Origin of the sequence: Nonomuraea sp. ATR24, assembly GCF_041950485.1 — a bacterium.
Taxonomy (GTDB): Bacteria; Actinomycetota; Actinomycetes; order Streptosporangiales; family Streptosporangiaceae; genus Nonomuraea; species Nonomuraea ceibae.
Window position 1 is genome coordinate 1 of record NZ_JBGNUU010000002.1, and the last position, 113,574, is coordinate 113,574.

At 72.1% G+C, this 113,574-nt stretch carries 108 protein-coding genes and 1 tRNA gene (1 of these 109 only partly in view); 43 read left to right on the top strand and 66 right to left on the bottom strand.

Translation table 11 applies throughout. The features are described 5' to 3' along the window. A partial coding sequence (locus tag ACBI99_RS03875) for an MFS transporter (RefSeq protein WP_375071681.1) occupies window positions 1-1,048 on the top strand: 1,048 nt, incomplete at its 5' end. Window positions 1,049-1,078: 30 nt separating this feature from the next. Here ACBI99_RS03875 and aspS read toward each other — a convergent pair. From aspS to ACBI99_RS03900, 5 genes are all read right to left on the bottom strand, one after another. After that, window positions 1,079-2,344, bottom strand: coding sequence for an aspartate--tRNA(Asn) ligase (gene aspS / locus ACBI99_RS03880; protein WP_375071682.1), 1,266 nt, complete (start codon window positions 2,342-2,344; stop codon window positions 1,079-1,081). 259 nt (window positions 2,345-2,603) lie between these two features. Beyond that, window positions 2,604-3,998, bottom strand: a complete 1,395-nt coding sequence (gene der, locus ACBI99_RS03885; RefSeq protein ID WP_219502646.1) for a ribosome biogenesis GTPase Der — start codon at window positions 3,996-3,998, stop codon at window positions 2,604-2,606. A 29-nt stretch (window positions 3,999-4,027) separates the two neighbouring features. After that, window positions 4,028-4,684, bottom strand: coding sequence for a (d)CMP kinase (gene cmk / locus ACBI99_RS03890; RefSeq protein WP_308125679.1), 657 nt, complete (start codon window positions 4,682-4,684; stop codon window positions 4,028-4,030). A gap of 52 nt (window positions 4,685-4,736) precedes the next feature. Continuing rightward, complete coding sequence (locus ACBI99_RS03895) at window positions 4,737-6,095, bottom strand: carotenoid oxygenase family protein (RefSeq protein WP_219502641.1); 1,359 nt, start codon at window positions 6,093-6,095, stop codon at window positions 4,737-4,739. Then, the gene (locus ACBI99_RS03900; protein ID WP_219502637.1) at window positions 6,095-6,709 is read right to left on the bottom strand and encodes a TetR/AcrR family transcriptional regulator; all 615 of its coding nucleotides are present in this window, start codon (window positions 6,707-6,709) and stop codon (window positions 6,095-6,097) included. The genes ACBI99_RS03895 and ACBI99_RS03900 overlap by 1 nt, the downstream gene beginning before the upstream one ends. A 105-nt stretch (window positions 6,710-6,814) precedes the next feature. Here ACBI99_RS03900 and ACBI99_RS03905 point away from each other — a divergent pair, with 105 nt between their 5' ends. Together ACBI99_RS03905 and ACBI99_RS03910 are read left to right on the top strand one after the other, a co-directional pair. After that, window positions 6,815-7,669, top strand: a complete 855-nt coding sequence (locus ACBI99_RS03905; protein ID WP_375071683.1) for a glycosyltransferase family 2 protein — start codon at window positions 6,815-6,817, stop codon at window positions 7,667-7,669. Between the two features lie 20 nt (window positions 7,670-7,689). Beyond that, window positions 7,690-7,884, top strand: coding sequence for a DUF2795 domain-containing protein (locus ACBI99_RS03910; protein WP_219502631.1), 195 nt, complete (start codon window positions 7,690-7,692; stop codon window positions 7,882-7,884). 54 nt (window positions 7,885-7,938) lie between these two features. On the opposite strand, the gene ACBI99_RS03915 is transcribed toward ACBI99_RS03910, so the two are convergent. The 9 genes from ACBI99_RS03915 to ACBI99_RS03955 all read right to left on the bottom strand — a co-directional run bounded on the left by ACBI99_RS03915 (window position 7,939) and on the right by ACBI99_RS03955 (window position 17,357). After that, a complete protein-coding gene (locus ACBI99_RS03915; protein ID WP_375071684.1) occupies window positions 7,939-9,036 on the bottom strand; it encodes a prephenate dehydrogenase in 1,098 nt (365 codons plus the stop codon). A 17-nt stretch (window positions 9,037-9,053) separates the two neighbouring features. Then, window positions 9,054-9,413: a chorismate mutase gene (gene aroH / locus ACBI99_RS03920; protein ID WP_219502624.1), complete on the bottom strand. Its 360-nt coding sequence runs from the start codon at window positions 9,411-9,413 to the stop codon at window positions 9,054-9,056. A 70-nt stretch (window positions 9,414-9,483) separates the two neighbouring features. Further along, entirely contained in the window at window positions 9,484-11,484 is a 2,001-nt protein-coding gene (locus ACBI99_RS03925) for a pseudouridine synthase (protein WP_375071685.1), read from the bottom strand. Further along, a complete protein-coding gene (gene scpB, locus ACBI99_RS03930) occupies window positions 11,481-12,053 on the bottom strand; it encodes an SMC-Scp complex subunit ScpB (RefSeq protein ID WP_219502713.1) in 573 nt (190 codons plus the stop codon). The genes ACBI99_RS03925 and scpB overlap by 4 nt, the downstream gene beginning before the upstream one ends. A gap of 244 nt (window positions 12,054-12,297) precedes the next feature. Then, window positions 12,298-13,107, bottom strand: a complete 810-nt coding sequence (locus tag ACBI99_RS03935) for a ScpA family protein (RefSeq protein WP_219502620.1) — start codon at window positions 13,105-13,107, stop codon at window positions 12,298-12,300. After that, the gene (locus ACBI99_RS03940; RefSeq protein ID WP_219502618.1) at window positions 13,104-14,045 is read right to left on the bottom strand and encodes a ParA family protein; all 942 of its coding nucleotides are present in this window, start codon (window positions 14,043-14,045) and stop codon (window positions 13,104-13,106) included. The genes ACBI99_RS03935 and ACBI99_RS03940 overlap by 4 nt, the downstream gene beginning before the upstream one ends. A 116-nt stretch (window positions 14,046-14,161) precedes the next feature. Beyond that, entirely contained in the window at window positions 14,162-15,067 is a 906-nt protein-coding gene (locus ACBI99_RS03945) for a site-specific tyrosine recombinase XerD (RefSeq protein ID WP_219502615.1), read from the bottom strand. A 17-nt stretch (window positions 15,068-15,084) separates the two neighbouring features. Next, window positions 15,085-15,696 (bottom strand): NUDIX hydrolase, encoded by a 612-nt coding sequence (locus tag ACBI99_RS03950; RefSeq protein WP_219502612.1) that lies wholly within the window; start codon window positions 15,694-15,696, stop codon window positions 15,085-15,087. After that, on the bottom strand, window positions 15,693-17,357 hold the full coding sequence (locus ACBI99_RS03955; RefSeq protein ID WP_364172125.1) for a CTP synthase: 1,665 nt from the start codon (window positions 17,355-17,357) through the stop codon (window positions 15,693-15,695). Before ACBI99_RS03955 ends, ACBI99_RS03950 begins: the two co-directional genes overlap by 4 nt. A gap of 110 nt (window positions 17,358-17,467) precedes the next feature. Here ACBI99_RS03955 and ACBI99_RS03960 point away from each other — a divergent pair, with 110 nt between their 5' ends. Continuing rightward, entirely contained in the window at window positions 17,468-18,112 is a 645-nt protein-coding gene (locus ACBI99_RS03960) for a DapH/DapD/GlmU-related protein (protein ID WP_219502605.1), read from the top strand. Window positions 18,113-18,132: 20 nt separating this feature from the next. Further along, a complete protein-coding gene (locus ACBI99_RS03965) occupies window positions 18,133-19,311 on the top strand; it encodes a UTRA domain-containing protein (protein WP_375071962.1) in 1,179 nt (392 codons plus the stop codon). Here the strand turns inward: ACBI99_RS03965 and ACBI99_RS03970 are convergent. Further along, on the bottom strand, window positions 19,304-21,655 hold the full coding sequence (locus ACBI99_RS03970; protein WP_375071686.1) for an FAD-dependent oxidoreductase: 2,352 nt from the start codon (window positions 21,653-21,655) through the stop codon (window positions 19,304-19,306). The two genes, ACBI99_RS03965 and ACBI99_RS03970, sit on opposite strands and share 8 nt — an antisense overlap. A 68-nt stretch (window positions 21,656-21,723) precedes the next feature. On the opposite strand from ACBI99_RS03970, the gene ACBI99_RS03975 reads away from it, so the two are divergent. Beyond that, window positions 21,724-22,629 carry a choline/ethanolamine kinase family protein gene (locus ACBI99_RS03975; protein ID WP_375071687.1) on the top strand — a complete coding sequence of 302 codons (906 nt, stop codon included), beginning with the start codon at window positions 21,724-21,726 and terminating at the stop codon, window positions 22,627-22,629. A 4-nt stretch (window positions 22,630-22,633) separates the two neighbouring features. Next, window positions 22,634-23,227 carry a DUF4126 domain-containing protein gene (locus ACBI99_RS03980; RefSeq protein WP_219502597.1) on the top strand — a complete coding sequence of 198 codons (594 nt, stop codon included), beginning with the start codon at window positions 22,634-22,636 and terminating at the stop codon, window positions 23,225-23,227. A 187-nt stretch (window positions 23,228-23,414) separates the two neighbouring features. Here the strand turns inward: ACBI99_RS03980 and ACBI99_RS03985 are convergent, their stop codons facing one another. After that, a complete protein-coding gene (locus tag ACBI99_RS03985; protein WP_375071688.1) occupies window positions 23,415-24,884 on the bottom strand; it encodes an SDR family oxidoreductase in 1,470 nt (489 codons plus the stop codon). A gap of 66 nt (window positions 24,885-24,950) precedes the next feature. On the opposite strand from ACBI99_RS03985, the gene ACBI99_RS03990 reads away from it, so the two are divergent. The 5 genes from ACBI99_RS03990 to ACBI99_RS04010 all read left to right on the top strand — a co-directional run bounded on the left by ACBI99_RS03990 (window position 24,951) and on the right by ACBI99_RS04010 (window position 28,241). Next, the gene (locus tag ACBI99_RS03990) at window positions 24,951-25,685 is read left to right on the top strand and encodes a YbgA family protein (RefSeq protein WP_375071689.1); all 735 of its coding nucleotides are present in this window, start codon (window positions 24,951-24,953) and stop codon (window positions 25,683-25,685) included. Between the two features lie 100 nt (window positions 25,686-25,785). Then, on the top strand, window positions 25,786-26,391 hold the full coding sequence (locus ACBI99_RS03995; protein ID WP_219502589.1) for a hypothetical protein: 606 nt from the start codon (window positions 25,786-25,788) through the stop codon (window positions 26,389-26,391). Between the two features lie 56 nt (window positions 26,392-26,447). Further along, window positions 26,448-27,026, top strand: a complete 579-nt coding sequence (locus ACBI99_RS04000; protein WP_219502586.1) for a Uma2 family endonuclease — start codon at window positions 26,448-26,450, stop codon at window positions 27,024-27,026. A gap of 55 nt (window positions 27,027-27,081) precedes the next feature. Beyond that, window positions 27,082-27,435: a VOC family protein gene (locus ACBI99_RS04005; RefSeq protein ID WP_219502583.1), complete on the top strand. Its 354-nt coding sequence runs from the start codon at window positions 27,082-27,084 to the stop codon at window positions 27,433-27,435. Between the two features lie 83 nt (window positions 27,436-27,518). Beyond that, a complete protein-coding gene (locus ACBI99_RS04010) occupies window positions 27,519-28,241 on the top strand; it encodes a PepSY domain-containing protein (protein WP_219502581.1) in 723 nt (240 codons plus the stop codon). Between the two features lie 54 nt (window positions 28,242-28,295). On the opposite strand, the gene ACBI99_RS04015 is transcribed toward ACBI99_RS04010, so the two are convergent. The 5 genes from ACBI99_RS04015 to ACBI99_RS04035 are packed head-to-tail and all read right to left on the bottom strand — an operon-like array spanning window position 28,296 to window position 32,785. Continuing rightward, window positions 28,296-28,646 carry a VOC family protein gene (locus ACBI99_RS04015; RefSeq protein WP_219502578.1) on the bottom strand — a complete coding sequence of 117 codons (351 nt, stop codon included), beginning with the start codon at window positions 28,644-28,646 and terminating at the stop codon, window positions 28,296-28,298. Window positions 28,647-28,662: 16 nt separating this feature from the next. Continuing rightward, a complete protein-coding gene (gene uvrB, locus ACBI99_RS04020; protein WP_219502575.1) occupies window positions 28,663-30,771 on the bottom strand; it encodes an excinuclease ABC subunit UvrB in 2,109 nt (702 codons plus the stop codon). Between the two features lie 36 nt (window positions 30,772-30,807). Next, entirely contained in the window at window positions 30,808-31,041 is a 234-nt protein-coding gene (locus ACBI99_RS04025; RefSeq protein WP_219502572.1) for a helix-turn-helix transcriptional regulator, read from the bottom strand. 14 nt (window positions 31,042-31,055) lie between these two features. Beyond that, complete coding sequence (locus tag ACBI99_RS04030) at window positions 31,056-31,910, bottom strand: ABC transporter permease (RefSeq protein WP_375071690.1); 855 nt, start codon at window positions 31,908-31,910, stop codon at window positions 31,056-31,058. Beyond that, window positions 31,907-32,785 carry an ABC transporter ATP-binding protein gene (locus ACBI99_RS04035; RefSeq protein WP_246644362.1) on the bottom strand — a complete coding sequence of 293 codons (879 nt, stop codon included), beginning with the start codon at window positions 32,783-32,785 and terminating at the stop codon, window positions 31,907-31,909. Before ACBI99_RS04035 ends, ACBI99_RS04030 begins: the two co-directional genes overlap by 4 nt. A 180-nt stretch (window positions 32,786-32,965) precedes the next feature. Between ACBI99_RS04035 and ACBI99_RS04040 the strand changes: the two genes are divergently transcribed. The 7 genes from ACBI99_RS04040 (at window position 32,966) to ACBI99_RS04070 (ending at window position 39,610) form a co-directional block, all read left to right on the top strand. Continuing rightward, window positions 32,966-34,594, top strand: a complete 1,629-nt coding sequence (locus ACBI99_RS04040; protein WP_219502563.1) for an SPFH domain-containing protein — start codon at window positions 32,966-32,968, stop codon at window positions 34,592-34,594. Next, window positions 34,591-35,820 (top strand): SPFH domain-containing protein, encoded by a 1,230-nt coding sequence (locus ACBI99_RS04045; protein ID WP_219502560.1) that lies wholly within the window; start codon window positions 34,591-34,593, stop codon window positions 35,818-35,820. The genes ACBI99_RS04040 and ACBI99_RS04045 overlap by 4 nt, the downstream gene beginning before the upstream one ends. Window positions 35,821-35,829: 9 nt before the next feature. After that, window positions 35,830-36,603, top strand: coding sequence for a sporulation protein (locus tag ACBI99_RS04050; protein ID WP_375071691.1), 774 nt, complete (start codon window positions 35,830-35,832; stop codon window positions 36,601-36,603). A gap of 141 nt (window positions 36,604-36,744) precedes the next feature. Beyond that, a complete protein-coding gene (locus tag ACBI99_RS04055; RefSeq protein ID WP_246644361.1) occupies window positions 36,745-37,797 on the top strand; it encodes a hypothetical protein in 1,053 nt (350 codons plus the stop codon). Then, window positions 37,794-38,408 (top strand): hypothetical protein, encoded by a 615-nt coding sequence (locus tag ACBI99_RS04060; RefSeq protein ID WP_219502553.1) that lies wholly within the window; start codon window positions 37,794-37,796, stop codon window positions 38,406-38,408. The genes ACBI99_RS04055 and ACBI99_RS04060 overlap by 4 nt, the downstream gene beginning before the upstream one ends. Before the next feature lie 9 nt (window positions 38,409-38,417). After that, window positions 38,418-39,215 (top strand): inositol monophosphatase family protein, encoded by a 798-nt coding sequence (locus ACBI99_RS04065; RefSeq protein WP_219502550.1) that lies wholly within the window; start codon window positions 38,418-38,420, stop codon window positions 39,213-39,215. Window positions 39,216-39,334: 119 nt separating this feature from the next. Further along, complete coding sequence (locus tag ACBI99_RS04070; RefSeq protein WP_219502547.1) at window positions 39,335-39,610, top strand: hypothetical protein; 276 nt, start codon at window positions 39,335-39,337, stop codon at window positions 39,608-39,610. A 150-nt stretch (window positions 39,611-39,760) separates the two neighbouring features. On the opposite strand, the gene ACBI99_RS04075 is transcribed toward ACBI99_RS04070, so the two are convergent. Further along, window positions 39,761-40,210 (bottom strand): hypothetical protein, encoded by a 450-nt coding sequence (locus ACBI99_RS04075; RefSeq protein WP_219502535.1) that lies wholly within the window; start codon window positions 40,208-40,210, stop codon window positions 39,761-39,763. A gap of 38 nt (window positions 40,211-40,248) precedes the next feature. Next, on the bottom strand, window positions 40,249-41,421 hold the full coding sequence (locus ACBI99_RS04080; RefSeq protein WP_375071692.1) for an SLC13 family permease: 1,173 nt from the start codon (window positions 41,419-41,421) through the stop codon (window positions 40,249-40,251). A gap of 57 nt (window positions 41,422-41,478) precedes the next feature. Here ACBI99_RS04080 and ACBI99_RS04085 point away from each other — a divergent pair, with 57 nt between their 5' ends. After that, window positions 41,479-47,052 (top strand): TIR domain-containing protein, encoded by a 5,574-nt coding sequence (locus ACBI99_RS04085; RefSeq protein WP_375071693.1) that lies wholly within the window; start codon window positions 41,479-41,481, stop codon window positions 47,050-47,052. 40 nt (window positions 47,053-47,092) lie between these two features. Here the strand turns inward: ACBI99_RS04085 and coaE are convergent, their stop codons facing one another. The 6 genes from coaE to polA all read right to left on the bottom strand — a co-directional run bounded on the left by coaE (window position 47,093) and on the right by polA (window position 55,413). After that, on the bottom strand, window positions 47,093-47,695 hold the full coding sequence (coaE, locus tag ACBI99_RS04090) for a dephospho-CoA kinase (protein ID WP_375071694.1): 603 nt from the start codon (window positions 47,693-47,695) through the stop codon (window positions 47,093-47,095). Between the two features lie 9 nt (window positions 47,696-47,704). Further along, entirely contained in the window at window positions 47,705-48,154 is a 450-nt protein-coding gene (locus ACBI99_RS04095; RefSeq protein WP_357590947.1) for a GNAT family N-acetyltransferase, read from the bottom strand. 9 nt (window positions 48,155-48,163) lie between these two features. Then, entirely contained in the window at window positions 48,164-49,312 is a 1,149-nt protein-coding gene (locus ACBI99_RS04100; RefSeq protein WP_375071695.1) for an epoxide hydrolase family protein, read from the bottom strand. Window positions 49,313-49,463: 151 nt separating this feature from the next. Next, entirely contained in the window at window positions 49,464-50,945 is a 1,482-nt protein-coding gene (gene rpsA / locus ACBI99_RS04105; protein ID WP_219502519.1) for a 30S ribosomal protein S1, read from the bottom strand. Between the two features lie 201 nt (window positions 50,946-51,146). Further along, entirely contained in the window at window positions 51,147-52,238 is a 1,092-nt protein-coding gene (locus ACBI99_RS04110) for a polysaccharide deacetylase family protein (RefSeq protein ID WP_375071696.1), read from the bottom strand. A 484-nt stretch (window positions 52,239-52,722) separates the two neighbouring features. Beyond that, window positions 52,723-55,413, bottom strand: a complete 2,691-nt coding sequence (gene polA, locus ACBI99_RS04115; protein WP_219502514.1) for a DNA polymerase I — start codon at window positions 55,411-55,413, stop codon at window positions 52,723-52,725. Window positions 55,414-55,535: 122 nt separating this feature from the next. Here polA and ACBI99_RS04120 point away from each other — a divergent pair, with 122 nt between their 5' ends. From ACBI99_RS04120 to ACBI99_RS04145, 6 genes are all read left to right on the top strand, one after another. After that, window positions 55,536-55,880, top strand: a complete 345-nt coding sequence (locus ACBI99_RS04120; protein ID WP_219502705.1) for a hotdog fold thioesterase — start codon at window positions 55,536-55,538, stop codon at window positions 55,878-55,880. A 523-nt stretch (window positions 55,881-56,403) separates the two neighbouring features. Further along, complete coding sequence (locus ACBI99_RS04125; RefSeq protein WP_308125676.1) at window positions 56,404-57,558, top strand: branched-chain amino acid ABC transporter permease; 1,155 nt, start codon at window positions 56,404-56,406, stop codon at window positions 57,556-57,558. Window positions 57,559-57,569: 11 nt separating this feature from the next. After that, window positions 57,570-58,556: a branched-chain amino acid ABC transporter permease gene (locus tag ACBI99_RS04130; RefSeq protein WP_219502506.1), complete on the top strand. Its 987-nt coding sequence runs from the start codon at window positions 57,570-57,572 to the stop codon at window positions 58,554-58,556. Continuing rightward, on the top strand, window positions 58,546-59,481 hold the full coding sequence (locus ACBI99_RS04135; RefSeq protein WP_357590953.1) for an ABC transporter ATP-binding protein: 936 nt from the start codon (window positions 58,546-58,548) through the stop codon (window positions 59,479-59,481). Before ACBI99_RS04130 ends, ACBI99_RS04135 begins: the two co-directional genes overlap by 11 nt. Next, window positions 59,478-60,263 carry an ABC transporter ATP-binding protein gene (locus tag ACBI99_RS04140; protein WP_219502501.1) on the top strand — a complete coding sequence of 262 codons (786 nt, stop codon included), beginning with the start codon at window positions 59,478-59,480 and terminating at the stop codon, window positions 60,261-60,263. Before ACBI99_RS04135 ends, ACBI99_RS04140 begins: the two co-directional genes overlap by 4 nt. A gap of 80 nt (window positions 60,264-60,343) precedes the next feature. Beyond that, a complete protein-coding gene (locus ACBI99_RS04145; RefSeq protein WP_219502499.1) occupies window positions 60,344-60,739 on the top strand; it encodes a hypothetical protein in 396 nt (131 codons plus the stop codon). A 60-nt stretch (window positions 60,740-60,799) separates the two neighbouring features. Here ACBI99_RS04145 and ACBI99_RS04150 read toward each other — a convergent pair whose 3' ends face one another. Then, the gene (locus ACBI99_RS04150) at window positions 60,800-62,092 is read right to left on the bottom strand and encodes an ABC transporter substrate-binding protein (protein ID WP_219502497.1); all 1,293 of its coding nucleotides are present in this window, start codon (window positions 62,090-62,092) and stop codon (window positions 60,800-60,802) included. A 517-nt stretch (window positions 62,093-62,609) separates the two neighbouring features. On the opposite strand from ACBI99_RS04150, the gene ACBI99_RS04155 reads away from it, so the two are divergent. Beyond that, window positions 62,610-63,128 (top strand): hypothetical protein, encoded by a 519-nt coding sequence (locus ACBI99_RS04155; RefSeq protein WP_375071697.1) that lies wholly within the window; start codon window positions 62,610-62,612, stop codon window positions 63,126-63,128. On the opposite strand, the gene ACBI99_RS04160 is transcribed toward ACBI99_RS04155, so the two are convergent. The 3 genes from ACBI99_RS04160 to ACBI99_RS04170 form a co-directional block, all read right to left on the bottom strand. After that, window positions 63,125-64,426, bottom strand: a complete 1,302-nt coding sequence (locus tag ACBI99_RS04160; protein WP_219502494.1) for an ABC transporter substrate-binding protein — start codon at window positions 64,424-64,426, stop codon at window positions 63,125-63,127. The two genes, ACBI99_RS04155 and ACBI99_RS04160, sit on opposite strands and share 4 nt — an antisense overlap. A gap of 172 nt (window positions 64,427-64,598) precedes the next feature. Continuing rightward, a complete protein-coding gene (locus ACBI99_RS04165; protein ID WP_364172179.1) occupies window positions 64,599-65,873 on the bottom strand; it encodes an ABC transporter substrate-binding protein in 1,275 nt (424 codons plus the stop codon). Window positions 65,874-66,019: 146 nt separating this feature from the next. After that, the gene (locus tag ACBI99_RS04170; protein WP_308125675.1) at window positions 66,020-66,607 is read right to left on the bottom strand and encodes a response regulator; all 588 of its coding nucleotides are present in this window, start codon (window positions 66,605-66,607) and stop codon (window positions 66,020-66,022) included. A 90-nt stretch (window positions 66,608-66,697) separates the two neighbouring features. Here ACBI99_RS04170 and ACBI99_RS04175 point away from each other — a divergent pair. From ACBI99_RS04175 to dapD, 4 genes are all read left to right on the top strand, one after another. Beyond that, window positions 66,698-66,771: transfer RNA gene (locus tag ACBI99_RS04175), tRNA-Leu, on the top strand. 44 nt (window positions 66,772-66,815) lie between these two features. Further along, entirely contained in the window at window positions 66,816-67,574 is a 759-nt protein-coding gene (locus ACBI99_RS04180) for a helix-turn-helix domain-containing protein (protein ID WP_375071698.1), read from the top strand. A 95-nt stretch (window positions 67,575-67,669) separates the two neighbouring features. Beyond that, window positions 67,670-68,110, top strand: coding sequence for a pyridoxamine 5'-phosphate oxidase family protein (locus tag ACBI99_RS04185; protein WP_308125680.1), 441 nt, complete (start codon window positions 67,670-67,672; stop codon window positions 68,108-68,110). A gap of 61 nt (window positions 68,111-68,171) precedes the next feature. After that, window positions 68,172-69,134, top strand: a complete 963-nt coding sequence (gene dapD, locus ACBI99_RS04190; protein WP_375071699.1) for a 2,3,4,5-tetrahydropyridine-2,6-dicarboxylate N-succinyltransferase — start codon at window positions 68,172-68,174, stop codon at window positions 69,132-69,134. 92 nt (window positions 69,135-69,226) lie between these two features. Here dapD and pyk read toward each other — a convergent pair whose 3' ends face one another. From pyk to gltB, 5 genes are all read right to left on the bottom strand, one after another. Continuing rightward, entirely contained in the window at window positions 69,227-70,657 is a 1,431-nt protein-coding gene (pyk, locus tag ACBI99_RS04195) for a pyruvate kinase (RefSeq protein WP_219502484.1), read from the bottom strand. A 35-nt stretch (window positions 70,658-70,692) separates the two neighbouring features. Continuing rightward, a complete protein-coding gene (locus tag ACBI99_RS04200; protein ID WP_219502481.1) occupies window positions 70,693-71,043 on the bottom strand; it encodes a DUF2784 domain-containing protein in 351 nt (116 codons plus the stop codon). Continuing rightward, window positions 71,040-72,677: a S8 family serine peptidase gene (locus ACBI99_RS04205; protein ID WP_375071700.1), complete on the bottom strand. Its 1,638-nt coding sequence runs from the start codon at window positions 72,675-72,677 to the stop codon at window positions 71,040-71,042. Before ACBI99_RS04205 ends, ACBI99_RS04200 begins: the two co-directional genes overlap by 4 nt. A gap of 114 nt (window positions 72,678-72,791) precedes the next feature. Further along, on the bottom strand, window positions 72,792-74,270 hold the full coding sequence (locus tag ACBI99_RS04210; RefSeq protein ID WP_219502475.1) for a glutamate synthase subunit beta: 1,479 nt from the start codon (window positions 74,268-74,270) through the stop codon (window positions 72,792-72,794). A gap of 13 nt (window positions 74,271-74,283) precedes the next feature. After that, window positions 74,284-78,789: a glutamate synthase large subunit gene (gene gltB, locus ACBI99_RS04215; RefSeq protein ID WP_375071701.1), complete on the bottom strand. Its 4,506-nt coding sequence runs from the start codon at window positions 78,787-78,789 to the stop codon at window positions 74,284-74,286. Between the two features lie 286 nt (window positions 78,790-79,075). Here gltB and ACBI99_RS04220 point away from each other — a divergent pair, with 286 nt between their 5' ends. Continuing rightward, window positions 79,076-80,611, top strand: a complete 1,536-nt coding sequence (locus ACBI99_RS04220; RefSeq protein WP_375071702.1) for a bis-aminopropyl spermidine synthase family protein — start codon at window positions 79,076-79,078, stop codon at window positions 80,609-80,611. Window positions 80,612-80,951: 340 nt separating this feature from the next. On the opposite strand, the gene ACBI99_RS04225 is transcribed toward ACBI99_RS04220, so the two are convergent. From ACBI99_RS04225 to ACBI99_RS04295, 15 genes are all read right to left on the bottom strand, one after another. After that, complete coding sequence (locus ACBI99_RS04225) at window positions 80,952-81,536, bottom strand: hypothetical protein (RefSeq protein ID WP_375071703.1); 585 nt, start codon at window positions 81,534-81,536, stop codon at window positions 80,952-80,954. Window positions 81,537-81,662: 126 nt separating this feature from the next. Further along, window positions 81,663-82,520: a hypothetical protein gene (locus tag ACBI99_RS04230; protein ID WP_357590968.1), complete on the bottom strand. Its 858-nt coding sequence runs from the start codon at window positions 82,518-82,520 to the stop codon at window positions 81,663-81,665. Then, entirely contained in the window at window positions 82,517-83,221 is a 705-nt protein-coding gene (locus ACBI99_RS04235) for a VIT1/CCC1 transporter family protein (protein ID WP_219502463.1), read from the bottom strand. The genes ACBI99_RS04230 and ACBI99_RS04235 overlap by 4 nt, the downstream gene beginning before the upstream one ends. After that, window positions 83,218-84,237 (bottom strand): prolipoprotein diacylglyceryl transferase, encoded by a 1,020-nt coding sequence (gene lgt / locus ACBI99_RS04240; protein ID WP_375071705.1) that lies wholly within the window; start codon window positions 84,235-84,237, stop codon window positions 83,218-83,220. The genes ACBI99_RS04235 and lgt overlap by 4 nt, the downstream gene beginning before the upstream one ends. 26 nt (window positions 84,238-84,263) lie before the next feature. Further along, on the bottom strand, window positions 84,264-85,016 hold the full coding sequence (locus tag ACBI99_RS04245) for a DsbA family protein (RefSeq protein ID WP_375071706.1): 753 nt from the start codon (window positions 85,014-85,016) through the stop codon (window positions 84,264-84,266). Beyond that, on the bottom strand, window positions 85,003-85,494 hold the full coding sequence (locus ACBI99_RS04250; protein ID WP_219502457.1) for a MauE/DoxX family redox-associated membrane protein: 492 nt from the start codon (window positions 85,492-85,494) through the stop codon (window positions 85,003-85,005). The genes ACBI99_RS04245 and ACBI99_RS04250 overlap by 14 nt, the downstream gene beginning before the upstream one ends. A gap of 614 nt (window positions 85,495-86,108) precedes the next feature. Further along, entirely contained in the window at window positions 86,109-86,909 is an 801-nt protein-coding gene (gene trpA / locus ACBI99_RS04255; protein WP_219502453.1) for a tryptophan synthase subunit alpha, read from the bottom strand. 47 nt (window positions 86,910-86,956) lie between these two features. Next, window positions 86,957-88,162, bottom strand: a complete 1,206-nt coding sequence (gene trpB, locus ACBI99_RS04260) for a tryptophan synthase subunit beta (protein ID WP_357592680.1) — start codon at window positions 88,160-88,162, stop codon at window positions 86,957-86,959. Between the two features lie 38 nt (window positions 88,163-88,200). Next, complete coding sequence (gene trpC, locus ACBI99_RS04265; protein ID WP_219502450.1) at window positions 88,201-89,040, bottom strand: indole-3-glycerol phosphate synthase TrpC; 840 nt, start codon at window positions 89,038-89,040, stop codon at window positions 88,201-88,203. A 121-nt stretch (window positions 89,041-89,161) separates the two neighbouring features. Then, a complete protein-coding gene (locus ACBI99_RS04270) occupies window positions 89,162-89,593 on the bottom strand; it encodes a DUF2752 domain-containing protein (RefSeq protein WP_219502447.1) in 432 nt (143 codons plus the stop codon). A gap of 2 nt (window positions 89,594-89,595) precedes the next feature. Continuing rightward, window positions 89,596-90,141, bottom strand: a complete 546-nt coding sequence (locus ACBI99_RS04275; RefSeq protein ID WP_219502445.1) for a CD225/dispanin family protein — start codon at window positions 90,139-90,141, stop codon at window positions 89,596-89,598. A gap of 156 nt (window positions 90,142-90,297) precedes the next feature. After that, entirely contained in the window at window positions 90,298-90,918 is a 621-nt protein-coding gene (locus tag ACBI99_RS04280) for a DUF4190 domain-containing protein (protein ID WP_375071707.1), read from the bottom strand. Window positions 90,919-90,980: 62 nt separating this feature from the next. Continuing rightward, entirely contained in the window at window positions 90,981-91,610 is a 630-nt protein-coding gene (locus ACBI99_RS04285) for a Trp biosynthesis-associated membrane protein (protein WP_375071708.1), read from the bottom strand. Window positions 91,611-91,684: 74 nt separating this feature from the next. Further along, complete coding sequence (gene hisI, locus ACBI99_RS04290; protein WP_219502418.1) at window positions 91,685-92,041, bottom strand: phosphoribosyl-AMP cyclohydrolase; 357 nt, start codon at window positions 92,039-92,041, stop codon at window positions 91,685-91,687. 41 nt (window positions 92,042-92,082) lie between these two features. After that, window positions 92,083-92,418: an STAS domain-containing protein gene (locus ACBI99_RS04295; RefSeq protein ID WP_219502415.1), complete on the bottom strand. Its 336-nt coding sequence runs from the start codon at window positions 92,416-92,418 to the stop codon at window positions 92,083-92,085. A gap of 150 nt (window positions 92,419-92,568) precedes the next feature. Between ACBI99_RS04295 and ACBI99_RS04300 the strand changes: the two genes are divergently transcribed. Together ACBI99_RS04300 and ACBI99_RS04305 are read left to right on the top strand one after the other, a co-directional pair. Beyond that, entirely contained in the window at window positions 92,569-93,399 is an 831-nt protein-coding gene (locus ACBI99_RS04300) for an MEDS domain-containing protein (protein WP_219502412.1), read from the top strand. Continuing rightward, on the top strand, window positions 93,392-93,778 hold the full coding sequence (locus tag ACBI99_RS04305) for an ATP-binding protein (protein ID WP_219502409.1): 387 nt from the start codon (window positions 93,392-93,394) through the stop codon (window positions 93,776-93,778). Before ACBI99_RS04300 ends, ACBI99_RS04305 begins: the two co-directional genes overlap by 8 nt. Window positions 93,779-93,787: 9 nt before the next feature. On the opposite strand, the gene ACBI99_RS04310 is transcribed toward ACBI99_RS04305, so the two are convergent. Continuing rightward, window positions 93,788-95,590: an ABC transporter ATP-binding protein gene (locus ACBI99_RS04310; RefSeq protein ID WP_308125674.1), complete on the bottom strand. Its 1,803-nt coding sequence runs from the start codon at window positions 95,588-95,590 to the stop codon at window positions 93,788-93,790. Further along, a complete protein-coding gene (locus ACBI99_RS04315; RefSeq protein WP_357592678.1) occupies window positions 95,587-97,395 on the bottom strand; it encodes an ABC transporter ATP-binding protein in 1,809 nt (602 codons plus the stop codon). Before ACBI99_RS04315 ends, ACBI99_RS04310 begins: the two co-directional genes overlap by 4 nt. Before the next feature lie 117 nt (window positions 97,396-97,512). On the opposite strand from ACBI99_RS04315, the gene ACBI99_RS04320 reads away from it, so the two are divergent. Next, window positions 97,513-98,154, top strand: a complete 642-nt coding sequence (locus ACBI99_RS04320) for a TIGR03085 family metal-binding protein (protein ID WP_357592664.1) — start codon at window positions 97,513-97,515, stop codon at window positions 98,152-98,154. A 21-nt stretch (window positions 98,155-98,175) separates the two neighbouring features. On the opposite strand, the gene ACBI99_RS04325 is transcribed toward ACBI99_RS04320, so the two are convergent. Then, window positions 98,176-98,808, bottom strand: a complete 633-nt coding sequence (locus tag ACBI99_RS04325; RefSeq protein ID WP_375071963.1) for a MerR family transcriptional regulator — start codon at window positions 98,806-98,808, stop codon at window positions 98,176-98,178. 258 nt (window positions 98,809-99,066) lie between these two features. Here ACBI99_RS04325 and ACBI99_RS04330 point away from each other — a divergent pair, with 258 nt between their 5' ends. Together ACBI99_RS04330 and ACBI99_RS04335 are read left to right on the top strand one after the other, a co-directional pair. Continuing rightward, on the top strand, window positions 99,067-99,228 hold the full coding sequence (locus tag ACBI99_RS04330) for a hypothetical protein (protein WP_197094029.1): 162 nt from the start codon (window positions 99,067-99,069) through the stop codon (window positions 99,226-99,228). A gap of 62 nt (window positions 99,229-99,290) precedes the next feature. Beyond that, window positions 99,291-100,664, top strand: coding sequence for a glutamine synthetase family protein (locus tag ACBI99_RS04335; protein WP_375071709.1), 1,374 nt, complete (start codon window positions 99,291-99,293; stop codon window positions 100,662-100,664). On the opposite strand, the gene hisF is transcribed toward ACBI99_RS04335, so the two are convergent. Genes hisF through hisD form a run of 9 tightly spaced genes read right to left on the bottom strand, consistent with a single transcriptional unit; the run spans window position 100,661 to window position 106,633 of the window. Then, a complete protein-coding gene (hisF, locus tag ACBI99_RS04340) occupies window positions 100,661-101,422 on the bottom strand; it encodes an imidazole glycerol phosphate synthase subunit HisF (protein ID WP_219502399.1) in 762 nt (253 codons plus the stop codon). The genes ACBI99_RS04335 and hisF overlap by 4 nt on opposite strands. Further along, on the bottom strand, window positions 101,419-101,814 hold the full coding sequence (locus ACBI99_RS04345) for a Rid family hydrolase (protein ID WP_246644356.1): 396 nt from the start codon (window positions 101,812-101,814) through the stop codon (window positions 101,419-101,421). Before ACBI99_RS04345 ends, hisF begins: the two co-directional genes overlap by 4 nt. Before the next feature lie 29 nt (window positions 101,815-101,843). Further along, entirely contained in the window at window positions 101,844-102,566 is a 723-nt protein-coding gene (gene priA, locus ACBI99_RS04350) for a bifunctional 1-(5-phosphoribosyl)-5-((5-phosphoribosylamino)methylideneamino)imidazole-4-carboxamide isomerase/phosphoribosylanthranilate isomerase PriA (protein ID WP_219502393.1), read from the bottom strand. Continuing rightward, entirely contained in the window at window positions 102,566-102,895 is a 330-nt protein-coding gene (locus tag ACBI99_RS04355; RefSeq protein ID WP_219502390.1) for a hypothetical protein, read from the bottom strand. The genes priA and ACBI99_RS04355 overlap by 1 nt, the downstream gene beginning before the upstream one ends. Next, window positions 102,888-103,523, bottom strand: a complete 636-nt coding sequence (gene hisH / locus ACBI99_RS04360) for an imidazole glycerol phosphate synthase subunit HisH (RefSeq protein WP_219502387.1) — start codon at window positions 103,521-103,523, stop codon at window positions 102,888-102,890. Before hisH ends, ACBI99_RS04355 begins: the two co-directional genes overlap by 8 nt. Beyond that, window positions 103,517-103,672 (bottom strand): hypothetical protein, encoded by a 156-nt coding sequence (locus tag ACBI99_RS04365; RefSeq protein WP_219502385.1) that lies wholly within the window; start codon window positions 103,670-103,672, stop codon window positions 103,517-103,519. The genes hisH and ACBI99_RS04365 overlap by 7 nt, the downstream gene beginning before the upstream one ends. After that, a complete protein-coding gene (hisB, locus tag ACBI99_RS04370; protein ID WP_219502383.1) occupies window positions 103,669-104,262 on the bottom strand; it encodes an imidazoleglycerol-phosphate dehydratase HisB in 594 nt (197 codons plus the stop codon). The genes ACBI99_RS04365 and hisB overlap by 4 nt, the downstream gene beginning before the upstream one ends. Continuing rightward, entirely contained in the window at window positions 104,259-105,329 is a 1,071-nt protein-coding gene (locus ACBI99_RS04375; RefSeq protein ID WP_375071710.1) for a histidinol-phosphate transaminase, read from the bottom strand. Before ACBI99_RS04375 ends, hisB begins: the two co-directional genes overlap by 4 nt. After that, window positions 105,326-106,633 carry a histidinol dehydrogenase gene (gene hisD, locus ACBI99_RS04380; RefSeq protein ID WP_375071712.1) on the bottom strand — a complete coding sequence of 436 codons (1,308 nt, stop codon included), beginning with the start codon at window positions 106,631-106,633 and terminating at the stop codon, window positions 105,326-105,328. Before hisD ends, ACBI99_RS04375 begins: the two co-directional genes overlap by 4 nt. Window positions 106,634-107,003: 370 nt before the next feature. Here hisD and ACBI99_RS04385 point away from each other — a divergent pair, with 370 nt between their 5' ends. Beyond that, complete coding sequence (locus ACBI99_RS04385; protein WP_219502377.1) at window positions 107,004-107,198, top strand: hypothetical protein; 195 nt, start codon at window positions 107,004-107,006, stop codon at window positions 107,196-107,198. A 58-nt stretch (window positions 107,199-107,256) separates the two neighbouring features. Next, window positions 107,257-108,258 carry a non-homologous end-joining DNA ligase gene (ligD, locus tag ACBI99_RS04390; RefSeq protein ID WP_357592660.1) on the top strand — a complete coding sequence of 334 codons (1,002 nt, stop codon included), beginning with the start codon at window positions 107,257-107,259 and terminating at the stop codon, window positions 108,256-108,258. Between the two features lie 18 nt (window positions 108,259-108,276). Here the strand turns inward: ligD and ACBI99_RS04395 are convergent, their stop codons facing one another. Then, entirely contained in the window at window positions 108,277-109,434 is a 1,158-nt protein-coding gene (locus ACBI99_RS04395; protein ID WP_357592658.1) for an MFS transporter, read from the bottom strand. Between the two features lie 58 nt (window positions 109,435-109,492). Here ACBI99_RS04395 and ACBI99_RS04400 point away from each other — a divergent pair, with 58 nt between their 5' ends. From ACBI99_RS04400 to ACBI99_RS04415, 4 genes are all read left to right on the top strand, one after another. Then, the gene (locus tag ACBI99_RS04400) at window positions 109,493-110,299 is read left to right on the top strand and encodes a helix-turn-helix transcriptional regulator (RefSeq protein ID WP_219502373.1); all 807 of its coding nucleotides are present in this window, start codon (window positions 109,493-109,495) and stop codon (window positions 110,297-110,299) included. A 20-nt stretch (window positions 110,300-110,319) separates the two neighbouring features. Further along, the gene (gene ybaK, locus ACBI99_RS04405; protein ID WP_308125672.1) at window positions 110,320-110,814 is read left to right on the top strand and encodes a Cys-tRNA(Pro) deacylase; all 495 of its coding nucleotides are present in this window, start codon (window positions 110,320-110,322) and stop codon (window positions 110,812-110,814) included. A gap of 106 nt (window positions 110,815-110,920) precedes the next feature. Beyond that, window positions 110,921-112,186 carry an MFS transporter gene (locus tag ACBI99_RS04410; protein WP_357592656.1) on the top strand — a complete coding sequence of 422 codons (1,266 nt, stop codon included), beginning with the start codon at window positions 110,921-110,923 and terminating at the stop codon, window positions 112,184-112,186. Continuing rightward, window positions 112,183-113,574, top strand: the 5' portion of a protein-coding gene (locus ACBI99_RS04415; RefSeq protein WP_375071713.1) for an amidohydrolase family protein. It continues 66 nt past the right edge of the window; only the first 1,392 of its 1,458 coding nucleotides appear in the window; its start codon is at window positions 112,183-112,185; its stop codon lies beyond the right edge, outside the window. Before ACBI99_RS04410 ends, ACBI99_RS04415 begins: the two co-directional genes overlap by 4 nt.

The following is a 113,574-nucleotide window of genomic DNA, read 5'->3' on the forward strand; positions in this document are numbered from 1 at the left end:
CCTCACCCCCACGGAGGGGCTCCCCGAGCCCGCGCAAGCCGTCCCATCGGGAGGGCACGCCGCCGCAGAGGGCGCCCACCCTTCCGACGTGCCCATCCCCGCCGAGGGCACCCGTGCCCTGGAGGGGCGGGGCTCCATCGAGCAGGCCGGGAGCAAGGGTTCTCAGGCGGAGGCGGTGGATCTGGTCGGGGGCGGGTTGCTGGCGCTGGCGCTGGCGTTGCTCGTGGTGGGTCTGTACAACCCGGATCCCGCCCATGCCGTCCTGCCGCCGTGGGGCCTGCCGGTGATCGGGGCGGGCCTGGTGGCGGGGGCGGCGTTCGTGTGGTGGGAGATCCGCTCCCCGGTGCGCCTGCTGGACCTGTCGCGGGTGCGCAAGGGCCCGCTGCTGGCGACGCTGGCGGTGAGCTTCCTGACGGGCGCGGCGCTCCTGGTGACGATGGTGTTCGTGCAGTTCACGGCGCAGACGCTGCTGGGGCTGGACGCGCTGGACGGGGCGCTGGTGCTGGGCCGGTTCCTGATCGCGCTGCCGGTGGGCGCGCTGCTGGGCGGGTTGCTGGCGCGTCGGTTGGGCGATCGGCTGGTGACCGTGGGCGGGCTGCTGGTGGCGGCGGCCGGTTATGCGCTGATGAGTCGGTGGCCGCTGGAGCTGGCGGAGGCGCGGGCGATGGTGGACGGCACGCTGGTGGTGGCGGGGCTGGGGGTGGGCCTGGTGATCGCGCCGGTGTCGGCGGCGGTGCTGCGGCTGACGCCGCCGCGCCAGCACGGGGTGGCCTCGTCGGCGGTCGTGGTGGCGCGGATGATGGGCATGCTCATCGGCATCGCCGCCGTGTCCGCGTGGGGTTTCTACCGGTTCCAGTCGCTCACGGCGCATCTGGACACGCCGCTGCCGTTCGGCGTCGACGCGGCGGTCTACGCCGAGCGGCTGGAGGCGTACACGGCGCGGGTGGAGGCGGCGCTGCATGTCGAGTACACGGAGATGTTCCTGGTGACGGCGTTCATCTGCCTGGCGGGCGCGGCGGTGGCGCTGCTCATGCCCAGGAAGGGGTGACCCGCCCCCAGCAGGGGCGGGTCACCGGAGTTACGGCGTGAGGCGGTGCAGGTCGCGCGGGAACGCGGTGACCTGCCGGATGTTGGCGGCGCCGGTGAGCCGGGCGGTCCAGCGTTCCAGCCCGATCGCGAACCCGCCGTGCGGCGGCATCCCGTACGCGAACGCCTGGAGGTAGCCCTCGTACGGGCCGGTGTCCTCGCCCCGGGCGGCGAGGGCGTCCAGGTAGTCCTGGTGCCGGTGCAGCCGCTGTCCTCCGGTCACCAGCTCCAGCCCTCTGAAGAGCAGGTCGAAGCCGTTGGAGTAGCCGGGCCGGTCAGGGTCGGGATGGGTGTAGAAGGGCCGTTTGGCCATCGGGTAGCCGGTCACGTACAGGAATTCGGACCCGTGCTCGGCGAGCGCCCATTCCGACAGCCACCGTTCCTGGGCGGGTGACAGGTCGGGTTCGTCCTCGCCGGTCATGCGCTGCGCCTCGGTGAAGTGGATGGCGGGGATCTCCTGCGGCACGTCGGGCAGCCGGGCGCCGAGCGTGGCGACGGCGGCGGGGGCGCGGTCCCGTACGGAGTCGAGCATGCCCGCCAGGGCTTCGCGCAGGACCGCCATCACGTCGCGGTGGTCGCGCACGAAGCCGAGCTCGGCGTCCAGGCTGGTGTACTGGGCGAGGTGGCGGACGGTGTCGTGCGGTTCGGCGCGGAACACGGGCCCCACCTCGTAGACCCGCTCGAACACGCCGACCATCGCCTGCTTGTAGAACTGGGGCGACTGGGCGAGGTAGGCGGGCCGGCCGAAGTAGCCGATGCCGAAGACGTTCGCGCCGGACTCGGTGGCCGAGGCGACGATCTTGGGCGTGTGGATCTCGGTGAAGCCGAGCCGGTCGAGCGTGCCGCGGAACCCGGCGACGGACGCGGCGGAGATCTCCAGGGGCGCGCGCAGCGCCGGGTGGCGCAGCGCGGCGGGGGCGTGGTCGAGCACCGTCGGCAGCGCGGCGGGGATCGACGGCCGGTAGAGGTCGAACGGCGGCGCCTGGGCCGGCTCGGTCAGCACGCGCACCTGGGCCTCGGTGAGTTCGACGCCGCCTGGCGCCTGCTCGCTGGCGGTCACGGTGCCGGTGACCTCGACGACGCTCTCCTCGCCGGGCAGGGCGGCGTCGTGGAAGACCGCCTGGGCGAGCCCGGCGCGGTCCCTGACGATGAGGAAGGACACGGATTTCAGTTGCCGGCGGCGATGGACCCAGCCGGCGATCGTCACTCGTCGTCCGGCGAACTCGGCGAGCTCGGCGGACAGGACACGAGAGATCATCACAACTCCTTGCGGATATGCGTGACCCCTTGGGAGTGCGGGGGAGAAGGGAGCTCCCGGTGCCACCGCACTTTCACCGCCCGCGAGGGGCGGCCTCCAGGACCCGATGACGGGGGTCAGGCCGGCGAGGCATTTCCTCCTCGCACTCGGGAGTGTCTTCACCGGGGGGCGCGGGGCCGCCTTCACAGCGACCGGCGGCTCTCTCGGCCCGCGCGGGCCCCGGTTACTCGTCTCCGTCTACGCGTTGTCCCGCATCGTATCAGCGGTCCTTCTTCTGGCGCTTCTCGCGGATCTTCATCGTGACCTCGATGGGCGATCCGGCGAAGCCGAACTCCTCGCGGATGCGCCGCTCGATGAAGCGGCGGTAGGTGTCCTCCAGCCAGCCCGAGGTGAACAGCACGAACTTGGGCGGCTCGATGGACGCCTGGGTGGCGAACAGGATCTTCGGCTGCTTGCCGCCGCGCACGGGGGGCGGCGTCTGCTGGATCAGCTCGGTGAGGAACGCGTTCAGCCTGGACGTGGGCACCCGGGTGGACCAGGAGTCGAGCGCCTTCTCCAGGGCCGGGACGAGCCGGTCCATGTGGCGGCCGGTCTTGGCGGAGATGTTGACGCGCAGCGCCCACGGGGTGCGGACGAGCTGGCGGTCGATCTCCTTCTCCAGGTAGTAGCGGCGGTCCTCGTCGACCAGGTCCCACTTGTTGAAGGCGACGACCATGGCGCGGCCGGACTCGATGACCAGGGTGATGATGCGCAGGTCCTGCTCGGTGAGCGGCTCGCTGGCGTCGATGAGCACGATCGCCACCTCCGAGCGCTCCAGCGCCGCCCTGGTGCGCATGGCGGCGTAGAAGTCGGCGCCCTGCAGCTCGCGGTCGCGCCGCCGGATGCCGGCGGTGTCGACGAAGCGCCAGGTGCGCCCGCCGAGCTCGATCAGCTCGTCGACCGGGTCGCGGGTGGTGCCGGCCATCGGGTCGACGAGCACCCGCTCCTCGCCCGCGAGCTTGTTGAGCAGCGAGGACTTGCCGACGTTGGGCTTGCCGAGCAGCGCCACCCGGTAGGGGCCGCGCTGCTCGCCGAACGTGACGGCGGGCGTCTCGGGGAGCGCGTCGAGCACGACGTCGAGCAGGTCACCGCTGGAGCGGCCGTGCAGGGCGGAGACCGGGTAGGGCTCGCCCAGGCCGAGCGACCACAGGGCCGCGGCCTCCAGCTCGAGCTGCTGGTTGTCGACCTTGTTGGCGGCCAGGATGACCGGTTTGCCGGACTGCCGCAGCACCGAGCCGACGATCTCGTCGGCGTCGGTGGCGCCCACGCTCGCGTCGACCACGAACACGATGACGTCGGCCAGCTCGACGGCGACCTGCGCCTGCTCGGCGATGCGCAGGTTCATGCCGGTGGCGTCGGGGTCCCAGCCGCCGGTGTCGACGACGGTGAAGCGGCGGCCACGCCAGTTGGCCTCGTAGGTGACGCGGTCACGGGTCACGCCCGGCACGTCTTCGACGACCGCCTCACGGCGGCCGATGACCCGGTTGACCAGCGTCGACTTGCCCACGTTGGGGCGGCCGACGATGGCCACGACCGGGAGCGGGCCACTGTCGGCCTGCTCGTCGGATACTTCGAGATCGTCGAGGTCTGCCTCGACCCAATCCCCCGTTGACACAGTGTTCGTCCTTTATGAGTCCCGCACCCTCAGGTGCGCTCCTTGACCAGTCTCAGCACCTCCGCGATGACCTCCTCGAGGTTCAGCGCGGTGGTGTCGAGCTCGACGGCGCCAGCCGCCATCGAGAGTGGATCGGTCTTGCGTGTCGAGTCCAGGGTGTCACGCCTGGCCATGGCCGCGACCTGCGCCTCGGCCGTGGTGCCGGCCAGCTCCGCGGAGCGCCGCAGGGCGCGGGCCTCGGCGCTGGCCGTCAGGAAGATCTTGACGGGGGCGGTGGGGGCGACGACGGTGCCGATGTCGCGGCCCTCGACCACGATGCCCCCGGCGCCGATGATCTCCCGCTGGAGCGCGACCAGCCGGGCGCGCACCTCGGGGACCGCCGCCACGGCGGACACCGCGCCGGTCACCTCGTCCTCGCGGATCGGCCCGGACACGTCCGTGCCGCCGACGTGGATGGACGGGGCGTCGGGGTCGGTGCCGGAGACGATCTCGGCCTCGCCGCAGCGCGCCGCGACGGCCTCCGGGTCGGTGAGGTCGACGCCCTGCTTGAGCATCCACCAGGTCATGGCCCGGTATTGGGCGCCGGTGTCCAGGTAGCGCAGACCCAGCGCGCGGGCGACTCCGCGCGACGCGCTCGACTTGCCCGACCCCGAAGGGCCGTCCATGGCGACGACCAGACCGGTCACGACTCTCCCTCTTCAGCTTCTTTACCCAACCTGAAGAGGCTACCGCCTCCCGTCAGTCGGCGACCCAGCTCCCATGGAAGCCGAGCGGCACCCGGGCGGGCAGGTGGACGACGGCGACGGGTTCGCCGGTGAAGTCCTGCGCCGGGAGGATGACCAGGTCGGCGGCGCCCCGGTCGGGGTTGTTGACGTAGGAGAGCACGTACCCGTCGTCCTCGGCCTCGCCGGCGGCGACGAACACCGGCTCGCCCACGTACGCGCCGCGGCCGAACTGCCGCCGCTCCTGGGTGCCGCTCCTGAGGTCGTGCTTGACGAGCGTGTTGTCGAACGCCTCGTCGGGCAGGTCCTCCATCTCGGCGTCGCCGGGGTAGAGGACGTCCGTCAGGTCGTGGGTGGCGGCGGTGTAGCCGTAGCGGTAGGGCAGGCCGGTGCGCCGCTCGTCCATGCGGGGGAACTCCTGGGCCCGCTCGTCCAGCCGGGTCCGGCTCACCCGGCCGGACGCCGGGTCGATCCGCCACCGGTCGAGCGTCGGCTCGCCGCCGCGGTCGAGGCGGGCGTCGACGAACCGCTTGGGGTAGCTGACCACGTCGACGACGACCTGGTCGCCGTCGTCGTAGGCGTTGAGGGTGTGGAAGACCCAGCACGGCTCGATCTCCACCCAGCGGATCTCGCCGGTCGCGCGCGACATCAGGCCGACGCGGGAGGGGTGGTCGTCGTTCCACGCGTACGGCATCGGCGCGCCCTGCTCGGCGTGGGCCATGCTGAACGTCACCGGCAGGTCGTACAGGACGACGTAGCGCGCGGTGAGCGCGAAGTCGTGCATCATCGGCTTGTCGGCGAGCTGGATGTCGCGCGTGTGGATCACCGTGCCCTTGGCGTCGAGCACGATGTGCTGGTTGTGGTCCCAGTTGACGGAGTACGCCACCGCGTGCAGCTCGCCGGTGACCGGGTCGAGGTGGGTGTGGGCGGCGTAACCGCCGGGCAGGCCGCCGTCGAAGTCGACCGGGCCGAGCGTCTCGAGCTCGTAGTCCAGCTCGTACGGCAGCGTGCCGGCCTCCATCGTCGCGTACGTGCGCCCGGCCACGCCGATCACGTGGGTGTTGGGCGAGAAGTCCAGGCCGGCGTGCGACAGCGCGGACCTGGGCTGTTCGCCGAGCCGCCCGGCGACGTCGACGCTGCGGACCCACCGGTTGCGGTACCACTCGGCGCGGCCGTCGCGCAGCCGCACGCCGTGCACCATGCCCGCGCCGAGGAACAGGTGGGAGGCGCCGGGGTCGTCGAGGCCGAGCGGGTTGGGCCCGTTGCGCAGGTAGCGGCCGTTGAGCTCGGCCGGGATCCGGCCGGTGACCGGCAGGTCGTAGGCGGTGATCTCCTCGGTCGCGGGCGTGAATCCGCCCCGGTACGGGGTGTCCATCAGGTGGTCCTCTCGTCGTGGGTCAGGAAGGGGTGGAGCACCGAGGCGCAGAGGAGCCGGTAGCGCGCCTCGGCCTCCTCCGGCTCGAAGTAACCGGAGATCTCCAGGCTCACGGCGCCGTGCATGGCCATCCAGAGCACGTCGGAGATCTCCACGGCGGCGGGGCCGCGCAGCAGGCCGGTGTCGAGGCACTGCTGGACCCAGGTCACGAGCAGGTCGAAGGTCCGGCGCGCCGCGTGTGCCGCGTCGGCGCCGGGCTCGAACCGGGACAGCGCGCCCATGAACATGGCCCGGTAGTAGTCGGGCTGGTCCAGCGCGTACGCCCGGTAGGCGGTGATCCCGGCCTGCAGGCGCTCCAGAGGGCCGTCGCCGGGAACCGAGAGCAGCCGCTGCTCGAACCGGGCGAATCCCTCCAGCCAGAGCGCCTCGGCCAGGCCGTCCTTGCCGCCGAAGAGCGTGTAGATCACTTTCGTGGAGCAGCCCGCCTCGCCGGAGATCCGGCGCACGGTCAGCGCGGCGGGGCCCTCGGTCACCAGGAGGTGGGTCGCGGTGTCGAGGATGGCGGCCCGGACGACGTCCTGGCCTTCGCGCTGGGCCTGCTGGTACACGGTCACTGGTAACACCGTTTCTGCGCGGTAACACTGTTACCGCCTTTCTATCGCACCCGCCGCCCGGCGTCAACGCGAGTAAGCCGGTCCTCACCGGAAAGGTGAGGCCGTGTGACGGACAACTCCAGCCGGGTGACGGTCGTCGTGGCCACGATGAACCGGCTGCGCGCGCTGCAACGCTCGCTCCCCCGCCATCCGGGGCCGGTGATCCTCGTCGACAACGGCTCCACCGACGGCACTCCCGGCTTCGTCCGGCGCCACTTCCCGCACGTGCGCGCGGTCGAGGCCGGCCGCAACCTCGGCGCGCCCGCCAGGAACATCGGCGTCAAGCTGGCCGAGACGCCGTACGTGGCCTTCGCCGACGACGACTCCTGGTGGGCCGGAGGCGCGCTGGAACGGGCCGCCGACCTGTTCGACGCCCATCCGCGGCTGGCCCTGCTCGGCGCGCGGGTGCTGGTGGGCCCCGAGGAACGGCTCGACCCGGTCAGCGAGCTGATGCGCGACTCCCCGCTCGGCGTCGACGCCGACCTGCCGGGGCCGAGCGTGCTGGGCTTCCTGGCCTGCGGGGCGGTGGTGCGCAGGGAGGCGTTCCTGGAGGCGGGCGGGTTCGACGACGTCGTCTTCTTCTTCGGCGAGGAGGAGCGCCTGGCGGTGGACCTGGCCGCGCGCGGCTGGGGGCTGGCCTACGTCGACGACGTGGTGGCCCACCACCACCCCGCGCCGCCCCGCGACCCGGCCGGCCGCCAGTCGCTGGCCGTGCGCAACGCCGTCCTCACCGCCGTCCTGCGCCGCCCCTGGCGCGTGGTGGCGCTGCTCTCGCTCGACGCCGTACGCCGCGGCCCGCGCGGCTGGCACGGCCTGCGTACGGCGCTCCCCCGGCTGCGGCGGGCCCTGGCGCAGCGCCGGGAACTGCCGCCCGAAGTGGAGCGCGCCCGCCGCCTTCTGGACAATGGTTACAAATCGTGACAGTTGGGTAACACACAGTCATGACTACTGCATCGAATCCGATCCAGCTCCAGAAGCACCTCAAGGGCGTCGACTACCCGGCCACCAAGGCCGACCTGATCGCCGCCGCCCGCCGCCAGGGGGCCGACCAGGCCACGCTGAAGGCGCTGGAAGCCATGCCCGACCGCCAGTACGACGGCCCCAACGCCGTGAGCCAGGCGGTCACCCAGCGCTGACCCGTCGGCGCTTCGGAGGGTCCCGGTGGACGTCCACCGGGGCCCTTCGGCGATCTAGGGCACCTGCCAGCCGCGCTCGACCAGCGCCTGGCTCAGCCGGGCCGCCGAGTCGGGCTGCACCGACAGCTCGGCCACACCCAGCGGCAGGCCGGGCGCGTGCTCCAGGCGGACGTCCTCGACGTTGACGCCGACCTCGTCGCACACCTGGAAGAGCCGGGCCAGCTGGCCCGGACGGTCGCCGATGACGACCTGGACCACCACGTACGCCGGCGCCGGGCCGCCGTGCTTGCCCGGGATGCGGCCGTGACCGGCCACGCCGCGCTTGAGCAGCTGGGTCACCTCACCGCCCGCCGTGCCGTCACCCTCGGCCAGCGCGCGCAGCGCCGACGCGGCGTCGGCCAGATCACGCGAGACCGCCTCCAGCACCTCGGCCACCGGGGCCGCGTTGCCCGACAGGATGCCCAGCCACAGCCCGGGATCGCCGCCCGCGATCCGCGTCACGTCACGCACGCCCTGCCCCGCCAGCCCGAGCGCCACGTCGGAGGCGTCGGCCAGCCGGGCGGCCACCGCCGAGGCGGCCACGTGCGGCGCGTGCGAGACGACCGCCACCGCCCGGTCATGGTCGGCGGCGTCCACCTCGACCGGGTTGGCGCCGCACAGCTCGATCAGCCGCAGCACCGCCGCGACCGCCTCGCCCGACGCCTCGCCGGTGGGACAGTAGGCCCACGGACGGCCCAGGAACAGGTCGGCGCGCGCCGCCCCCGGCCCCGACCGCTCGCGCCCGGCCAGCGGGTGCGAGGCCACATAGGCCGCCAGGTCGCAGCCCAGCCGCGCCGCCTGCTCGATCGGCTCCGCCTTGACGCTGGCCACGTCGGTGTAGAAGCGGGCCACGCCGCGCTTCTGCAGCTCCAGCAGCTCGGTCGCCACCTGGCCCGGCGGCACCGCGATCACCGCGAGATCCGCCGCCGGCCCGTCATCCTGGCTCCCGGGCTGCCACTCCTCGCCCGCGCCCAGCTCCCGGGCCAGCCGCACGGCGCCCGGATCGCGGTCGGCGAGCAGCACCCGCACGTCCTTGCGCCGCAGCGCCAGCGCCAGCGAGGTGCCGATGAGACCGGTGCCCACAACCAGCACGGTGCGCAGTTCGGTGGCCATGTCGTCGTCCCGGGATCCTATTGAGCGATGTCCTGCCGGAGCGCGACCGCGCCCCGCAGGTAGACGTGCTGGACGGCCGAACGCGGCCGGTCGGTCTCGACGTGCGCCATCAGCCGCACCACCCGCGGCAGCGCGCCCGGCACGTCGATCTCCGTGGTGCAGATCAGCGGCACCTCGTGGAAGCCCAGCTTGCGCGCCGCCAGCGCGGGAAACTCCGCGGTCAGGTCGGGCGTCGCCGTGAACAGCACGCTGATCACGTCATCCGTGGTGAGCTCGTTACGCTCCATGATCTGGGTGACCAACTCGGTCGTGGCCTCGATGATCGAGCCACGGTCGTTGGCATCCACCTGGATCGCCCCGCGGATCGCCCGCACCATGCGCTTCGCCCCTTCGATAAGCGGGAGAGCCCGTGCGGAGGGTCGCACGGGCTCCTGCGTCGCGGCCAGATTACAGCTTCACGGCCGCGTAAAGTTCGCCGACCTCCTTCAGGGACAGCGCCCTGACGGTGCCCGGCTTCGTCCGCCCCAGCTTGACCGGCCCGAACTCGATCCGCGCCAGATCGATCACCCGGTGCCCCGCCTCCTCCAGCATGCGGCGCACCACGTGCTTGCGGCCCTCGTGCAGCACCACCTCGACCAGCGCCTGCTGGCCGTGCTCCTGCACGATCGCGAAACTGTCGGCCCTGGCCAGGCCGTCCTCCAGCTCGATCCCCTGCTTGAGCCTGCGGCCCAGGTCACGCGGGATCGGCCCGGGCACCTTCGCCCAGTACTTCTTCTGCACCCCGTAGCTGGGATGCGTCAGCCGGTTGGCCAGCTCGCCGTCGTTCGTGAGCAGCAGCAGGCCCTCGGTCTCGGTGTCGAGCCTGCCCACGTGGAACAGCCTCGGCGCCAGCTCCTCCACGAAGTCGGCCAGGCACGGCCGGCCCTGCGGGTCGTCCATCGTCGACACGACGCCGATCGGCTTGTTCAGCGCGTAGTAGACCAGGTCGGGGGCCGTCGGGATGCGCTTGCCGTCGACGTGGATCACCTGTGTGGCCGGGTCCACCTTGGCCCCGAACCTGCGCACCACCTGGCCGTTCACGGTGACCCGGCCGTCGCCGATCATCTCCTCGCAGGCCCTGCGGCTGGCCACGCCCGCCTGGGCGAGCACCTTCTGCAGCCGCACGCCGTCCGGCACTTCGGTGGTGTCACGCTCGTCGGTGTAGCCGTCGGGGAAGAAGTCACGGTCGCGCATGGGCTGCCGCGCCGTCTTGAACCGGTCGCGCGCCGGCCCGCCCTCGCCCCGGCCGCCGCCTGAGCCGCCTGAGCCGCCGGGACCGCCTGGGCCGCCGAACCCGCCGTCGCGCCTCCCGCCGTCGCGGCGCGCGCCGCCGATGGTCTGCACGCCGTCACGCCCGGAGGTACGCCCGCCGCGCCCGGAGTCGTCACGCCGGCCGAACCGGCCCCGCGATCCGCCGCGCGCCGCGTCGTCCCTTCGCCCGCTCCGATCGGCCCGGAACCCGCCGCGCTCCTCGCGCGGCCCACGGGTCTCCCCGGAGCCCCGCCCGGCGCCCTCACGCCCTTCGTACCGGTCACGCCCGGCATACCGGTCACCGCCCTGGTAGCGGTCGCGGCCCTCGAACCGGTCACGGCCCTCGGCACGGTCGCGGCTCTCGAACCTGTCGCGGCCCTCAGAGCGGTCACGGCTCTCGAAGCGGTCGCGGCCTTCGTTCCGGTCGCCGCCGCCGAAGCCCGTACGCTCGCGGGCGTCTCGGGCGGCGGGGCGGCCGTAGCGGGCGCGGGAGCCGCCGCGGTCGGCGCGCAGCCCGTCACGGGCGCTCTCGTCCCTGAACCCGCGCTCAGCCGTGCCCCGGCCCTCCGAACGGAACCCGCCCCGGTCGTCACGGGTCCCGCCACGCTCGTCGCGGGACCCGCGCCGGTCGCCGCGGAAACCCTCACCGTCGCGGAACCTGTCACGGTCACCGCGCCCGCTCGGGGCCCCGGCGCGCCGGTCCCCCTGGTAGCCGGCCCGGTCGTCACGGCCCCGGGAGTCCCCGCCACGGGAACCGTCCCGGAACCCACCACCGCGCGAACCCGCGCGGTCCTGGAACCCGCCGCCGCGCGAACCCGCGCGGTCCTGATAGCCGCCGCCGCTCCGCGAACCGGAGCGGTCCTGGAAGCCGCCGCCGCCCGACCCGGCGCGGTCGTCACGGCCGCCCCGGTCGTCGCGGAAGCCGCCGCGCTCGCCTCGGCGGGAGGCGCGGAAGTCGTCGCGGCGCGCGTCGCCGCGGGTGTCGTCGCGGCGGGGGCCGCCGCGTTCACCATCTCGATGGGAACCGCCACGGAAGTCGTCGCGGCGTCCGCCGCGGCTGTCGTCCGAGCGGAAGGCGGGACGCCCGCCGCGGCCGGAGCCGCCCGCGCGTCCTCGACCGCGTCCCTCACCGGACGGGGTGCTTCGCCTGTTGATCACTTTGTCGTCTCCTCGAGGTTTTCCACGTCGTCGGGGAGGAAGGGCGCGAGCTCGGGGAGCTCGCTGATGTCCCGCAGTCCCAGACGTTCAAGGAAGTATGAGCTTGTCCGGTAGAGCACCGCTTGGCTCTCCGGGTCGGTGCCGGCCTCTTCGACCAGCCCTCTCGCGACGAGCGTCCGCATGACGCCGTCGCTGTTGACGCCGCGTACGGCGGCGACACGGGCGCGGCTCACCGGTTGCCGGTAGGCCACGACCGCGAGAGTCTCCAGCGCGGCCTGGGTCAGCCGCGTCTGCTGGCCGTCGCGTACGAACCGCTCGACCAGCCCGGCGCAGTCGGCGCGCGTGTAGTAACGCCAGCCGCCCGCGACCTCTCTCAGATCGAAACCCCGCCCGGCGGCAGTGTATTCCTCGGCCAGTTCCCGCAGCGCCGCCGCCACCTCGTGCGTGGGCCTCTCCAGCACCTGCGCCAGCGTCACCTCGGCCACCGGCTCGTCGACGACGAGCAGGATGGCCTCCAGCGCCGCCTTGAGCCCAGGCCCTTCCCCGGACCCCTGAGCCGCCTCCCCCACCGTACGCGTCGCGCCGGGCTCCGCCGTCCCGCTGCCCGCCGCACCGGCGCCGGGAAGGGGCGGCACGCCGTCCGCCGCCGGAAGAAGGTCGGCCACCTCGTCCGGGGAGACCGCCGCGCCGGGCTCCGCCGTCTCGTTGCTCGCCGTGCCGGCGTCTGGAGGCTCCGGTTGGGGGTCGGTCAGGGCGCCGGGGAGGGTCATCCAGGCGGGGATGCGGTCGGCGCCGCGGGGGGCCTGGGGGTGGTCAGTCATCTGCTGCTTTCTCCGCGCTCTCCTCGTAGTCGTCCCCCACCGAGACGTCGCCGTCGTCGGCGCCCGTCCAGGTGACGTGCAGGTCGCCGAGCGGTTCGAGCTGGTCGAAGGTGACCGCCGACTCCCGGAAGAGCTCCAGGACGGCGAGGAAGCGGGCGATGACCTCGAAGGTGCCCTCGCAGTCGGCGACCAGGGCCCTGAAGGTGGCTCTGCGCATGCGGCGCAGCCGCTCGACCAGGATAGCGGCTTGTTCGCGGACGCTGGCGAGTGGTTGGTAGATGTGGCCGACGCTGACGGTGGGCGGCAGCTTCGGGGTGAAAGCCTTGGCGGCGATGCGGGCGAGCTGTTCGGGCCCGATGCCGAGGATGAGCTCGGGCAGCAGGTTGGCGAACTGGGGCTCCAGGGGGACGGTGCGGGGGAAGCGGAGCGCCTCGTCGGCCATGCGCCCGGCGAAGACCTTGGCCACCTCCTTGTACGCCTTGTACTGCAGGAGGCGGGCGAACAGCAGGTCGCGGGCCTCCAGCAGGGCGAGGTCCTCCTCGTCCTCGACCTCGCCGGAGGGCAGCAGCCGGGCGGCTTTCAGGTCGAGCAGCGTGGCGGCGACGAGCAGGAAGTGGCTGGTCTGGTCGAGGTCCCATTCGGGGCCGCGGGACCGGATGTAGGCGATGAACTCGTCGGTCACCTGGGACAGCGAGACCTCGGTGATGTCGAGCTTGTGCTTGGCGATCAGGCCGAGGAGCAGATCGAAGGGGCCTTCGAAGACGTCCAGGTGGACCTGGAATCCCTGCTGCTGCTCGGTCACCTGGCCATTGTCGCAGCCGCGGGCCAGCGCGAGAGCACCTCGCGCGCCAGCTCACGGTAGGCGTTGGCGCCCAGGGACGAGGGGTCGAAGGTGGTGATGGGCTCGCCGGCGACGGTGGCGTCGGGGAAGCGCACCGTACGGTTGATCACGGTGTGGAACACCTTGTCGCCGAACGCCTCGACGACGCGGGCGAGCACCTCACGGCCGTGGAGGGTACGGGCGTCGTACATGGTGGCGAGCAGGCCCTCGATCTCGAGGTCCTCGTTGAGCCGCTCCTGGACCTTGGTGATGGTGTCCATGAGCAGGGCGACGCCGCGCAGCGCGAAGAACTCGCACTCCAGCGGCACCATGACGCCCTGGGCGCAGGTGAGCGCGTTGATGGTGAGCAGGCCGAGCGACGGCTGGCAGTCGATGAGGCAGACGTCGTAGTGCGGCAGCAGCGGCTTGATGACGCGGCCGAGCACCTGCTCGCGGGCGACCTCGGTGACGAGCTGGACCTCGGCCGCGGACAGGTCGATGTTGCTGGGCAGCAGGTCGAGGCCCTCGACGCCGGTCTCCAGCAGCACGTCCTCGGCGGTGACGTTGCGCTCCATCAGCAGGTTGTAGACCGTGAGGTCGAGCTGGAGCGGGTTGATGCCGAGGCCGACGGACAGGGCGCCCTGCGGGTCGAAGTCGACGAGCAGCACCTTGAGGCCGTATTCGACGAGGGCGGCGCCGAGGTTGATGGTGGTGGTGGTCTTGCCGACCCCGCCCTTCTGGTTGACCATGGCGACCACGCGGGCCGGGCCGTGGACGTCGCGCGGCGCGGGCTCGGGGAACACCGGCCGGGGGCGCTGGGTCGGGCCCAGGTTGACGCCCGTGGAGGGCGCGTTGGTCTTCGTGTCTCCCCAGGGGTTGTCGGGGGTCCCCGGGGCCGAACCGTTGGTCTTCACAGTCACCAGCTCGAACCTCCCTGACGATCCCGAACCGGACCGTCCGGACGGACACTATGGCGTCACCACTTAACGCGGCAAGGCGGCACGCCGATGTGCCGCACGACCCAAAAGACTATAGATCACTGGCGGGCCCGTGGATGCGCCGCCGCGTAGACCTCGCGAAGTTTGTCGACGGTGACGAGTGTGTAGACCTGGGTGGTGGTGACGGAGGCGTGGCCGAGCAGCTCCTGGACGACCCGGACGTCGGCGCCGCCGTCGAGCAGGTGGGTGGCGAAGGAGTGGCGCAGCACGTGGGGCGAGATCCCGGCGAGGCCGGCGCGCACGGCGGCGGCCTGGAGCACCTCCCAGGCGCCCTGGCGGGTCAGCCGGCCGCCTCTGGCGTTGAGGAACACGGCGGGGGTGCCGCGGCCGTGGGCGAGCAGGCCGGGTCTGGCGCGCACGACGTAGGCGTCGAGGGCGGCGCGGGCGTAGCGGCCGAGGGGGACGATGCGGGTGCGGCCGCCCTTGCCGCGCAGCCGTACCTGGTCGTCCTCCAGGTCGTCGACGGCCAGGCCGACGGCTTCGGAGATGCGGGCGCCGGTGCCGTACAGGACTTCGAGCAGGGCGCGGTTGCGCAGGGTGAGGGGGGCGCCGTCGGGGCCTGAGGCGGCGATGAGGCGTTCGACCTCGTCGACGGCGATGGCCTTGGGCAGGCGGCGGAGCTGGCGCGGCGGCCGTACCTGGTCGGCAGGGTCGTGGGCGGTGACGCCTTCGCGCAGGGCGAAGCGGTGCAGGCCGCGCACGGCGGAGACGGCGCGCGCGGCCGAGCTGGCCACGAGCGCCGGGTGGTCGCCGTCGCCCTCGCGCAGGGCGGCGAGGAAGGCGCGCACGTCGGCCTCCCCCACCTCGTCGAGGCGGAGGAGGCCGCGGGCGCGCAGGTGTTCCAGGTAGCGGCGCAGGTCGCGACGGTAGGAGGCGAGCGTGTTGGCAGCCAGGCCCCGCTCCACCGCCAAATGGGCGAGGTAGCTGGAGAGCACCGCCTCCACGATGGTCCTCCCGGTCGTCAGGCCTCGGGCGCGTCGGCGGGGCGCAACAGGCCGAACCCCTCAACCGAAGCCGTGTATGCGGCGAGGATACCGGCCACGGCCGGGGAATTGTGGATCATTCCCATCAGGGCCTTCTCGACGGCGTCGGCGAGGGGCACCCATTCGACCGGCATGCCGATCTCCTCGTGACGGTGCACGAACCCGTTCTCCTCGTCCGGGATCTTGGTGAGGTCGCGGGCGAGGAAGACGCGGATGCGCTCGTCGGACATGCCGGGCGAGGAGTAGAGGTCGACGAGCGTGTGCCAGGTGGCGGCCCGGTAGCCGGCCTCCTCGGCGAGCTCGCGGGCGGCCCCTTCGACCAGGGGTTCGCCGGGCACGTCGCGGATCCCGGCGGGCAGCTCCCAGAGCAGGTGGCGGGTCGGGTGGCGGTACTGGCGCAGGAGCAGGACGCGGTTCTGCTCGTCCAGGGCGAGGACCGCGACGGAGCCCGGGTGGACGACGTAGTCGCGGTCGGCGTGGTCGTCGCCGGGCATCCGGACGGTGTCGGTGACGACCTCGATGACGTGTCCCGAGAAGCGCTTCCTGGTTTCGAGAACGTCCCAGCGCTCGGGCGTGTCCTGGATCCTCACTTGGCCGCCTTCGCGCTCACGCGGCTGTCGGCGTAGGCGAGCGCCGCGTTGACGAGGCCCTTGAACATCGGGTTGGCGCGGGTGGGCCGGGAGCGGAACTCGGGGTGGGCCTGGGTGCCGATGAAGAACGGGTGCGTGTCGGCGGGCAGCTCGGTGTACTCGACCAGGCGGCCGTCGGGCGACAGGCCGGAGAAGACCAGGCCGACGCTCTCCAGCTTGTCGCGGTAGGCGTTGTTGACCTCGTACCTGTGGCGGTGGCGCTCGTCGGCCTTGGCCCGGCCGCCGTAGAGCTGGCGGGCCAGCGTGCCCTCGCCGAGCTTGGCGGTGTAGCTGCCCAGGCGCATGGTGCCGCCCATGTCGCGCTCGCCGGCGACGACGTCCTCCTGGTCGGCCATGGTGGAGATGACCGGGTGCTTGGTGTCGGGGTCGAACTCGGCGGAGTTGGCGTCGGTGATGCCGGCCATGTTGCGGGCGGCCTCGATGACCATGCCCTGCATGCCGAGGCAGATGCCGAGCAGCGGGATCTTGTTCTCGCGGGCGTGGCGGATGGCGCCGATCTTGCCTTCGATGCCGCGCACGCCGAACCCGCCGGGGATCAGCACGCCGTCGGCGCCGTCGAGCTCGCGCTCGGCGCCCTCGGGGGTCTCGCAGTCGTCGCTCTTGACCCAGCGGATGTTGACGCGGGCGTCGCAGGCGAAACCGCCGGCGCGCAGCGCCTCGGTGACCGACAGGTAGGCGTCGGGCAGGTCGATGTACTTGCCGACGAGCGCGATCGTCACCTCCTTGGCCGGGCGGTGCACGCGGCGCAGGAGCTGCTCCCACTCCTTCCAGTCGACGTCGCGGAAGGGCAGGCCGAGGCGGCGCACCACGTACGCGTCGAGGCCTTCGGAGTGCAGCACCTTGGGGATGTCGTAGATGGAGGCGGCGTCGACGGCGCTGACGACGGCGTCCTCGTCGACGTCGCACATGAGGCTGATCTTGCGCTTGATGGCGGTCTGCACGGGCCGGTCGGAGCGCAGCACGATCGCGTCGGGCTGGATGCCGATGCTGCGCAGCGCGGCGACGCTGTGCTGGGTCGGCTTGGTCTTGAGCTCGCCGGACGGGCCGATGTAGGGCAGCAGCGACACGTGCAGGAAGAACACGTTGTCGCGGCCGACCTCGTGGCGGATCTGGCGGACGGCCTCCAGGAACGGCAGCGACTCGATGTCGCCGACGGTGCCGCCCACCTCGGTGATGACCACGTCGACGTCGGGGCCGGCCATGCCCCGGATGCGGTCCTTGATCTCGTTGGTGATGTGCGGGATGACCTGGACGGTGTCGCCGAGGTATTCGCCGCGCCGCTCCTTGGCGATGACGTTGGAGTAGACCTGGCCGGTGGTGACGTTGGCCGAGCCGTGCAGGTCGGTGTCGAGGAAGCGCTCGTAGTGGCCGACGTCGAGGTCGGTCTCGGCGCCGTCGTCGGTGACGAAGACCTCGCCGTGCTGGAACGGGTTCATGGTGCCGGGGTCGACGTTGAGGTACGGGTCGAGCTTCTGCATGGTGACCCGGAGCCCGCGGCCCTTGAGCAGACGGCCCAGGCTGGAGGCGGTGAGGCCCTTGCCGAGACTGGAGGCGACACCGCCGGTGACGAACAGATGCTTGGTTTGCGATGCGCTGCGCAAGGAGGCTCCCGTGGCTCGAGGTGTGGCCGATGTGTCCACGGGCTCTCAGGATATCAAACAACGCCCCCGACATGCCCGAACAGGATGACCTAGCGGTAACTTTGGTCCCTATGTCACTTGTACGGCGGGCGTTCGGCACGCTGATCCACCGGGCCTACGCCGCGATCCGCGACGCGGGTGCCATCACTCCCGAGACGCCCGCGGGTCACGGGTTCCGCCGTCTGGGCGACGGCGCGAAGATCGCCTTCCCGCCGGGCGCGATCTTCGGGGAGCGCTGGATCGAGATCGGCGCCCACACGCTGATCGGCGAGCGGGTGTCGATCTCGTGCGGCATGTGGCCGGGCGTGGATCTGGGCCCCGGCTCGATCCTGCGGATCGGCGGGTCCTGCTCGATCGGGCGGGGCACGCACATCGTGGCCCACCAGTCGATCGACATCGGCGACGACGTCTTCACCGGCCCGTACGTGTACGTCACCGACCAGAACCACGTCTACGACGACCCGGACGTGCCGATCGGCAGGCAGTGGCCGCGCAACAGCCCGGTGTCGATCGGCTCGGGCTCGTGGCTGGGCGCGGGGGCGATCATCCTGCCGGGCACCCGGCTGGGCCGCCAGTGCGTGGTGGCGGGCGGCGCGGTGGTGCGCGGCGAGTTCCCCGACCACAGCGTGGTGGCGGGGGTGCCGGCGCGGCTGGTGCGGCGTTACGACCCGGAGCACGGTTGGCACGATCCAGCGGTGGCGCTGGCGGTCGACTGACCCTGGACCGAACCTCCGCCATCACCCGGCTTCTGGGCATCGAGTTCCCGCTGTTCGCCTTCAGCCACTGCCGTGACGTGGTGGCCGCGGTCACCAACGCGGGCGGGTTCGGCGTGCTGGGCGCGATCGCGTACACCCCCGAGCGGCTCGACGCCGAGCCGGCCTGGATCGACCGGCAGGTGCGCGGCCGGCCGTACGCGGTGGACGTGCTCGTGCCCGGCTGGATCGGCCCGGCCGCGCCGGGCGGCGTGGCGCGGGCGCGGGAGGCGGGCGTGCCGGTGGCGGCCCTGGTCGGCACCGTGGAGCACGGCGGGATCGGAGCCGGCCGCCTCCTTCGTCGGCCGGCTCGACCGGGTGCGGCCGGCCCGCGAGGTGGTCTACGCGATGGTGTACGAGTTCGCGGAGGCGGTGGAGCGGTTGGCCGGGCTGTCCCGGTGACCGGCTACGATGCCCGAATGGTCGGGAATCCTCCCGAGTTGGAACGCGGCACCGGAGTTCCCGCGCACGTGCAGATCGAGCGCTGGCTGCTCGACTCGATCGCCGGCGGCGACATGGCGCCGGGCGACAGGCTGCCCGGCGAGCGCGAGCTGGCGGGCCGGCTCGGCGTGAGCCGGATGACGCTGCGCCAGGCGCTGGCCACGCTGGAGCGCGACGGGGTGCTGGTCAGGGTGCCGGGCCGGACCGGCGGCGCGTTCGTCGCCGAGCCGCGCATCGAACGCGACCTGACCGGCCTGGCCGGGTTCACCGAGCAGGTGCGGCGCGTGCACCTGCGGGCCGAGGCGCGCATCCTGACGGCCGCCACCGTGCCCGCTCCCGCCGCCGTGGCCGCCGCGCTGCGCGTCGAGCCCGGCTCGCCGGTGCACGAGGTGGCGCGGGTGCGCTCGGCCGGGCGCTCGCCGCTGGCGCTCGAACGCTCCTTCTTCCCCGCCCTGCCCGGCTTCCTCGCTCAGGACCTGACCGGGTCGCTGTACGCGCTGCTGGCCGACGGGTACGGCCTGGCGCCCCGCACCGCGCTGGAGCACCTGGACCCGGTCATCGCCGGGCCCGCCGAGGCGGCCGAGCTGGGCATCGAGCCGGGGGCGCCGCTGATGCGCGTCGAGCGGACCGCCTACGCGGCCGACGGCGCCCCGGTCGAGCACGCCCGTGACCTGTTCAGGCCCGACCGGGTGCGGATCTCGGTGCGCAGCGGCGTCACGTGACGACGGTCGCGGGCACCCAGGCGCCCTCCACCTCGACCTCCACCCCGGAGGCGTCGTCCGCGTCCTTCTCCAGGTAGGCGTAGGCGATCGACTGCCCGGCGGTGTGGCCGTAGCCGCCGGAGGTCACCCGGGCCACGACGCGGCCGTCGAGGCGGACCGGCTCGTTGCCGAGCGCCACGGCGCGCGGGTCGGCGAGCGCCAGGCGGCGCAGCCGGCGCGGCGGGTCGGGGTCGAGCGCGTCGCGGCCGAGGAACTCCTTGTCGAGCTTGACGCAGAAGCCCAGCCCGGCCTCGTACGGCGTGGTCTCGGGCCCGATGTCGGCGCCCCACACCCGGTAGCCCTTCTCCAGGCGCAGGCTGTCGATGGCCCGGTAGCCGCCCGCCACCAGCCCGTACGGCTCGCCCGCCCGCCACAGCGTCCGCCACAGCCCGAGCCCGTACTCGGTGGAGCAGTAGAGCTCCCAGCCGAACTCGCCGACGAACGTCACCCTCAGCGCCAGCACCGGCACGTCGCCCACGGTCAGCTCGCGCGCGGTCATGAACGGGAAGTCCAGCGGATCGGGCGTGAGCGTGGCGAGGATGTCGCGGGCGCGCGGCCCCCACAGCGCGAAGCAGGCGCGGCTGCCGGTCACGTCGGCGATCCGGACGTCGGCGCCGCGCAGCCGGGCCTGCTTGCGCAGCCAGCCGAGGTCGTGGGAGCCGAACGCGGTGCCGGTGACGACGAGGAACTCCCGCTCGCCGCGCCGGGTGACGGTGAAGTCGCACTCGATGCCGCCGCGCCGGTTGAGCGCCTGGGTGTAGGTGACGTCGCCCACCTGGCGGGCGACGCGGTTGGTGCACACCCATTCGAGCAGCGACGCGGCGCCGGGGCCGGTGACCTCGATCTTGGCGAACGAGCTCTCGTCGAACAGCCCGGCCGTGGTGCGGGTGGCGTGGTGCTCGGCGGCGACGGCGGGCGACCAGTTGCGGCCCGCCCAGCCGTGCGGCCGGACGCCGTCGCCCGCGGGCTCGTTGGACGTGTAGTAGTTGACCCGCTCCCAGCCGGCCTTCTCGCCGAAGACCGCGCCGTGGGCGGCGTGCCAGCCGTAGGCGGGCGAGGTGCGCAGCGGGCGGCCCGCCGCGCGCTCGTCGCCGGGGTAGCGGATGTCGTAGTAGGTCTCGTAGTTCTCCACCGCGCGGGCCAGCGTGTAGGACGGGGAGCGGTAGTGGGCGCCGAAGCGGCGGACGTCCATGTGCCAGACGTCCATGCCGGGCTCGCCGTCGACGATCCACTCGGCCATCACCCTGCCGATGCCGCCCGCGCCGGCGATGCCGTGGGCGCAGAACCCGGCGGCCACGTAGAAGCCGCCGACCTCGGTCTCGCCCAGGCAGAACTCGTTGTCCGGGGTGAACGCCTCCGGGCCGTTGATGAGCTTGCGGATGCCGACGTCGGCCATCGCGGGCACGCGGACGCGGGAGTTCTCCGAGATCTCCTCGAACCTCGGCCAGTCCTCCGCCAGCAGCCGCCCGTTGAAGCCGGCCGGGATCGCGTCGTAGGACGACTCCCCCGCCGTCCACGGCGCGCAGGTGCGCTCGTAGCCGCCCATGACGAGCCCGCCGACCTCCTGCCGGTAGTAGACGAGCAGGTCGGGGTCGCGCAGCGTGGGCAGCCCGGCGTGCTCGTGGAAGCCGTCGGTGACCACGTACTGGTGCGACATCGGCACGATCGGGACCCGCACCCCGGCCATCCGGCCGATCTCGGCGGCGAACATGCCGCCGCAGTTGACGACCACCTCGCAGTCGATGTCGCCCTGGTCGGTGCGCACCCGCGTGACCCGGCCGCGCTCGACGTCCAGGCCGAGGACCCGGACCTTGGTACGGATCCGCGCGCCGCCCTCCCTGGCCCCGGCCGCCAGCGCGTAGCACAGCCGTGACGGGTCGATCTGGCCGTCGGTCGGCAGGTAGGCGGCGCCGACGACGCCCTCGGTGCTCATCAGCGGGAACAGCTCGGCCGCCTCGGCGACGGAGATCTCCTCCAGCGGCAGGCCGAACGTGCGGGCCCAGCCGATCTGGCGGCGGATCTCGGCCATCCGCTCCGGGGTCGAGGCGAGCTTGATGCCGCCGCACTCCGTCCATCCGGCGTCGAGGGTGCGGTAGAGCTCGACGGAGTACTGGTTCATCCGGGTGAGCGTCGGATCGGCGCGGAGCTGGCCGACCAGGCCCGCCGAGTGGAAGGTCGAGCCGCTGGTGAGCTCGTCGCGCTCCAGCAGGACGACGTCCCGCTCGCCGAGCTTGGTGAGGTGGTAGGCGACGGAGGCGCCGCCGACGCCGCCCCCGATGATCACGATGCGCGCCGAGTCGCTCATGCCCGCGAGGCTAACCGGCGGGCCGTAAAAGGTCTAGACCGTTTAGCGGGGCGGAGCTAGCATCGACCATGGCCGTGCTCGAGATCCTCGACCGCATCCCCCTGCTGGCAGGCGTGCCGCGCTCCGTGGAGGAGCTGCCCGGCGGCCTGACCAACCACAACTACAAGGTCACCACCCCCGGCGGGGCGTACGTGGTGCGGGTGTGGGCCAGCGACGGGTCGCTGCTGGCCATCGACCGCGACGCCGAGCACGCCTCCTCGATCGCCGCCGCGCGGGCGGGCGTGGGCGCGCCGGTGCACGCCTACCTGCCGGGCGAGGGGGTGCTGGTGGTGGGGTTCATCCCGGGGCGCACGTTCACACAGGACGACGTGCGCGACTCGGCCAACCTGCCGCGGGTGGCCGAGGCGTGCCGGCGGCTGCACGCGGGGCCCCGGTTCGTGCGCGACTTCGACATGTTCGACGTGCAGCGGCGCTATCTGGCGATCGTGCGGGAGCGGGGCTTCCGGCTGCCGGACCGGTACCTGGAGTTCATGCCCGTTGTGGAGCAACTCCGTAAATGTCTGAAAATAAGGGCAGAAGGCACCGTTCCGTGTAACAACGACCTGTTGCCGGGCAACATCATCGACGACGGCCGGCGGCTGTGGCTCATCGACTACGAGTACGCCGGCAACAACGACGCCTGCTTCGAGCTGGGCAACGTGTGGAGCGAGTCGGACCTGTCGCTCGACCAGCTCGACGAGCTCGTCACCGCCTACTACGGCCGCCGCCTGCGCCACAAGATCGCCCGCGCCCGGCTGCTCGGCCTGATGGCCAAGTACGGCTGGACCCTGTGGGCCTCCATCCAGGACGGCGCCAACGACACGATCGACTTCGACTTCTGGTCGTGGGGCATGGAGAAGTACGAGCGCGCCGTGGCCGAGTTCACCGCTCACGGGCTCGGGCGCCTCATGGACGAGGCCGCCCGGGCAGACTAGGGGCATGCTCGCCGCACTGACCGGGCTCGGCCTGTCCACCGCCGCCGGGCTCAACGCCTACATCCCGCTGCTCGTCGTGGGCGTGCTGGCCAACCTGACCGACCGGGTGCGGCTGCCCGACGGCTACGCGTGGCTGTCCCACTGGGGCGTACTGGCGATCATCGCCGTGCTGCTGGCGGCGGAGATGGTGCTGGACAAGGTGCCCGCCGTCGACACGGTCAACGACCTGATCCAGACCGTCGTACGACCCGCGTCCGGCGGCGTCGTCTTCAGCGCCACCAGCGCCGCCGCCGAGCTCGACCGCTCCACCTGGATGACCGAGAACCCGTGGGCGTCCTGGCTGCTCGGCATCGTGGTCGCGCTGGCCGTGCACGCCCTCAAGACGGCGGCCAGGCCCGTGGTCAACGCCGGCACCGCCGGGGCCGGGGCGCCGGTGGCGAGCGTGGCCGAGGACACGGGCGCGCTCGGCATGAGCCTGGTCGCGATCTTCCTGCCGCTGCTGGTGATCGTCCTGCTGGCGCTGTTCGCGCTGGCCGCCTGGTGGACGATCGGCAAGGTGCGCCGCTACCGCGCCGGGCGCAGGCGGCAGCCCGGCTAGCGTCCTGCCGGATCATCCCCCGGGCTGACCCGTCATCCCCCTCGGGGCTGATCCGCCCGCGCCCGCCCGTCCCGTACCGTCCGATGACGTGCGGACTCGTCGTGGCCCCCGCCCGCGCCCGCACACGGGCCCGGCGGCGCACCCGCGCCGCCGGGCTCCCCGGCCCGTCACCACAGCGGTACGGGCCTCAGGACCGGGATCGCTCCCGTCGCCGGGCCGCGGCGGCCACGTTGACCGGCATCCGGCCGAAGATCAGGCCGTGGAAGGGCGAGATCGCCCACCAGTAGAGGTGGCCGAGCAGCCCGTGCGGGTGGAAGATCGCCCGCTGGGTGTAGACCGTCCGGCCGCCGGAGCGGGTGACGCCGAGCTCCAGCCAGGCCAGGCCGGGCAGCCGCATCTCGGCCCGCAGCCGCAGCAGCCGGCCGGGAAGCACCTCCTCCACCCGCCAGAAGTCGATCGTGTCGCCCACCCGCAGCCGCGCCGGATCGCGCCGGCCGCGCCGCAACCCGACGCCGCCGACGAGCCGGTCGGCCAGCCCCCTGAGCTTCCAGGCGACCGGCAGCGAGTACCAGCCGTTGCGGCCGCCGATGCCCTCGATCACCTGCCACAGCGCCTCCGGGCTCGACGGCACGGCCAGGCTGCGGTCGTCGACGAAGAGGCTGCCTCCCGCCCAGTCGGGGTCGGTGGGCAGCGGGTCGCTGGGCGCGCCGGGCGTGGACGCCGAGGACCAGCGCGTGGCGACGTCGGCCTCCCTGATCTTCATCAGCGCCAGCGACACCGCCCGGCGGAAGCCGATCAGCCCGCCCTCGGGGTCGGGCACGTGGCGGGCGATGTCGTGCTCGCCGCACACGGCCTCGTTGCGCAGCGACTCCACCAGCGGGCGGGCGATGCTCGCCGGGACCGGCGTGACGAGCCCCACCCAGAGGCTCGACAGCCGGGGGCTGAGCAGCGGCACCGGGAGGATCAGCCGGGGCGGCAGCCCGGCCACGGCGGCGTACTCCTGCATCATGTCGGCATAAGTCAGGACATCGGGCCCGCCTATGTCGAACCCTCGGTTGACCGTCCCCGGCACCTCCGCCCACGCGACCAGATACCGCAGCACGTCCCGTACCGCGATCGGCTGGGTGCGGCTCCGCACCCAGCGCGGTGTGGTCATCACCGGCAGCCGCTCGGTCAGGTAGCGCAGCATCTCGAACGACGCCGACCCCGACCCGATGATCATCGCGGCGCGCAGGACCACCGCCGGCACCACTCCCCCCAGGAAGATCTCCCCCACCTCGGCCCGCGACCGCAGATGCGGCGAGAGCGCCTCGCCGGCGGCCGGACCGCCCAGGTAGACGATCCGCCGCACCCCTGCCTCGGCCGCCGCCGCCGCGAACGTCCGCGCCGCCAGGCGGTCCCGCTCGGCGAACCGGCCGCTCGCCCCCATCGTGTGGATCAGGTAGTACGCCACCTCCACCCCGTCCAGCGCCCGCCGCGTCCGCCCGGCGTCCGTGGCGTCGGCCTCGGCCACCTCCGTACGCGCCGCCCACGGCAGGTCGCGCAGCCGCCCAGCCGAACGCACCATGCACCGCACGTCATGACCGGCGGCCAGCAGCTCGGGGGCCAGCCGCCCGCCGATATAGCCGGTCGCCCCTGTGACCAGGCACAACGGCATGCCACGCCTGTTCCCCCGGCACCGCCCGTCATGCGTGGGGGCGCGGATCGCGGGCAGCCGTGGGGCATGTCCGGGGAGCGCGCGTGGGGCCGGCCACGGGTGGCGGTGCCGAGCCGCCTGCTCGGCGAGCCCGTACGGCGCGACGGCGGCGACGGCCGCGCCCGCTTCCTCCACGACCTGGGACCGTACGTCGACTGGCTGCCGATCCGCTCCGGGAGCGGGATCGGCCCGGCCGCCGACGGGTACGTCCTCACCGGGTCCAGCGCCCGCCGCCCAGCCGCCGACGCGGTGATCGAGGACGAGGCCGGGCTCGACGACGCCGTCCTGCGCGAGGCGTTCACCGAGCGGATCTTCGCGCACGCCCGTCTGCGCGAGCTGCTGCGAGGCGACTGGCAGCCTCGCGACCTGGTGGCCTTCCAGGCGCGGCACAAGATGCAGCTGCTCGCCCACTCGCCCACGGGCTACCGCGAGACCGGCCGCCTGGTGGCCGAGGCGGGCACCAGGCCGCGTGCGGAGCTCGCCGCCGCGTACGGCGCCGCCTTCCGCACCGCGATGGCGGCCAGGACGTCGGCCGGGCGCAACGTCAACGTCCTGCAGCACTGCCTGGGCATGCTCGGCGACGACCTCGACCCGGCCGACCGCGCCGGCCTGGCCGAGGCCATCGCCTCCTACCAGGAGGGCAGAGTGGCGCTCGGCGTGCCGCTGGCCCTGCTGCGCCACCTCGCCCAGGGCGAGGCCGCCGGCTACGTACGGGACCAGACGTTCCTCTCCCCGTATCCGGACGAGCTCGGCCTGAGGTGATCAACGGCGGCGGGAACCCGGAGCGGCCGCCCGCGCGTTGGTCCGTGCGTTGGTGCGTGCCCTCGGCACGGCTATTCTCAAGGCGAGAACTCAACAGGAGGTGGCCACGATCAGCGAAATCGTCCTCATCGTGCTGGTGATCCTGGCGTTCCTCCTGCTGCTGGCCGGGGTCGGCGTCTACCTCCTGGTCAAGCTCGGCAGGAAGGCCGCCACCAAGGCCAAGCAGGCCACGACCCGGCTGACCACGCACGTCAACGCGATGGGCACCGGCGACGCCGCCGAGGTCGAGCGCCTCCGCCTCGACCTGCGCCGCGAGGTGTCGCTCACCCGCCAGGCCGTCGAGCAGGCGCAGGCCCAGGGCTGGGGCCTGGGCGACCTGCCCCGCCTGCTGGCCGACCTGACCGCCCAGGCCGACGTGCACGACGGCCAGCTCGGCATGTACGCCCAGCAGCGCCGCCTCTCCCCGTACGTCGACCACGCCACGCTCGACCGGCTGCGCCAGCACCAGGCAAGGCTGACGGCCATGTGCGCCCGCATCCGCGCCGACCTGCTCAGCGACCAGGTCCACCATTCGGCCACGGGCATCGACGACCTCGACACGCGCACCAACCTGGAGATCGAGTCCCGCCGCCCCGCCCCCGACCCCCTCGACGAGATCGACGACCTCTACCGCAAGACCATGCAGGAACGCCGCGACCCCTCCTGACGACTACGGATCGTGGCATAATTGCATCAGAGGGTCACCGTTCAGGAGGCGCATCGATGAGCACGGCCTTGCCGGAATGGTTCTATCCCGGCCCTCCCGGCGGCTGGACCGCCGACATGCTCGACCGTCTCCCTCCCGACGCGCCCAGGCACGTCGAGCTGATCGATGGATCCCTCATCATGATGTCCCCCCAGACGTTGTTCCACATGCTCGCGCTCAGGTTGTTCGAACGGGAGCTCACGCCTCCCGAGCATCTGGTCGTCGTCCGCGAGATGACCGTCACCCTGGGGCTGCGGCAGCGTCCCGAGCCGGACATCCTCCTGGTGAAGGACACCGCGGCCCAGCGGGTCGGCCTGACCAGCTTCAAGCCTGAGGACGTCCACCTCATCGTCGAGGTGGTGTCGGAGGAGTCCCGCGACAGGGATCGAACGACCAAGCCCAGCAAGTATTCGAGCGCGGGGATCACGTACTTCTGGCGTGTCGAGCTGGAGGACGAACGGCCCGTCGTCTACACGTTCGAGCTGGAGCCCGCCGTCAAGGCGTACGTCCCCACCGGCATCCACCGCGGCCGCCTGCGCACCGACATCGGCTTCCCGGTGGACATCGACCTCGATCTGGACAAAGTCAGACGCTGAGCCCGCTGGGGCGTGGGTTCTTCCCGTGCGGGGCGCCGGGCGCGAGACTGTGAGGGTGATTCGCGGACTGCATCTGCTGTTCCACAGCCGGGATCCGGAGGCGGACCGGGCGTTCCTGCGTGACGTGCTCGAATGGCCGTACGTGGAGGACGCGGCGTCCGGGGCCGGGTGGCTCATCTTCAGGACGCCGCCGGCCGAGCTGGGCGTCCATCCGACCGACGCCGATCCGGTGGTGACGCTGCACCTGATGTGCGACGACGTCGCCGGGACCGTCGCCGGTCTCGCCGCGCGGGGCGTGGCCGCCGGTCCCGTCACCGACGAGGGGTACGGCCTGGCGACGACGCTGACGCTGCCCAGCGGCGCCACGATCGGCCTGTACGAGCCGCGTCACGCCAGCCCGCTCGGCTGAGCGAGCGTCATGCGCGGGCCGGGAACCGTACAACAGTCCTTGACCGGGTGATATACCAGCACATTCCGGGCAGTCGTCCCCGCATGAACGGGGAGACCAAGCGCAACAAGATCATCGGCGCCACGCTGGCGAGCGCCGCACTGCTGACCGGCGCGGGCTGCGGCCCGGCCGCGCCGGGCGAGACCGGGACCGCTCAGGCGGCCGGGTCGCCGGCCCCCGCGCCGACCGGCACGGAGGACATGCCCGTCGACCCGGGGAGCCCGCCCGTGGACCCGGAGGACTCGCCGACGGACCCCGAGGCCTCGCCCACGGGCACGGACGCGACGCCCTCCCCCACCGACGGCAGCCCCTCGCCGGGCGCCACCACGGCAGGCGTCGCCGATCTCAAGAAGGCCGCCGAGGCCGCACTCGCCGCGGTCCCGAACTCCACGCTCATCTCCATCGAGAGCGAGGAGGGCGGCAAGCTCTGGGAGGTCCAGGTCGTCGACAACACCGGCGCCGAGCAGCAGATGGACGTCGACGGCGCCAGCGGCCAGGTGGTGAACGGCCCCACCGCCGAGGAGTCGGACGCCGAGGACAAGCAGAAGCACCTGGAGCGGGTCAAGGCCGCCAAGCTCACCTACGCCCAGGCCGCCGACAAGATCGCCGCCTCGGTCCCGCAGGGGCGCATCACCGAGCTGAACCTGGACAGCAGCAACGGCAAGACCGTCTGGGAGTCGGACGTCGTCACCCCCAACGGCACCAAGCACGAGGTGACGGTCGACGCGGCCACCGGCGACGTCACCAAGAACAGCTCCACCAGCTGACCCCGCCCACCCGTCCGTCAAGGGCCCACGCCACCACGCGGCGCGGGCCCTCCCTCATGCCCGGGGCTCCAGGGCGCCGCCGAAGCTGAGCTCGTTGCCTTCCGGGTCGCGGTAGGTGACCTTGGTGACGCCGCCCTCGTACGTCTCGCGGCGGGCGGGCTCCAGGCCGCGGGCGGCCAGGCCGGCGACCCGGGCGTCCAGGTCGTCGACGAACGCCAGCACCAGCGCGTTGCCCGCCCGCTCGGGCGCCTGCACGATGTAGACGTGGCGGCCGGGGGCCACCTCCCACACCGCCTCGATCTCGTTGGGCAGGAACGACGGCGGCCCGCCGAACAGCCGCTCGTACCACGGCAGCGCGGCGGCGTAGTCGGTGACGGGGACGCCTGCGAACAGGTCGAGCGACACGTCGTCCTCCAGAGGGTTAACTGATGCCGGCCTCGCGCATGTCGCGAAGCTCGCGCTTGAGCTCCTTGATCTCGTCGCGGAGCCGGGCGGCGACCTCGAACTGGAGGTCGGCCGCCGCCTGGTGCATCTGCTCGGTGAGCGACTCGATCAGCGACTCCATCTGCGCCCTCGGCATCTCGCCGGCGATGGCCTTGGCGTGCTGGCCGGCCTTGGCGGCGGCGAACCCGGGGACGGGGGCCTTGCCCCGGGACTGGCTGCGCCCGCCGCCCATGAGCTGCTGGGTGTCGGCGTCCTCGCGCTGCAGCGAGTCGAGGATGTCGGCGATCTTCTTGCGCAGCGGCTGCGGGTCGATGCCGTTGGCCTCGTTGTAGGCGACCTGCTTGGCCCGGCGCCGGTTGGTCTCGTCGATGGCCCGCTCCATGGACGGCGTGACCTTGTCGGCGTACATGTGGACCTGGCCGGAGACGTTTCGGGCGGCGCGGCCGATGGTCTGGATGAGCGACGTCTCGGAGCGCAGGAAGCCCTCCTTGTCGGCGTCGAGGATGGCCACCAGCGACACCTCGGGCAGGTCGAGGCCCTCGCGCAGCAGGTTGATGCCGACGAGCACGTCGTACTCGCCGACGCGCAGCTCGCGCAGCAGCTCGATGCGGCGCAGCGTGTCGACCTCGCTGTGCAGGTAGCGGACCCGGATGCCGAGCTCCAGCAGGTAGTCGGTGAGGTCCTCGGCCATCTTCTTGGTCAGCGTGGTGACCAGGACGCGCTCGTCGCGGTCGGCTCGCTCGCGGATCTCGTGCACCAGGTCGTCGATCTGGCCCTTGGTGGGCTTGACGACGACCTCCGGGTCGACCAGGCCGGTGGGCCGGATGACCTGCTCGACGACGTCGCCCTTGACGCGGCCGAGCTCGTACGGGCCGGGCGTGGCCGATAGGTAGACGGTCTGGCCGATCCGCTCCAGGAACTCCTCCCACTTCAGCGGCCGGTTGTCCATCGCGGACGGCAGCCGGAAGCCGTGGTCGACGAGCGTGCGCTTGCGGGAGGCGTCGCCTTCGTACATGGCGCCGATCTGCGGCACGGTCTGGTGGGACTCGTCGAGCACCAGGACGAAGTCCTCGGGGAAGTAGTCGAGCAGCGTGTTGGGGGCGCTGCCGGCGGGGCGGCCGTCCATGTGGCGGGAGTAGTTCTCGATGCCGGAGCAGGTGCCGATCTGGCGCATCATCTCGATGTCGTAGGTGGTGCGCATGCGCAGCCGCTGGGCCTCCAGCAGCTTGCCCTGGCGCTCCAGCTCGGCCAGCCGGTCGGTCAGCTCGGCCTCGATCCCGGCGACGGCGGCGGCCATGCGCTCCTCGCCGGCGACGTAGTGGGAGGCGGGGAAGATGTAGAGCTCTTCGTCCTCGGTGATGACCTCGCCGGTCAGCGGGTGCATCGTGGACAGCTTCTCGATCTCGTCGCCGAACATCTCGATGCGCACGGCGAGCTCTTCGTACTTGGGGATGATCTCGATCGTGTCGCCGCGCACCCGGAACGTGCCCCGGGTGAAGGCCAGGTCGTTGCGGGTGTACTGCATGTCGACGAGGCGGCGCAGGAGCTGGTCGCGGTCGACGTCCATGCCGACGCGCAGCCGGGCCATGCGGTCGACGTACTCCTGCGGGGTGCCCAGGCCGTAGATGCAGGAGACGGAGGCGACGACGATGGTGTCGCGGCGGGTGAGCAGCGAGTTGGTGGCCGAGTGGCGCAGCCGCTCGACCTCGTCGTTGATCGAGGAGTCCTTCTCGATGTAGGTGTCGCTCTGCGGGACGTACGCCTCGGGCTGGTAGTAGTCGTAGTAGGAGACGAAGTATTCGACCGCGTTGTTGGGCAGCATCTCGCGCAGCTCGTTGGCGAACTGGGCGGCGAGGGTCTTGTTGGGCTGCATGACGAGCGCGGGCCGCTGCAGCCGCTCGATGAGCCACGCGATGGTGGCGGTCTTGCCGGTGCCGGTGGCGCCGAGCAGCACGCTGTCCTTGGCGCCGGCCTTGACGCGGCGCTCCAGCTCGGCGATGGCCGTCGGCTGGTCGCCCGAGGGAGTCATCTCGGTGACGACCTCGAACGGCGCCACCTTCCGCTGCAAATCTGTGACCGGTCGCATGCTGCCCACTTTAGGCGGCCCGACCGACAGAATCGGTCAGGCCGTCCGCTCCCCGATGCGGGGGAAAGGCGCGGTGGAGAAGACGACCTCCACCGGCACCTCGAAGTATTCGGCTATCCGCAGCGCCAGGTAGAGGCTGGGGCTGTATTCGCCCCGCTCCAGGTAGCCGACGGTCTGGTAGTGGACCCCCAGGGCGTCGGCCAGCTGCCTGCGGCTGACGCCCCGCTCGGCGCGGAGCAGGGCGATGCGGTTGTAGACGGTCTCGCTCATCGTCGCCCATCTTCTCAGCCGATGCGCTGCAGTGCCCGATCGCGCCGCGACTGCATGAGGGAGCCCGACTCGCGGCGGGCCATCCGGCGCAGGATCGGCGGCGCGAGCAGGAGCCCGGCCACGGTCCAGGCCAGCAGCACGCCGATCGTGGGCAGGGTGCGCCAGGAGCCGCCCAGCTCGGCGGCGGCCGCCGCGTTCGGCAGCAGGGCCGAGCGCATGCCGAGCCCCAGCCAGTAGATCGGGAACGCCTGGGCCAGGCCCTGCAGCCAGCCGGCGAGCGCGGTGATCGGGTAGAAGATGCCGGAGATGGCGGTGAGCGCGCCGAAGCAGAGCATCGACAGCCCGGCGGCGGTCTGCGGGTTGGCGCTCAGCGAGCCGATGACGGCGCCCCACGGCAGCATGGCGGTCAGCCCGAGCACCGCCACCCAGAGCACGGTGAGCCAGCCGCCCGCTCCGGCGGCGGCGAGCTCGGGCACCAGGATCAGCCCGGCGACGGACACGAGCAGGAGGCTGCCGAGCGCGGAGAGCGAGACCGACACGACGCGGCCGACCAGGTAGCCGAGCATGCCCTGCGGCAGCGCCTTGGCCCGCAGCAGCGTGCCGTCCTCGCGTTCGACGGACAGGGAGCCGACGGCGCCCATGAGCCCGTTGAAGGCCATGCCGAGGCCGAGGATGCCGGGCATCGTGGCGGCGGCGAGCGACAGGTCGGTGCCGGGCACGGTCGCGCCGCGCTGGAAGTAGAGCACGGTGACGAACGCGGCCGTGGTGACGAGCGTGAAGCCGATGTCCTGGGGGTTGGCGAGGGCGTGCCGGAACTCGATCCACCCTCTGGCCAGGCCGAGCCGGGCGGCGTGCGCGGTGGGGTTCATCCTTCCTCCTTCTTGAGGATGGCCATGTAGGTGTCCTCCAGCGTGGCGCGCCGGACCTCCAGGTCGCCGATCTGGTCGCCGTACTGCTGGAACAGGCCGCGTACGAAGCCGGTGGCGTCCTCGGTGGCGTGCACGAAGTGCTCGCCGTCGCGGCTCCAGCGGACCTGGGCGTCGCGGGAGGCCTCGCGTGACAGCTTGTCGGCGCTGCCGTCGGCGACGATCCGGCCGCCGGCCAGGATGAGGATGCGGTCGGCGAGCTTCTCGGCCTCGTCCAGGTCGTGCGTGGTGAGCAGGATGGTGGTGTCGTCCAGGTCGGACAGCCGGTGCACCAGGTCGTGGAAGTCGCGGCGGGCCTGCGGGTCGAAGCCGGCGGTCGGCTCGTCGAGGAAGAGCACCTCGGGGCGGCCGACGATGCCGATGGCCACGTCGAGGCGGCGGCGCTGGCCGCCGGACAGCCGGCTGACGCGCTGCCCGGCGTGCCCGGTCAGGCCGACGGCCTCGATGAGCTCGGCGGTGGGCGTCGGGCGCCGCCGGCCGGGGGCGGAGTAGGGCGCGTAGTAGCGACCCAGGTGGTCGAGGAGGCCGTGGACGGTCCAGCGGCCGTGGTCGCGCCAAGACTGCAGGACGACGCCGAGGCGGGCCCGCCAGCGTTCGTCGCCCTTGACGGGCTCGGTGCCGAGCACCCGCACGTGGCCGCCCGACGGGGCGCGGAAGCCTTCGAGGATCTCGATCGTGGTGGTCTTGCCCGCGCCGTTGGGGCCGAGCAGCGTGACCACCTCGCCGGGGGCCACCCGGAAGTCGACGCCGCGCAGCACCTCGTGGGTCCCGTAGCTCATGCGCAGGTCGCGGACCTCGATGGCGGAGGCGGCTTTCATCACAGTGATGTCTCCATCCAGTGTCGTAGCAGCGCCCATGACCCCCTCCATATAGTAGGTGTACTACATTGATAGCACACATACTATTGATCGCAATACTCCTATGACATTCGATTGCAAGCGATCTTTAAGTCGCACCCGATACGGTCGAATCCGCCTGTAGCGGAAGAGGAAGGTGCGATGTCACGACCCAGAGAGGCCTTGATCCAGGCAGGCCAGGGCGTAGCCCAAGCGGTCGCCCAAGGAGGAAACGTACGCCAGGCCATGAGCCAGGCGGTCGGGCAGGTCGCCCAGCAGGCGGGCCAGCTCGGCGGGCAGGGTCAGGGCTTCGCCCTCAACCCGCACGACTTCGCCGCCGCCCGTGACGGCGGCGTGTCGATCGGCACGCAGATCGAGGCGCGCACCGCGTCGCTCAACGAGGCCGGCGAGATCGTCAACCGCAGCTTCGCCGAGAACGGCATGCACGTCATCTCCCCGGTGGTGATCCCCAAGGGCAACACCGCCAAGGTGATCGTGCCGCTGGGCATCCTCATCGTTCTCGGCCTGATCGGCGCCCTCGGCAACGTCATCCCCAACACCGAGCTGTTCTTCGGCCCCCACTACTGGGTCGTGCTGGTGCTGGCGGCCGTGTTCCTGTGGTGGCGGCGCAGCGTGGTCATGGTGCCCGAGGGCTGCAAGGCCCTGATCACCAAGTTCGGCAAGCTCGTGCACATCGCCGACCCGGGCCGCGTGACGCTGCTCAACCCCTGGAAGCGGGTCAGCTACATCGTCAACACCACCCGCGAATACCCCTTCAACGCGCCCATCAGCGAGGCGCCCACCCAGCAGGGCGTCAAGGCCAGCGTCGACCTGTTCCTGCAGTTCAGGATCGAGAACCCGGCCGAGTTCATCTTCGTGCTCGGCTCGGTGAGCGGCTTCCAGTCCAAGCTGCAGAACGCCATCAGCGAGGTCACCCGGTCGCTGATCTACGCCCAGCGCGCCGAGGACATCTACGACCTGGTGGGCGAGAGCACGGTCGGCATGCTCGACAACCTCAACCAGCAGTTCCTGCCCGCCGTGCGCCTGACCGACGTGAACATCACGCACGCCGAGCCGTCCAGCCAGGAATACCGCATGGACCTGGCCGCCCCCGAGATGGTCCGCGTGGCCAAGGAGGCGTACACCTACGAGTACGAGCTCCAGCTCCGCAAGGAGCAGAACGAGGGCGACCTGATCAAGGAGCTGGCCGGGCTGCAGGAGACGCTGAGCGCCATCCAGGCCGAGATCGCCGGCTACCAGGCCCGCATGGACACCGCGCTGGAGCGGGCCACCCACCAGGCGACCGCGCAGGCCAGGCAGCGCCTGGTCGAGGCCGAGTCGTCCGCCAAGGCCAACTCGGCGCTGCTGGAGGCGCAGGCGCTCGACATCCGGGCGCTCAGCGCGGCCGAGGCCCCCGAGATCCTCGACTACCGCTTCCAGCAGGACCTGCTGGACAAGCTGGAGACGGTCTCCGGCCGGCTGCCCCAGGTCGTGCACGTCGGCGAGAACAGCGACATCGACTTCCTGGAGCTGGCCCAGCAGCTCGTCGGCAGCAAGGCCGCGGTGCTGTTCACGCCCGAGGACATGGCCGCCATCCGCTCCCGCCTGGCCGAGATCGGCAGGCGCGTCTCCGGCCGCGAGGCCGAGATCGGCGCCCTGCTCAAGAAGGTCGAGGACGAGGTCACCGAGGCGCCCGACCCGGACCTCGCCGTCCTGGGCTCCCCCGAGGGCCGCCATCAGGCCGCCCCCGAAGGCGCCGTCCCCCAGAGCATCGAGGGTGAGGTCCGATGAGCCGCGAGTTCTCGAAGATCAAGGAGTCGCTGGCGTCCTGGTCGGAGATCCGCCAGCTGCTGCGCGGCGGCGAGCAGGGCCAGCTCGTCCCCGTCGTGATCCCCAAGGACCGGCGCGGCTTCTCCTGGATGGCGCTGGTGTTCATCGCGGTCTACTTCGCCGGGATGGCGGTGCTGACCGACTGGACCGTCATGGCCGCGCTGGCCGCGCTGTTCTTCCTGCTCGTGGCGCTGCTGACGGTGTGGCGCCGGGCCATCATCGAGATCGAGGAGGGCACCACCGGGGTGCGCAGCCACTGGGGCGCCATCACCGGCACGCTGCCCCCTGGCCGCCACTACCTGTGGCTGCCGTGGGACCGGGTCGACGCGGTCGTCGACACCTCCACCGAGATCCCGTACTCGGCGCCGATCGTGGCCTGCCCGACCGCCGAGAACGTGCCGCTGAAGTCGATCGAGTTCTTCCTGAAGTTCCGCATCGTCGACCCGGTGGCGTTCGTCCGCACGATCGGCGCCGGCAACTTCGACCTGGTGCTGTCCAGCGCCGTCCAGGACGCCATCCGGCAGCGCAGCCGCAGGGTCAACACCGAGCGGGCCTACGACCTGCGCGGCTCCGACGTCGGCGACATGCAGGACGCGCTCAACCGCCAGCTCGGCCGCTACGGGGTGCGCGTCACCGGCGCCAACATCCCCGACGTGCAGCTGCCCGACCAGTACCAGCAGCACCTGTCCACCCGCGAGAAGGTCGCCAAGGAGCTGTCGGCCTACGAGCGCGAATGGGAGCTGACCCGCAAGCGCCGCATCGACACGCTGCTGATGGAGATCGAGCGGTCCAAGAAGACCCGCGACGCCCGCGTGGTCGAGGTCAAGGCCGCCCACAACAAGGCGCGCAAGGACGTGGCGCGCATGCTGGAGGAGCAGGAGACCGAGGCGCAGCGGGTGCGCTGGGAGATCGAGGCGCGCGGCCGGGCCGAGCTGACCGCCGCCGAGAACGAGGCCAAGGCGCTGCGCCGGCTGGCCGAGTCCTACCGTGACAACCGGGCCGTGCTGCAGTACGAGCTGGCCCGCAAGCGCCTCGACGTGGGCGCCAAACTGGCGGAGAACGCCCCGCAGCCGCTGGTGGTCCGCACCCAGCAGGGCGGCGGCGACTCCGCGCTGTCCACCCTGCTGCTGGCCCAGCTTCTCCCCCGCTTCTCGGCCAACGGCAAGGACCAGGCGCCGACCCCCTAAGGAGGACTCATGGTGTTCCGCAAGCTGATGGCCGCGTTCGGCGCGGGCGTCGAAGTAGACACGGTGCTGACCAACGCCACCGTGCGCCCCGGCGAGCCGCTGCGCGGGGTGGTCAACTTCCGCGGCGGCGGCTCCGACTACAAGGTGGAGGGCATCTACCTGGACCTGACCGCCGTGGTCGAGGTCGAGTCGGGCGACAACGAGTACAAGACGACCTACAGCTTCCTGCGCCAGGCGGTCGCCGGGCCGTTCCAGCTCGCCGCCAGGGCCGAGCACGGGCAGCCGTTCGAGATCCCGGTGCCGTGGGAGACGCCGATCAGCGCGATCGGCGGCCACGCGCTGCCCGGCATGCGGCTGGGCGTGCGCACCGAGCTCGCGCTGGCCGGAGCCCTGGACAAGGGCGACCTCGACCCGCTGTTCGTCACCCCGATGCCGGCGCAGGAGCACGTCATCCGCGCCCTGGACCGGCTCGGCTTCCAGTTCAAGAAGGCCGACCTGGAGCGGGGCACGCTGCACGGCTCGACGATGCCGTTCTTCCAGGAGATCGAGTACTACGCGGGCGGCCAGTGGCGGCGTCACTTCAACGAGCTGGAGCTGACGTTCATCGCCGGGCCGAGGCAGATGGAGGTCATCCTGGAGGCCGACCAGCGCGGCGGCTTCCTGACCTCCGGTCACGACTCCTACAACCGCTTCACCGTCCGCTACGGCGACGCCCCGGAGGCCGTCGACCAGGCGCTCCAGCACGGGCTGGAGCAGATGGCGCGCCGGCGCGGCTGGTTCTAGCCGGCCCGGCGACGGGAGGGCGGCGTCCGCGCCGCCCTCCCGTCCTTCATGGAGAGGTACGCCTTCCGCGCCTGGCAGGGACCTGACGCGCTCGTTACCATGACCCCGGGACTGACTGATCGTCGGGATGCGGGGCGAGCGATGGCACGGTTCGTGGGGGCGTTGCGGCGGATCGCCCCTTGGGCGGCCCAGAACGCGGACGTGGCGATCGCCTTGGCGCTGGCCATCGTGGTCGGCGTGCTGGGCATCATGCCCGACGACATCGTCCCGCCCAGCGTCCAGGCGCAGCTCGTCAGCGCCGCGACGCTGGTGATCCTGGCCCTGGTGGCGACCGCGCTGCTGCGCGACCGGGCGCGCCAGGCCCCCGTCGAGGAGACCATCACCTCCGGCGCGCTCGCCCAGCTCCCCGTCCGGCTGGAGCGGCTGGAGCAGATCGAGAACCTGGTGCAGGGCACCCGCAAGGCGCTCGACGCCCTCCAGCTCGTCCGGGTGCTCGGCAGCTCCCAGGAGATCGCCCAGGCGCACGCCGACGCACGCCGCGACACCTCCCGGTGGAGCTTCAAGGGCGGCACCGGCACCTACCTGCGCGCCGTCACGCTGCCCGTGTGCGTGGCCGCCGCCCGCCGCGACAAGCGCCACCTCACCGTACGGATCGAGATCATCGACCCTACCGACGCCGAGGTGTGCGAGACGTACGCCCACTACCGCCGCTCGCTGTCGGACCTGCCCGACGGCACCGGCGAGACGTGGACCACCGACCGGGCCAGGAAGGAGTCGTACGCGACGATCCTGGCCGCGTTCTGGCACCGGCAGCGCTACGGGCTGCTCGACATCGGCGTGGGCCTGTCGGCCACGATGACGACGTTCCGCTGGGACCTGTCCAGCAGCCGCCTCATCATGACCGTCGAGGACCCGAACATGGCGATGACGGCGCTGGCCGACACCTTCTACTACGAGAACGGCGACACCGAGCTGCGTCTGAGCTTCGAGCAGGCGCGCCGGGTTCCGCTGGAGATGTACAAGCGGGTGCCGCTCAGCGACGAGCCCACGATCGAGGAGGTGCAGGACCTGTTCGAGCGCATCGGGATGCCGCTCCCCAAGTCCTACGACGGGCGCGACGTGGTCGACATCGCGCGCAAGGCGCTGCGCGCCGTCGACCCGTACGGCGAGCCGGCGCGCGGGCACGGGTCATGAGCTACGCGGGCGTCTACGAGCAGGTCGTTCAGGGCCGGGCCAGGGCGTGGGCGCTGGAGGCGGTCTCCGGCGAGGTCCGGGCCGTGCGGCACCCCCTGGGATTCGTCTGCCTCCCGCTGGAGCGGGACGGCGGCGAGGGGGTATGCATCCATCTGTGGTCCGATTCGCTCGCGCCGGCGACCAGCACCACCTCGCAGATCCACTGCCACAGCTGGGACCTGGTCAGCCACGTGCTCTACGGCCAGGTGCGCAACGTGCACGCGGTGCTCGACGACGCGGGCCCGAACGCGACGCACCGGGTGTTCGAGGTGGTCAGCGCCGCAGACGGCGACCGCATCTCACCCACCCCGCGCACGGTCCGGCACCGCACCGGCCTGGTGGAGTCGTTCGGGCCGGGCGACACCTACACGCTGCCGGCCGGCCGCTTCCACAGCAGCGTCGTGCCGGAGGGCGGCGAGGCCGCCACGGTCGCGCTCGGGCGGGGCCGCCCGGGCAGCCGCGACCTGTCGCTCGGCCCGCTCGGGGCGGGCGACCACCACGTGTCGAGGCAGCCGCTCGACGCCCGGGAGACGGCGCTCGCCGTACGCCTGATCACCGCCCGCCTGAGCTGAGGGGTGCCGATGGACCTGGACCGCGCGCGAACGCTGGCCGTCGAGGCGGCCGAGGCCGCCGGGCGGCTGCTGGTGGACGGCGCCGCGGGCGCGGTGGGGGTGCGGGCCAAGGGCGGCTCCGGCGACGTGGTGACCGATCTGGACCTGGCGTCGGAGAAGCTGCTGCTGGAGCGGATCCTCACCGCCTACCCGTCGCACGCGGTCATCGCCGAGGAGTCGGGGCTGCTGGGCGTCTCGGGCAGTGAGTGGACGTGGCTGGTGGACCCGCTCGACGGGACCAACAACGTGGCGATCGGGCTGCCCGCGTACGTGGTCGGGCTGGCGCTGTGCCACGGCGGGCGGCCGGTGCTCGGGGTGGTGCACGACCCGGTGACGTCCCGTACGTGGTCGGCGGTGCGCGACGGCGGCACGCTGGACTCCTCGGGCGCCCGGATGTCCCTTCCGCACCGGTCCGCACCACATGGGCCGCTACTGGCTTGGACCCAGGGGTATGCTGTGACCAGGCACGACGCTGCGGCGCGAGCGCTGCGCACGAGGCTGGAGCTGGCTGCCAGGCGGGTGCTGCAGTTGTGGGCCCCGCTGCTGACGTGGGCGATGCTGGCGCGCGGCGACATCGACGCGATCATCGGCTACCGCGCTGAGCTGATCGACCTGCCGGCGGGCGTGCTGATCGCACGGGAGGCGGGCGCCGAGATCCGGGCGCTCGACGGCGGGCCGTTCGACGAGAGCATCGAGGGCACGGCCGACCGCAGCTTCGTGGCGGCCCACCCGAAGGCCATGCCGGGGCTGCTGTCGCTCCTGGCGTGACGATCTTGAATTCGTAAAAATCTTGAAGGTCCGGCGCGGAATGTCGATAACTTTCCGCGCCTTTCGACGTCTCACTAACAGGTGCGCGTTCCGGCGGCACCGGTGGAGAGGAGAACCCCATGGCGACCATGCTGACCCGGCTGAGCGTGACGGAGCTCGCGCAGGTGCTCTTCGCCTCCGCCGTGCAGCCGTCCGACACCGCGTCCGGCGCCGTGTCCGCGAGGGAGATCCGGGCGGCGATCGACCGGAGGCTGTGCGCGTGCGGCGGCCACGCCGGATGCGCCGCCTACGTGGCGCAGGAGGCGGGCGACCACCCGGACGCCTTCGTCACCCGCATGCGCTGGGCGCTGGAGGCCGTGGCGGGCGCCTATCCCGGTCCACGGGCGGCGGCATGAGCGGCGACGAGCGCAGGGAGTGGGCGCATCCGTGGTTCGCGGCCGTGGTCGGGCCGCGGCCGTCGGAGGAGAGGCCGGACAGGCCGGCCGAGGAGGACGAGCGCCGCGTCAGGCGCCGCGCTCGCCGCGTCGCGACGGTGCGCCGCCGCACTACTTGAGGAGATACTTGCACAGGCCCTTGGCGGTGACGACCCGCTCGCCGTCGACGGTGATGCGGCAGGGCGCGGGCCTGAACTGGCCGTTCTTGTCACGCACGGAGCCGGCCACGATGGAGACCAGCCGGCCGACCTCCTGCTCGGCGCCGGTCAGCTCGATGTCGGCCGTCCTCGACCAGGGCAGGGTGGCCGTGGTCTCGGTGCCGCTCTCGTCTGCGTTGTAGGCGATCGGCTGGACGGCCTCGCCCTTGCCGAGCACCTCCAGCTTGACCTTGCGCACCACCTTCTGCGGGGTTTCGGAGCTCGCCGGGCTCTGGGAGGGCGTGGACGCCGAGCTGGAGGGGGTGGGCACCGAGGCGGCGGAGCCGGACGTGCCGCAGCCGGTCAACGCTGCCGCCGCCACCAGGGCAAGACCGAAACATCTGATCAGAGGTGATTTGGCCATGGCGACCATTGTCCCCGACTTCCCCCGCCCCCGGTCCCTCAGCCGAAGGCCACCAGCGCCCACGTGGTCGCCAGCACCCCGGTGACGGCCAGCCCGGCGCCGGTCAGCAGGAAGCGGCGCATGGGCACCCGGACGTCGTGGCGGCGGCACGACTCGAACCACAGCAGCGTGGCCAGCGACGCCCACGGGGTGACGACGGTGCCCACGTTGGTGCCGACGAGCAGCGCGAACAGCTGTCCCCGGTCGCCTGCCGGGATGACGCCTTCGAGCGCCTTGTAGGCGGGCAGGTTGTTGACCACGTTGGCCAGGCCCGCGCCGACGGCCGCCGTCCGGTACGGGTCGCGCTCGTCGCCGAGCATCCAGTGCATGAGGTCGTCCAGGCCGTAGCGGCTGAGCGTGGGCACGACCAGGAACAACCCGGTGACGAAGATCAGCAGTTGCCAGGGCACGAGCCGCCAGGTCAGCCGCTTGCGGTCGCGCACCGCGAACGCCACCACGACGACGAGCCCCGCCGCCGTGGCCGCGGCCCACACCTCGACCCTGGCCAGCAGCGCGACGATGAACAGCACGCAGGCCGCCGACGCGGCGGTGAACAGCGCCCGGTCGGCGATCGGCTCCAGCAGCGGCGGGGTGTAGCGCAGGTCGCGCCGCCGCCCGCGCCGCCAGAAGTACGCCCACAGGAACGCCATCGTGATCGCGATCGCGACCGCCTGCGGCGCCCACATGAAGGAGGCGAACTCCAGCGGGCTCAGCTCGATGCGGTGCATGGCCAGCAGGTTCGTCAGGTTGGAGACCGGGAACAGCAGGCTGGCAGTGTTGGCGAACCAGATCGTGGTCATGGCCAGCGGCAGCGCCGCGATGCGCGCCTTGGGGGCCAGGGCCAGCATCACCGGCGTGAGCAACACCGCAGTCGTATCAAGATTGAGAAATATCGTAATAAATGACGCAAAGACCGTACAAAGCAAGAAAAGGGCGAAATAGTTGCCGCGCCCGAGAACCGCCATTCTTGCCGCGATCGCGTCGAAGACCTGAGCCTCCTTGGTGAGCTCGGCCAGCACGATGACGCCCACCAGGAACACCAGCAGCGGCCCGATCTCGGTCAGGCTCGCCGTGGCCTCGGCCAGCGGCAGCAGCCCGGTCGCCACGAAGAGCAGGCCGAGCGCGAGCAACCCGACCCGGATCCAGTCGAGCACGCCAAGACGCCGCAACACCCGACGATGATCGCACACGTGCTGGGAAACTCCGATCCTCCGGGCGATACTGGGGGGATGGCACGTGACGGCAGGCCGACCCAGATCTTCGTCAGCTATTCCCCCGCCGACACGGCCTGGGCGACCTGGATCGCCTGGGAACTTGAGGCGGCCGGATATCGCACGATGATCCAGGCGTGGGACTTCGTGCCCGGCACCAACTTCATCGACTTCATGGACCGCGGCGTCAGCGAGGCGCAGCTCGTCGTGGCGGTGCTGTCGCGCAACTACCTGAGCTCGCGCTACGGCCGCCTGGAGTGGCAGGCCGCGCTGCGCGCCGACCCCGACAACCCCTCCAACAAGCTCGTCACGATCCGGCTGGAGGACGTGCAGCTCGAAGGGCTGCTGTCCACGATCACCTGGGTCGACCTGCTGGGCGTCACCGACCCGGGGCAGGCCAGGGCGGCGCTGCTGGGCCGGGTCGGCGAGGCGCTGGCCGGCCGGGCCAAGCCGCAGGCCGCGCCCGCGTTCCCCACCGCCGGGGCGCCGCCCGCCGCGGTGCCGACGCTGCCGCCGCCCGCCGACCCGGCCCGCGCCCGGCGCACGCCGGTCTCCGCGCCGAAGTTCCCGCCCGCCACCGGGCCCCGGGAGCGCCGCGAATCGCTCGCCGTGCTGCACATCGCCGGACCGCGCTTCGGCCGGGCGCTGCCCGAGCCGGGCGAGCCGTTCACGCCCGAGGACCTCCAGGCGCGGATCTGGGCCGACCTGACCGCCATGTACGACCGGGGCATGCCGCGGCCCGACCTGATGGTGGTCAGCGGCGACCTGACCGAGTCGGGCAGCCTCGGCCAGTTCGGCCAGGCGACCCAGTTCGTCACCGACTTACGGCTGCTCATCGGGCTGGAGCCGCACCGGCTGGTGATCGTGCCGGGCCCGCGCGACGTCACCAAGGCCGCCGCGAGCGCCTACTTCCTGACGTGCGAGGCCGACGACGTCACCCCGCAGCCCCCCTACTGGCCCAAGTGGCGGCACTTCGCGGGCCTGTTCGGCGAGGTCTACCAGGGGCTGGACGACCGGGTGTTCGACGGCGGACAGCCGTGGACGCTGTTCGAGGTGCCCGACCTCCAGGTGGTCGTGGCCGGGCTCAACTCCACGATGGCGATGAGCCACCTGGAGCGCGACGCCTACCCGCTGATCGGCGAGGCGCAGGCTGCCTGGTTCGCCGAGCGGCTGCGGCCCTACGAGGAGCGGGCGTGGCTGCGGCTGGGCGTGATGGGCCACCCGCCGGCCGCGCTGCACGACGCGCCCGCCTTCGACCGGCTGCTGGCCCACCGGCTCAACCTGCTGTTCCACGGCCCCGGCCAGGCCGGTGAGGCGGCGATCGCCGCGCCGCGCGCCGGCCGCCACCACGTCGTCGAGCTCACCCCCGCCGAGACGCGCGTGTGGCTGCCCGACGGCGGCGCGCCGGAACGTTCCCGGCGCACCTGGCGGGCCGCCCGCGCCACCTTCACCGGCGAGACCCCCGGCACGCCGCCTCCCGCGCTGGCCGCGAGCTCGGGCGAGCGCGAGCCGAGCCCCGTCGACCTGCTGCTCGACCGCATCACCGAGGTGTGCGAGGCCCGCCACGAGCGGGCCCGCATCCGCCGCCTGCCCGGCCACCTGGTGGTCACCCACCCAGAGGACGGGTTCGTCCGCCAGCTCATGATCGGCGCGCACGTGGGCGAGCTCACGCCCGCCGACGCGGCCGACTTCGTCCGGCGCGCGCACGCGGCGGAGCTGGCCGCCGAGCTCGTCTACCAGGGGCCGCCCCCGGCCCGCGCGCTGCGCGAGGACCTCATGCGGCGCGGCGTGCGGCTGCGCAGCTTCACCGAGTTCCAGGGGCTGCTCGACCTGTCGGGCTACGTCGGCGAGCAGACCGCCAGGCTCGCCGCCGACCACCGCTACCCGCCCGAGCTGTACGTGCCGCAGCGCTACCGCGAGCTCGACCGGCCCGGCCAGCACGTCAAGGACGGCCTGACCGACGAGCTGATGCGGCTGCTGTCGGCCGACCACGGCCGGTTCCTGCTGCTGCTCGGCGACTTCGGCCACGGCAAGACGTTCGCGCTGCGCGAGCTGGCCCGGCGCATCCCGGTCGAGCTGCCGCACCTGACGCCGATCTTCATCGAGCTGCGCGCCCTGGACAAGGCCCACTCCGTCGACGGGCTGGTGGCCGCCCACCTGGCCAACCACGGTGAGGAGTTCATCGACCTCAAGGCGTTCCGCTACCTGCTGCGCCAGGGCCGGATCGTGCTGCTGTTCGACGGGTTCGACGAGCTCGTCACCCGGCTCACCTACGACAGGGCAGCCGACCACCTGGCGACGCTGCTGGCCGCCGCCGAGGACAAGGCCAAGATCGTGGTCGCCAGCCGCACCCAGCACTTCAAGTCGCACAGCCAGGTGCTGACGTCGCTGGGCGAGATGGTGGGCGTGCTGCCGCAGCGGCGGGTGCTCGGCGTCGAGGACTTCACCCACGACCAGATCCGCTCCTACCTGGCCAACCGGTTCGACGACGGCGACGAGGCCGGCGCCCGCATGTCGCTCATGGAGGGCATCAAGGACCTGCTGGCGCTGGCGCAGAACCCGCGGATGCTGAGCTTCATCGCCGACCTCGACACCGACCGGCTGCGCATGGTGGCCGGCGCCCGCCACACGATCAGCCCGGCGCTGCTGTACGAGGAGATCCTGCAGTCGTGGCTGGCCTTCGAGGAGCGCCGGGCCAAGGTGCCCGGCTCGCCCGCCTCGCTGACCAGGGACGAGCTGCTGCGGGCGGTGACGGCGCTGGCGCTGCGGCTGTGGGACTCCGGCGAGTCGCTGCTGGGCCTGGACGAGCTGACGGAGATCGCCGAGACGCTGGCCGACCTGGCCAGCGGCCAGCTCACGGTCGCCCACACCGCGCACGCCGTGGGGTCGGGCAGCCTGCTGGTGCGCACCGAGGAGGGCATGTTCGGGTTCATCCACACCTCGGTGATGGAGTGGCTGATCGCCCGGCACGTCGCGGCCACCCTCGGCTCCCCCGCCGCGCTGTCGCGCGGGCCGCTGTCGGCGCTGAGCATCGAGTTCCTGTGCGACCTGGCCGACGTGCCCACACTGCGCGCCTGGGTGGCCGACCCGCCCGCCGACGACGTGGCCCGCGCGAACGCCGTCAAGATCGCGGCCAGGCTGCGCACCCCGGCCAAGGCCGACCTGCGCGGCGCCAACCTCAAGGGCGAGGACCTGTCGGCGCGCGACCTTCAGGAGGTCGACCTGACGGGCGCCGACCTGAGCGGGGCCACGCTCGCGGGCACCAACCTGACCAGGGCCGTCCTGCGTGACGCGAAGCTGACCGGGGCCCGGCTCGACGGGGCCGTGCTGGCGGGGGCCGACCTGCGCGGCGCCGACCTGTCGGGGGCCCGGCTGGCCCGCTCCGACCTGAGCGACGCCTCGGTCGAGGGCGCCCGCTGGCACCGGGCCGCGCTCATCAACGTGACGGGCACGCTGCCCCACCTGCCGGGCGCGGCCGTGGCCCCCGGCCAGCCGGTGGAGATCCAGCTCGCCCCGGCCGCGATCGGCGTCCCGTACGGCTATCACTTCCAGACCAGCCGACTGCCGGAGCCGATCGCCTACAGCCCCGACGGCTCCACGATCGCCATCGGCAACGAGGACGGCGACGTGCTGCTGTGCGCGGGCGGGCTGCCGGTGCGCACGCTGCACGGCCACGGCGGCCGCGTCTACGCGGTCGCGTTCGCCGGCGAGCTGCTGGCCACCGGCGCGAGCGACGGCACCGTACGGCTGTGGGACTCGGCCACCGGTGAGCCGCTGCGGCAGCTCACCGGGCACGCCGACGGCGTGTGGCCGCTGCGGCTGAGCCCGTCGGGCGAGCTGGTCGCGGCGGGCGGCGGCGACGGCGTGGTGCGGGTCTGGGAGACCGCCACCGGCGACCTGGTGCACGAGCTGGCCGGGCACCAGGCGCCCGTCTACACGGCCTCGTTCGGCGGCTCGACGCTGGTGACCGGCGACTCGGCGGGCGTGGTGCGGGTGTGGAGCCTGGCCGGCGGCGAGCTGACCGGCACCCTCGACGGCCACCGCGGCTCGGTGTTCCGGGCCGTGCACAGCCCCGACGGCACGCTGCTGGCCACCGGCGACGAGGCGGGCACGCTGCGGGTGTGGGAGACGCGTACGTGGACGTCGCGGGCGGCGCTCACCGGCCACCGCGGCAGCCTCTACTGCGTGACGTTCTCCCCCGACGGGTCGCTGCTGGCCACCGGCGACACCTCCGGCGACGTGCGGCTGTGGGACCCGGAGGGAGAGTTCCGCGGCCTGCACACCACCCACGCCGCCGCCGTCTACCAGGTGGCGTTCTCGCCCGACGGCCACACGCTGGCCACCGGCGACGCGGGCGGCGTGGTGCGGCTGCAGCCGGTCGGCTCGCCGCACCGGGTGGAACTGACCGGGCACCGCAGCTCGGTGTGGCCGTTCGCCTGGCGGCCCGACGGCGAGCAGCTCGCCACCAGCAGCAACGACGGCACCGTGCGGCTGTGGGACCCGGTGTCGGGGCAGTGCCAGCGGGTGCTGCGCGGCCACGGCAGGCGGATCACCTCGGTGCGCTTCAGCGCCGACGGCTCGATGCTGGCCACCAGCGGCAACGACGGCGTCGTGCGGGTGTGGGAGCCGCGCGCCGGGCGGCTGCTGCGGGAGGTGCCCGGCCGCGCCGACCGGCTGGTGTCGGCGCTGTTCTCGCCGGCCGGGCCGGTGCTGGCCGCCTCCAGCAACGACGGCGGCGTGCACTTCTGGAACGCCGCCACCGGCGACTACGAGCGCGAGCTCAACGTCGAGACCGACCACGTGTGGGCCGAGGCGTTCAGCCCCGACGGCAACATGCTGGCCACGGCCAACGACGACGACAGCGTGCGGATCTGGTGGCGCTCGACCGGCCGCATGGTCACCAACCTCGGCGACCACCGCGGCCGGGTCCGCTCGATCGCCTTCAGCCCCGACGGCCGCTACGTGGCCACCGGCTGCGACGACCGGCTGGTACGGCTGTGGCACGTGGAGTCGGGCGGCCGGGTGGCGACCCTCGAAGGGCACACCGACCGCGTCTACTCGGTGGCGTTCTCGCCCTCCGGCCGCCGGCTGGCGAGCGGGGGCAACGACGGGCTGGCCATGCTGTGGGAGCTGCGTCCCGGCCAGCCGTGGCAGCCGGCGCTGCGCCACACGATGCGGGCGAGCGCGGGACGATTGTGGAGCGTCAGCTTCGACGCCTCGGGCGAGCGGCTGGCGACCGGCGGCGACGACCGCGCCGTGCGCGTGTGGGACGCCGCCACCGGGCGGCTGCTGCACACGCTGCCGGGACACTCCAGGCGCGTCTGGTCGGTCGCCTACAGCCCTGTCTCCGACCTGCTGGCCAGTGCGGGCGACGACGGCGTGGTCATCCTCTGGGAGGGCGCTGAGCGCCGTACGACGCTGCTGGGGCTGCCCGAGGGGTGGGCGGCGCTGGCTCCGGACGGGCGTTACAAGGTGCACGGGGACACGGCCGGGCAGTTCTGGCACGTGCTCGGCATGGCCCGCTTCGAGCTCGGCGAGCTGGACGCGCACCTGCCCGGGGTCCGCCAGGTGCCGCTCGACGCGCCCTTCTGACCGCGCCCTCCTGACCGCGGCGCCCCGACGACGCGGCCGGTCAGGCGCGGGCGGCGCGCTTGACGAGGTCGTCCCACACCTCGGCGACGCGCGCCTCCAGCTCGTCCAGGCCCGCCTCGTTGGGGATCACCACGTCGGCCACGGCCAGGCGCTCGTCACGGGTGGCCTGGGCGGCGATGCGGGCCCTGGCGTCGTGCTCGGCCATGCCGCGGTGCTCGGCCAGCCGGGCGACCCGTACGTCGTCGGCCGCGTCGACCACGATGACGACGTCGTACATGGGGGCGAGCTTGTTCTCCGCCAGGAGCGGCACGTCGTAGACGACGATGGCGTCGTCGTCGGCCTCGCCCTGCAGCCGGGCGACCCGCTCCCCCACCAGCGGGTGGACGATGGCGTTGAGCGCGGCGAGCCGGTCGGGGTCGGCGAAGACGATGCCGCCGAGCTTCTCCCGGTCGAGCGAGCCGTCGGCCCGCAGCACGCCGTCGCCGAACTCCGCCACCACCCGGGCCAGGCCGGGCGTGCCCGGCTCGACGACCTCGCGGGCGATCCGGTCGGCGTCGATGACCACGGCGCCCCTGGCGGCCAGCCGCCTGGCCACCTCGCTCTTGCCCGACCCGATGCCGCCGGTGAGTCCGATCTTCAGCACGCCCGCAGCCTACCCGCGCCGCAGGTGGACCAGCGTCAGGTGGTCGTCCATCCGCTCGCGGTGCGTCTCGCGGTAGCCCAGGCGGCGGTAGAGCCTCAGGTTGGACTCCGACAGGTGGCCGGTGAACAGGTCGAACGCCTCGGCCTCCGGCACCCGCTCGTGCAGCGCGGTCAGCAGCGCGGTGCCCAGGCCCCTGCCCTGCCGGTCGGGGGCGACCACGAGCCGCCCGACCAGGCACGTGGCCCCGGCCAGGGTGCCGCGCACCGACCCGACGACGCGGCCGGACTCGACGGCCTTGAGCACGACCCCCGCCTCGATGGCCTTGCGGACCTGCTCGACGGACTCCACCAGCGGCGGGATGTACGGGTCGCCGTAGAGCTGGGCCTCGCTCACGTACGCGGCCCGCTGGAGGGTGAGGATCTCGCCCGCGTCCGCGCCCGCCGCCCGCTGGATGTCCATCCGAGCACCCTACTTCAGCGGCAGGCTCCCGAAGAAGGCGCGGAGGTCGGCCACCACGTCGCCGGGGACGGCCATGGCGACCATGTGGCTGGGGCTGTGGCGTCCGCCCCAGTGGGTGAGCGTGTTCTTGCGCCCGGCGATCCGCGCGAAGGCGGCCGGGCCGCCGTGCGACACGCCGGTGGGCACGGCCGTCTGGTCGACGGGCAGGCCGGCGGCGCCCTCGTAGTAGGTCCACGACGACGAGCCGCCGGTGCCGGTCAGCCAGTAGAGGGAGGCGTTGGTGAGCAGCAGGTCGCGCGGGATCGGCTCGGCGGGGATCTCCTCCGGCCAGCCGTCGAACTCCTTGTACCGCTCGACCAGGTAGGCGAGCTGGGCCACGGGCGAGTCGGCGAAGCCGTGCGCGAGCGTCTGCGGGCGGGCCGCCAGGTAGGGGCCGTAGCCGCTGCCCTGGCCCATCCAGGCGGTCGCCGCCTCCAGCTCGGCGCGTTCCTCCTCGGTCGCGCCGGCGAGCTCGGCCGGGTCGCCGGTGGGGATGCCGAGGCCGGCGGTGATGTGCGCGCCGGCTACGTGCTCGCTGTCGAGCGCGGCGAGCTGCGGCGTGACCAGGGCGCCGGCGTCGTTGCCGTGCGCACCGTAGCGCTCGTAGCCGAGCCGGGCCATCAGCTCGGCCCAGACGCGGGCCACCCGGGCGACGGACCAGGGCCGCTCGTCGGCGGGCTCGGGGAACGGCGAGAAGCCGAAGCCGGGCAGCGAGGGCGCCACCACGTGGAAGGCCACCGCCGGGTCGAGGCCGTGCGCGCGCGGGTCGGCGAGCGGCCCGGCCAGCTCCAGGAACTCGGCGACCGAGCTGGGCCAGCTGTGCGTGAGGATCAGCGGCAGCGCGCCGGGCTCGGGCGAGCGCACGTGCAGGAAGTGCACCCGCTGCCCGTCGATCTCGGTGGTGAACTGCGGGAACGCGTTCAGCCTGGCTTCCTGCGCCCGCCAGTCGAACCCGTCGGCCCAGTACGCGGCCAGCTCCCGCAGGTAGTCCACCGGGACGCCGCGCCGCCATCCGCCACCGGGAAGCTGCCGCGCCCAGCGGGTGCGGCGCAGGCGGTCACGCAGGTCGTCAAGGTCGGCTTGGGGGATGTCAACGCGGAAGGGCGTGATGTCGTTCATGGGGCCCACGATGTCGCCCCATGCGGAAAGGATGCTTCCGCATATGGGCATTTCGGGAGGCCCGTTTTCCGGCGTGGGTGGTCCGGTTCCGGGATGACGAAAGGCCCCGTACGGAGATCCGTACGGGGCCTTCGTTCAGCGATCAGCTAGCTCAGCTCTGGCCGCCCGCGAGCTTCTCGCGCAGAGCCGCGAGAGCCTCGTCGGAGGCGAGAGCGCCGGCCGCCGGAGCGGACGAGGAGCTGCTCGACTGGGGCTGCGACTCACCGCTGTAGGACGAAGGAGCGGCTTCGCCGGCCTCGGCCTCGGCCTTGCGGGCCTCTTCGATCTGCTTGCGGTGGGCCTCGTAGCGCTGCTGGGCCTCGGCGTACTGCCGCTCCCACTCCTCACGCTGCTTGTCGAAGCCCTCGAGCCACTCCCCGGTCTCCGGGTCGAAGCCCTCGGGGTAGATGTAGTTGCCCTGGTCGTCGTAGGTCGCCGCCATGCCGTAGAGCGTCGGGTCGAACTCGACCTCGGTGCCCACGCCCTCGTTGGCCTGCTTGAGGGACAGGCTGATCCGGCGACGGTCGAGGTCGATGTCGATGATCTTCACGAAGATCTCGTCGCCGACCTGGACGACCTGCTCCGGGATCTCCACGTGGCGCTCGGCCAGCTCGGAGATGTGGACCAGGCCCTCGATGCCCTCCTCGACCCGGACGAACGCGCCGAACGGCACCAGCTTGGTGACGCGGCCCGGCACGACCTGGCCGATCTGGTGGGTGCGGGCGAACTGCTGCCACGGGTCTTCCTGGGTGGCCTTGAGCGACAGGGAGACGCGCTCGCGCTCCATGTCGACGTCGAGGACCTCGACCGTGACCTCCTGGCCGACCTCGACAACCTCGGAGGGGTGGTCGATGTGCTTCCAGGACAGCTCCGACACGTGGACCAGACCGTCGACGCCACCCAGGTCCACGAAGGCACCGAAGTTGACGATCGAGGACACGACGCCCTTGCGGACCTGGCCCTTCTGGAGGGTGTTGAGGAAGGTCTGGCGAACTTCCGACTGCGTCTGCTCAAGCCAGGCACGGCGCGACAGAACCACGTTGTTGCGGTTCTTGTCGAGCTCGATGATCTTGGCTTCGAGCTCGCGGCCGACGTACGGCTGCAGGTCGCGGACACGGCGCATCTCGACCAGGGACGCCGGGAGGAAGCCACGGAGGCCGATGTCGAGGATGAGACCACCCTTGACGACCTCGATGACGGTGCCGGTGACGATGCCGTCCTCGTCCTTGATCTTCTCGATCGTGCCCCAGGCGCGCTCGTACTGAGCACGCTTCTTGGACAGGATCAGGCGGCCCTCCTTGTCCTCCTTCTGGAGAACCAGGGCCTCGACGTGCTCGCCGACCTCCACGACGTCAGCAGGGTCGACATCGTGCTTGATCGAAAGCTCGCGCGAGGGGATGACACCCTCGGTCTTGTAGCCGATGTCGAGAAGAACCTCGTCTCGATCGACCTTGACGACGGTGCCCTCGACGATGTCGCCGTCGTTGAAGTACTTGATGGTCTCGTCGATCGCGGCGAGGAAGGCTTCCTCGGACCCGATGTCGTTGACCGCTACCTGCGGGGTGCTCGAGGTGGCCTCAGTGCTGGACGTCATGTGTGGAATTGCTCCGAACGCGGACAGATGTCGATGTGGCGATGCGCGGCAGGCCCTCTTCCGCATCAAGCCGAGGAGTTACGACATCGACGTGACCGAGCGCGAGCCCGCTCCGTCTGAGGCGCGCGCGAGCCCACAGCGCAGCGATCAGCATATGAGACCATCGCCACGGGGTCAATCCAACCGGCACATCCACCGCGGCTAGTAAGCGTTGACCCGGGGCCTGTGCTTTGCCTCGATATTACCCCGAAGCCGACGAGGGATGGAGACGCGCTCCGGGTCGCCGTCGGACACATAACGCTCGCCCGGGTGCTTGTCCAGCCATTCCAGCCAGTACTGCGAGCACCACTTGCGGCATTCGCCCTTCTTGCCGTTGCTCTGGATCCGCTGGATCGCACCCCTGTCGAATTTTTTCGCGTACGGCGAAACGGACGGCTCGGCCCCGGCCAGGAACACCCCGTCGTAGTCGTAACGCGTGCCCTCCCACGCCCCCTGCCGGGCCGCCTTCTTCGAACGCGGCATCGACCCGTACGGCAGCGCCAGCGTCGTCACCTTGTCCACGCCCAGCCGGCCCAGCATCCGGTCGAGCCTGGCGATCTGCTTGCGCACCTTCTTCGTGCCGAGCGAGCGCAGGTCCGGATGGGACCAGGTGTGGTTGGCCACCTCGAACCCGTTGCCGGTCAGCCAGCGCACCGCCGCCTCCTGCTCCCGCTCGCTCCGCAGCCCGAACGGCGTCTGGTTGACCCAGAACGTGGCCACCGGCCGGAAACCCGGATGGCGCGCGGCCACGTCCAGCAGGATGCCCACCGCCGTGTCCCGGGCGGGCTTCCCGGCGGCGTCCAGCGCGAAATGGCTGGGATGGCCGTCGTCGAACGTGAGCACGACCGGGAACTTCCCGGCCGGCACCCGGATGTCGCCCGCCGCGAACTCCGCCGCGCTGATCGGCACGTACCCCTTCCTGGCGAGCTTCTCCAGCTCCTGCCTGAACTGGGCCGGCGTGCGGTCGATCGACGAGCGCCGCTTGCCGACCAGCCGGTGGTACATCAGCACCGGGACCTTGCCGAGCTCGTTGGCCTTGACCTGCTTGGCGAACTCGGGGGTCGCCACGACGCCCGGCGGCTCGGCCACCTCGCCGACCGCCGGGCCCGTCGGCGCGGCCGTGGTGGACCGTTCCTGGGCCCTTGCGGGCGGGGCCGCCACGGGGCGGTCGCCGGGCACCAGCCACAGCCCGACGATCGCCGTGACCACGACCAGGACGTTCGTCACGCCGATGATCCGCGTAAGGGACTGCACAAAACTCCTGTGCCACTCGGGGAAAGCTTTCCTCAGCGTAATCCAAAGGATCACGAAAAAAGTGCCATGCCCCGCCGAACCAGGACGAAACCCGCCCCTCCGCAACCCACCCAGGACCCCGGCACCACCTGCCCCGACGCCCTCACGTGAGGCAAGCACCCCCGCAAGCGCGCCCCCGAGGGCCCCCACCGCGCCGAGGCCCCGACCACCCCGAGGGGCCCGCCGTACGGGGAGGCGGCACGACGGGAAGAGCCTCCCCCGCCCGGGGGCCACACGCCAGCCGGAGGACCCGACCAGCCGGGGATAGGGCCTGGAAGGGGCGCGCGCCACCCGGGGGCCGCGCCAGGCGGCCACCCAGAGCGCCCACGCCGTGCCGGGGCCGGGGCGCGCGGGCGCCCGCCCACCCGGACGGGGTCTGCACCGTGCGGAAGGCGCGCCCCGGGCGGAGGGCCCGCGCCGGGCGGGCCCTCCCGCTGGGTGCGGGTTAGTGGCCGGCGTCTTCCCAGGTGCGGCCGATGCCGACGGAGACCTCCAGGGGGACCCGGAGCTGGTAGGCGGCGTTCATCTGGTCGCTCACGAGCTGCCGCAGCATCTCCAGCTCGCCCGGGGCCACCTCGAAGACGAGCTCGTCGTGCACCTGGAGGAGCATGCGCGAGCCCAGCCCCTCCTCGGCCAGCGCCTGGCGGACGTGCAGCATGGCGACCTTGATGATGTCGGCCGCCGACCCCTGGATGGGGGCGTTGAGCGCCATCCGCTCGGCCATCTCGCGGCGCTGGCGGTTGTCGCTGGTGAGGTCGGGCAGGTAGCGGCGGCGGCCCATCATGGTCTCGGTGTAGCCATTGGTGCGCGCCTGGCGGACGATGTCGTGCAGGAAGTCACGCACGCCGCCGAACTCCTCGAAGTATTCCTCCTTCAGGGCCCGCGCCTCGGCGACCGGGATGTTGAGCTGGCCCGCCAGCCCGAAGTCGGACAATCCGTAGGCGAGGCCGTAGTTCATCGCCTTGATGCGGGCCCGCAGCTCGCCGTCGATCTGCTCGGGCGGCAGGTCGAAGACGCGGGCGGCGGTGGCCTGGTGGAAGTCGTGGCCCGACTCGAACGCGGCGATCAGCGACTCGTCGCCCGACAGGTGGGCCATGATGCGCAGCTCGATCTGGCTGTAGTCGGCGGTGAGCAGCGTCTCGTAGCCCTCGCCCACGACGAAGCCCTGCCGGATGCGGCGGCCTTCGGCGGTGCGGATGGGGATGTTCTGCAGGTTGGGCTTCTCCGACGACAGGCGGCCGGTGGCGGCGATGATCTGGTTGAAGGTGGTGTGGATGCGGCCGTCGTCGCCGATCTCCTTGATCAGGCCCTCGACCGTGGTGCGCAGCTTGGTCTGGTCGCGGTGGCGCAGCATGATCGTCGGCAGCTCGTGCTCGGTCTGGGTGACGAGCCAGGCGAGCTGGTCGGCGTCGGTGCTGTAGCCGGTCTTGATCTTCTTGGTCTTGGGCAGGCCGAGCTTGACGAACAGCACCTCCTGCAGCTGCTTGGGCGAGCCGAGGTTGAACTGCTCGCCGACGGAGCGGTGGGCCTCCTCGACCGCGTGCTTGACGGCGGCGCCGAACTCGGCCTCCAGGCCGGCGAAGTATTCGCTGTCGACGGCGATGCCGGCGCGCTCCATCTCGGCCAGCACGGTCAGCAGCGGCAGCTCGACGTCGCTGAGGAGCTGGGTGCCGCCGCGCCCGGCGAGGAAGCCCTCCAGGGCGTCGGCCAGCTCGCGCACCGCGTGGGCGCGCAGGGCCAGGTCCTTGGCGGGGGCGTCCTCGTCGTCGCCGAACAGGGCGGCCTGGCCGTCGGACTCCTCCTCGGCGCGCAGGTCGCGGTTGAGGTAGCGGCGGGCGAGGTCCTCGAGCGCGAACGTGCGCTGCCCCGGCATCGCCAGGTAGGCCGCCAGCGCGGTGTCGCACGACAGGCCGCGCAGCTCCATGCCCTGCGCCCACAGCGCCAGGATGGGGCCCTTGGCGTCGTGGACGGCCTTGGGCCTGCCGGGGTCGGCCAGGTAGGCGCGCAGCGCGGCCTCGTCGGCCTCGGTCAGCTTGACCGGGTCGATGTGCGCGGCGGTGCCGTCGGGGGAGGCGATGGCGATGGCGTCGACGCGGCCGGTGCCGCTGCCGTAGACGCCCTTGAACGCCACGCCGGCGCGGCCCTCGGGCAGCGCCGACAGCCAGCCGGCCACCCGGTCGGGGCCGAGGATCACGGTCTCGACCTCGAAGCCCTGGTCGGGCTCCTGCTCGCCGGTGCCGAGGGTCTTGAAGACGCGCTCGCGCAGCTCGCCGCGGATCTGCAGGGTGTCGAACAGCTTGTTGACCTCTTCGCGCTCCCAGGCGCCCTGCTTGAGGTCGGACAGCTCGGCCTCCAGGGGGACGTCGCGCAGCAGCTCGGTGAGCCGCCGGTTCATCAGCACCTGGGCGACGTGCTCGCGCAGCTTGTCGCCGACCTTGCCCTTGACCTCGTCGACCCGGTCGACGAGCTCGGTCAGCGAGCCGAACTCGCGCACCCACTTGGCGGCGGTCTTCTCACCGACGCCGGGGATGCTGAGCAGGTTGTCGGACGGGTCGCCGCGCAGCGCCGCGAAGTCGGGATACTGCACCGGGGTGAGGCCGTACTTCTCCTGGACGGCCTCCGGCGTGAAGCGCGTCATGTCGCTGATGCCGCGGCGGGTCATGAGCACGGTGACGTCGTCGTTGACGAGCTGCAGCGCGTCGCGGTCGCCGGTGACGATGAGCACGCTCATGCCCTCGGCGCCGGCGCGGGTGGCCAGCGTGGCGATCAGGTCGTCGGCCTCGAAGCCGGCCTTGGACAGGCGCGGGATGCGCAGCGTGTCGAGCAGCTCGTAGATGAGCTGCATCTGGCCGCGGAAGTCTTCGGGCGTCTCGCTGCGGTTGGCCTTGTAATCGGAGTATTCCTCGTGCCGGAACGTCGGCTCCGATCGGTCGAAGGCCACCGCCACGTGCGTGGGCTGCTCGTCACGCAGGATGTTGGTCAGCATCGAGGTGAACCCGTAGACCGCCTCGGTGTGCTGACCGTCGGTGGTCATCAGGTTGGCGTCTTTCAGCGCGTAGAACGCGCGATAAGCCAGGGAATGCCCGTCAAGCAGCAGCAGGCAGGGTCGGCTGGGGGTCACTTCACTCTTCGGCACACAGGCAGCCTAGTCTCCAACTGCGACAGAAAACCCGAGCTCGAAAGACTGGAGGCGTCCCCTTGACGCAGATCGACCCGGCCTCCTTCACCGCCGTGCACGAGGGCACGCTGGCCGACCGGATGGGCATCGAGTTCCTGGAGGCGAACGCCGAGCGCGTGGTGGCGCGGATGCCGGTGGCGGGCAACACGCAGCCGTACGGCCTGCTGCACGGCGGCGCCTCGGTGGTGCTGGCCGAGACGCTCGGCTCGACGGGGGCCGCCCTCTTCGCCGGCCCCGGCAGGATCGCGGTGGGGATCGAGATCAACGCCACCCACCACCGTCCGGCGACCTCCGGGCACGTGACGGGGGTGGCGACCCGGCTGCACGGCGGCCGCACGCTGGCCACGTACGACATCGAGATCTCCGACGAGCAGGGGCGGCGGGTGTGCACCTCCCGCCTCACCTGCATGCTGCGCGACGCCTGATCGCACCAGCCCCTTTGCGCACAGGGCCCGGGGATCGCTACGGTTGTCCCCAGCGGAGCCCGCGGGGAGGCCGAGTAGACAACGGGTGAGGCCGGGGAAGCCTCATACGGCACCAAAGGTCTCCCCCGGGCTCGTTTTTATGAATTCCGCTTGTATCGTTAGGGATTCGTTAGTCACCGCGCCAGGCGTGTCCGCTCATTTAGCCCCTGACCTGCCGCGTTGTTTGCTCACACAAGTGACACACGCATGTCACTAATTGGTGACGAACCATACTGAACCGGGCGTACCCGGAATAAGCTCCCGCCACAGCATCCCAGTCGTGCCTGCGATGCCCGCGTGTCGAGATGGAGGGGCACAACCCCGCCTTGACCTATCTGAGGGAGCACCATTGCGCAGAGCCGTGATCGCGTTCACGGCCTTCCTGGGTGGACTCATTCTCCTGCTCGCCGTTCCTGCCCATGCGGCGGATCCGGAACAGAGCCTGAGGGGAACACTCCAACACCAAGGCCAGCCAGTGAACGGCGTGAAGATCGTCGTGACCACCGAGAGCGGACAACCCGTTCAGGAGGTCACCAGTGACGCCAAGGGCACATGGGAGGTGCCGGTCGACAAGCCCGGCAAGTTCAAGGTCACGCTGGATGTCAGCACCCTCCCCGCGGACCTGCAGATCGTCGGCGGAAAGAACGTCCGCACGCCGACCGTCTACGAGGGCAACCCGGCGAGCGTGCTGTTCGCCCTGCAGCCCAAGACCGCCGCGGGCGAGGAGCCCGCGCAGCCCGGCAGCGGGGGCAGCGCCTTCTGGGAACGGGCCGCGCAGCTCACCTTCGAGGGTCTCAACCTGGGGCTGATCATCGCCCTGGCGGCGCTCGGCCTGTCGCTCATCTACGGCACCACCGGCCTGACCAACTTCGCCCACGGTGAGCTGGTCACGCTCGGCGCACTGCTCGCCTACGCCTTCAACACCGGCATCGGCCTGCACCTCATCCCCGCCGCGATCATCGCGGTCATCCTCGCGGGCGGGCTCGGCTACGCGCAGGACAGGTTCTTCTGGGGCCAGCTGCGCCGCCGCGGCACCGGCATCATCGCCATGATGATCGTCTCGATCGGTGTGGCGATCTTCCTGCGCTACCTCTTCCTCATCCTGTTCGGCGGCCAGAGCGAGGCGTTCGCCCAGTACAACGCCCAGCCCGGCATCCAGGTCGGCCCGATCTCGGCGGCGCCGAAGAACTTCGTCGCCATGGGCATCGAGCTGATCGTCCTGGTCGTCGTCGGCGTCGCCCTGCTGCGCACCCGCACCGGCAAGGCCGCCCGTGCCGTGGCCGACAACCCGGCGCTCGCCGCCTCCTCCGGCATCAACGTCGACCGGGTCATCCGCATCATCTGGACCATGGGCGGCGCCATCGCCGCGCTGGCCGGCATCATGCTCGGCCTGTCGCAGAACCTGAAGTTCACCATGGGCCAGGACATCCTGCTGCTCATCTTCGCCGGCGTCACGCTCGGCGGGCTCGGCACGGCGTTCGGCGCGCTGGTCGGCTCCATCATCGTCGGCCTGTTCATCCAGGTCTCCACGCTGTGGGTGCCGCCGGAGCTCAAGAGCGTCGGCGCGCTGGCCGTGCTCATCATCGTGCTCCTCTTCCGGCCGCAGGGCATCCTCGGCCGCCGCGAGCGGATCGGCTGACGGGGGGAACCATGGACTGGATCACGATCATCTCCACCACCGTCAAGGCCGCCATCGGCGTCGAGACGGTCTGGTACGCGCTCGCCGCGATCGGCATCAACATCCACTTCGGCTACACCGGCCTGCTCAACTTCGGGCAGTCGGCGTTCCTCGCGGTCGCCGGCTACGGCCTGGCGGTCACCGTCACCGTGCTCGGCCTGCCGTTCTGGATCGGCATCGGGGTCGGCCTGCTGTCGGCCGTCCTGCTGGCGCTCGTGCTGGGCATCCCCACGCTGCGGCTGCGCGCCGACTACCTGGCCATCGTCACCATCGCGGCGGCCGAGATCGTCCGATTGGTGTTCCGCTCGGTGGCGTTCAAGGACGTCTTCGGCGGCTCCGACGGCCGGCGCGGCTTCTCCGACGGCTTCTACGCGCTCAACCCCTTCCCCGAGGGGGAGTACGGGTTCGGCTGGCTGCTGTTCGGCGAGCGGACGCTGTGGGTGCTCGTCGTCGGCTGGATCCTCGTCGCCCTCTCCTGCGCCATCGTCTTCCTGCTCATGAAGAGCCCGTGGGGCCGCGTGCTCAAGGCGATCCGCGAGGACGAGGACGCCGTGCGCAGCCTCGGCAAGAACGTCTTCTCGTACAAGATGCAGTCGCTCATCCTGGGCGGCGTCATCGGCTGCCTCGGCGGCTTCATCTACGGCCTGGCCTACGCCTCGGTGCAGCCGGACATCTTCGGCACCGAGACCACCTTCTTCGCCTACACGATCGTCATCCTCGGCGGCGCGGCCCGCGTGTTCGGCCCGGTCGTCGGCTCGGCGATCTTCTGGGTGCTGCTGGTGCTGGTCAACGGCGTGCTCAGCGGTGCGGTCGAGTCGGGCGCGATCACCTTCCTGGACTCCACCCAGGTGGGCCCGTTCCGCTTCCTCCTCGTCGGGCTGGGACTCATCCTCTTGCTCGTCTTCCGGCCACAGGGCATCTTCGGTGACAAGAGGGAGATAGCAATCGATGCACGCTGAAACCGCCACCGACCGCAAGGCCGCCGCCCTGGCCGCCTTCAAGGACCTCGCCCACGACCCCGGGGTGGCCAAGCCGGACCCGATCCTCGTCGTGGACAACGTGGTGCGCCGCTTCGGCGGCCTGACCGCCGTCGACGTCAAGCACGTCGAGGTGCAGCGCGGCTCCATCACCGCGCTGATCGGCCCCAACGGCGCCGGCAAGACCACGTTCTTCAACCAGCTGACCGGCTTCGACACCGCCGACTCCGGCCAGTGGACGTTCAACGGCCGCAACATGAACGGCGTGCCCGCCCACAAGGTGGCCCGCGCCGGCATGGTGCGCACGTTCCAGCTCACCAAGGCGCTGTCGAAGCTCACCGTGCTGGAGAACATGCGCCTGGGCGCGCAGAAGCAGCGCGGCGAGAACTTCTGGCGGGCGCTCGTGCCGGCGATCTGGCGCGGCCAGGAGGACGAGATCACCGAGCGGGCCGAGGAGCTGCTGGTCCGCTTCAAGCTCGACGCCAAGCGCGACGACTTCGCCGGGTCGCTGTCCGGCGGCCAGCGCAAGCTGCTGGAGATGGCCCGCGCGCTCATGGTCCAGCCGGAGCTGGTCATGCTCGACGAGCCGATGGCGGGCGTCAACCCGGCCCTCACCCAGTCGCTGCTCGGGCACGTCAAGGACCTGCGCGAGCAGGGCATGACCGTGCTGTTCGTCGAGCACGACATGGACATGGTCCGCGACATCAGCGACTGGGTCGTCGTCATGGCCCAGGGCGCCGTCATCGCCGAGGGCCCGCCCGACACGATCATGTCGGACGAGCGGGTCATCGACGCCTACCTGGGCGCCCACCACGACGCCCCGCTCGACGAGAGCGAGCTCGCCGAACAGCTCCACGAGGCCGAGCAGGCGCTCGAGGCCGAGTTCGAAGAGGAGACGAAGAAGTGAACGCCGTCCCCGAGTCCACGTCGGCGGTCACCGACCGCAGCGCGCACGTGGCCGGCGCCGAGAACGCCGTCCTGCGCTGCGACGAGCTGATCGCCGGCTACCTGCCGGGCGTCAACATCCTCAACGGCTCCGACCTCTACGTGGGCGACGGCGAGCTGATCGGCATCATCGGCCCCAACGGCGCCGGCAAGTCGACCCTGCTCAAGGCCATGTTCGGGCTGGTCAACATCCGCAGCGGCAGCGTCACGCTCAAGGGTGAGAACATCACGAACATGAAGGCGCACGAGCTGGTCGCGCGGGGCGTCGGGTACGTCCCGCAGACCAACAACGTCTTCCCCAGCCTCACCATCGAGGAGAACCTCGAGATGGGCGCCTTCCAGGTGCCCGGCAAGTTCAAGGAGCGCTTCGAGTTCGTCGCCGAGCTGTTCCCGGCGCTCAAGGAGCGGCGCAAGCAGCGGGCCGGCTCCCTGTCGGGCGGCGAGCGGCAGATGGTGGCGATGGCCAGGGCGCTCATGACCGAGCCGTCGGTGCTGCTGCTCGACGAGCCGTCGGCCGGTCTGTCACCCAAGCTGCAGGACCTGGTGTTCATCCAGGCCCAGCAGATCAACAAGGCCGGCGTGACCGTGATCATGGTGGAGCAGAACGCCCGGCGCTGCCTGCAGATCTGCCACCGCGGCTACGTGCTCGACCAGGGCCGCAACGCCTACACCGGCACCGGGCGCCAGCTCGCCCGCGACCCCAAGGTCATCGAGCTCTACCTGGGCACGCTCGCCAAGGCGTGAGGCACGGACGATCAGGCACGGGAAGGGGCTCCTGCGGGGGCCCCTTCTCCGTTGGCGGCCGACGGTCTTCAATGGGCGGTGTGAAACGTCTCGCGGCCTCGGCGCTCCTCGTCCTCCTGACCGCCGCCTGCGGTCCCTCACCCTCCACCGGCACCTACAGCACCGGCGGCGACCCCGACGACGACCCGTGCGCGCGCGTGGTCTCCGCCATCGGCTACGCGGGCCTGCTGCTCGAACCCGCGGGCCACGAGGACGAGCAGGACTTCCAGGACGCCGTCATCGGCCGGCTGGCCGAGGTGCACGGCATCACCCGCCAGTTCGGCCCCCGCCTGCCGGACTCCCTCGGCACGGCGGTGCGTACGGTCGAGTCCACGACCGCGGACCTGTCGAAGTCGCGCACGCCGCGCGAGCGGCAGGTGGCGCTGCTCAAGCGCTATCGCGCGGCGGCCGGGCAGATCGAGGCGGGCTGCCGCTGAGCATGCCGAAGGGCCCGGTCTCAGGGGGGAAGACCGGGCCCTTCACACTTGGGGCGGGGATCAGCCCTCGATGTTGCCCGTGCGGTACTCCAGCGCCTTCACGGGGTACTTGTTGTCGTCGCCGTACTGGTAGATGCCGATGGTGGCGACGGCCGGGTCACCGGCGTCGTTGAACTCGACCGGACCGCTCACGCCGTCGTAGTCGAAGTCCTTGCCCGCCTTCAGCAGCTCCGAGCAGGTCTTGAAGTTGGTGCACTTCTCGCCGCCCTTGCTGACCTCGGCCAGCTTGGCCGCGATGTCGGCGCCCACGTCGCTCTTGGCGACCTCGGCGGCCAGCGCGATCAGGTTGGCGGCGTCGTAGGACTCGGGGGCGTAGGTGAAGTCCTCGAGCTTGGGGTCGACCGCCATCAGGCTCTGCCGGAACTCGTCGGGCGAGGCGGCGCCGGGGTAGGTGCCCTTGACGCCCTTGAGCGTGCCCTTGGGCATCTTGATGTAGTTGGTGTTCGACATGTTGCCGTCGACCATGTACCACTTGACCTTGTCGGCCGGCATGCCCTGCTTGATCAGCTCGCCGATGACCTTGGCGGTCTCCTCGAAGCCGATCAGCACGACGGCCTGCGGGCTCTTGGCCTTGATCTTGGCCACGTCGGCGGAGAAGTCGGCCGCCTTCGGGTCGTAGTCGACCCGCTCGACGACCTGGCCGCCGCCGTCCTGGACCGTCTTGGCCACCTGGTCGGCCAGGCCGGTGCCGTAGGAGTCCTGCATCGCCATGATGGCGATGGAGGCGTTGCCGTCGGAGATGATCAGGTCACCCAGCACGCGGCCCTGGAGCTGGTCCGGCGGCGCGGTGCGGAAGTACAGGCCCTTGTCCTCGATCGTGGTGAACTTGTCGGAGGTGTTGGCCGGGGAGAAGTGGACCACACCGGCGCCCGTGATCTTGTCGATGACCGACTCCGACACCGACGAGGACGCGGCGCCGATGATGGCGTCGGCGTTCTGCGTCAGGAGCTTGTCGACCGACTGTGAGGCGATGTTCGTGGTGGTGTCGCCGGAGTCGGTGTGGATCTTGTTCACCGGCTTGCCCAGGACGCCACCGGCCTCGTTGATCTCCTTGACCGCCAGGTCGACGCCGGCGAACTCGGGCGGGCCGAGGAAGGCGAGCGATCCGGTCTGCGGCAGCAGCGTGCCCAGGGTCAGCGTGCCGTCGCCCTTCGCCGCGGGGGCCGCGGAGGATGGGGCGGCCGAGGGGGATTCAGGCGTGGCGGTGTTGCTGCCGCCACCGCAAGCTGTCAGGGCGAGGCTGGTGGCAGCCGCGACAGCCAGCACCCGTCCCACGGGAGCAATGCGGATCATGAAGTAATCTCCTTCATTTCCAGGCCGGGATCCGTCAGCACCGCCGAGCGTTCCCGATCGAATGACGGAAACGTACAAAATGCCTGGACATCGGGGCCAGATGCGCAGATGAACTGTCGGCACTTGGATGCGGAGTCGTAATCAGTCCTCAACTTACGACTGGGCCCGGGGTGTGCCTAATGTGAAGGACGTGAAGCGCATTTGGACCATCGGCATGCTGTGCGTCCTCGCCGCCGGGTGCAGCTCGCCTCCGCCTCCCGCGCCGTCCGCCGAGCCGCCCGCGGGCGTGTCGGTCACGCTGGGACAATGGCGTTCGGACGAGGCCGCGCACCGGTTACAGGTGGCCGTACGGAATACGAGCGACACCCCGGTGTATTTCGCGGATCTTCAACTCGTGACACCGTCATTGACCACGGTTCCCGTACAAAAGACTGATTCCACCATCAAACGGACGGCGAGGACTGATCTCCCCATTCCATATGGGAAGGCCGTCTGCCCCGCTCAGGGGCTGCCCGAGGTGCGGCCCGCCACCGTCGTGGCCCACGTGCGCACCGGCTCCGAGCAGAAGCTGCGCCGCGTCGTCTTCCCGGTGCCCCACCCCGACCCGGTGCTCGCCAGGCTCGTGCGCGACGAGTGCTCGGAACACCTCATCAGGCAGGCCGCCGACCTCGCCTTCGGCCCCGAGTGGAAGCAGCACGGCGACGCCATGCGCACCACGCTCACGCTCACCCGCCGCGGCCCCGGCGCCGTCACCGTGCACTCCGTCGGCGGCACCACGCACTACCTCGTCACCGGCGGGGAGAGCCTGCGGGCCACGCTGGACGCCTCCGCGCAGCGGGCCGAGGTGCCGTTCGAGATCACCCCGGCCCGTTGCGACGCGCACGCGTTCGCCGAGGCCAAGAAGGCGTTCATGTTCCCCGCCCGCGCCAGCGTCGACGGGGGCGAGGAACGCGTCGTCATCCTCACGCCGCCCGAGCAGGTGCAGAAACGCCTCATCCGCTACGCGGCCGACGTCTGCGACCTGGGCGGCGGCTAACCGGCGATGTTGCCGGTGCGGTACTCCAGCGCCTTGGCGGCGTACTTGTTGTCCTTGCCGTACTGGTAGACGCCGATCGTGGCGACCGCCGGGTCACCGGCGTCGTCGAACTCGATCGGGCCGCTGACGCCGTCGTAGTCGATGTCCTTGCCGGCCTTGAGCAGGTCGGCGCAGGTCTTGAAGTCCTTGCACTTCTCGCCGCCCTTGCTGACCTCGGCCAGCTTGCCCGCGATCGACTTGCCGCTGTCGTCCTTGGCCGCCTCGGCGGCCAGCGCGATCAGGATGGCCGCGTCGTACGACTCCGCCGCGTAGGTGAAGTCGTCCAGGTCGGGGTCGGTCTTCATGAGCTTCTCGCGGAAGGCCGTCGGCGCCTCGGCGCCCGGGATCGTGCCCTTCACGCCGTCCAGCGTGCCCTTGGGCATGTCCAGGTAGTTGGTGTTCGACATGTTGCCGTCGACCAGGTACCACTTGACCTTGTCCGTCGACAGGCCCTGCTTGACCAGCTCCTGGATGACCTTGGCGCCCTCCTCGAAGCCGATCAGCACGATCGCCTTCGGGCTCTTGGCCTTGACCTTGGCCACGTCGGCGGAGAAGTCGGCGGCCTTCGGGTCGTAGTCGACCCGCTCGACCACCTGCGCGCCGGCCGCCTCGGCCGTCGCCGTCACCTGGTCGGCCAGGCCGGAGCCGTAGGAGTCCTGCATCGCCATGATGCCGATGCTGTCGTTGCCGTCGGCCACGATCAGGTCGCCCAGCACGCGGCCCTGGAGCTTGTCCGGCGGGGCGGTGCGGAAGTAGAGGCCGTCGTCCTCGATGGTGGTGAACTTGTCGGAGGTGTTGGCCGGCGAGAACTGCACCAGACCGGCGCCGGTGATCTTGTCGACGACCGACTCCGACACCGACGAGGACGCGGCGCCGATGATCGCGTCGGCCTTCTGCGAGATCAGCTTGTCGACCGACTGCGCGGCGATGTTCGTCGTCGTGTCACCCGAGTCGGTGTGGATCTTGTTCACCGGCTTGCCGAGCACGCCGCCGGCCTCGTTGATCTCCTTGACCGCCTGGTCGACGCCGGCGAACTCGGGCGGGCCGAGGAACGCCAGCGACCCCGTCTGCGGCAGCAGCGTGCCCAGGGTCAGCGTGCCGTCGCCCTTGGCCGCGGGCGCCGCGGACGAGGCCGCGTCGGAGGCCGCTGCGGACGGGCTCTCCTGCGCGGTGGTGTCGCCGCCCCCACAGGCCGTCAGGGCCAGGCTCGCGGCGGCCGCGAGAGCCAGCATGCGTCCGGCCGGAGCAATGCGGATCATCAAGAAACTCCCCTTGTCCCAGCGGCGGAACTCTCCCGCCGCTGCGTTTTCCGACTTCAGCATGACGGCGAACGACGGAAAAGGGAGGTTGTTGTGCGAACTTTATGCTAATTCGTGATGTCCGAAACGCCCGCCCCGAGCACGGACGTTTCGGACATCAGGTCCGTGCCGATCAGCCGGCGATGTTTCCCTTGCGGTATTCGGTCGCCTTGCCCGCGTCGAACTTGTTGTCCGGCCCGTACTGATACACCCCGATGGTCGCCACCGACGGATCACCCTCGTCCGTGAAATCCACCGGACCGCTCACCCCGTCGTAATCGACGTCCTTGCCCGCCTTCAGCAGCGCCGCGCAGCTCGCGAAGTCCTGGCACTTCTCGCCACCCCTGCTCACCTCGACCAGCTTCGCCGCCGCCGGCCGCCCCGCGTCGTCGCCCGCCGCCAGCGCCGCCAGCGCGATCAGGTTCGCCGCGTCGTACGACTCCGCCGCGTACGTGAACTCCGTCAGGTCCGGGTCCACCGCCAGCAGCCGCTTCTGGAACGCCTCCGGGGCCGACGCCCCCGGGATCGTGCCCTTGACCCCCTCCAGGGTCCCCCGGGGCGCCCGCAGGAAGTTCGTGTTCGACATGTTGCCGTCGACCATGTACCACTGGTGCCGATCCGCCGTCAGCCCCTGCTTGACCAGCTCCTGCACCACCTTGGCCGTCTCCTGGAAGCCGATCAGCACGATCGCCTGCGGGCTCTTGGCCTTGATCTTCGCCACGTCCGCCGCGAAGTCCGCCGCCTTCGGGTCGTAGTCCACCCGCTCCACCACCTGGCCGCCCGCCTCCTCGGCCGTCCTGGTGAACTGGTCGGCCAGACCGGAGCCGTACGAGTCCTGCATCGCCAGGATGCCCACCGTCGCGTGCCCGTCCGACACCACCAGATCGGCCAGCACCCGCCCCTGCAGCTTGTCCGGCGGGGCCGTGCGGAAGTACAGGCCGTCGTCCTTGATCGTGGTGAACTTGTCGGACGTGTTCGCCGGCGAGAACTGGATGACCCCGGCGCGGGTGATCTTGTCGACGATCGACTCCGACACCGACGACGACGCCGCCCCGATGATCGCGTCCACCTTCTGCCCCAGCAGCTTGTCCGCCGACTGCGCGGCGATGTTCGTCGTCGTGTCGCCCGAGTCGGTGTGGATCTTCTCCACCGGCCTGCCCAGCACGCCGCCGGCCTCGTTGATCTCCTTGACCGCCAGGTCGACCCCGGCGAACTCCGGCGGGCCCAGGTACGCCAGCGTGCCCGTCTGCGGCAGCACCGTGCCGATCGTCAGCGTCCCGTCACCCTGACGGCTCGGGGCCTGGGACTGCGCCCCGGCGCCCGGTCCGGGGGTCGTGCCGCCGCCGCAGGCCGCCAGCGCCAGGCACGCCGCGGTGACGGCGGCGGGCGCGCGAAGAATGCGGATCATCGCAAGCGTCTCCGTTCGTGATGAGGGGAGCTTCCGTCCGCCCATCAGAAGTGCCGGGACACCTCACGCGATAGCCGCCGAGGCCGGTTGGATGCCCATCCGTGACCGCATCACAACCCATGCCGCGAAATATCCTGATATGCGCCCTACTGCGAGCGCTCGGCCGCGTCGTCTATAACGATCTGGGCAACCTCACGCATGCTCAACCGGCGATCCATCGACGCCTTCTGGATCCACCGGAACGCCTGCGGCTCGGTCCACCCGTGCTGGGCCATCAGCTGCCCCTTGGCCCGCTCGACCAGCTTGCGCGTCTCCAGCCGCTCCGACAGGCTCGACACCTCGGCGGTCAGCGCCACCATCTCCTCGTGCCGGCTCACCGCCATCTCGATCGCCGGCACCAGGTCCGCCTTGGTGAACGGCTTGACCAGATAGGCCATCGCCCCCGCGTCCCTGGCCCGCTCGACCAGGTCACGCTGCGAGAACGCGGTGAGGATCAGGCAGGGCGCGATCCGCTCCGCCACGATCCGCTCGGCCGCCGAGATGCCGTCGAGCACCGGCATCTTGACGTCCAGGATCACCAGGTCCGGCCGCAGATCCGTGGCCAGCTGGATCGCCTGCTCCCCGTCACCGGCCTCCCCCACGACGACGTAGCCGTCCTCCTGGAGCATCTCCTTGAGATCGAGGCGGATCAGCGCCTCGTCTTCCGCGATCACCACTCGCCGCTGCGTACTCACGAGCAGAAGAGTACCGATGTCCGGTAGATTAGATCCACGCCGGTGCTCTCCTGCGGCGACACCCTGCGGGAACTGAACCGGACACATGCCGCCCCGATAGACCAACCGGCAGAGTCGATGGCCTCAAAATCCATTCAGTGTGGGTTCGAATCCCACTCGGGGCACCTGCCTGCGGCTTTCTGTCGCACCCCGCTGCCACACTCTCCGCATGTACGACCTCACCGTGCGTCGGCGAGCGTTGGCCATGCTCGCCTCCGGCCTCAGCGTCAGCGAGGTCAGCCGCCGGACGGGAGCCAACCGGTCGACGATCCGCGCCTGGCGCGACCGGCCGGCCGCGGGCCTCTCGACCACCGGAACCTGCCCTCGCTGCGCCGAGACGCCCCACTCGCCCTCCCCCGCCGGCAGCTACGCCTACCTGCTGGGCCTCTACCTGGGTGACGGCTGCATCAGCCCGGCCGGCGACCCGGCCAAGGCCGTCTGGTCGATGCGCATCTTCTGCGCCGACGCCTGGCCCGGCCTCCGGCGCGAGTGCGTGGCCGCCCTGCGCGCCGTCCGCCCCACCGACAAGGTGCGGATCGTGCCGAAGCAGGGCTGCACTGAGGTCAACTCCTACTCCAAGCACTGGCCGCATCTGTTCCCCCAGCACGGGCCGGGGCTGAAGCACCAGCGTCCGATCACGCTCGAGGGCTGGCAGCAGGAGATCGTCGACGCGCATCCCGGGCTGTTCGTGCGGGGGCTGATGCACTCCGACGGCTACCGGGGCGTCAACCGGGTGCGCCACGGGGAGCGCTGCTACGCCTATCCGCGCTACCTGTTCAGGAACGAGTCGCGCGACATCCTGGCTCTCTGCGGCCGGGCGCTCGACGTGCTGGGGGTGGCGTGGCGTCACAACAAGCGCAACGAGCTGTCGGTGGCCCGGCGGGAGGCGGTCGCGCTGCTCGATCTGCATGTGGGGCCCAAGCACTGAGCCCGGGGTCAAGGATCGGTAAAGACTGCGGGGGCGACGTCGGTTATGGGACGTTTGACCGGGGACGGCGGGGAATACCAAGGTTGATCTTGAGTGTGACCGTGGAGGTGGGTCTGGTGGGGTTGAGCGCGCAGGAGCGGGAGAAGTTCCTGGCCGAGTCGCACATCGCGGGTGTGGCCGTCGACGCCGGGCCGGGGCGGGCTCCGCTGAACGTGCCGGTCTGGTACGACTACGAGCCGGGCGGGGCGGTGGAGTTCCTGACGGGGGCCGATTCGGTCAAGGCCCGGCTGATCGCGAAGGCGGGCCGGTTCACGTTGCTGGTGCAGCGGACGAGCCCCACCTATCGGTACGTGTCGGTGGAGGGGCCGGTCGTGGCGCAGGGGCCGACGACGCTGGCGCAGCTGACCCGGATCGCGGCCCGCTACCTGCCGGCGGAGGCCGTGGCGGGCTATGTGGAGGGCTCGGACCTGAACGCGCTGGTGACGTTCCGGATGCGCCCCGAGCACTGGCTGTCGGCGGATCTGGGCGCGCTCTGAGCGGTCGCGGCCCGGCGCGCTGGGGCGGGGCCGGGCCGCGGATCGCGGTATTTTGTGGCACGTGACTGCTATCGATCCCACCGTGACCGGCGCGTACGGCGTCGGGCTGGCCACCGTCGCCTCCGACGGCACCGTACTCGACACCTGGTTCCCCGCTCCCGAGCTGGGCGAGCCGCCCGTCACCGGCACCGAGCGGCTGCCCGCCGGCGAGGCGGGCGAGCTGGCCGCGCTGGTCGGCCCGGACGAGGCGCGCGGGGTCGAGGTGGTGGCGGTGCGCACCGGCATCGCCAAGCTGTCCGAGCCGCCCGCCGACGCGCATGACGCCTATCTGCGGCTGCATCTGCTGTCGCACCGGCTGGTGCGGCCGCACGGGCTGAGCCTGGAGGGGGTGTTCGGCAAGCTCGCCAACGTGGTGTGGACGAACTTCGGGCCGTGCGCCGTGGAGGGGTTCGAGCGGACGCGGCTGCGGCTGCGGGCGCGGGGCGTGGTGACGGTCTACGGGGTGGACAAGTTCCCGAGGATGGTCGACTACGTGGTGCCTTCGGGGGTGCGGATCGCCGACGCCGACCGGGTGCGGCTGGGCGCGCACCTGGCGAGCGGCACGACGGTGATGCACGAGGGGTTCGTGAACTTCAACGCGGGCACGCTGGGCACGGCCATGGTGGAGGGCCGGATCTCGGCCGGGGTGGTCGTGGGCGCGGACTCCGACGTGGGCGGCGGCGCGTCGATCATGGGCACGCTGTCGGGCGGCGGCAAGCAGGTGATCTCGGTGGGCGAGCGCTGCCTGGTGGGCGCCAACGCGGGCCTGGGCATCTCGCTGGGTGACGACTGCGTGGTGGAGGCCGGTCTTTACGTGACGGCGGGCACGCGGGTGACGCTGCCCGACGGGCGCGTGGTGAAGGCGATGGAGCTGTCGGGCTCCGCCGGGGTGCTGCTGCGCCGCAACTCGCAGTCGGGCGCGGTGGAGGCGCTGCCGCGCAAGGGCGGCGGCGTGGAGCTGAACGCGGCCCTGCACGCGAACTAGCCCGGCGACCGGGCACGGGCGAGCAGGGACGAGACGGATGAAGGCGGAAAGGGCTGGTGGCTCTTTCCGCCTTCTCGTGCCGGCTCGGGCGGTCAGTGGGTGTGGGACACCGCGGAGCCGATGGTGTGGACGCGCAGGGCGTTGGTGGAGCCGGGGGTGCCGGGAGGCGAGCCGGCGACGATGACGACCTTGTCGCCCTTCTCCAGCCGGCCGAGCGACAGCAGCGACGCCTCGACCTGGCGGACCATGTCGTCGGTGTGGTGCACGAACGGCACCTGGAAGGTCTCGACGCCCCAGGTGAGCGAGAGCTGGCCGCGCACGTGGGCGGCGGAGGTGAAGGCGAGCAGCGGGATCGGGGAGCGGTAGCGGGCCAGGCGGCGCGCGGTCTCGCCCGACATGGTGAAGGCGACCAGCGCCTTGGCGCCGACGATGGCGCCGACCTCGGCCGCGGCGCGGGCGATGGCCCCGCCGGTGGTCTCGGGCATGCGCTCCAGGGTGTGGGTGGCGTGCAGCGAGGACTTCTCGGCGGCGCAGGCGATGCGGTCCATGGTGGAGACCGCCTCGATCGGGTAGTTGCCCACGGAGGTCTCGCCGGAGAGCATGACGGCGTCGGCGCCGTCCATGACGGCGTAGGCGACGTCGGAGGCCTCGGCGCGGGTGGGGCGCGGCGCGTTCATCATCGAGTCGAGCATCTGGGTGGCGACGATGACCGGGCGGGCCTTCTCGCGGCACAGCTCGATGATGCGGCGCTGGACGATCGGGACCTGCTCCAGGGGCAGCTCGACGCCGAGGTCGCCGCGGGCGACCATGATGCCGTCGAAGGCCTCGACGATCTCGGGGAGGCGCTCGACGGCCTGCGGCTTCTCGATCTTGGCGAGCAGCGGGAGGCGGACGGCCTCCTGCTCCATGATGTTGCGCACCACGTCGGCGTCGGAGGGACGGCGGACGAACGACAGGGCGATCATGTCGAAGCCGGTGCGCAGCGCCCAGCGCAGGTCGGCCTCGTCCTTGTCGGTGAGCGCGGGGGCGCTGACGTTGATGCCGGGGAGGTTGAGGCCCTTGTTGTCGGAGATCATGCCGCCGATGACGACGCGGGTGATGACCCGCTCGCCGTCGACGCGGGTGGCCTCCAGGACGAGGCGGCCGTCGTCGACGAGGATGGTGTCGCCGGGGCGCACGTCGCCCGGCAGCCCCTTGTAGGTGGTCGACACCTGGTCGCGGTCGCCGGGCACGTCCTCGGCGGTGATGGTGAAGACGTCGCCGAAGCCGAGGCGGACCGGGCCCTCCTCGAACCTGCCGACGCGGATCTTGGGGCCTTGCAGGTCGGCGAGCAGGCCTACGCCGCGGCCGAGTTCGGCCGCCACCTCCCTGACCCGGTCGTAGACCTCTCTGTGCATGTCATGATTGCCATGGCTGAGGTTGAACCGTGCCACGTCCATGCCGGCGGCGATGAGCTCGCGCAGGCGTTCGGGAGAGGATGTGGCGGGGCCTAGGGTGCAGACGATTTTCGCGCGACGAGTCACGAGTCCTACCTTAATTGGTACAGACCACTTGGCAGTCACTGACGACGGAGAACGTACCCGACATAGGAGAACAGGACGGCAACGGCGACCAGCAGGCGTGCCAAGTTCGTGTATTCCTCCGGATAGATGACGCCCTCGATGTAGTGGTCGATGAAGCCGCTCGCGGGCAGCCCGGCGAGCCCGGCGTTGCGCCGCCCCCAGTCCTCGACCAGGGTGAGCGGGCATTCGACGCCGGTGACGACCGACAGCAGCCCCCAGCCGGCGACGGCGAGGTGCACCCAGATGGTACGCCTCCAGCGCCAGGCCAGGAACCCGCCCACCACCATGTAGACGAGGAAGGCGAAGTGCGCCACCATCGCCAGTTCCGCGACGAGGCGGTAGATCATGGCTCGAAGGTCGCCGCCTCCCACGCGTTGACGATGCCCCTGCCGAAGAACCCGTTGTGCGCGGTGTCGCCCTCGCACACGTGGGTGGTGCTCTCGCCGTACACCTTGTAGACGTACGCGCGCGGCGTCGGGCAGGGCTTGTCCGTGGCGGTCTCGTACAGGTAGCGCTCGACGGTGCCGGGCGCCAGCGTGAGGCCGCCGGGGCCGGGCTTGCCGAAGCGGCTGATGAGGATGGCGGCGACGCCGGTGGCGTGCGGCGCGGCCATGGAGGTGCCGTCGAGATACTGGTAGTAGGAGCAGGGGCGCCGGGTGCAGTCGCGGACGACGTCGGTGCCGCGGGGCTTGCCGTTCCTGTCGATGCGGCCCTTGGCGCGCAGCATCGCCTCGGGCGCAGCGGCGAGGATGGAGCGGGTGGGCGAGGCGTCCTTGCCGTCGAGCGTGTCGCCGCCGGGGGCGGCCACGTCGGCCTGCTCGACGCCGTAGTCGCTGTAGATGGCCTTGCGGCCCGACGGGCCGACGGCGGCGACGGAGATGACGCCTTCGGACTCGGCGGGCACGTTGAGGCAGGAGTTGTCGACCTCGCGGACGCGTTCGCCGCCGCGCGGGTAGCCGGGGCTGACCTTGTCGGTCTTGGGCCGGCCGAGGTCGGTGGAGCCGTTGCCGAGCGCGGAGATCAGCGTGACGCCCTTGCCGCGGGCGTAGTCGAGGGCGCGCTGCATGCCGGTGATGATGGCGCGCTGTTCGAGGCGTTCCTTCTCGCTGTCGGAGGGGTTGTCGCGGCAGTTGAACAGCCACGGGTCGACGTAGTAGCTCATGTTGACGACGTCGACGCCGATGTCGCCGGCGTAGGTGAGGGCGTCGAGGCTGGGCTTGAGGAAGAAGAAGCCGGAGTCCTGGCCGGCGCGGATGTTGACGAGCTGCACGCGCGGGGCGACGCCGATGACGCCGATGCCGTTGGCCGGGGAGGCGATGGTGCTGGCGACGTGGGTGCCGTGGCCGTCGTCGTCGCGGTCGACGGGGTCCTTGCAGCCGTCGGCCTCGCAGGGGCCGTCGAGCGTCTCGCCGTTCTCGTCCTCGGGCTTGTCGGTGACGAAGTTGCGGCTGAGCTCGCGGTTGAAGTTGGCGGCGATGTCGGGGTGGCTGCCGTCGATGCCGGTGTCGATGACGCCGACGAGGACCTTGTCGCTGCCGGGGGCCTTGGCGCGGGCGCGGTCGGCGCCGATCATCATCATGTCCCACTGGCGGGGGGAGAGCGGGTCGCCGGCGCTCTCGCCGTCGCCGGTGAAGGCGGAGGCGTCGGGGAATGCCTTCTTGGCAGGGCCTTTCACGGCGACGGCCGACGGGGCGTGGCCGATGCGGCGGTCGGCGGAGACGCCGACGACGGCCGGGTCCGCTCCGACGCTTTCGGCGAACCGCGCTCCGGAGGCGCGGGCGAGCACGTACCCGAGCTTGGGTTCGGTGAGGACGGCGGTGCCTCCGGCGGCGCCGATGCGGTCGAGCGCGCCGGCCTGCCCGCCCTCGGCGTAGAAGACGAGGTAGTCGGTGGCGGGTCCCGCGGCGGCGCCCGTGGGTGAGCAGCCGGCCAGCGCCGTCACCGTGGCCAGGGCCGCGAAGCCGGAGGCGATTCTTCGCATATTTCCTCCATCCCCCGCACTCCCCCAGAAACTGCATCTTCCCGACACTGACCGGGTGATGCAACTCGACGCCGAACGCCCGCCCCCGATGGGGACGGGCGTTCGCGGAACGAGCTACACCAGCGGGCGGGCCGTCGGCAGGATCGGGTACGGCAGCGCCGTCTCGCCGGTGAGGTAGCGGTCGACGCCGCTGGCGGCGGCGCGCCCCTCGGCGATCGCCCACACGATCAGCGACTGCCCCCGCCCCATGTCACCGGCCACGAACACGCCGTCGACCTTGGACATGTACGTCCTGTCCCGCGCGACGTTGCCACGGGCGTCGTAGAAGCCGTCGCCGGCCAGCTCGGCCAGGTCCTGGAGCAGCGCGCCCTTCTCCGGGCCGAGGAAGCCCATCGACAGCGTGACCAGCTCGGCGGGGATCTCCCGCTCGGTGCCCGGGATCGGCTTGAAGCCGTTCTGCGGGCCCTCGACCTCGACCAGGCGCAGCCCGCGCACGTTGCCGTCGGCGTCGCCGGTGAACTCGGTGGTGGAGACCGCGTACACGCGCTCGCCACCGGCGTCGGCCAGCTCCTCGTGCGCGCTCTCCACCTTGAACAGCAGGGGGAACGTCGGCCACGGCTGGCTGCCGGGCCGCGAGGCCGGCGGCCTCGGCATGATCTCCAGCTGGGTGACGGAGGCCGCGCCCTGCCGGATCGCCGTGCCGATGCAGTCGGCGCCGGTGTCGCCGCCGCCGATCACCACGACGTGCTTGCCCTCGGCCGAGACGGGCGAGACCGCGTAGTCGCCCTCCTGGACCTTGTTGGACAGCGGCAGGTACTCCATCGCCTGGTAGACGCCCTTGAGGTCGCGCCCGGCCACCGGCAGGTCACGCCAGGCCGTGGCGCCGCCCGACAGCACCACCGCGTCGTACTGCTCGCGCAGCTCCGCGGCCGTGATGTCGACGCCCACGTCCACGCCGGTGCGGAACTCGGTGCCCTCGGCCCGCATCTGGGCCAGGCGCCGGTCGATGTGCCGCTTCTCCATCTTGAACTCGGGGATGCCGTAGCGCAGCAGCCCGCCGATGCGGTCGGCCCGCTCGTACACCACCACGTCGTGGCCGGCGCGGGTGAGCTGCTGGGCGGCGGCCAGCCCGGCCGGGCCGGAGCCGACGACCGCGACCCTCTTGCCGGTGCGCGTCGACGGGGGCTGCGGGACGACCCAGCCCTCGTCGAACGCCCGGTCGATGATCTCGACCTCGACCCGCTTGATCGTCACCGGGTCGGAGTTGATGCCGAGCACGCACGCCGCCTCGCACGGAGCCGGGCAGAGCCTGCCGGTGAACTCCGGGAAGTTGTTCGTGGCGTGCAGCCGCTCGATCGCCTCCCGCCAGTCGGTGCGGTGGACGAGGTCGTTCCACTCCGGGATGAGGTTGCCCAGCGGGCAGCCGTTGTGGCAGAACGGGATGCCGCAGTCCATGCAGCGCGACGCCTGCTTGGTCAGCTTCTCCTGCGGAAAGTCCTGGTAGACCTCCTGCCAGTCGCCGATGCGGACGTCCACGGGGCGGCGCACCGGCAGCTCGCGGTCGTGCGTGAGGAAACCCTTGGGGTCGGCCATGCGGTACGCCTCCTTAACCCTGGACCGCGGCCGCCATGACGGCCTCGTCGATGTCCCTGCCTTCGATGCGGGCGGCCTCGGCGGCCTGCATGACCCGCTTGTAGTCGGTCGGCATGATCTTGCCGAACCTGCCGAGCGCGGCGTCCCAGTCGGCCAGCAGCTGCTTGGCCACCGGGGAGCCGGTCTCGGCGAAGTGCTGCTCCACCGTCTCCTTGAGGAAGTCGGCGTCCTCGGCGGTGAGCGCCTCGACGGCCACCATCTCCCGGTTGACGCGCTCCGGCCGCAGGTCGAGCAGGTAGGCGACGCCGCCCGACATGCCCGCCGCGAAGTTGCGCCCGGTGGGGCCGAGGACGACCGCCCGGCCGCCCGTCATGTACTCGCAGCCGTGGTCGCCGACGCCCTCGACGACCGCGGTCGCGCCCGAGTTGCGGACGCAGAACCGCTCGCCGACGACGCCTCGGATGAACACCTCGCCGGACGTGGCCCCGTACAGGGCGACGTTGCCGGCGATGATGTGGCCGTCCAGCGGGGCCGACTCGTGCGGCCGGAGCGTGATCCGCCCGCCCGACAGGCCCTTGCCGAGATAGTCGTTGGCGTCGCCGGTCAGCCGCAGCGTGATGCCGCGCGGCACGAACGCGCCGAACGAGTTGCCCGCCGACCCGGTGAAGGAGATGTCGATCGTGTTGTCGGGCAGCCCGGCGCCGCCGTAGCGCTTGGTGACCTGGTAGCCGAGCATGGTGCCGACGGTCCGGTTCACGTTGCGGATCGGCAGCTCCAGCGTGACCGGGGTGCCGTCGTTGAGCGCGCCCTCGGCGAGCTGGATGAGCGTGTTGTCCAGCGCGTGCCGCAGGCCGTGGTCCTGCTCGACCGTGCGCCGCAGCGGGGTGCCCTCGGGCAGCTCCGGGCGGTGCAGGATCGGCGACAGGTCCAGGCCGCCGGCCTTCCAGTGGTGCTCGGCCGCGCTCACGTCGAGCATCTCGACGTGCCCGATGGCCTCGTCCAGCGAGCGGAAGCCCAGCTCGGCCAGGTACTCGCGGATCTCCTCGGCGATGAACTCGAAGAAGTTGACCACGAACTCCGGCTTGCCGGCGAAGCGCTTGCGCAGCTCCGGGTTCTGCGTGGCGACGCCGACCGGGCAGGTGTCGAGGTGGCACACGCGCATCATCACGCAGCCGGACACGACCAGCGGCGCGGTGGCGAACCCGTACTCCTCGGCCCCCAGCAGCGCGGCGATGACCACGTCGCGGCCGGTCTTGAGCTGGCCGTCGACCTGCACGACGATGCGGTCGCGCAGGTTGTTCAGCAGCAGCGTCTGCTGGGTCTCGGCCAGGCCGAGCTCCCACGGCGCGCCGGCGTGCTTGAGGCTCGTCAGCGGGGAGGCGCCGGTGCCGCCATCGTGGCCGGAGATGAGCACCACGTCGGCGTGCGCCTTGGACACGCCCGCCGCGACCGTGCCGACCCCGACCTCGGCCACGAGCTTGACGTGCACGCGGGCGGCCGGGTTGGAGTTCTTCAGGTCGTGGATGAGCTGGGCGAGGTCCTCGATCGAGTAGATGTCGTGGTGCGGCGGCGGCGAGATGAGGCCGACGCCGGGCGTGGAGTGGCGGGTCTTGGCGATCCACGGGTAAACCTTGTGGCCGGGGAGCTGGCCGCCCTCGCCGGGCTTGGCGCCCTGCGCCATCTTGATCTGCAGGTCGGCCGCGTTGACCAGGTACTCGGAGGTGACGCCGAACCTCCCGGAGGCCACCTGCTTGATCGCCGACCGGCGCGTGGCGTCGTACAGGCGCTCGGGGTCCTCGCCGCCCTCGCCGGTGTTGGACTTGCCGCCCAGCCGGTTCATCGCGATCGCGAGCGTCTCGTGCGCCTCGACCGAGATCGAGCCGTACGACATCGCGCCCGTGGAGAACCGCTTGACGATCTCCGAGACCGGCTCGACCTCGTCGATCGGGATCGGGTTGCCCTTGCGCAGCTTGAACAGGCCGCGCAGCGTCATCAGCCGCTCGGCCTGGGAGTCCACCATCTCGGTGTACTCCTTGAAGATCTCGTAGCGCCGGGTGCGGGTGGCGTGCTGCAGCTTGAAGACGGTCTCGGGGTTGAACAGGTGCGGCTCGCCCTCGCGCCGCCACTGGTACTCGCCGCCGACCTGCAGCCTGCGGTGCGCGTTGGCGGCCCTCGGGTACGCGTGCCGGTGCCGCTCGGCCGTCTCGCGGGCCAGCACGTCGAAGCCGACGCCGCCCAGGCGCGAGGTGGTGCCGGTGAAGCAGGAGTCGATGACCTGCCGGCTGAGCCCGAGCGCCTCGAAGATCTGCGCGCCGGTGTAGGAGGCCACGGTGGACACGCCCATCTTGGACATGACCTTGATGACGCCCTTGCCGTACGCCTTGATCAGGTTGCGCACGGCCTTGCGCTTGTCGAGCTCCAGCACCCCGGTCTCGACCAGGTCCTCGACGGTCTCGATCGCGAGATACGGGTTGACCGCGCCGGCGCCGTAGCCGATGAGCAGCGCCATGTGGTGGCACTCGCGGGCCTCGCCGGTCTCGATGACCAGGCCGATCTTGGTACGGGTCTTCTCCTGGATCAGGTGGTGGTGCACGGCCCCGGTCAGCAGCAGCGACGGGATCGGCGCCAGGCTGTCGGAGGAGCCCCGGTCGGACAGCACGATGATCCGGGCGCCGTCGGCGATGGCCTGCGACACCTCGGCCTTGATCTCCTCCAGCCGCGACAGCAGCGCCTGGCCGCCGCCCGCCACCTGGTAGAGGCCGGAGACCACATGCGGGTGGAACCCGGGCAGGTCGTGCTCGTCGTTGATGTGAATGATCTTGGCGAGCTCGTCGTTGTCGATCACCGGGTAGGGCAGCACGAGCTGCCGGCAGGAGGCCGGGCCCGGGTCGAGCAGGTTGCCCTCGGGGCCGAGCACGCTGGCCAGGCTGGTGACCAGCTCCTCCCGGATGGCGTCCAGCGGCGGGTTCGTGACCTGCGCGAACAGCTGCGTGAAGTAGTCGAACAGCAGCCTGGGCTTCTCGCTCAGCACCGCCACGGGCGTGTCGGTGCCCATCGAGCCGATCGGCTCGGCGCCGGTGCGGGCCATCGGCGACAGGATGATCCGCAGCTCCTCCTCGGTGTAGCCGAAGGTCTGCTGCCTCCTGACCAGCGCCTCGTGGGTGGGGATCTCCCGCTGCCGCGCGGGCAGCTCCTCGAAGCGGACCAGCCCGGCGTGCAGCCAGTCGGCGTACGGCAGCGCGGCGGCGAGCTCGGCCTTGATCTCGTCGTCCTCGATGATCTTGCCGCGGGCGGTGTCGATGAGGAACATGCGGCCGGGCTGCAGGCGGCCCTTGCGGACCACGTCCTCCGGCGCGAAGTCCAGCACGCCCGCCTCGGAGGCGAGCACGACCAGGCCGTCGGCGGTCACCCAGAACCGGCCGGGACGCAGGCCGTTGCGGTCGAGCACGGCGCCGGCCAGCGTGCCGTCGGTGAACGTGATCGACGCCGGGCCGTCCCACGCCTCCATCATCGAGGAGTGGAACTCGTAGAAGGCCCGGCGCGCCGGGTCCATCTCGGTGTGGTTCTCCCACGCCTCCGGGATCATCATGAGCACCGCGTGCGGCAGGCTGCGCCCGCCGATGTGCAGCAGCTCCAGGACCTCGTCGAAGGAGGCGGTGTCGCTGGCGTCCGGGTCGCAGATCGGGAAGAGCCGCTGCAGGTCGCCGGGGATGAGCCCCGACTCCAGCATGGCCTCGCGGGCCCGCATCCAGTTGCGGTTGCCCCGTACCGTGTTGATCTCGCCGTTGTGCGCGATGTAGCGGTAGGGGTGGGCCAGCGGCCAGCTCGGGAACGTGTTGGTCGAGAAGCGCGAGTGCACCAGCGCGATCGCGGTGGCGTAACGCTCGTCCGACAGGTCGGGGAAGAACGGCTCGACCTGGTCGGGCGTGAGCATCCCCTTGTAGACCACCGTACGGGCCGACAGCGAGGGGAAGTAGACGTCGACCTCGTGCTCGGCCCGCTTGCGCAGGCAGAACGCCAGCCGGTCCAGGTCGATCCCGGCCTCGCCGCCGGGCGCGGCCACGAACAGCTGGCCGAAGTGCGGCATGACCGCCCTGGCGCTCGGGCCGGGCAGGTCGCGGTCGACCGGCACGTCGCGCCAGCCGAGCACGGTCAGGCCCTCCTCGGCGGCGATCTCCTCGATCATGCCGGTGGCGATCCGGCGCGCCTCGGGGTCGATCGGCAGGAAGGCCACGCCCGTGGCGTAGCGGCCCGCCTCCGGCAGCGCGAACGGCACCACCGCGCGGTAGAGCTCATCGGGGATCTGCGTCAGGATGCCGGCTCCGTCGCCGGTGTCCGGCTCGCTACCCTTGGCCCCCCGGTGATCGAGATTGCACAGCGCCGTCAGCGCCTTGACCACGATCCCGTGCTCCCGGCGGCCGTGCACGTCGGCCACCATGGCGACGCCGCAGGCATCGTGCTCGTTGGCGGGGTGGTAGAGGCCCTGGGGCTCGGGGAACCCGAGGTGGGCAGCAGGCATTGAATCCCTCCCGTCGTCTTCGTCTGTCTTGGACTGCTCCACAGGCGGGGACGACGTTGGCCCTGCTGCATATCGTGGATAGAGGTTACCGCACGCTGCCCGAATGGTGCCCACCGCATCCACAGTGCGAACATTCATGACATCCCGGCATGCGAGCGGAGATGTCCCAAACCCCGGAACAGCAGGGGCTTCCCGCTCCCCCGCATTCCGGACACGGCCCCGCCGGATTAGTGCCGCCGGGCTGGTGTCGCCGGACACGGGGCAGCCCCTCGATAGGGTTGCCCGCATGGAACGCGACGGGGTGGAACGGCTGCTGGCCGAGGCGGGCGTCGACGGCAGGCGGCTCAGGCACGCGCTGGCGTCGCTCTGCGACGGCCGGTGGTGGACCCTCGCCACGCTGGTCAGGCACACCGCGACCTCACGGCGGACGATCGAGTCGCTGCTCGGCGTCCTGGACCTGGAGCGCTCCGGCGACCGCTTCCGCGTGGCCGAGACGCACCGGCCCGCCTTCCAGGACCTGCTGGCCGTCGCGCCGCCGCCCGAGGACCCGGTCGGCCACCTGGTTCCGCACTACGAGGCCGTGCTGGAACGGCTGCGCGAGCTGGTCGCCGGCGCGCCGCGCGCCCGCCACACGCTCGACCACGTCGCCGCCACGCCCGACACGATCCTGCGCCGGGCCCTGCTGCTCGGGGCCCGCTTCTGGCTGCCGGGCGCCCGCCTGCTCTGCGTCGGCGACCACGACCTGACCTCGCTCGCCGTCAAGCTCGTGCACCCCGAGACGGACGTCACGGTCGCCGACGTCGACGACCGCATCCTGGCCTACATCGACGAGCAGGACCTCGGCGTCCGCACCCGCTGGGCCGACCTGCGCCTCACCCTGCCCGCCTCCGCCCGCGAGCACGACCTGGCCATCACCGACCCGCCCTACACGCCGGAGGGCATCGGCCTGTTCGTCGCCCGCGCCGTCGAGGGCGTCAAGGACGACGGGCGCGTCCTGCTCGCGTACGGGGCCAGCGAGCGGACCCCGGCGCTGGCCCTCAAGGTGCAGAACGCGCTGTCGGCGCTCAACCTCGCCTACGAGGCCATCTATCCCGACTTCAACCGCTATTTCGGCGCCGAGGCCATCGGGTCCGCCGCCGACCTGTACATCCTGCGGCCCACCACCCGCACCCGGCCCGCCGCCGCGGCCCGCCTCGACCGCGCCGCCACCGCCATCTACACCCAGGGCCCCCAGTCCGTCGAGTCCGCCCCCGCCGCCGACGCCCCCGCCCAGCCCGAGGGCCCCGCCGATCTCCTCGTCGGCGACTGGCCGGCCTCCCTGCCCCACACCCGGGTCAAGCTCTCCACCTGGCTCGCCAAGCCGTACGCCGCCGCCGTCGAGCGCGTCGCGATCGCCGTCCCGGCCGGGCTGGAGGCGGCGCTCCCCCGCCTCCTCCTCGCCACCCGCGCCGCCCACGTCGAGGTCCACCTCGCCGCCCCGCCCGCCGTCCCCGCCGCCCTCGCGCCGGTCTACGACTTCACCACCTCGGGCACCGTCCTGCACGCCACCCGCCGCCCCCTCCCCGCCGACCCCGAGGGGCTGCTCCTGCGGCGCATCCTGGACAACGGGCACGCCAAGCTCGCCAACTCCTGGCGCGAGGGCCTCATCGCCGCCGCCCGCGCCCAGGACGGCGCCCTCACCAAGAACGAGGCCCGCACCCTCATCCGCCAGACCGCCCCGTGGTCCGACGCCCTCTCCCCCGTCGAGGCCCCCCTCCACCGCCTCACCGCCCTCCCCACCCACATCGCCACCACCGTCACCCTCCTCCACACCCCCCTCTGACGGGACCCGCCACAGGCAGCGCGAACCGCCAAGGGACGCCGACCCCACCTGGTCGAGCCACCGCAGGGGCCGTGACGCCGGCGCAGGCCACAGACTGGCCCCGGTACGAGCGCCTGGAGGCCCCAGTGGCTCCTGCAGGACCACGGGCCGCTACGGGGGCCCGCCCCTCCCCGCGCGTACCAGCCGGAGGCGGTGGCACCCGGCGGAACCCGCACCGCCGAGCGGGCCCCGGCTACTTGCGTGGCAGGTGCCTCCCCACAGCGCGCCTGCCGAGAGCACGCTCATGGGTGCGCGCCTCCTATGGACGCAGAGGCCATAGGGGCCACACGGGCCGATGGGACTAAGTGGCGGCGAGGACGCGGGACTGGATGGCCTGGCCGAGGGAGTCGAGGGCGATGAGCGGCGGCACCAGGTCGGCGTCGGCCGTGCCCCGGGCTCCGACCCAGCTGACGGTCACGTAATGGCCCAGAGCGCGCACCTCGGCGCGGCTGCGCGCGGGGTCGAAGGGCACCGCCTGCCGGACGAACCCGTCGCGGCGCAGGGCCGTGACCAGGGCGTCGGCCGCGCGCCCGTCCGGCAGGTTGAAGATGACGAACTGCCCGGCGACCGCCCCGCCCGTGTAGGTGGCCCGCAGCGCCTGCGTGCATCCGGGCGCGGCGGCACCCCACAGCGCGTCGTCGCAGTCGGCCAGCTCCTCCACCTCGCCCCGGGCCAGCTCGCCGAGCGCCCCGGCGCGGAACAGCTCGCCCGTGGTGAGCGGCGCGGCGTCGTCGGCCCGGGAGTCGACCGGCGCGTACATGGCCGACGTCGGCGTCCCGTGGAAGGCGGCGGGCCGGGGCGCGTCGCGCCCGAGCCACAGCCAGGCCCCCGCCCCGAGCACCGCGACCCCGGCCACCACCAGCGCGATCACGACCCGCCCCGGCATCAGATCCCCCACCTCACGCCAACCCCCGTTCTCTCAAACCACACCATCGCCCCCGTACGCCCCATGCCACCACACAACCGCGCCCCGTCGCCATCCCCATGACGACGGGACCCGGTCGCCGCCCTGTCACCCGCCGGGGCCGGTGATGGCGACCACGCGCCGGTAGAGGGCCTTCTCGGCGCCTCTCAGGGTGAGGGCGAGCGAGACGTAGTCGTCCTTGGGCGTGGGCTCGGCGCCGTCGGCGCGGCCGAGCCAGACGAGGCCGACGTAGTGGCCGAGGGCGTAGCCGCCCGCCTCGGTGTAGCCGCCGGCCGGGTAGGCGGCCTGGGTGCTCTCCAGCGGGATGGTCCAGCCGCCTCGGTAGAGCGTCTTCAGCGCCTCGACGAGCTCGCCGGCCGCCTCGCCGTCACGCAGGTTGAGCAGCGTGTACTGGCCGACGTAGCGGCCGTCGGCGGTGGTGTAGAGGCCGCGGGCGGCCTGGGTGCAGCCGGCGTCGGCCACGCGGGCGAGCAGGTCGGCGCCCCACAGCGCGGCCGAGCAGTCGGCGTCGACCTGGCTGGCGACGAGTTTGAGCGAGAGCTTCTTGCCTCCGGGGAGCGTCTTCTGGCCGAAGACCTCCTTGGCGGTGAGCGGCTTGGGGTCCTTGGCCCGGTCGGCGACCGGCTGGAACAGCTTGGGCGAGGCCCAGCCGTGGAACACCTGCGGCAGCGCCGTGTCGCGTTCGGGGACGGAGCCGCCGGTGCGCGCCGGGGGCGTGTAGGAGCCGAGGGAGGCGATGACGGCGACCAGTGCGGCGACGGCCACGAGGGCGGCGGCCACGGTCGCGATGACGGCCAGCGTCCGCTGCTGTTCGGGCCGGAGCCCCCAGCGGGTCAGCAGCGAGAGCTCGAAGTCGGGCCGGGGAGCGCGGCCGGCGCGCGGCGTCTTGGGCGGGCGGGGGGCGGGGGCGGCGCGGCGCCTCTTGCGGGCCCTGGTCTCGGTCACAGCCCCGACGCCCCGATCAGGTTGCCGAGCCCGAACGTCAGCCCGGCCGCGACCACGCCGACGACGAGCTGGCGCAGCCCCGAGTACCACCAGCTCCGCGCGGTCACGGCGGACACGACGGCGCCCGCGGTGAACAGCGCCACGCACGACACGACGGCCGGCACCCACAGCTCGACCGCGCCGAACACGTACGGCAGCAGCGGCAGCGCCGCGCCCACGCTGAACGAGACGAACGACGAGACGGCGGCCAGGACGGGTGAGGGCAGCTTGCCGGGCTCGACGCCCAGCTCGTTGCGGGTGTGGACCTCCAGCGCCCGGCGGGGGTCGCGGGAGAGCTGCCTGGCGACCTCGGTGGCCAGGGCGGGCTCGACGCCCTGGTCGGTGAAGGACTGGGCGAGCTCGGCCAGCTCGTCCTCCGGGTGGCGGGCCAGCTCGCGGGCCTCGACCTGGATCTCGGCCTGGGCGAGCTCCTTCTGGCTGGCGACGGAGACGTACTCGCCGCCCGCCATGGAGAACGCGCCCGCGGCCAGCCCGGCGACGCCCGCCAGGCCGATGACCTTGGTGTTGGCGGTGCCGCCCGCGACGCCGGCGATGAGCGCGAAGTTGGACACCAGGCCGTCCATCGCGCCGAACACCGACGGCCTGAGCCAGCCGCCGTTGACGTCGCGATGCTGGTGGTGGATCTCCGCGCGGTCGTTCATCGCGCGTTCTTCTCCTCCGCGACGTCGCGTGGGGCCGCGTCGGACCCGTCGGACTTCCCGTCGTCGGAAGTGTCGCCGGGGGTGTCGTCGGCCTGGTCGGCCTCGTGGGCGGGGTCGGCCGGGTCGTCCCCGCCGCCGTCGCCCGAAGCCGGTACGGCGTCCGCGTCGGCCGTCGCGTCGGCCTCCGGGGAGACGACGACCTCGTCACCCGTCTTGTTACGGGTCGCCCAGAAGTAGACGAGCGCGCCGATGAACAGAGCGAGCGCGGTGTACTGGTTGATCCGCAGCCCGAACACCTCGACGGCGTGGTCGACCCCGCCCACCGGGTCGATGCGCAGCCCCTCGATCCAGAACCGCCCGAGCGTGTAACCCGCCACGTAGAGGGCGAACAGCCGCCCGTGGCGCAGCGTGAACCGCTTGCCCGCGTAGAGCAGCACGAAGCCGAGCACCAGGTTCCACAGCGACTCGTACAGGAACGTCGGATGGTAGAGGACGCCGGGCTCGCCGCCGTGTGCCTGGTCGATCTCCAGGCCCCACGGCAGCGTGGTCGGCGAGCCGTACAGCTCCTGGTTGAACCAGTTGCCCCAGCGGCCGATGGCCTGGGCGAACGCGATGCCGGGGGCGACCGTGTCGGCCACCGCGCTCAGCGACAGACCGCGCCGGCGGCAGGCGATCCACACGCCGACGCCGCCGAGCGCGATCGCGCCCCAGATGCCGAGACCGCCCTCCCAGATGAACAGCGCCTGGTAGGGCTCCTTGATCGCGCGCTCGCCGAAGTAGGTCTGCCAGTCGGTGATGACGTGGTAGAGGCGGCCGCCGATCAGACCGAAGATCACCGCCGGGACGGCGATGTCGATGATCGTGCCCTTCTGGCCCCCGCGGTCGCGCCAGCGGCGCTCGCTGAGCCAGACGGCGACGATCACGCCGAGCACGATGCACAGGGCATAGGCCCGGATCGGGATGATTCCGAGATACCAGACCCCCTCGGCGGGGCTGGGAATCGAGGCTAGGGGCATGTCAGGTGAGGGTAGCGGACGTCAGGCTACTTGGCGGCCTCGGTGACCGTATCGCGCAGATCCTTGGGGGTGAAGACCACACTGTTGTCGATCATCTGGCCGTCGACCTTGACCGTCGGGGTGCCTTCGAGGTTCTCCCGCTTGTTGATCTTGTCGCTGTAGTCGAGCTGCGCCTGGGCGTGCTTCTGCGACGTGACGCAGGTCTCGAAGCCGGGGTCGGTGACGCCCGCCTCCTTGCCCCATTCGATGAGCTGGTCGGTCTTGAAGCCCTCGACGCTCTCGCTCGGCTGGTTCTCGAACAGCAGGTCGTGGAAGGCCACCCACTGCTTGCCGTCGGGGACGCAGCGGGCCGCGGCCCCGGCGCGCACCGAGTTGCCCTTGGTGGGCTCCTGGCCGAAGATCGTGATCGGGTGGTAGACGACCTTGGCCAGGCCCTCGGCGGCCAGGTTCTTGAACGTCTGGCCGCTGACCCGCTCCAGCTCCTTGCACGCCGGGCACTGGAAGTCCTCGTAGATGTCGACGACCGGCTTGGTCACGCCGTCCTTGGCCATGATCACGCTGCCGTCGGCCTGGATGGTGACCGGCGCGAGATCGGCCCCGGCCTGCTCCGACTGGGACCTGCTCATCGTGTACCACATCCCGGCGCCGATGGCGGCGATGGCCACAGCGCCGGCCGTGACGTACGTGACGACCTTCTTGCGCTGCTCACGGGCACGCTCGGCGGCCTGCTGCTCCCGGATCTTCTCCCGCGCCGTCTTCGACCGCTCAGCCTTGCCCATCACTGTTCTCCTCATCGTCCAAGGGGTGCTCGGCACCCGCCAGCCCCAGCGGCCGGTCCAGCGCGAAGCGGCCCGGCGGGAAACGCACGACCCAGGCGCCCAGCAGCACGAGGCCGAAGTCGCGCACAATGTCGAGCAGGTAGGTCGGTTCCTGCCCGGCGCCGAGCTGGCCGCCGCCGCCGAAGCAGCCGCAGTCGATCCGCAGCCCGTTGGCCCACGCCCAGGCGATGCCGAACACGAACGCGAGCATGAGCAGCGCGGCCACGACGGCCGCCACCCTGGTCATGAGGCCCACGATCAGCAGCACCCCGACGACGACCTCCACGATCGGCAGGGCATAGCCCACGGTCGTGACCAGCGGCTCGGGCAGCAACTCGTACGCTCTGACCGCCACCACCGAGTCGGCCGGGTTGCCGATCTTGAGCCCTCCGGCCGCGATCAGCACTCCGCCCAGGACCAGCCGGGCGACGGTCGTCACCCAGGGTATCGCCGATCTCGCGGTGTGTGACGCCTGTGACGCGTTCACGAGCCATCTCCTCTTTCTCCGTGCGGAAGGCGCACAGTACCGGGACCTATCCGATCACGCTCGGGATAAGGGTCGGCTAAGTGCCGCCGTCCCGCGGTTCACCTGCGGCGAAACCCCGATTCCGCTGGGCGCGGAACTCGCTCTGCGGCTGCCCCGCGCGCCGGGTGAACAGCCGCGCGAAACAGGCGGCGTCGTCGTAGCCGACCCGGCGGGCGACGGCGGCCACCGGCAGGTCGGTGCCCCGGCGAGCAGGCCCTTGGCCCGGTTGAGCCGGATCGACAGCAGATGGTCCTCAGGGCTGCACCCGACCGGCCGCCGGACGGCCCGGCGCAGATCGGCCCGGCGCAGGTCGGTGAGCGGCATGCCGGGGCGTCTGGCGTGCTCGGCGACGGAGACGGGCAGGCAGGCGTCGCGGGCCGGCACGCACGGGCCATGCGGCCGATCGCGCGGGTGGCCGGCTCGGCGGTGGTGAGCGGCGTGACCGGGCCGGGCGGCGTCGACGCACCCGAGGTCCTGGCAGGCGGTCGCGGCGAAGGCGGCGAACCGCCAGGCGGGCGCCCCGGTGGTCAGACGCGGGAGCGGACGCCCTCGGCCATCGACCGGGCCAGCTCACCGATCGAGGCGAGACCGGCGGCCTCGTCGGGGGCGTCGAGGATGCGGCGGATGAACGCCGAGCCCACGATGACGCCGTCGGCGTAGCCGGCGACCTGCGCCGCCTGGGCGCCGGTGCCGACGCCGAGACCGACGCAGACCGGCAGGTCGGTGTGCTCGCGGGTGCGCTTGACCAGGTCCTCGGCCGCCACGTTGACCGTCTCCCGGGCGCCCGTGACGCCCATCAGCGAGGCCGCGTAGACGAAGCCGGTGCAGCAGGCGGCGACGGCCTTGATGCGCTCCTCGGTGGAGCTGGGCGCCACCAGGAACACCGTGTCGATCCCCGCCTCGGCGGAGGCGGTGCGCCACGGCTCCGACTCCTCCGGCGTGAGGTCGGGGGTGATCGTGCCGGTGCCGCCCGCCGAGGCGAGGTCGCGGGCGAAGCGGTCGGCGCCGTAGCGGTCGATCGGGTTCCAGTAGGTCATGACGAGCGTGGCCGCGCCGGTGGCCGCCACGCCCTCGACGGTGCGCAGGACGTCGGCGATGCGGGTGCCGTTGAGCAGCGAACGGTGCACGGCGTCCTGGATGGTGGGCCCGTCCATGAGCGGGTCGGAGTAGGGCAGGCCGATCTCGATGACGTCGCACCCGGCCTCGACCAGGGCCGCGGCGGCGGCGACGGCGCCGTCCTTGGTCGGGAAGCCCGCCGGCAGGTAGCCGATGAGCGCGGCCCGGTTGTCCGCCTTCGCCTTGGCGAACACCGTCTGGAGAGTCGTCATTGATGGTCCCGTTCTCAGGTCGTCGAGCCCCGCCCCGCTGCGGGTCGTCAGAGGTTGAAGTACTTCATGGCCGTGCCCATGTCCTTGTCGCCGCGGCCGGAGAGGTTGACCAGGATGGTCGCCTCCGGGCCGAGCTCGCGGCCGAGCTCCAGCGCGCCGGCGAGCGCGTGGGAGGACTCGATGGCCGGGATGATGCCCTCGGTGCGGGCCAGCAGCGAGAAGGCGGCCATCGCCTGGTCGTCGGTGACGCCGTGGTAGGTGGCGCGGCCGCTGTCCTTGAGCCAGGCGTGCTCGGGACCGACGCCCGGGTAGTCGAGGCCCGCCGAGATCGAGTGGGACTCGATGGTCTGGCCCTCGTCGTCCTGCAGCACGTACGTGCGCGAGCCGTGCAGCACGCCGACCGAGCCCGCGGTGAGGGTGAGCGCGTGCTCGCCGCTCTCCAGCCCGTGGCCGGCCGCCTCGTAGCCGTGGAGCTGGACGTCCTGGTCGCCGATGAAGGCGTGGAAGATGCCGATGGCGTTGCTGCCGCCGCCGACGGCCGCGCAGACCGCCGTGGGCAGCGCGCCGGTCAGCTCCAGCATCTGGCGGCGGGCCTCGACGCCGATGATGCGGGCGAAGTCGCGGACGATCTCCGGGAACGGGTGCGGCCCGGCGACGGTGCCGAACAGGTAGTGGGTGGTGTCGACGTTGGTCACCCAGTCGCGAAACGCCTCGTTGATGGCGTCCTTCAGCGTCTGGGAGCCGTTGGTCACCGGCACGACCTTGGCGCCGAGCAGCTTCATCCGCGCGACGTTGAGCGCCTGGCGCTCGCAGTCGACGGCGCCCATGTAGATGACGCACTCCAGGCCGAGCAGCGCGGCGGCGGTGGCGGTGGCGACGCCGTGCTGACCGGCGCCGGTCTCGGCGATCACCCGCTTCTTGCCCAGCCGCTTGGTCAGCAGCGCCTGGCCCAGCACGTTGTTGATCTTGTGCGCGCCGGTGTGGGTGAGGTCCTCACGCTTGAGCACGATCCGCGCCCCGCCGGCCTGCTCGCTGAAGCGCGGCACGTCGGTCAGCGTGGTCGGCCGTCCCGCGTACGTGCGCAGCAGGTGGTCGAACTCGCTCAGGAACTGCGCGTCGTTCTTGGCCTTGGCGTAGACGGCGGCGACCTCGTCGAGCGCCGGGATGAGCGCCTCGGGCACGTAGCGCCCGCCGAAGATGCCGAACTTGCCGTGCACGTCCGGGTCGTCGCCGTGGACGCCGTTGCCCGCCAGGTCGGCGGCCGTGAGGATGGAGCCTTCGTTTGCCACTGCTATCCCTCTGCTCCGTGGTCGGGGCGGGTCGCGGGGTGGGCGCCGGCGGTCACCAGCGCCTCCACGGCCCTGCGCGGATCCTTGCCGGTGACCAGGCTCTCCCCCACCAGCACGGCGTCTGCGCCCGACCTGGCGTAGGCGAGCAGGTCGTGCGGACCCCGCACTCCCGACTCAGCGATCTTGATCACATTATCGGGGATCTTCGGCGCCAGCTTCGCGAAGACATCCCGGTCGACCTCGAGTGTCTTCAGATTGCGGGCGTTGACCCCGATGACGCGGGCGCCGGCCGCGACCGCGCGGTCGAGCTCCTCCTCGGTGTGCACCTCGACGAGCGGCGTGAGCCCGATGGACTCGGCGCGCTCGATCAGCGACACCAGCGCGGGCTGCTCCAGGCAGACGACCATCAGCAGAGCCAGGTCGGCGCCGTGCGCCCGCGCCTCCCACAGCTGGTAGGAGGTGAGGATGAAGTCCTTGCGCAGGATGGGGATGTCGACGCGGGCCCGCACGGCGGCCAGGTCGTCCAGGCTGCCGCCGAACTTGCGCCGCTCGGTGAGCACGCTGATCACGTGCGCGCCGCCGGCCTCGTAGTCGGCCGCGAGCGCGGCCGGGTCGGCGATGGCGGCGAGCGCGCCCTTGGACGGGCTGGAGCGCTTCACCTCGGCGATCACCGAGACGCGGTCGCCGCCGAGCGCGGCGAGCGCGTCACGCGACGCGGGGGCCCGCTCGGCCCGCTGCTTGAGCTCGTCAAGCGGCACGGCCTGCTGACGTGTGGCGAGGTCGGCGCGCACCCCGTCGAGGATGTCGTCGAGGACACTCGGTCCTTCGGTCCGCTCACTCACGCGCTTGGGGTCCCTCCGGTCGGCAGTGGGGGTGGAGGCCGGGAGTTCGCTTCGCGTCCGCTCCCTGCCTTGTCTTGCGATGGTATCGGCCCGGCGGGCCCACATCGTCACAGGGCTCGCCTTACGGCGCCAGGAACGCCCCGAACGGAAGGTTGCGGACCACCCAGTAGACCAGCACGACCGCCAGGAACGCCCACAGCCAGGCGGGATGCGCCAGCGTGGTGCGTCTCGGCCTGCCCTGCCAGGAGCGCACCAGCCACCGCCCCCACCAGAACAGCAGGAACGGCACCATGGCCAGCGCGAGCGGGTTGAGCCCCGCCGCCGCCACCGGGTCGAGGTGCGCCAGCGCGTGGATCGTCCGCAGCGTCCCGCACCCCGGGCAGTACAGGCCGGTCGCCCACAGGAACGGGCAGGTCGGATAGTGCCCCGGTTCGTTGGGGTCGATCAGGCCCACGACGCCGAACACGGCTCCCGCCGCGGCCGCCACGCCGAGCGGCGCGAGCACCGACCTGAGCCGGTCGGTGCCGCGCCGCTCGATGTTCGCGTCAGGCATGGTCATCCGTAGTAGCTGCTGCTGGTGCTGGCAACGAGGACGACGAAGAACAGGACGTACGCCACCACGATGAGCACCTCGGCGATGAGGCCGAAGATCAGCGCGCGCTTCCACCACGTCTTGGCCTCCTCGGAGGCCTCCACCGCACCCTGGTAGTCGCCCGCCGCCCACTTCTGGTTGACCTGCGACGACTTGACGATCGAGACGATGCCGAGCGGGAGGCAGCAGAAGATGGTGGTCAGGATGGCCGCCACCAGGTGGTTGTCCGGCGGCGTCTGCGGCGCGCCGTAGCCGCCCGCGCCGTAGCCGCCACCGCTCGGGGGCTGCTGGCCGTAACCGCCGTAGCCGCCGCTGGGCGGCTGCTGGCCATAGCCACCGCCGCTCGGGGGCTGCTGACCGTAACCGCCGCCGCTCGGCGGCTGCTGGCCATAGCCACCGCCGCTCGGGGGCTGCTGGCCATAGCCGCCACCGCTCGGCGGCTGCTGACCGTAGCCGCCGCCCGGGGGCTGGGCGCCGTAACCGCCTTCGCCCTGATTTCCGTAACTCATCCTTAGAACTCCTCATGTCGTCATGTTCGCGGCGACTTGCGCGCGGCAGCCTAGCGACAAACCATCGGCGACATGCAACAACGTTCACCTTGCGGACAACTTGTAATCTGCCTGCATTCGTGGCGTTACCGCAAGTTATTCCAGGTCAGGCGGTCGTCAACTGGCGTAGGAGGCGGACGAGGCGAGCCCGAGGAACGCCAGCCACATCCCGCCGAAGAAGATCCACAGGATCAGCCACAGCACGATCGTGATGTAGGAGGTGATCAGGCCGGCCACCGCCATGCCCTGACCCTGCTCCCCGGTGCGCTTGATGCGCGCCATCGCGATGTGGCCGACGATGGCGCCCGGGATGCTCGTCAGGCCGCAGAAGAGCAGGCCCACGATGCCGAGCACCAGCGACGTGACCGCCATCCCGTTCGTCGGCCGCGGCGCGTACGGCGGCGGGTAGCCCGGGCCGGGCGGCGGCTGCTGGCCGTAGCCGTACGCACCGCTCGGGGGCTGCTGACCATAGCTGTACGGGCCGCCGCTGGGCGGCTGCTGACCGTATCCGCCGCTGTAGGGCTGCTGACCGTACCCGCCCCCGCTCGGCGGCTGCTGGCCGTATCCGCCCCCGCTGGGCGGCTGCTGACCGTAACCGCCTCCGCTGGGCGGCTGCTGGCCATAACCGCCGCCGCTCGGCGGCTGCTGGCCGTATCCGCCCCCGGTGGGGGGCTGCTGACCGTAACCACCGCCGGGCGGCTGAGCTCCGTAGCCGCTGCCCTGGTCCCCGTAGCTCATCCGTCCGACTCCTCGTGTGGTCGCCCCGCGGCGACGAATCCGACCATCAAACGAACGCAAACCTAGCGCGATTCGGTCGGATCGTCTCCACGGTCGAGCGCATCCCACAGAGCTCTGTCGCCGTCGGCAGCACGGGGCGCGCGGCCCGGGTCGCGCTCGTAGCGGGCGGACATCCCGGCCCACCGGCCGCCACGCACCACGACGGCCAGCCCGCCGGCGAGCACCAGCGCGGCGCCGAGCCCGCACAGCACCGGCCACACCACCACGTCGTCCCACGTCAGCCCGGCCGTCCCGGCGAGCACGTTGCGCTCCCGCAGCCAGTCCACCACCCCGTCGGCGCCCGTGGCCGCCCACGTCGCGGCGCCGGCGGCCAGCCCGCACAGCGCGAGCAGCGCGCCCATCAGGCGGCGGCCCGCCCCCTTCGTGGCCAGCACGGCCACCACGCCGGCCAGCCCGGCCAGCGCGAGCGGCGTCAACGCCGGCCCCAGGTCCCCGCCGGTCGGCGCCACGAGCTCCGCCGCCGCCCCGGCCTCCCGCACCCCTGCGGCCCACGGCCGGCTGGCGGCCAGCAGCACCAGCAGGCACCCGCCCGCCGCCACGGCCAGCCACACCCACCGCTCCCGGACGGCGCCACCCGTCACAGGGGACGCGGCCCGTACGGCGTCACCCGCCGCAGGGGACCCCGCCGGCACGCCCGGTCCCTCAGGGGACGGCGAGCTCGTGGGGGCGGAGGGGCGGTCCGGGGTGGGGTGGTCGGGGGTGGCCATCAGGTCGCCTGGGGCTCGGCGACGGGCAGGGGGGCGGCGTCGAAGCAGGTGCGGTCGCCCGTGTGGCAGGCGGCGCCGACCTGGTCGACCTGGAGCAGCACGGTGTCGCCGTCGCAGTCGAGGGCGGCGGACTTGACGTGCTGGACGTGGCCGGAGGTGTCGCCCTTGACCCAGTAGGCGGCGCGGCTGCGGGACCAGTAGGTGGCCCTGCCGGTGGTCAGGGTGCGGTGCAGCGCCTCGTCGTCCATCCAGGCGAGCATGAGCACCTCGCCGGTGTCGTACTGCTGGACGATCGCGGGCACCAGCCCGTCGCCGTTGCGCTTGAGCCGCGCGGCGATGGTGGGGTCAAGGGACATGCCCTCATTCAACCAGGCGTCCGCCGCGGTCCCGGCGGCGGTCAGGCGAGGGCCTGCGACAGCGTGTCGTAGATGGGGAACAGCGGCGCCAGGTTGGTGCGGCGCAGCCGGCGCAGCACCTGGCCGTCGGGGGCGACGAGCGCCATGGTGCCGTCGCGGTCGCGCAGGCTGGCGAGCTGGCGCACGAGGACGCCGAGCCCGGTGGTGTCGATGAAGGTGAGCTTGCTGAGGTCGACGACGAGGCGCGGCCCGTGGGTCCGGACGGCCTGGTCGAGGCATTCGCGCACCTCGGTCACGTTGTCGGCGTCGACCTCTCCGGCGAGGCTGACGACCACCATCTCGCCGTGCCGCCGACGGGTCATCTGCAGAATGTCCAACGCCATGCTCCTCACGCCCCGCCGTAAGGCGGCCCGCGATGAAGGTACACCTTACCGCGCGCCGTCACCGTGTGTTTTACACAGAACGCGGTACGTGATGACGCTCCGGAGAGTAGTTTCAGGGCGACCTACGGTAGGGGGTGCGCCATCGTGTCACCGGGCTCCGTTCTCGATCCCGAGCTGGGCGATCATGTGTGCCTGCCGTTGCGTGGTGAGGGCGAGCGGCGGGCGGCGGCCCGGCTGTTCACGCTCAACGGGCTGCGCCGCCGGGCGAAGGTGCTGCTGATCACGCATGCCGACTCGCCGGGGCTGACGCGGGAGTGGCTGGGGCCGCTGGTGCCGGGGTTCGCGGCGGCGGAGTCGTCGGGGCGGATCGAGATCCTGGACGGGGCGGGCACGCACTTCACCGACGGGCGGCTCGATCCGGGCAAGGCGCTGGGCGGGCTGGCGGCGGCGGTGGAGCTGGCGGGCAAGCAGGGCTGCCGGGGGCTCTACGCGCTGGTGGACGCGTCGTGGGGGGCCTGCGACCCGCCGGGGCAGGTGGCGCTGGAGTCGGCGGCCAACGCGCTGTTCGGGCGGCATCGGATGGCTCTGGTGTGCCAGTACGACCGGCGGGTGTTCACGCGGGAGGCGGTGGAGCGGGCGGCTTCGGCCCATCCGATCACGCCGGGGCAGGCGGCGCTGCGTTATGCGGCGCCGGGCGGGGCGGCGGCGCTGCGGCTGTGGGGCGACGTCGATCTGACGAACCGGCAGGCGTTCGCGTCGGTGCTGGAGCCGTTGCGGGAGGAGCCGGGTGAGGTGGTGATCGACGCGGCGGGGCTGGCGTTCGCCGACGCGGGCTCGGCGCGGCTTCTGGTGGCGATGGCGGTGCGCAGGCCGCCGGGGCGGACGGTGGTGGTGTGCGGGGCGCGGCTGGCCAGGCTGCTGCAGCTCATCAAGGGGGACGAGGTCGTCACTGTCCGCCGGGTCGGCGATGTGTAGACAGGTGCTGTGCGCCTCGTTCGCCCGGGGGCGCATCACAGCGCTGCGCCGCACGCTGGCCGAGCGGGTGGCGGGTGAGGGGCTGGGCGGGCGCCGCCTGGAGGACTTCGTGGTGGCGGTCAACGAGGTGATCACGAACGCGGTGCTGCACGGCGGGGGCGGCGGGACGGTGCGCGTGTGGTGGCAGCACGGGCGGCTGTGGTGCGAGGTGGCCGACGAGGGGCCGGGCATGGGCGGCTGGAGCAGCGCCCTGCCGCCGCCGTCGGGGTTCGAGGCGGGCGGCAGGGGGCTGTGGCTGGTGCGGCTGCTGTGCGAGCACGTGACGATCGTGTCGGGGCCGGTCGGCACGACAGTGACCTTCAGCGTCACGCGGGGGTGAGCCCGCGGGTCACGAGCGGGCGGCCGACACCCAGGAGGCGTGCAGGTCGGCGTAGACGCCGGGTTCGGTCACGAGCTCGGCGTGTGGGCCGCGCTGGACGAGCCGGCCGCCGTCGAACACGAACACCTCGTCGGCGTTCTCGGCCGTCGACAGGCGGTGCGCGATCGACACGGCGGTGCGCCCGCGCGTGACGCCTTCGAGGGCGCGGGCCAGCCGCACCTCGGTGGCGGGGTCGACGGCGGAGGTGGCCTCGTCGAGCAGCAGCAGGTCGGGGTCGGCCAGGTAGGCGCGGGCCAGCGCGACGAGCTGCCGCTCCCCCGCCGACAGCGACTCGCCGCGCTGCCCGACGGGCGTGTCGAGGCCGGCGGGCAGGCCGTCGAGCCAGTCGGCCAGGCCCAGCTCCGTCAGCGCGAGCAGGATCTCCTCACGGGTGGCGTCCGGCTTGCCGTACCGGATGTTGTCCTCCAGCGTGCCGTCGAACAGGAACCCGTCCTGCGGGACCATCACGATCCGCTCGCGCAGCGAGGAGAAGCGGATGTCGCGCAGGTCGTGGCCGTCGACGGTGACGCGCCCGCCGACGGGGTCCATGAGCCGGGTGAGGAGCTTGGCGAACGTGGTCTTGCCGGAGCCGGTCTCGCCGACGACGGCGACGCGCGAGCGCGGCGGGATCTCCACCGACAGCTCGCGCAGCACGGGCGGGCCGCCGGGGTAGGCGAAGTGGACGTCCTCGAAGGCGACGGAGATGGGGCCGCGCGGCAGCTCGACGCCGTTCTCGCCGGGGTCGGCGACGTCGGCGGGGGTGTCGATGACGCCGAGGATGCGCCGCCAGCCGGCGACGGCGTTCTGCGCCTCGTTGAGCACCTCGGTGGCGGTCTGCATGGGTGAGACGAACAGCGTGATGAGGAACAGGAACGCGATCAGCCGCCCCTGCGTGATGTCGCCGGACAGGCCGAGCCGGACGCCTAGGAGCACGATGCCGGCGATGGCCAGGGCGGCGACGATCTCGGTCAGCGGGAAGACGAACCCGACGATGGTCTGCGCCTTGACCTGGGCGGCGCGGTTGGCGTTCACGGCCTTGTCGATGCGCTCGGCGGTGCGCCGCTCGGTGGCGTACGCCCGGATGACGGCCGCGCCGACGACGGACTCGCTGACGGCGGCGAGCATGTCGCCGGTGCGCTCGCGGACGGTGGTGTACGCGCGCGACAGCCAGCGCTGGAAGCGCGGCAGCGCGATCATCAGCGGGACGAAGCACAGCCACACGAGCAGGGTGAGCTGCCAGGAGTAGACGAGCATGAGCACGCTGGCGACCAGGAGCTGGCCGAGCGCGACGATGATCATCAGCCCGCCCCACTGCATGAACGTGCTGATCTGGTCGATGTCGTTGGTGACGCGGGAGACGAGCGCGCCGCGCCGCTCCGTGTTCTGGGTGAGCACCGACAGGTCGTGGACGTGGCGGAAGCCGCGCACCCGCAGCGTCGCCAGCGACGCCTCGGTGGCCTTGTAGAGGCGGACGTTCATGATGTACGCGGCCAGCGCGGTCAGCAGCACGGCGGCGGCGCACAGGGCGACGGTCCGGTAGATGTAGGGCAGGTCGGGGACGCCGTCCTTGAGCCCGGTGTCGATCGTCTGCTGGACGGCGATCGGCACGATGATCTTGCCGATGGTGGCGACGACGGCGAGGGCGAGCGTGACCGCCAGCCCCTGGCGGAACTCGGGGGTGAGCGAGAGCCCCCGGCGGATGGTCGCCCAGGCGGAGCTGTCGGCGTTCGCGCCGATGCCCTGGCGCACGTTCTCGGCGGTCTCGGCGGTCACGCGCTGACCCCTTCCTCTTCGGCGTCGGTGCCGAGTTGAGTGCTGCCGTCGAGGTCGAGGGCGGCCCGTTCGGCCTCCTCGCGCTCGTAGGCCGTCACCAGGTTGCGGTAGCCCTCGCACCGCTTGATCAGTTCGTCGTGGGTCCCGCGGTCGGCGACGCGGCCGTGCTCCAGGAAGACGACCTCGTCGGCGAGGGCGATGGTGGCCATCCGGTAGGCGACGACCACGACGGTCGAGGCCTGTGCCCGGTCCCGGAGCCCGTACAGGATCTTGGCCTCGACCTGCGGGTCCACGCTGGAGGTGGCGTCGTCGAGGATGAGCAGGCGGGGGCGTCGGACGACGGCGCGGGCCAGCGCGAGGCGCTGGCGCTGGCCGCCGGACAGGGAGGCGCCGCGCTCGCCGACGCGGGTGTCGAGCCCGTCGCCGAGGCGGGTGACGAAGCCGTCGGCCTGGGCGACGCGCAGCGCGCCCCACACCTCGTCGTCGTCGAGGGGCAGGTCGAGCGCGACGTTGCCGCGTACGGAGTCGTCGAACAGGAACGTCTGCTGCGGCACCAGCGCGACCGACTCGGCGAGCTTGCCGTACGCGAGGTCGCGCAGGTCGACGCCGTCGAGCGCGACGCGGCCCGAGTCGGGGTCGACGAGGCGGACGAGCAGCTGGACGAGCGTGGACTTGCCGGAGCCTGTGGGGCCGACGAGCGCGACGGTGCGCCCGGCGGGCACGTCGAAGGTGACGTCGTGCAGCACCTCGGCGTCGCCGTAGGAGTAGGAGACACCGGAGACGGCCAGGGCGGCGGGCTCGTCGCGGTCGGCGGCGGCCTGGCCGTAGTCCATCGAGCCCTCGGCGTCGAGCACGGCCTGGACGCGGGTCCAGCCGACGACGCTGCGCGGCAGCTCGGCCAGCACCCAGCCGAGCGCCCGGATCGGGAACGACAGCAGCGTGAACAGGTAGGCGACCTGGACGAGCTGGCCGGCCTCGATGGAGCCGGTGGACAGCCGCAGCGCGCCGACGGCCAGGACGGCGAGCACGCCGAGCGTGGGCAGCGCCTCCAGCAGCGGGTCGAACAGGCCGCGCACCTTGCCGACGGCGATGTTGGCGTCGCGCAGCTCGTGGGCGCGGCGGCGGAAGCGGTCGGTCTCCAGGTCCTCGCGGCCGAGCGTCTTGACGACGAGGGCGCCGTCGAAGCTCTCGTGCGCGATCTCGCTGACCTCGGCGCGCAACTGCTGGGCCCGGGTGGCGAGCGGGCTGAGCCTGCGCTGGTAGACGAGGTTGAGCACGGCGATGGCCGGGAAGATGAGGAAGCCGACCAGGGCGAGCATGAGGTCGGTGAGCAGCATGCCGACGGCCGCGGTGAGCAGCATGACGACGACGCCGACGGCCATCGGCAGCGGCGCGAGCGGCGCCCAGGCGGCCTCGGCGTCGGCGCTGGCGTTGGACAGCAGCTGGCCGGTGGGGTGGCGGTGGTGCCAGGCGAGCGGCAGCCGCAGATACTGCTTGGTGACGTCGCGGCGGGAGCGGGCCTGCATCCGGTACTGGATGACACCGGCCAGGATGCGCCGCCCGGCCACGCCGATGGACTTGAGCAGGGCGGTGCCGAGGATGAGCAGCACGCCGGTCCACATCGCGCCCGCCGCGGTCTCGCCGGCGGTGAACGCGGGCATCACGACGTGCTCCGTGGCCCACCCGAGTGCCCATGCCGAGGCGACGGTCATGCCGCCGTAGAGCGCGCTCGCCACGACCGCGGCGGCGAACATCGCCTTCTCCGTACGAATGGCCACCCCAAGGACACGCAGCCCTTGACGCATGACGGCCGAGGTGACCTTGTTCGCCACTCCTGAAGCTTCCCTTCACTGCCCGCTATAACTACGTAAGTCAGTATCACGTCTGATCATCCCGTTATTCCCCTGGCGTAAGGTTGGCATGTGACTCATGCTCGTGACGAACGCGCGGCGCTCTGCGATCTGTTCGACCGGCTCGGCCCCGGCGCCCCGACGCTCTGCGCGGGATGGGACTCCTACGATCTGGCCGCCCACCTGGTGTTGCGCGAGCGCAGGCTCGACGCGCTGCCCGGCATCGCGATCCGGGCGCTGTCGGGCCGCACGGCCTCGGTGCAGCAGTCGCTGAAGGACCGCCACCCCTTCCCCGAGCTGGTCGCCCTCGTCCGGAAGCCCGGCGGCGTCTACGGGCTGGCGCCCTTCCTCGACTCGGCCGTCAACACGCTGGAGTACTTCGTCCACCACGAGGACGTGCGCCGCGCCCAGCCCTCCTGGGAGCCGCGCGAGCTGCCCGCGGACTTCGACGACCACATCTGGAAGCGGCTGTCGGCCATGGCCAAGCTGATGCTGCGCCGCGCCCCCGTGGGCGTGGTGCTGCACCGGCGCGGCTCCGGCGGGGCGCGCTCGGTGCTGCTCGGCGGCGCGGGCGAGGGCCCCAAGGTCGAGGTGACGGGCGACGCGGGCGAGCTGCTGCTGTTCTGCTTCGGCCGCCAGGCGCACGCCAGGGTCGACCTGACCGGCGACCCTGGCGCCGTCGAGCGGCTGCGCAGCGCCCGCCTGGGCGTCTAGCTCCCGTACGTCTAGCTACGTCTAGCTCTGGTACGTGTCCTCCGCCAGGCGGGCCTGGGCGAGCCTGCGCAGGGCGGCGATGAGCGTGTCGCCGAGCAGGGTGCCGAGCGCCACGACCTCGACCGCCCGCTCCCGGTCGGTCACGTCCCCCAGGATGCGCACGTCGGCCGAGGCCGCCGCCTCGGCAGCTCCGGCGTAGTCGTCCAGCCCCTCGAGCACGTCGTCGAGCCCCAGCTCCAGGAGGCTCGCCAGGACGCCGGTGAGCGTGGCCGCCGACGGATGATCCGCCAAGCCCTCCCAGCCCCTCCTGGCCAGCAGGGCGGCCACCTGGTCCCGCGCCCGCTCCGCCGCGGCGCCGGAGCCGGAGGCGGGGCCTGGCTCCTGGGGCGCGGCCACGGCGGGCTGCGCCTCGGCCAGCAGCTCGCCCGCGCTCACGCCGGGATCGTCCAGGTGGCGCACCAGCCCGGCGATCGCGGCGATGCTCAGCCCGCCGTAGTCGGCCAGCGCCCGGACCAGCTTCAGCCGCCGCACGTGCGCGGGCCCGTACTCGGCCTGGTTGCGGGCCAGCGGCCGGCCGGGCGGCAGCAGTCCCTCCCTCAGGTAGTACTTGATCGTCGGCACCGGCACTCCGGTGGCGGCGCTCAGACCGGCCATGCGCACGCTCGCGGCTCCCTTCTCGCGGATTGCGGAAAGTCTAGCCATTGGAGAGTGTCGCTATCCATCCAGGGTCTGTCGCTCCCGTCACATCACCGAACCACCGGCCCGTATGGCGCCCCCGCCACGCCCGCAGGCCGTACGATGACACAGGAAACAAGCCCCCCGGTTAGGATCATGAACATCTTCACAGAAGATGCCTAGTGACCGCCCAGATCCGGGTATATACGGCTGGGAATGGACTGCAGGAGGCCCCCCATGCAGGTCAAGAAGGTGATCACGTACGTGGCCGTCGCGTTCGTGATCTTCTACCTGTTCACCCGGCCGGCCGAAGCCGCCGCCGCGGTCAACGGTGTGTTCGATGGGATCGTCCAAGGAGCCAATCAACTGGCTGTCTTCTTCAGCAGTGTTTTGACCTGAAGCGCGGTCCTGTCTGCGTCAATTGGCTTCCCCGCGCTGCCAAGTCGTGTTACGCAGACAGGATGAGAGATCGCCCAGCCGTTGCCAAGCCCGTCCAGCCTGACCCCGCGGTCAGGCGGATCCTCGAGCGCACCGAGCTCGAGGGCGTCGAGCTGATCCGGTTCCTGTACGCCGACCACGGCGGCGTCATCCGGGGCATGGCCGCCTCGCGGTCGCGCCTCGCGGAACGGCTCAACACGGGCATCGGGCACACGGTGGCCATGATGGCGATGAACATGCTCGACCAGTTGCAGGAGGTCGAGCACCTGGGTCCGGTGGGCGAGGTCCGCATCGTCCCCGACCCCTCGACGTACGTCCCGCTCCCCCACGCGCCGGGGGCCGCGGCCATGCTGTCGGATCTGCGCCTTCCCGACGGCTCGCCCTGGGCGGCCTGCCCGCGCACCTTCCTCAAGGACGCGATCGCGCTGCTCGCCGGCGAGGGCTACACGCTGCTGGCCGCGTTCGAGCCGGAGTTCACGCTGGGGCGGCGGCTGCCCGACCCGTCCGGCGGGCCCGACCGGCTGGTGCCGCTCGACGACTCGCTGTGCTACGCCGGTCACGGCTTCGACACCGCCCACGACTACACGATCAAGCTGGTCCGCGCCCTGGAGACGCAGGGGCTGCGGGTCGAGCACTACCATCCGGAGCTCGGCCCCGGCCAGCAGGAGCTGACCGTGCGGCACGCGCCCGCGCTGCGGGCCGCCGACAACCACGTCCTCTACCGCGAGACCGTGCGCGGCGTGGCGCTGCGCATGTCCATGTGGGCGTCGCTGGCCCCCAAGCCGCTGGCCGACCAGGCGGGCAACGGCGCGCACCTGCACCTGTCCCTGTGGCGCGAATCCCGTAACCTCTTCGACGGTGACAGTGGCGGCGAGGGAGCTGTGCGTGACTGGTTCGTCGGCGGGCTGCTCGCCCACCTGCCCGCGCTGACCGCGCTCACCTGCGGCAGCGTCAACAGCTTCCGCCGCCTGGCGCCGCGCATGTGGGCCGGCGCCTACGCCGTGCACGGCCCCGACAACCGCGAGGCCGCCGTACGGATCTGCTCCCCGCTCGGCGAGAGCGGCGAGCCCAACCTGGAGCTGAAGCCCTCCGACTCCTCGGCCAACCCCTACCTGGCCCTCGGCGCGGTCATCCACGCCGGGCTCGACGGCGTCCGCCGCAGGCTCGACCCGGGCGAGGCCGTGGACGTCGACCCCGACACCCGGCCCGGCCGCTACCCGCGGCTGCCGTCGTCGCTGACCGAGGCCCTCGACGCGCTGGAGGCCGACCCGGTGCTCATGGAGGCGCTCGGGCCGCTGCGCGCCTCCGCCTACCTGGCCGTCAAACGGTCCGAGGCGGCGGCGTTCGCCGCCCGCGACGCCTCCTACGAGCTGTTCCAGCACATGCGGGTCTTCTAGCGGACCGGGTGGCCCGCCGTCCGCAGCGTCTCCTTCACCTCGCCGATCTTCAGCGTGCCGAAGTGGAAGACGCTGGCCGCCAGCACCGCGTCGGCGCCCGCGGCGACGGCCGGCGGGAAGTCCTCCAGCCGCCCCGCGCCACCGCTGGCGATCACCGGCACCCGCACGGCGGCCCGCACCGCGCGCAGCATCTCCAGGTCGTAGCCGTCGAGCGTGCCGTCGCCGTCCATGGAGTTGAGCAGGATCTCGCCCACGCCCAGCTCCTCGCCCCGGGCGGCCCACTCCACCGCGTCGATGCCGGTGCCGCGCCGGCCACCGTGGGTGGTCACCTCGAAGCCGCTCGCCGTGCCCGGCGCCCGCCGCGCGTCGACCGACAGCACCACGCACTGCGCGCCGAAGCGCCGCGACGCCTCGGTCAGCAGCTCCGGCCTGGCGATCGCGGCGGTGTTGAGCGACACCTTGTCGGCCCCGGCCCGCAGCAGCCGGTTGACGTCGTCGACCGAACGCACCCCGCCGCCGACGGTCAGCGGGATGAACACCTGCTCGGCGGTGCGGCGCACCACGTCGAGCATGGTCTCGCGCTCGCCCGACGAGGCGGTGATGTCGAGGAAGGTGAGCTCGTCGGCGCCCTCCTCGTCATAGCGCCTGGCCAGCTCGACCGGGTCGCCCGCGTCACGCAGGTTGGCGAAGTTGACGCCCTTGACGACCCTGCCGGCGTCGACGTCCAGGCAGGGGATCACCCTCACGGCTACGGTCATGCTCGGTGTGCCTCTATCTCGATCTCGACAAGCATCCGCGGGTCCACCAGCCCGGCCACCCGCACCCCGGTGCAGGCGGGCCGCACGTCGCCGAACGACTCCGCGATGGCCTGGCCGGCCAGGTCGAAGTGACGGTGCTCGACCACGTAGTAGCGGACCATGACGACGTCCTGGCGGGACAGCCCGCCCATCTCCACGGCCTCCAGCGCGATCTGGATCGCGGTGCGGCTCTGCCGGTAGGCGTCGCCGACGTGACGGACCTCGCCGTCGACGGTGGAGGTGCAGCCCGAGACGATGACCCGGTTGCCCACGACCACCGCGCGCGCGTAACCGTACTTCTCCTCCCAGACGCCTCCGGAGAACACCCGCATGCCGGTGCTTTCCATGCTCATGGTGCCCATCACGCCCCCTCCCGGCGTCACTACTCGCCCACCGCGGCCAGCGCGCTTTCCAGCGTGAACGCCCGGGCGTACAGGGCCCTGCCCACGATGGCACCTTCCACGCCGACGGGAACGAGAGAAGACAGTGCCACCAGATCGTCGAGAGACGAGACTCCGCCGCTGGCCACGACGGGTTTGTCGGTGCGCGAGCACACCTCCCGCAGCAGGTCGAGGTTGGGGCCGCGCAGGGTGCCGTCCTTGGTGACGTCGGTGACCACGTAGCGCTGGCAGCCGTCGGCCTCCAGCCGCTCCAGCACCTCCCACAGGTCGCCGGCGTCCTCGGTCCAGCCCCGGGCGGCGAGCGTGGTGCCGCGCACGTCCAGGCCGACCGCGATCTTGTCGCCGTGCTCGGCGATGATCCGGCGGCACCACTCGGGGTTCTCCAGCGCGGCCGTGCCGATGTTGACGCGGCGGCAGCCGGTCGCCAGCGCCGCGGCGAGCGAGGCGTCGTCGCGGATGCCGCCGGACAGCTCCACGTTCACGTCCAGCCGGCCGATCAGGTCGGTGATCAGCTCACGGTTGGAGCCCCGGCCGAACGCGGCGTCGAGGTCGACCAGATGGATCCACTCGGCGCCCGCCTCCTGCCAGGCCAGCGCGGCGGCCAGCGGCTCGCCGTAGCCGGTCTCGGTGCCGGCCTCACCCTGGACGAGGCGTACGGCCTGGCCGTCGGCCACGTCCACGGCGGGGAGCAAAACGAGCGACATCAGGTCCTCCGGTCGAAAGCGAGGGTCACGAGCACGGGAAAGAGCAGCAGTGAGAAGACGAGGACGCCGAAGCTCAGCAACGGCGAGCCCCACAGCAGCCAGGCGAGCGCCTGGACGAGCAGGAAAGCGAGCGCGACGACCGCGTTCTGCGCGCGGTGGCGGCGGGCGAGCAGGCCGCCCTGGCGGGCCACCCGCACCGGGCGTGGGACGAGCCGGGTCAGGCGGGCGCGGCGGCGCGCCCGGCGGGCCTGGCGCTCCTCGTTGATCCGCATGGCCCGGGCCCGTTCGGCCTCACGCTCGGCGCGGCGGCGCGCCCGCTCCTTACTCAAGGGTGCCGAGCCAGTTGGCCAGCAGCGCGGCCCCGGCGTCGCCGGACTTCTCCGGGTGGAACTGGGTGGCCATGAGCGGGCCGTTCTCGACGGCGGCGACGAACGGCACGCCGTGCTCGGCCCAGGTCACCACCGGCTCGGCGAACCCGTCGCCGGGTCGCAGCTCCCACTCGCGCACGCCGTAGGAGTGCACGAAGTAGAAGCGGGTGGCGGCGTCGAGGCCGGCGAACAGCACGCTGCCCTGGGGGGCCTTGACGGTGTTCCAGCCCATGTGGGGCAGCACCGGCGCCTCCAGGCGCTCGACCGCGCCGGGCCACTCGCCGCAGCCCTCGGTCTCCACGCCGTGCTCGACGCCGCGGGCGAACAGGATCTGCATGCCGACGCAGATGCCGAGCACGGGCCGGCCGCCGGCCAGCCGCCTGCCGATGATCTGCTCGCCGCGCACGCCCTTGAGCCCGGCCATGCAGGCGGCGAACGCGCCGACGCCGGGCACGACGAGGCCGTCGGCCTCCAGCGCGGCGTCGAAGTCGGCGGTGACCGTGACGTCGGCGCCGACCCTGGCCAGCGCGCGCTCAGCCGAGCGCAGGTTGCCCGACCCGTAGTCGAGCACGACGACGCGGCTCACCACCACATCACCCCCGCGGTGATCGCCATGGCGGCGCCGACGCCGCAGATCGCGGCGCCGATCTTGAGCCCCTGCTTGTACAGCGAGACCACGCCGCCGACCAGGAACATGCCGAGGAACACCATGACGACGGCGATCACGTTGCCGGTCACAGCACGCCCTTGGTGCTGGGCACGCCGGTGGCGCGCGGGTCGCGCTCGGAGGCGGCCCGCAGTGCCCTGGCCAGCGCCTTGAACTGGGCCTCGACGATGTGGTGCGCGTTGCGCCCGTAGGGGACGCGCACGTGCAGGCAGATCGCCGCCTGGGCGACGAACGACTCCAGGATGTGGCGGGTCATCGTCGTGTCGTAGTCGGGCCCGATCATCGGCGCCATGCCCTCGGGCTCGGAGTGCACCAGGTAGGGGCGGCCGGACAGGTCGACGGTGACCTCGGCGAGCGACTCGTCGAGCGGGCACGACGCATTGCCGAACCGCCTGATGCCCGACTTGTCGCCCAGCGCCTCGCGGAACGCCGCCCCCAGGGCCAGCGCGGTGTCCTCGATCGTGTGGTGGGAGTCGATGTGCAGGTCGCCCTCGGTCTTGACCGTCAGGTCGAACAGCCCGTGCTTGCCCAGCTGGGCCAGCATGTGGTCGTAGAAGCCGACCCCGGTCGACACGTCCACCGTGCCGGTGCCGTCGAGACCCACCTCGACCAGGACCGACGTCTCCTTCGTCGTACGCTCGACGCGGCCTACGCGACTCACAGGACTCCCTCCAGGGCGGCGCGGAAGGCCGCCATCTCCTCGCCGGTGCCGATCGACACCCGAAGCCATTGTGGCGGGCCCACCTCACGGATGAGCACGCCCCGGGCCAGCAGCCCCTCCCACACCGCGCGCCGGTCGGGGAAGCGCCCGAACAGCACGAAGTTGGCGTCGGAGTCGGCGACCGCCAGCCCCTTGGACCGCAGCCACGCCACCGTGTCGTCACGCTCGCGGCGCAGCGCGTCGACGGTGCCGAGCAGCTCGGCCCGGTGCCGCAGCGCCACCCGCGCCGCCGTCTGCGTGAGCGCCGACAGATGGTACGGCAGCCGCACCAGCAGCAGCGCCTCCACCACGGCCGGGTGGGCGGCCAGGTAGCCCAGCCGGGTGCCCGCCATGGCGAACGCCTTGGACATCGTCCGGGTGACGATCAGCCGGGGGTGACGCGGCAGCAGGGTGAGCGCCGACGGCGTGCCCTCGCGGGCGAACTCGGCGTAGGCCTCGTCGACCACCACCATGCCGGGGGCGGCCTCCAGGATCGCCTCGATCGCCGCCAGCGGCTGCGCGGTGCCGGTCGGGTTGTTGGGCGAGGCCAGGAAGACGACGTCGGGCCGGTGCTCGCCGATCGCCGCGACGGCCTTGCCGGGGTCGAGCGAGAAGTCGTCCTCGCGCGCCGCCCTGATCCACTCGGTGTTGGTGCCGGTCGTGATGATCGGGTGCATCGAGTAGGACGGCTCGAAGCCGAGCGCGGTGCGGCCGTGGCCGCCGAACGCCTGGAGGATCTGCTGGATGATCTCGTTGGAGCCGTTGGCCGCCCACACCTGCTCGGTGGTCAGGCCGTGGCCCAGGTAGGCGGCCAGCCCGGCGCGCAGCTCGACGGCGTCGCGGTCGGGGTAGCGGTTGAGGCCGCCCGCCACCCGCCCGACCTCCTCGGCCAGGTCGGCGACCAGCTCGGGAGAGGGCGGGTAGGGGTTCTCGTTGGTGTTGAGCCGGACCGGGACGTCGATCTGCGGCGCGCCGTAGGGCGACTTGCCGCGCAGGTCGTCGCGGATGGGCAGGTCGGAGAGGTTCACGACGGCACCTGCCCGTCGAAGCGGGCGCGCACGGCGGCGCCGTGCGCGGGCAGGTCCTCGGCGTCGGCCAGCACCGACACGTGCGCGGCCGCGCCGGCCAGCGCCTCGCGGGTGTAGTCGACGACGTGGATGCCGCGCAGGAACGACTGCACCGACAGGCCGCTGGAGTGGCAGGCGCAGCCGCCGGTGGGCAGCACGTGGTTGGACCCGGCGAGGTAGTCGCCGAGCGAGACCGGCGACCAGGGGCCGACGAAGATCGCGCCGGCGTTGCGCACCCGGGCGGCCACCGCGGCGGCGTCGGCGGTGTGGATCTCCAGGTGCTCGGCGGCGTAGGCGTCGACGACCTTGAGCCCGTCGTCGAGGCTGTCGACGAGCACGATGCCCGACTGGCGGCCGGCCAGCGCCTCGGTGATGCGCTCGGAGTGGCGGGTGGCCGCCACCTGGCCGGGCAGCTCCTTCTCGACCGCGTCGGCGAGCTCGGGGCTGGTGGTGACCAGGACGGCGGCGGCGATCACGTCGTGCTCGGCCTGGCTGATCAGGTCGGCCGCCACGTGGACGGGGTCGGCCGTCTCGTCGGCCAGGATCGCGATCTCGGTGGGGCCGGCCTCGGAGTCGATGCCGATGCGGCCCTTGAGCAGCCGCTTGGCCGCGGCGACCCAGATGTTGCCGGGCCCGGTGACCATGGTGGCGGGCTCGCACTCCTCGGTGCCGTAGGCGAACATGGCCACGGCCTGGGCGCCGCCCGCCGAGTAGACCTCGTCGACGCCGAGCAGCGCGCACGCGGCCAGGATCGTCGGGTGCGGCAGGCCGCCGTGCTCCTTCTGGGCGGGGCTGGTGACGGCCAGCGAGGCCACCCCGGCCTCCTGCGCGGGCACGACGTTCATGACCACGCTCGACGGGTAGACGGCGCGTCCGCCGGGGACGTAGAGGCCGACCCGGTCGACGGGCACCCACCGCTCGGTGACGGTGCCGCCGGGCACGACCTCGGTGGTGACGTCGCTGCGCCGCTGGTCGCGGTGGACGAGCCTGGCCCGCCTGATCGACTCCTCCAGCGCCGCCCGGACCGCGGGGTCCAGCTCGTCCAGCGCGCGGGCGATGGCCTCGGCGGGGACGCGGGTGGTGGCGATCTCGACTCCGTCGAACCTGGCGGTCAGCTCCCGTACGGCTGCCGCCCCGCGATGGCGCACGTCCTCGCAGATGGGCCGCACCTTCTCCAGGGCGGCCTCGACGTCGAGCTCGGCGCGGGGCAGCACGTCGCGCAGGTTCGCCGGCAGGGAACCGCGCATGTCGATACGGGAAATCACCCTGACAGTCTACGGAGTCCGATCCCCGGATCCGGATCTGTCCACACTACGGACAGTCGCGTGGCGCGACGGGGACGGGACAGTGGCGGCACGGGGGTGGCGCAGGGGTGACGCGGGTGGCCCGGTCGTGAGGTCGCGACGGGGGCACGCGACCTCACGACCGTTTCCGCCCTGGCCCGGGCCGAGCGCCAGTGCGGGGCGCCGTGGGCGGTGGATCCACGGCTGGGGTGAAGCTTGGGCCGGGTGCTGCCCGGCGGGGTCGCGGGCAAACACGTCCACGGTTTGGCCAGGGTTTTTCCCTGGCCCGGGACACTTGAAACGTACTTTGACATTACTTGTCCTTTATGTTCCCTCCCGTACGCTTGCCCGCATGGGAATCTGGCGTGGGCCCGACGGCGTCGTCGTCGAGGCCATCGTGCTCGGCGACCGGCCGGTGCTCCGGGTCTCTCACCAGGTCGGCGGGCGCGCCTACCTCCAGGGCTACTGCTCGTCCGTCGACGAGCTCGGCCGGCACGGCGTCGACCTGGCCCAGCTCGTCGAGGAGAAGCCCGACCCCGTGGCTTGACCATCTGTAAACCCCCGGCGATCACTGGCGGCGCGCGCGCCGGGGTATGCCTGGGTGCATGGCGCCGCTGCCCACCTACGCGCCGATGCTCGCCCAGCTCGGTTCCCTGCCCACCACCGACGAGGACGACTGGGCCGTCGAGATGAAGTGGGACGGCGTCCGCGCCCTCGCCTACGTCGACGGCGGCGCCGTCCGCCTCATGTCGCGCAACGCCAAGGACATCACCGCCGCCTACCCCGAGCTCCAGCTCATGGCCGGGGCCACCGGCGGCCGGCCCGCCGTGGTCGACGGCGAGATCGTCGCCTTCGACGAGGCGGGCAGGCCCAGCTTCGGCGCCCTGCAGCCGCGCATGCACCAGCGCAACCCGCTGAGCGTCGCCGAGCTCGCCCGCACCGTCCCCGTCACGTTCCTGGCCTTCGACATCCTGCACCTCGGCGACGACCCCGCCATCGCCCTCCCCTACACCGCCCGGCGCGACCTGCTGGAGAGCACGCTCACGCCCGGCTTCCGCTGGCAGGTCCCGGTCTGGTTCCATGACCACGCCGAGGACGCCTTCGCCTCCTCCCGCCGCCTCGGCCTCGAAGGCGTCGTGTGCAAACGGCTCACCTCCCCCTACCGGCCCGGCCGGCGCACCGCCGAGTGGACCAAGGTCAAGAACGTCAGCGCCGTCGAGGTCGTCGTCGGCGGCTGGAAGCCGGGCGCCGGGCGCCGGGCCGGGACGATCGGGTCGCTGCTGCTCGGCTCCTACGACGACGGCGGCAGGCTGCTGTTCGTCGGGCACGTCGGCACCGGCTTCACCCAGGCCATGCTCCGCGACCTGCACCGCAGGCTCGCCCCGCTGGAACGGCCCGACCCGCCCTTCGACGAGCCCGTCCCGCGCGAGCACGCCCGCGACGCGCACTGGGTCAGCCCCGTCCTGGTCGGCGAGGTGCAGTACGCCGAGATGACCGGCGACAACCGGCTGCGCCACCCGTCCTGGCGCGGTCTGCGCCCCGACCGCGAGCCCCGTGAGGTCCGCGCGCCCGGCGGCGAGAGCCCGGGCGCGTCCGCGACAGGCTGACCGGTCAGCGCTGACCGGTCAGCGCTGATCGGCGGCAGGGGCGCCGGCAGGGGCGTCGGCCCGGACCGGCTCGGCCAGCGTGAGCGACAGCAGCCACGCCAGCACCGGGAACGCGATCAGGCAGCCCAGCGCCAGCCGCAGCGACGTCGCCTCCGCCACCGCCCCCACCAGCGGGCTCGCCAGCCCGCCGACGCTCACCGCCAGCCCCAGCGTCACCCCGCTCGCCGTGCCCACGCGGCGCGGCAGGAAGTCCTGGCCCAGCGTCACGTGCAGGGAGAAGGGCGCGTACAGGGTGATCGACGCCGCCGCCACGAACACGTACGCGGCCGGTCCGGGCGCCAGCACCACGCCCGCCACCGCCGGGACGCTCAGCGCGTACGCGAGCCGCATCGCCCGCACCCGCCCCATCCGCGCCGCCAGCCTGCCGCCCAGCACCGTGCCCACCGCGCCGCCCGCGAACAGCACGAACAGCGCCACCGCGCCCGCCGCCCCGCCCCCCAGGTACAGGGCCACGAACGCGCTCAGCCCCACGTACACCACCGACCGGAACACGATCACCAGCGTCAGCCGGGCGAACGACGGCCAGTCGTCACACCCCCGCGCCGGCCCGGCCGCGCGCCCCCGCTCCCCCGGCCCCGCCAGCGAGCGCATCACCACCAGCGTCAGCACCGCCCCGGCCACGCCCGGCACCACCAGGAACGGCGACGCCGCCAGCCCGCCCGCCGCCAGCAGCGGCGTCACCAGGATCGGCGCCGAGGCGAACCCCAGCGTGCCGCCCAGCGAGAACCAGCTCATCCGCACGTCGCTGCCCTCGCTGGCGATCCGCGCCAGCCGCGCCGACTCCGGATGGTAGGCCGCCACCCCCAGCCCCGACAGCGCCACCGCCAGCCACGTCAGCGGGTACGACTCCGACACCCCGCTCAACGCCACGCCGAGCCCTGCCGTCGTCATGCTGACCGGGATCAGCCACGGCATCCGCCACCGGTCCGTCAGCGCCCCGAACACCGGCTGCACGATCGACGACAGCAGCGTCGCCGCCAGCACCACCCCCGACGCGGCCACGTACCCGTAACCCCGCTCGGCCACCAGGAACGGCACCATCGCCGGAACCGCGCCCTGATACACGTCCACGCCCGCATGCCCGGCGGCCAGCACCGCGACCCTGTTCACCCGCACGCCCCCGATCGTGCCGCCGGGCGGTCGTGGCCCGCTTCCGATAAAATGCCAATCAGTCATGAAAATCCGCCATCTGTCGCGTGCGCCCACCGGCATCCGCCCGCTCGCGGCCGGCGCGGGCATCGACGCCCACCGGCACGACACCCACCAGATCGTGTACGCGCGCCACGGCGTCCTGTCCGTCACCACCGACGCCGGCACCTGGGTCGCCCCGGCCAACCGGGCGATCTGGATCCCGGCCGGGACCGTCCACGAGCACCGCGCTCACGGCAGCACGGACCTGCGGCTGATCGGGCTCACCGGCAACCCGCCCGGCCTGACGCGCCCCGCCGTGCTCGCGGTCGGGCCGCTGCTGCGCGAGCTGATCATCGCCTACACCGACCTGCCGGACGACGACGCCGCCGCGACCGGGGACACCGCGGACGAAGGCCCCGCGGACAAAGGCTTCACGGCAGGAGGCTTCACGGCAGGAGGGGAGCGGGCGAGATTGCTGGCCGTGCTGGTCGATCAGCTCCGGCGGGCGCCCGAGCAGCCGTTCCACCTGCCGACCCCGCGTGACGCGCGGCTGGCGGCCGTGTGCGCGGCGCTGCACGCCGACCCGGCCGACAACCGGACGCTGGCCAGGCTCGCCGCCCACGCAGGCACCAGCGACCGGACGCTGGCCCGGCTGTTCCGGGCCGAGCTGGGCATGACGTTCCCGCAGTGGCGCACCCAGCTCCGGCTGCACCACGCGCTGCTGCTGCTCGCCGACGGGGTGAGCGTCACAACCGTGGCGCACCGGTGCGGCTGGGCGTCGGCCAGCGCGTTCATCGACGCGTTCCGGCGGGCGCTCGGGTACACCCCGGGCCGCGCCTTTACAATGTAGATTCGCTACACTGGGTCTCCGTGAGCAAGAAGAGCAAGGGCGGCGGCACGCCGGCCACCGTGGCGCTCGACAAGGCCAAGGCGGAGTTCACCCTCCACCCCTACGAGCACGACGCCTCGGCGCAGGCCTACGGCGAGGAGGCGGCCGACGCGCTCGGCGTCCCCCACGAGCGGATCTTCAAGACGCTGGTCGCCGAGGTCGAGAGCGGCCTGGCCGTGGCCGTGGTGCCCGTGGCCGGCAAGCTCGACCTCAAGGCGCTGGCCGCCGCCACCGGCAGCAAGCGGGCCGCGATGGCCGACGCCGCCAAGGTCGAGCGCGTCACCGGCTACGTCGTCGGCGGCATCAGCCCGCTCGGGCAGCGCAAGCTCCTGCCCACCGTGGTCGACTCCTCGGCGCTGGAGTTCGACACGATCTACTTCTCGGCGGGCAAGCGCGGGCTGCAGATCGAGACCGCCCCCGCCAACCTGATCGCGCTGACCCGGGCGGTGACCGCGCCCATCGGAAAGACGGGCTGACCTCGTCGCAGCGCACAACACCTGGGCCGACTTTCGTCCGGACGCACCAAGCGGTCGCGGCGTTTCCGTATGAACAATGCAGAAACGCCGCAACACCGGAGACCGTATGGGACTGGCCGAAAACACCCCGGCAACCACCTGGACGCCCGCCAAGATCCGCAAGACCGCCACGCTGACCATCGCGCTGCTCGCCGGCGTGTGGGTGATCGACTACGTCGACCGCGTCATGATGGCGGTCGCGCTGCCGTTCATCGGCGCGGAGTTCGCGCTCACCAAGACCGAGCAGGGCTGGCTGATCACCGTCTTCTCGCTGGTCTACCTGCTGTGCCAGATCCCCGGCGGCATGCTCGCCGACCGGTTCGGGGCGCGCCGACTGCTCGTCGCCTCCCTGCTGCTGTGGTCGGCGTTCACCGCGCTGACCGGGCTCGCGTGGGGGCTGGCCGCGCTGCTGGTGATCCGGGCGCTGTTCGGCGTCGGCCAGGGACTGTTCCCCGGCGCGTCGTTCAAGGCCATCGCCGAACGCACCACGCCCGAGCGGCGGGCCACCGCCGCCGGCGCGATGCTCGCCTCCAACGTGCTCGGCGGCGGGCTCGCCCCGCTGATCGCCGCGCCGCTGCTGCTGGTGTTCGGCTGGCGTGACACGTTCCTCGTGGCGGCCGTGGCCGGCGTCGCGATCGGCGTGCTGCTGTGGTCGCTGCTCCCCCGCGCGCTGCCCGCCCACCTCACCGGCGCCGCCCAGGACACCGGCCCCGCCGCCCGGCCCGTCATCCCGCTCGCGGCCGTGCTGCGCTCGGCCGCCGTGTGGAAGTTCGCCGCGCTGTTCTGCGCCACGAACATGCTCGGCTACGGCATGATCACCTGGGTGCCCAGCTACCTCATGGAGGCCCGCGGCATCTCCCTGCTCAACACCGGCTTCCTCGCCGCGCTCCCCCAGCTCGTCATGACCGCGACGACGCTGCTCGGCGGCTGGCTGTTCGACCGCTACTTCCACGACCGGGCCAGGCTGTACGTGATCCCGCTGCTGCTGTGCACCGCCGTGCTGCTGCTCGTCATGATCAACGCCGAGACCGCCGCCGGGTTCACGCTCTTCCAGACGCTGGCGATGGCCGTGGCCGGGCTGTCCACCATGGGCATCCTCGGCATGCCGGTCCGCGCCCTGCCGCCCGAGGTGATCGGCTCCGGCATGGGCGTCGTCAACGTCGGCGGGCAGCTCGCCGGCGTGATCGCGCCGGTGCTCATGGGCTGGCTCGTCGACCAGTACTCCTACAGCGCCGCGTTCGGGCTGCTCATCGGCACCACCGTGCTCGGCGCGCTGATCGCGCTCATCGTGCCGCAGCGCGCCGACCGCTTCACCCTCGGGAGGGCCTCGTGACCACGTACGACCTGGTGATCTCCCGGGGGCGGGTGATCGACCCCGAGACCGGGCTCGACGGGATCCGCGACGTCGGCGTCAGCGGCGGCACGATCCGGGAGGTGTCGGCCGAACCGCTGCACGGCGTCACCCGCGTCGACGCCACCGGGCTGACCGTCTGCCCCGGCTTCGTCGACCTGCACAGCCACAGCGCCGACCTCGCCGGGCACCGGCTCCAGGCGCTCGACGGCGTCACCACCGTGCTGGAGCTGGAGGCCGGCAGCCTGCCCGTGTCGGCCGCCTACCGCGCCGCCGCCGAGGAGGGACGGCCGCTCAACTACGGCTTCGCCACCTCGTGGGCGGCCGCCCGGATGGCCGTGCTCGCCGGCGTCGAGCCCACCGGCAGGCTGGAGACGCTGTTCGCCAACATCGCCGTCGACGCCTGGCAGCGGCCCGCGACCCCTGAGCAGGTCGCGCGGATCGTCGGCCTCCTTGAGGCCGACCTCGCCGACGGCGCCCTCGGCATCGGCGTCCTCGTCGGCTACGCGCCCCGCACCGGGCCGGACGAGTATCTGGCCGTCGCCGCGCTCGCCGCCCGCGCCGGACGGCCCACGTACACCCATGCCCGCGAGCTCGTCGAGATGGACGCCGGCACGCCCGTCGACGGCGCCGAGGAGATCGTCCGCGCCGCCGTCGAGACCGGCGCGCACATGCACTACTGCCACGTCAACAGCACCTCCATCCGGCACGTCGACCGCGTCCTCGCCCTGGTCGAACGCGTGCGCGCCGAAGGGGCGCGGGTCACCACCGAGGCGTACCCGTACGGCGCCGGCATGACCGGCGTCGGCGCCGCCTTCCTCGCGCCCGAGCTGCTGCACCGGCGCGGGCTCACCCCGCACTCCATCGGGCTGCTGTCCACCGGGCGGCGCATGGCCGACGCCGCCGAGCTCCGCCGCGTCCGGCAGGAGGAGCCCGGGTCGGCGGCGTTCGTGCACCTGCTGGACGAGGACTCGCCCGCCGAGTTCGCCTACATCCGGCGGGCGCTCGACTTCGAGGACGCGGCGGTCGCCACCGACGCCGTGCCGCTGCTGTGGCGCGAGGGCGGCGACCCGGCCCGGCGGCTGGAATGGCCGCTGCCGCCGGACGCCGTCACCCACCCGCGCACCGCCGGCACGTACGGGCGCACCCTGCGGCTCGTGCGCGAGCAGGGGATGCTCGGGCTCGCCGAGGCCGTGCGGCGGTGCACGCTCGTGCCCGCCCAGGTCGCCGGGCTGGCGCGCAAGGGGCGGGTCCAGCCGGGGGCCGACGCCGACCTCACGGTCTTCGACCTGGACACGGTCACCGACCGGGCCACCTACGCGGCCACGGCGCTCCCCTCCACGGGGTTCCGGCACGTGCTGGTGGGCGGC

Coding starts and splice junctions, on each gene's coding strand:
- aspS (WP_375071682.1), bottom strand. CDS start 2,344: ATGATCTCTCGTGTCCTGTCCGCCGAGCTCGCCGAGTTCGCCGGACGA.
- ACBI99_RS03895 (WP_219502641.1), bottom strand. CDS start 6,095: ATGGACACCCCGTACCGGGGCGGATTCACGCCCGCGACCGAGGAGATC.
- ACBI99_RS03910 (WP_219502631.1), top strand. CDS start 7,690: ATGACTACTGCATCGAATCCGATCCAGCTCCAGAAGCACCTCAAGGGC.
- ACBI99_RS03915 (WP_375071684.1), bottom strand. CDS start 9,036: ATGGCCACCGAACTGCGCACCGTGCTGGTTGTGGGCACCGGTCTCATC.
- aroH (WP_219502624.1), bottom strand. CDS start 9,413: ATGGTGCGGGCGATCCGCGGGGCGATCCAGGTGGATGCCAACGACCGT.
- ACBI99_RS03960 (WP_219502605.1), top strand. CDS start 17,468: ATGTCACTTGTACGGCGGGCGTTCGGCACGCTGATCCACCGGGCCTAC.
- ACBI99_RS03970 (WP_375071686.1), bottom strand. CDS start 21,655: ATGAGCGACTCGGCGCGCATCGTGATCATCGGGGGCGGCGTCGGCGGC.
- ACBI99_RS03975 (WP_375071687.1), top strand. CDS start 21,724: ATGGCCGTGCTCGAGATCCTCGACCGCATCCCCCTGCTGGCAGGCGTG.
- ACBI99_RS03980 (WP_219502597.1), top strand. CDS start 22,634: ATGCTCGCCGCACTGACCGGGCTCGGCCTGTCCACCGCCGCCGGGCTC.
- ACBI99_RS03985 (WP_375071688.1), bottom strand. CDS start 24,884: ATGCCGTTGTGCCTGGTCACAGGGGCGACCGGCTATATCGGCGGGCGG.
- ACBI99_RS03990 (WP_375071689.1), top strand. CDS start 24,951: ATGTCCGGGGAGCGCGCGTGGGGCCGGCCACGGGTGGCGGTGCCGAGC.
- ACBI99_RS04000 (WP_219502586.1), top strand. CDS start 26,448: ATGAGCACGGCCTTGCCGGAATGGTTCTATCCCGGCCCTCCCGGCGGC.
- ACBI99_RS04010 (WP_219502581.1), top strand. CDS start 27,519: ATGAACGGGGAGACCAAGCGCAACAAGATCATCGGCGCCACGCTGGCG.
- uvrB (WP_219502575.1), bottom strand. CDS start 30,771: ATGCGACCGGTCACAGATTTGCAGCGGAAGGTGGCGCCGTTCGAGGTC.
- ACBI99_RS04025 (WP_219502572.1), bottom strand. CDS start 31,041: ATGAGCGAGACCGTCTACAACCGCATCGCCCTGCTCCGCGCCGAGCGG.
- ACBI99_RS04030 (WP_375071690.1), bottom strand. CDS start 31,910: ATGAACCCCACCGCGCACGCCGCCCGGCTCGGCCTGGCCAGAGGGTGG.
- ACBI99_RS04035 (WP_246644362.1), bottom strand. CDS start 32,785: ATGAAAGCCGCCTCCGCCATCGAGGTCCGCGACCTGCGCATGAGCTAC.
- ACBI99_RS04040 (WP_219502563.1), top strand. CDS start 32,966: ATGTCACGACCCAGAGAGGCCTTGATCCAGGCAGGCCAGGGCGTAGCC.
- ACBI99_RS04045 (WP_219502560.1), top strand. CDS start 34,591: ATGAGCCGCGAGTTCTCGAAGATCAAGGAGTCGCTGGCGTCCTGGTCG.
- ACBI99_RS04050 (WP_375071691.1), top strand. CDS start 35,830: ATGGTGTTCCGCAAGCTGATGGCCGCGTTCGGCGCGGGCGTCGAAGTA.
- ACBI99_RS04055 (WP_246644361.1), top strand. CDS start 36,745: ATGGCACGGTTCGTGGGGGCGTTGCGGCGGATCGCCCCTTGGGCGGCC.
- ACBI99_RS04060 (WP_219502553.1), top strand. CDS start 37,794: ATGAGCTACGCGGGCGTCTACGAGCAGGTCGTTCAGGGCCGGGCCAGG.
- ACBI99_RS04065 (WP_219502550.1), top strand. CDS start 38,418: ATGGACCTGGACCGCGCGCGAACGCTGGCCGTCGAGGCGGCCGAGGCC.
- ACBI99_RS04070 (WP_219502547.1), top strand. CDS start 39,335: ATGGCGACCATGCTGACCCGGCTGAGCGTGACGGAGCTCGCGCAGGTG.
- ACBI99_RS04075 (WP_219502535.1), bottom strand. CDS start 40,210: ATGGCCAAATCACCTCTGATCAGATGTTTCGGTCTTGCCCTGGTGGCG.
- ACBI99_RS04085 (WP_375071693.1), top strand. CDS start 41,479: ATGGCACGTGACGGCAGGCCGACCCAGATCTTCGTCAGCTATTCCCCC.
- ACBI99_RS04095 (WP_357590947.1), bottom strand. CDS start 48,154: ATGGACATCCAGCGGGCGGCGGGCGCGGACGCGGGCGAGATCCTCACC.
- ACBI99_RS04100 (WP_375071695.1), bottom strand. CDS start 49,312: ATGAACGACATCACGCCCTTCCGCGTTGACATCCCCCAAGCCGACCTT.
- rpsA (WP_219502519.1), bottom strand. CDS start 50,945: ATGACGTCCAGCACTGAGGCCACCTCGAGCACCCCGCAGGTAGCGGTC.
- ACBI99_RS04120 (WP_219502705.1), top strand. CDS start 55,536: ATGGGCATCGAGTTCCTGGAGGCGAACGCCGAGCGCGTGGTGGCGCGG.
- ACBI99_RS04130 (WP_219502506.1), top strand. CDS start 57,570: ATGGACTGGATCACGATCATCTCCACCACCGTCAAGGCCGCCATCGGC.
- ACBI99_RS04135 (WP_357590953.1), top strand. CDS start 58,546: ATGCACGCTGAAACCGCCACCGACCGCAAGGCCGCCGCCCTGGCCGCC.
- ACBI99_RS04150 (WP_219502497.1), bottom strand. CDS start 62,092: ATGATCCGCATTGCTCCCGTGGGACGGGTGCTGGCTGTCGCGGCTGCC.
- ACBI99_RS04160 (WP_219502494.1), bottom strand. CDS start 64,426: ATGATCCGCATTGCTCCGGCCGGACGCATGCTGGCTCTCGCGGCCGCC.
- ACBI99_RS04165 (WP_364172179.1), bottom strand. CDS start 65,873: ATGATCCGCATTCTTCGCGCGCCCGCCGCCGTCACCGCGGCGTGCCTG.
- ACBI99_RS04180 (WP_375071698.1), top strand. CDS start 66,816: ATGTACGACCTCACCGTGCGTCGGCGAGCGTTGGCCATGCTCGCCTCC.
- ACBI99_RS04200 (WP_219502481.1), bottom strand. CDS start 71,043: ATGATCTACCGCCTCGTCGCGGAACTGGCGATGGTGGCGCACTTCGCC.
- ACBI99_RS04205 (WP_375071700.1), bottom strand. CDS start 72,677: ATGCGAAGAATCGCCTCCGGCTTCGCGGCCCTGGCCACGGTGACGGCG.
- ACBI99_RS04210 (WP_219502475.1), bottom strand. CDS start 74,270: ATGGCCGACCCCAAGGGTTTCCTCACGCACGACCGCGAGCTGCCGGTG.
- gltB (WP_375071701.1), bottom strand. CDS start 78,789: ATGCCTGCTGCCCACCTCGGGTTCCCCGAGCCCCAGGGCCTCTACCAC.
- ACBI99_RS04220 (WP_375071702.1), top strand. CDS start 79,076: ATGGAACGCGACGGGGTGGAACGGCTGCTGGCCGAGGCGGGCGTCGAC.
- ACBI99_RS04225 (WP_375071703.1), bottom strand. CDS start 81,536: ATGCCGGGGCGGGTCGTGATCGCGCTGGTGGTGGCCGGGGTCGCGGTG.
- ACBI99_RS04235 (WP_219502463.1), bottom strand. CDS start 83,221: ATGAACGACCGCGCGGAGATCCACCACCAGCATCGCGACGTCAACGGC.
- lgt (WP_375071705.1), bottom strand. CDS start 84,237: ATGCCCCTAGCCTCGATTCCCAGCCCCGCCGAGGGGGTCTGGTATCTC.
- ACBI99_RS04245 (WP_375071706.1), bottom strand. CDS start 85,016: ATGGGCAAGGCTGAGCGGTCGAAGACGGCGCGGGAGAAGATCCGGGAG.
- trpA (WP_219502453.1), bottom strand. CDS start 86,909: ATGACGACTCTCCAGACGGTGTTCGCCAAGGCGAAGGCGGACAACCGG.
- ACBI99_RS04270 (WP_219502447.1), bottom strand. CDS start 89,593: ATGCCTGACGCGAACATCGAGCGGCGCGGCACCGACCGGCTCAGGTCG.
- ACBI99_RS04275 (WP_219502445.1), bottom strand. CDS start 90,141: ATGAGTTACGGAAATCAGGGCGAAGGCGGTTACGGCGCCCAGCCCCCG.
- ACBI99_RS04280 (WP_375071707.1), bottom strand. CDS start 90,918: ATGAGCTACGGGGACCAGGGCAGCGGCTACGGAGCTCAGCCGCCCGGC.
- hisI (WP_219502418.1), bottom strand. CDS start 92,041: ATGTCCCTTGACCCCACCATCGCCGCGCGGCTCAAGCGCAACGGCGAC.
- ACBI99_RS04305 (WP_219502409.1), top strand. CDS start 93,392: ATGTGTAGACAGGTGCTGTGCGCCTCGTTCGCCCGGGGGCGCATCACA.
- ACBI99_RS04315 (WP_357592678.1), bottom strand. CDS start 97,395: ATGCGTCAAGGGCTGCGTGTCCTTGGGGTGGCCATTCGTACGGAGAAG.
- ACBI99_RS04325 (WP_375071963.1), bottom strand. CDS start 98,808: ATGGCCGGTCTGAGCGCCGCCACCGGAGTGCCGGTGCCGACGATCAAG.
- ACBI99_RS04330 (WP_197094029.1), top strand. CDS start 99,067: ATGCAGGTCAAGAAGGTGATCACGTACGTGGCCGTCGCGTTCGTGATC.
- ACBI99_RS04335 (WP_375071709.1), top strand. CDS start 99,291: ATGAGAGATCGCCCAGCCGTTGCCAAGCCCGTCCAGCCTGACCCCGCG.
- hisF (WP_219502399.1), bottom strand. CDS start 101,422: ATGACCGTAGCCGTGAGGGTGATCCCCTGCCTGGACGTCGACGCCGGC.
- ACBI99_RS04345 (WP_246644356.1), bottom strand. CDS start 101,814: ATGAGCATGGAAAGCACCGGCATGCGGGTGTTCTCCGGAGGCGTCTGG.
- priA (WP_219502393.1), bottom strand. CDS start 102,566: ATGTCGCTCGTTTTGCTCCCCGCCGTGGACGTGGCCGACGGCCAGGCC.
- ACBI99_RS04385 (WP_219502377.1), top strand. CDS start 107,004: ATGGGAATCTGGCGTGGGCCCGACGGCGTCGTCGTCGAGGCCATCGTG.
- ligD (WP_357592660.1), top strand. CDS start 107,257: ATGGCGCCGCTGCCCACCTACGCGCCGATGCTCGCCCAGCTCGGTTCC.
- ACBI99_RS04400 (WP_219502373.1), top strand. CDS start 109,493: ATGAAAATCCGCCATCTGTCGCGTGCGCCCACCGGCATCCGCCCGCTC.
- ACBI99_RS04410 (WP_357592656.1), top strand. CDS start 110,921: ATGGGACTGGCCGAAAACACCCCGGCAACCACCTGGACGCCCGCCAAG.